Below are 111374 nucleotides of genomic sequence, written 5' to 3' on the forward strand. Positions count from 1 at the left end.
GTCGGCGGCGGCTACGCCGGGCTGTGGACCGCGCTGATGGCCAAGGAACGGGACCCCGGCCGGCGGGTCATCCTGCTCGAGGGCCGGCGCGTGGCCTGGGCGGCGTCCGGGCGCAACGGCGGGTTCTGCGAGGCGTCGCTGACCCACGGAGACGCCAACGGGCTGAAGCACCTGCCCGGCGAAGCCGACCTCCTGAACCGGATGGGCCTGGAAAACCTGGACGAAATCGCCAAGACGGTGGCCCGCTACGGCATCGACTGCGGCTTCGAGCGCACCGGCACCATCTCGGTGGCCACCGAACCGCACCAGGTGCAGTGGCTGCAGGACGAGGCCCGCGCGGCCGGCGGGGACCCCGACGTCGTCTTCCTGGACCGGGACGCGGTGCGCAGCGAACTCGATTCTCCGCTCTACCTGGCCGGGCTGTGGGACCGCAGGCACGCGGCCCTGCTGCATCCGGCGCGGCTGGCCTGGGGACTGCAGCGCGCCTGCCTGGCCGCCGGCGTCGAAATCCATGAGCACACTCCGGTCCGCGCCCTCGCGGAGGGCGGGGACCGGGTGCGCCTGGCCGTCGACGGCGGCACCGTCACCGCCGCCCGCGTGGCGCTGGCGACCAACGCCTTCCCCTCGCTGCTGAAGCGGACCCGGCTGTACACCGTTCCGGTCTATGACTACGCGCTGATGACCGAACCGCTCACCGACGGGCAGCTGGCCGACCTCGGCTGGCGGAACCGCCAGGGCATCAGCGATCTCAACAACCGGTTCCACTACTACCGGCCCACCACCGACCGGGACGGGCGGACCCGCATCCTGTTCGGCGGCTACGACGCGGTCTACCACTACGGCCGCTCCCTGAAGCCCGGACACGACCAGCGGCGCGAGACCTTCGAACGCCTGTCCGCGCACTTCTCGGCCACGTTCCCCCAGCTCGGCGACGTGCGTTTCAGCCACGCCTGGGGCGGAGCCATCGACACCTGCAGCCGCTTTTTCTCCTTCTTCAGCACCGCCTGCGGCGGGAAGGTCGCCTATTCAGCCGGGTACACCGGCCTGGGCGTGGGTGCCACCCGGTTCGGAGCCAACGTGATGCTGGACCTGCTCTCGGGAGAATCCACCGAGCGGACCCGGCTTGAGATGGTGCGCCGCAAGCCGATTCCCTTTCCGCCCGAGCCGCTGGCCTGGGCCGGGGTCAAGCTCACCACCGCCGCCATGATCCGTGCCGACCGCCGGCAGGGCCGGCGCGGTCCCCTGCTGAAGGTGCTCGACGCCGTCGGCATGGGCTTCGACTCCTGACGGCGGCGCCGCCGCCCGCCCTCGTCCGTCCGCTTCCCCTCTGCCCGTTCCTGCTGTTGTCCGCCACTACCCCACCCGGAGCACTCCATGCACCAGTTCAGTGAAGGCCACCTGTTCATCGACGGCCGCTACCGGACCGGCCGCGGCGCCGAAGCGCGGCGGATCGATCCGGCGACCGGGGAGCCGGCCGAAACCCTGCGCTACGGGGATGCCCGGGACGTCGACGACGCGGTGGCCGCCGCCGCCCGGGCGTTCGGCGGCTGGTCCCGGCGCACCCCCGGCGAGCGCGCCGAGGCACTGCACCGGCTGGCCACAGAGCTGGACGCCAGGGCGGCTCTGCTGGCCGGCGTGGAAACCGCCCAGACCGGCAAGTCCATCCGCATGTCCGCCGAGTTCGACGTGCCCGGCACCGTGGACAACGCCGCGTTCTTCGCCGGCGCGGCCCGCCAGCTGCACGGCCTCGCGGCGGGCGAGTACGGCGCCGGCGGCACCTCGATGATCCGGCGCGAGGCGATCGGCGTCATCGGCTCGATCGCGCCCTGGAACTACCCGCTGCAGATGGCCGGCTGGAAGATCCTGCCCGCCGTCGCCGCCGGCAACACCATCGTGCTCAAGCCCAGCGAACTGACCCCGGGTACGTCGCTGCTCTTCGCCGAGGCCGCGGCCGCCGCCGGGATTCCCGACGGCGTCATCAACATCGTCACCGGCACCGGGCCCGAGGCCGGCGAGGCCCTGGTGACCCACCCCGACGTCGTGATGACCTCCTTCACCGGGTCCACCGGCGTCGGCCGCCGGGTCATGGCCCTGGCCGCGCGGACCGCCAAGCGCGTCCACCTGGAGCTGGGCGGCAAGGCGCCGTTCCTGGTGTTCGACGACGCCGACGTCGAGGCCGCCGCGCACGGCGCGGTGGCCGGGGCCATCATCAACGGCGGGCAGGACTGCACCGCCGCGACCCGCGCCTACATCCAGGCCCCGCTGTTCGACGCGTTCACCGCCCGGGTCGCGGAGCTGATGGACGCGGTGCGGGTGGGCGACCCCGTGGATCCCGACACCGACCTGGGCTCGCTGATCAGCCACGCGCACCGCGACAAGGTGGCCGGTTTCGTGGACCGGGCCCGCGCGGCCGGCGCGAAGGTCCTCGCCGGCGGCGAGGCACCCGGCGGCAGCCTGGCCGGCGGGGCGTTCTACCGCCCCACCCTGGTCACGGGCGTGCCGCAGGACGCGGAGATCGTGCAGCAGGAAGTGTTCGGCCCGGTGCTCACCGCCCTGCCGTTCGGCAGCGACGACGAGGGCCTGGCCCTGGCCAACGACACCGCCTACGGGCTGGCGGCCTCCGCCTGGACCCGGAGCCTGGACCGCTCGCTGCGGGCGGCGGCGGAGATCGAGGCCGGCTGCGTGTGGATCAACGACCACATTCCGATCGTGTCGGAGATGCCGCACGGCGGGTACAAGGCCTCCGGCTTCGGCAAGGACATGTCCGCGTACTCCTTCGAGGAGTACACCAACGTCAAGCACGTGATGATGAGCCGGGACCCGGCCGCGCACAAGGACTGGCAGGACACCGTGTTCCGCCGCCGGTAGGAATATGGGCAGGGCGCCGGGCACGGCGCCGGGAGCCGGGAGCCGGGCCTGCCATAGGATAACGGTGGTCTTTTCGTCTTCCGGAATTGAAGTTCTGCCCATGCGCTCCCCCGCCGCCCCGTCCTCTGCCTCCGCCCTCCGCCGCCTCGGCGTGCTGCTCGCGGCCCCGCTCCTGGCCCTGTCCGCCGCCGGCTGCGAGGCGGATGCTCCGGCCACCGCCGCCGGGTCCCAGGCGGCATCCTCCGCCGCCGGCGTCCCCGCCCAGCCCACGGAACCGCAGGCGGCCACCGACGCCGGGGCGGCGCCCCCGGCGGACGGCACCGGCGCCGGGCCCGCCGCGATCGATGTGCTGGCCACCCTGCCGGTCAAGGGCCGCGCCCCGAAGACCGGCTATGACCGGGAGCAGTTCGGGCAGGCCTGGGAGGACGTGGACCGCAACGGCTGCGACACCCGCAACGACATCCTCAGGGCCCAGCTCACCGACGTCGTCTTCGCCAACGCCGGCGGCTGCAAGGTCGCCTCCGGCACGTTGGCCGACCCCTATACCGGAAGCACCATCTCCTTCGTGCGCGGCCAGGACACCAGCACCGCCGTGCAGATCGACCATGTGGTGGCGCTCAGCGATGCGTGGCAGAAAGGCGCCCAGCAGCTCAGCGCCGGGCAGCGCCGCGCGCTGGCCAACGACCCGCTGAACCTGCTGGCCGTGGACGGGCCCACCAACGCGGCCAAGGGCGACGGCGACGCCGCCACCTGGCTGCCGCCCAACCGCGGCTACCGCTGCGCGTATGTCGCCCGGCAGGTGGCCGTAAAGGCCGCGTACTCCCTGTGGGTGACCCAGGCCGAACACGACGCCATTGCCGGGATCCTCGCCGGCTGCCCGGGCCAGGAGGTCCCCGCCGGCGGGGCCGCGGCCGGCGCCGCCGACGCCGACACAGCGCCCGCGGCCCCGGCGCCCGAGGCCGTGGTGCCCGGACCCGCCGTCGGGCCCGGAACGGACACGTATTACGCGAACTGCGCTGCCGTCCGCGCCGCCGGCGCGGCGCCGATCCGCCAGGGAGATCCCGGCTACCGGGCCGGCCTGGACGGCGACGGAGACGGAACGGGCTGCGAATAGCAAATTAGCCGTGCCGGTGTGGCCTTGGCATACTGGTGGGCGTTTGTGGCCTGCGCCACCGCGGCAGGCCGCGGACGGAGGCCGCTGGAACCGACACCTACGTGACACGCGACCAACCGGAACGGCTACATGACTGACGAAACGTACAAGCTGATTGCCCTGATCCTCTACCTCGCCGCAATGCTCGGCATCGGCTGGTGGGCCTACCGGCGGACCTCAAACCTGGACGACTATATGCTCGCCGGACGTGGGCTGAAGCCAGGAGTTGCCGCCCTCAGCGCCGGGGCGTCGGACATGTCCGGATGGCTGCTTATGGGCCTGCCCGGGGCGATCTACCTGTCCGGGCTCACCGAGGCCTGGATCGCCGTCGGCCTGACCGTGGGCGCGTGGCTGAACTGGAAGTTCGTGGCGCCGCGGCTGCGCACGTACACGCTCGTGGCCAACAATTCGATCACCGTGCCGTCCTTCTTCGAGAACCGGCTGCAGGACCGCACCCGGCTGCTGCGCGTGGTCTCCGGGGTGATCATCCTGGTCTTCTTCACCTTCTACGTCTCCTCCGGCATGGTCGCCGGCGGCGTGTTCTTCGAGTCCTCCTTCGGCTCCAGCTACACCACCGGCATGCTCATCGTCGGCGGCGTGACCATTGCCTACACCCTGTTCGGCGGGTTCCTGGGCGCCAGCTACACCGACGTCGTGCAGGGCCTGATGATGCTGCTGGCGCTGATCGCCGTGCCCGTCACGGGCCTGTTCCTGGTCGGCGGCCCGTCGGGGATGACCGAATCGCTGCGGGAGATCGACCCGGCCATGCTGAACCCGGTCACCGGCACCACCGCCCTGGCCGTGATCTCCGCACTGGCCTGGGGGCTGGGATACTTCGGCCAGCCGCACATCATCGTCCGGTTCATGGCCCTGCGCTCCCCCGCCGACGCCGTCGCCGGCCGCCGCATCGGCGTCGGCTGGATGCTGCTCAGCGTCGTCGGCGCCGTGCTCACCGCACTGGTCGGCGCCGCGTACTTCCAGCAGAACAACCTCACCCTAAGCGACCCCGAGGCCGTGTTCCTGACCATGGCGCAGGTGCTGTTCCACCCGCTGGCCGCCGGGTTCGTGCTCGCCGCCGTGCTCGCGGCGATCATGAGCACGATCTCCTCGCAGCTGATCGTCACCTCCTCGGCCCTGGTGGAGGACCTGTACAAAATCGTGGTGAAGCGCGAGGCCTCACAGCGCGCCATGGTGATGCTCGGCCGCGGCGCCGTGCTGGTGGTCGCGGTGGTGTCGGTGCTGCTGGCCCTGGACCGCAGCAACTCGATCCTGGACCTGGTCGGCTTCGCCTGGGCCGGCTTCGGTGCCGCCTTCGGCCCGACCATCCTGCTCTGCCTGTTCTGGCGGCGGCTGACCGTCGCGGGGGCCCTGACCGGCATGGCGGCCGGAGCGGTCACCGCGTTCGCGTGGGGCAGCTCCGAACTCTCCGCCACCCTGTACGAGATCATCCCCGGCTTCGCCGTGAACCTGCTGCTCGCCGTCGTTGTGTCCCTGCTGACCAAGGCCCCGGCCGGCCTGGACGCGGACTTCGAGGAGGCCGGCCGCCTGGCCCGCCGCGACGGTGCGGCCCCGGAGCAGGCTCCCGCACGCTGACCCCTGCGGCGGCCCGGTGCCTTCCGCCGGTGCGACGGCGGTGCCTACCCTGAAAGGAAGCCGTCCGGCAGCCCGCCGTGCGGCCCTGACCGGGAGGCCGTCGTGGAAAACATGTACACCGTAGCCATGCGCATGCCGTTCAACGAAGCCGTGCGGCTGACCAAGGAATCCCTCGCCGCGCACGGTTTCGGGATCCTCAGCGACTCCGACCTGGCTGCCCAGCTCGGGACGGACGCTCCGGCGGAGCTGGGCGACTACCGCATCCTGGGGGCCTGCGACACGTCGTTGATGGGCGAGGCGCTGGCACTGGACCCGGCCGCCGGCACCATCCTGCCGTGCAACGTGGTGGTCCGGCAGGAACGCAACGATCCCGTCACCGTCGTGGAGGCCATGTCGCCGCAGACCCTGTTCGGCCGGGCCGCCGAGCAGCAGCTCCAGGACGTGGCCGCGCAGACCTCCCGCGGTCTGGAAGCGGCCATGTCCACTTTGCGCGCATCCGCCGGGCCGGCCTGATCCCGGCCCGGCGGAGCCCCGGCGCCCGGGCCTGCCCCGGGCGGTGCGGCGCCGCCGCGGCCGACCCGGCTGAGCGGGCCGTCCTGCTCAGCTGCTGATGCCCAGCTTGGCCAGTTCGCCCTGCAGCTGCTCCGCCGAGGCCATCAGCTGGCCGTGTTCCTTCTCGCTCATCGGCATCTCCAGCATCGTGTACACCCCGCCGGAGCCGACGACGGTCGGCAGCGACAGCGCGACGCCGCTGATCCCGTAGGTTCCGGACAGGTCCGCGGACACCGGGAGCACCGCGTTTTCCGCCTGCAGCACCGCCTCTACGATCCGCACCGCGGCCAGGCCGATCGCGTAATTGGTGGCGCCCTTCCCTTCGATCACCCGGTAGGCGGCGTTGACGACGTCGTCAGTGGCAGCGGCCAGGAACTCATCGGTGAAGACCTGCCGTCCGCTGACCCGCCAGTCCTGCAGGGGCACCGGGCCAATGGTGGCGTTGGACCAGACCGGGAACTCCGAGTCTCCGTGCTCGCCGATGATGGTGGCGTGCACGCTGGTCATCAGCACGTGGGCTTCCTTCGCCAGCAGCCAGCGCAGGCGCGAGGTGTCCAGCACCGTGCCGGAGCAGAAGATCCGGTTCCGCGGCAGGCCGCTGATCTTCTGCGCCGCAATCGTCAGCACGTCACACGGGTTGGTGACCAGGACGTAGACGGCGTCGGGCGCCTGTTCCATCAGCTGCGGCATCAGCTTTTCGAGGATGCGGATGTTGGCCCCGGCCAGGTCCAGACGGCTCTGGCCCGGCTGCTGCCGCGCACCGGCCGTGATGACGATGATGTCCGCTCCGGCGAGGGCCTCGATGTCCCCGCCGCCGGTGACCGTGCTGGCGCCGGTGAACTGCGTCCCGTGCGCCAGGTCCAGGCCCTCGGCCTCCGCCCGGGTGGCATCAATGTCGTACAGCGCGATCTCGCGGGCGGCTTCCCTGATGATCGCCGCGTAGGCCAGGGACGTCCCCACGCTGCCGGCGCCGACAATGCCGAGCTTGGTAACGGGAACGGTGGTGATGTTGGCCATGACAAGCCTCGCTCACGGTAGGAGGGTTCCCCCTTCCCTGGAACTATAGGCGGCACCTCCGTGAATGGGAACGACCGCCGACGGCTCCGGCCCGCCGCCTGCCGCCCCGCCCGGGCCGGGCCCGCGCCGGATCCGCGCTCAGTTTACGAAGCGGCTCAGGTACCCGCTGCCGGACCGGTGGACGTGCCCCCGCATCAGCTCCCCGGCCCGCTTCCCGTCGCCGGCGTCCACCGCCGCCATGATCCGGCGATGTTCGGCCCAGGAGTCCTTGCCGCGGTTGTCGACGTCGGCCGCGTACAGCCATTCGATCTTGCCGGCGAGCTGGCGCAGCAGCGCGGTCAGGGAGCGGCTGCCGGCCAGTGCGGCGACGCCCAGGTGGAAGCGCACGTTCAGTTCCGGCAGCAGCTCCAGCCGCCCGGCGGCGACGGCGGCGTCCCCGGCGTCCAGGATCTCGGCCACTTCCCGGCGTGCCTGCCACCAGGCCTGGTCGGGGGTCCCGGCGGCCAGCTGCGCGGCTGCAGCCAGGGCCGCCCGCCGCGCCGTCGCGGCTTCCACCACCTCCCGGACCGCGAAGAGGTCTTCGGCTTCGTCGGTGGGGATCCGGGCCACGGTGGAGCCGGCGTACTTCTTCGACTCTACGAAGCCTTCCGCCTCCAGGGCGCGCAGTGCTTCACGCACCGGGACCCGCGACCGCCCGTATCGCCGCGCCAGCGACGCCTCGGTGATGCGGGTGCCGGCGGGCAGGGCGCCGAAGATGATGTCCCGCCGGATCTCGTCCTCCACCGGCGGCCGGCTCCCGGCGGCGCCGGCCGCCGGGTCAGCGGCCGGCGGCATAGCCCTGGGCGCCCCGCGGGTTGGCCGCGGCGCGCAGCCGCCCGTCCGCCGGGTCCTTTTCCACCGTGGACAGGCGGCCCAGCGCCCAGTCTCCGGCCCGCGTGATGCGGTGGCCGCGGGCTTCGAGCCCGGCAATCACGTCCTCGCCCAGCCGGTCCTCGACGACGGCGCCGCCGGGGGTCCAGGTGCGCGGCCAGAAGGAGCCGGGAATGGAGGTGGTGTGCAGCGCCGGAGCATCCATCGCCTGCTGCGGCGTGTAGCCGCCGACGATCCGGCGCAGCAGGTAGAGCAGCTGCCACTGGTCCTGCTGGTCGCCGCCGGGTGAGCCGAGCGCGGCCACGGCCAGGCCGTCCTTCAGCACCAGCGTGGGGGTGAGCGTGGTGCGCGGCCGCCGGCCCGGGGCCAGGGTGGACGGGCCGCCCTCCTCCAGCCAGGTCATCTGCAGCCGCGAGCCGAGGCAGAAGCCCAGCTCGGGGATCGTCGGGGAGGACTGCAGCCAGCCGCCGGAGGGGGTGGCCGAGACCATGTTGCCCCAGCGGTCCACGACGTCGATGTGGCAGGTGTCGCCCCTGCTCTCCCCGGTGGGCGAGACGGTGGGTTCGCCGACGCCGGCCGGGCCGGTGCCGCCGGCGGAGGCGACGGCGGGCGGCATGTATTCGGTCCGCAGCGGCGGTGTGAACGGGGTGCGGCCGGGCAGCTGCCCGGGCCGGAACCCGTGCGAGGCCTCCTCGGTGATCAGCGCCCGGCGCGTGGCGGTGTACTCCTCGCCGAGCAGCACATCCAGCGGCACGTCGGCGTCCCCGTACCAGGCCTCGCGGTCCGCGATGGCCAGCTTCTGCGCCTCGAGGATCAGATGCGCGCCCTCCACAGTGGACGGATCAAGCAGCTCGTCGTCGTATCCGGCCAGGATGGCCAGGGTCTGCAGCAGCGCCGGACCCTGGCCCCAGGCGCCGGTCTTGGCGATGGTGTGCCCGCGGAACTCATAGGTCACGGCCGGTTCGTACCCGGCTTCGAAGCCGGCGAAGTCCTCGAGCGTCATCACCCCGGCGTGCAGCGTGCCGGAGGAGTGCATATGCGGGTCCTGGAGGAATTCGACGGCGGCGCGGGCCACGAAGCCCCCGCGCCATTCGGTGCGGGCGGCGTCGATGCGCTCCCCGCGGCCCGCCGCGCCGGCCCCGGCCTTGATGAGCCGCTCCAGCACGGAGGCGTAGGCGTGGTTGGTGACCAGCTCACCGGGCCGCGGCGGCCGCCCCTGCGGCATCCACTGGGCGGCGGAGCTGGGCCAGTGTTCGGTGAACAGGTCGGCAACGGCGGCAATGGTCCGGGCGGCCTGCGGCATCAGCGGGTGCCCGGCCCGGGCGTAATGGATGGCGAAGTCGAGCACGTCCGCCAGCTCCCAGGTGCCGTGGTCGCGCAGCAGCAGCAGCCAGGCGTCCACGGCCGCGGGCACCGCGGCCGCGAGCGCACCGGAACCGGGCACCAGTTCCAGGCCCTCGGCGAGGTAGTGCTCCCGGGTGGCGGCGGCCGGGGCCGGGCCCTGGCCCATCAGCACCACCGGCCGGCCCGGGTCCTCGGCGGTGGCGAACAGTCCGGTCATGTCCCCGCCGGGTCCGTTCAGGTGCGGTTCGACGACGTGCAGCACGAACGCGCCGGCGACGGCGGCGTCGAAGGCGTTGCCACCGCGCTCCAACACCGCCTGGGCGGAGGCGGTCGCCAGCCAATGCGTCGAGGCGCTCACGCCGAACGACCCTTCGAGGGTGGGCCGGGTGGTGAAGGGATCGGGTGCGGTGTACGGCACGGCGTGTCCTTTGCGACGGCGGAGCGGCGGGTGCGGCCGACGACGAAGCCGGGCCGGTTTGCATACAACCTAAACGTTTCCTGTGATTTCGTATACATTCAGGCTCAGGTTTTCTGTCCGTCCCACCTGCCCTGACCCGGAGGAGCCGCCGTGAAGCGCCTGGCCGCCGTGCCCACCGAACGAGTCCATTTGTGGCTCATGCTGGCCCTCACCTTTTCCACCGGCGTGGTCGACGCCGTCGGCTACCTCGGTCTGGACCGGGTGTTTACCGGCAACATGACCGGAAACGTGGTGCTGCTGGGCATGGGCCTCGCCGGTGCGGAGAACCTGCCGATCCTGCGCCCGGTGCTGGCGCTGATCTTCTTCATGCTGGGCGCGGCGGCTGCCGGGCGGATGCTCCGCCGCGGTCCGGAAGGCTGGTCCTGGCGGACCTCCCTCGCGCTGATGGTGGTCGCGGCGACCATATCCGCGCTGGCGGTCTTCGTCGCCGTCGCGGACGTACAGGGCGACGAGGTGCTCGGCAGCATCACTACGTCGGCCCTGGCCGCGGTCATGGGCGTGCAGGCCGCCACCGCGAAGCGGCTGAAGGTCGCCGAAATCACCACCGTGGTGGTCACCTCCACGATCACCGGGCTGGCCGCCGACTCCCGGCTGGCGGGCGGTGACGGCAGGTACCGGGCACGGCGCATCCTGGCGATCGCGCTCATCCTGCTCGGTGCCCTGGCCGGCGCGGCGGCCCTGAACGTGGCGCTGTGGCTCGGGCTGGCGGTCTCGGCCGTCATCTCCATCGCGGTCGCGGTGATCGGCTACCTGCGCCACCGCCATGACCGCTCCCTCGCCCCCGCCGACGGCGCGTCCACGACCTGAGCGCGCTGCCCCGCCGGCGCCCGGTGCCCTAGGGTGGGCAAATGCCGATGCAGGATGCCGACCACTGGACGCCGGTCCTCACCGGCCGGCTGCTGCTGCGCCGCCCGGAGCCCGGTGACGAGGCGGCCGCCGTCCGGCTGCACCTGGACCCGCGGACCAATGTGCACGACCCCTCCCCCGGTCCGGTGACCGCCGCCCAGGCCGCCCGCACCTTCCACGTCATCAGCCAGCACTGGCGCAGCTTTGGGTTCGGTGTCTGGGCTGCGGCCCTCCCCGAAGAGCCCGCCGGGCTGATCGGCTTTGCCGGTGTCTCGCACCGGGTGGTGCAGGGCCGGCCCGCCCTGAACCTCTACTACCGCTTCCACCCCGATCATTGGGGCAGCGGCCTGGCCACCGACGGGGCGTCGGCCGCTCTCCGGCTGTCCCGGGAGCATCTGCCCGGGCTGCCCGTGGTCGCGTACACCACTGAGGAAAACCGGGCCTCCCAGCGCACCGCGCTGGCCGCCGGCCTGGAGCGCCGCCCGGACCTCGACGTCGAGCACCACGGACGCAGGGACATTTACCTGGCCGCCGACTGGTAGCCCGCCGCTGATCCGGCCGCCGGCTGCGGCAAAGCCGCACCGATGCGTGCCAGCGCACGGGGACCCGTTCTAGGCTGGAATCCACGCGCCTTCCCGGTCCGGGGACCGCGCATCCGCCGACGGCACGGCGTCCGCGGCCCGCCGTCACGGCGGCCGGCGCTGCCGGCTCGGAGGTCATGATGGAAACCTTTACGTCCACCACCAACCCGGTCCTAGGCAGCCTGGTGCTCTCCGCACTGCTGGCCCTGGTGCCGCTGCTGGTGTTCTTCCTGCTGCTGGCCGTGGCCAAGACCAGGGCGTACGTGGCCGGCGGCTGGGCCCTGCTGGCCGCCCTCGTCATCGCCGTCGTCGGCTTCCGGATGCCCGTGGGCCTGGCCCTGCTCTCCGCCACCCAGGGCGCTGCGTTCGGCCTGTTTCCGGTGGTCTGGATCATTGTCATGGCGGTGTGGCTGTACCAGGTGACCGTGCTCAGCGGCCGCTTTGAAGACCTGCGCCGGGTCTTTGACCGGATCGGCCGCGGCGACCTGCGGGTGCAGGGGATCCTGGTGGCGTTCTGCTTCGGCGGCCTGCTGGAGGCGCTGGCCGGCTTTGGCGCCCCGGTGGCGATCACGGTCACCATGCTGCTGGCGCTGGGCATCGCCCCGGTGCGGGCGGCCACCGCGGTGCTGATCGCCAATACCGCACCGGTGGCCTTCGGCGCGCTGGCGATTCCGATCACCACCGCAGCCAACCTCACCAACTACACCGGCGACGAAATCGGCGCCGTGGTGGGCCGGCAGACGCCGCTGCTGGCCGTGTTCATTCCGCTGATCCTGCTGTTCATCCTTGACGGGCGCCGCGGGCTGCGCCAGTGCTGGCCGGTCGCCGCGGTGACCGGCGTCGTGTTCGCGCTGATGCAGTTCCTGTGCTCGAACTACTTCTCCTACGAGCTGACCGACATCGTCGCCTCGCTGGTGGCCCTCGCCGCGGCGGTCGCGTTCCTGCGCATCTGGCGGGCGGACGGCGCGCCCGAGGCGGCCGAGCGGATGAACGCCGAGCTGGCCCGGGCCCGCGCCGCCGGCTGGTCTCCAGTGGGTGAGGGCCCCGACCGTCCGGGGATACCCGGACGCGCCGCCGATGCCTCCGCCGGCACTGAAGGCGAAGCGGCCGCCGGCCTGCCGCCGAAGGCCGGGGGCGAGGGCCCGACGGCGGCCGGAGGCGGGGACCGCCTCACCCCGGCCCGGGCCTGGATGGCCCTGTTCCCCTACGTCCTGGTGATCGTCATCTTCGGCGTCGCGAACCTGTGGACCTGGGGCGTGAACGTGCCGGAGCTGCTGGCCCGCAGCACCATCCGCATCCCCTGGCCGTGGCTGCATGATGCCCTGCTCGGGGCCGACGGGCAGCGGCAGTCCTCGACCATCTACAACTTCGAGTGGCTGGCCACCCCGGGCACGCTGCTGCTGTTCACCGGGCTGATCACCGCGGTGGTGTACTCCCGGTTCACCGACCACGGCCGGTATCCGCTGCGGCTGGGCAACGCCCTGGCCGAGATCGGCCGCACCGCCCGCCGCATGGTCTCCGCCGGGCTGACCATCCTGGCCGTGCTGGCGCTGGCGTACGTCATGAACTTCTCCGGCCAGACCATCGCTATCGGCACCTGGCTGGCCGGCACCGGGGCCTTCTTCGCGTTCCTGTCCCCGGTGCTCGGCTGGATCGGCACCGCCGTCACCGGCTCGGACACGTCGGCCAACGCGTTGTTCGCAAAGCTCCAGCAGACGGCCGGCACCACCGCGGGCATCGATCCCACGCTGCTGGTGGCCGCCAACACCGGCGGCGGGGTGATGGGCAAGCTGATCAGCCCGCAGAACCTGGCCATCGCCGCGGCGGCCGTGAACATGAGCGGGCAGGAGAACGTGCTGTTCCGCCGGGTCCTGGGCTGGTCCGTGGTGCTGCTGCTGGCGCTGTGCGTGCTGGTCTACCTGCAGTCGACGCCGGTGCTGTCCTGGATGCTGCCCGGCTGAGCCGACCGCCTGCAGGCAGCCGCGGGCAGCATCCAGGGTTGCGGATCAGTAGCTTGCGGCCACCGGCCCCGGGCCCTCCTCCGGGAGGTACTTCGCCGCGAGGGCCTCGGAGCCGCGCGCCAGCAGCGCGACGTCGGCGCCCACCAGGATGAAGTCGACGCCGGCCGCCAGGTAGCGGCGGGCCGTGGCCTCGGCGAACGCGTTCACGCCCACCGGCACCCCCAGGTCCCGGGCGGTGCGGATGCAGTGCTCGACGGCGGCCACCACCTCCGGGTGTTCCTGCTGCCCGAGGTGGCCCATGGAGGCGGCCAGGTCCGAGGGGCCGAGGAAGATGCCGTGCACGCCCTCGGTGCCGGCGATCTCCGCCACGTTGTCGACGGCGAGCGCCGATTCGATCTGCACCAGCAGCGTGATCGTCTCGTCGGCACGCTGCAGATATTCGGGGATCCGGTTCCAGCGGGCCGCGCGGGCGAGGGCGCTGCCGACGCCGCGCACCCCGTGCGGCGGATAGCGGACGGCGGCGACGGCGGCGCGTGCCTGCTCCGCGGTGTCCACCATGGGCACCAGCAGGTTCTGCGCGCCCAGGTCCAGGAACTGCTTGATCAGCACGGTGTCATTGGCCGGCGGGCGGACCACCGGGGTGATCGGGTAGCCGTGCACGGCCTGCAGCTGGGCGGTGAGCGATTCCAGGCCGTTGGGGCTGTGCTCGGCGTCGATCAGCAGCCAGTCCAGCCCGGAACCGGCGCAGATCTCGGCGACCAGCGGGCTGCCCGAGCACGCCCACATGCCCACCCGGGCACGGTCCTCCGGGCCGATCAGGGCCTTGAACGGGGTTTCGGGAGTTACACGAAGCGGCATGTCACCGACCCCAGCTGGCCGTAGTCGGCGTGCACGGTGTCACCCTTGTGCACCCACATAGGCCGGGTGAAGGACCCGGCGAGGATGATTTCCCCGGCGCCCAGCACGGCGCCGTGGGCGGCCAGCTTGTTCGCCAGCCAGTACACGCCGGCGCCGGGGTGGTTCAGGACGCCGGCGGCCACGCCGGTCTCCTCGATGGTCTGGTTCTTGTACAGCAGCGCCGAGATCCATCGCAGGTCGACGTCGGCGGGCTTCACCGGGGTGCCGCCGATCACCATGGCGCCCATGGCCGCGTTGTCGGAAATGGTGTCCACGATGGTCCGGCCCTCCATCTCGATCCGCGAGTCCAGGATCTCCAGGGCCGGCACCACGTACTCGGTGGCGTCCAGGACGTCGAAGATGCTGCAGTCCGGGCCGCGCAGCTCCTTGCCGAGCACGAACGCCAGCTCCACCTCGATGCGCGGATGGGTGTACCTGTCCCACTCCACGGTGCAGCCGTTCTCCAGCACCATGTCGTCGAAAATCACCCCGTAGTCCGGTTCGGTGATTCCGGTGGCGGCCTGCATGGCCTTGGAGGTGAGGCCGATCTTGCGGCCCACCAGCTTCCGGCCGGATTCCTGCAGGCGCCGGCTCCAGAGGCTCTGCACGGCGTAGGAATCCTCCACCGTCATCTCCGGCCAGCGGGCCGTCAGGCGCGGCACCGGGGTCCGCGTGCGGCCGGCCTCGACCAGCTCGTCGGCGATGGCTTCAATCGTTTCCTGGTTCAGCACGCGGCGTCTCTCCCCTTCGTTGCGGTGCACGGCCCTGACCCCGGCCGCCCTGCTGATCGTATATGATCTTCGCCACATGCCGGCCAGTGTTGCGGCCGGGGCGCGTAATTTGCCTGCCCGCACGTGCGGCGGGGAAAATTGCAGCAGCAGCCCCGGCCAAAGGATCCCCATGCACCTCCGCGACATCATCGACAGCAGCGCCGGGCTCCGCCGGGACCTGGCCCTGAACCTGGACAAGTGGCGGCCGCGCGTGCAGGGACTCAGCCACGGCCTGCACGCGGACCCGGAGCTGTCCTTCGACGAAACCCGGGCCGCGGCCGCCGTCGCCGCCCTGCTCGCGGAGGCGGGGTTCGACGTCGAGCGCGGCACCGCGGGCCTGCCCACCGCGTTCACCGCGACGGCCGGCAGCGGCGACCTGGTGGTGGCGCTCTGCGTTGAATACGATGCCCTGCCCGAGATCGGCCACGCCTGCGGCCACAACCTGATCGCCGGCGCCTCGACCGCCGCCGCCCTGGCCCTGCTGCCGTACGCCGATCACCTCGGCATCACGCTGAAGGCGATCGGCACCCCCGCGGAGGAACACGGCGGCGGGAAGATCCTCATGCTGGAGCGCGGCGCGTTCGACGGCGTCGGCCTGGCCCTGATGGTCCATCCCGTCCAGGACGGGTTCAGCTGCAACCCCGCCGGCACCACCGCGCAGGCCGTGGGCCGGTACCGGGCCGTCTACTCCGGCTCCCCCGCCCATGCCGCCGCCGCACCGCACCGGGGCGTGAACGCGGCCGACGCCGCCGTCGTCGCCCAGGTGGCCGTGGGCCTGCTCCGCCAGCAGCTGCCCGCCGACCACCGGGTCTCCGCCTACGTCAGCGAGGCCGGGCGGGCCACCAACATCATCCCCGACCGCGCCGTGGTGGAGTTCGAATGCCGCGCCTTCACCCTGCCCGAGTACGAGGCCCTGCTGGAGCGGGTGCGCAACTGCTTCCGCGCCGGGGCACTGGCCACCGGAACCGCGCTGGAGTTCGAATCCGTCGAGCCGCTGTATCAGCCGCTGCGGCAGGACGAGGTGCTCGCCGGGCATTGGACCGAGGCGATGGACGCCTTCGGCCGCGACGTCCGGCCCGCTGCGGGCCCGGCCGGCGGCTCCACCGACATGGGCAACATCTCGCAGGTCATTCCCAGCCTGCATCCCTGGCTGAGCATTCCCGGCGTGCAGGCGCCCATCCATTCCCGTGAGTTCGCCGAGCTGGCCGACAGCCCCGGCGCCTACGAGCTGATGTTCGAGGCCGCGGCCGCCCTGGCCTGGACCGTGGCCGGTGTGGCCTCGGATCCGGAGCAGTACACCGCGTTCGTCGCCGGCGCCCGGCAGCGGGGTGCGCTGGGCAGCGCGCCGGCGGACGACGCCGCCGGTCCTTCCGCCGCGGACGGCCGCGGGTGACGCAGTTTATGGCGGGGCCGGCTGCGGCCTCGGACGAAACGGTGCCGGCCCTCGTGCGGGCCGGGGGCGACGGCGGGGCGGCCCTGGGCCGTGCCGTTCCGGCTTTCCTCGGCCCCGAGGACGTGGAGCTGACCGTGACGCTCTGCGGGCTCTGCGGCTCCGACATTGTGGTGTACGTGGGTGATCCGGAGTTCGCCTGGGTGCGGCCCGGCACCGTGTTGGGCCATGAAGCGGTGGGCGTGGTCGCCGAGGCCGGCCTGCTGGTGCCCGAGGACTTCACGCCCGGAACCCGCGTGGTACCGGTCAGCGGCATCGGCTGCGGCCGGTGCGAAGCCTGCCGCACCGACTACGGGCAGGGCTGCCCGCAGCAGGTGATCCTCGGCCTGAACCGCCATGGCGCCGCCGCCGCGCGGTGCACGGTGCCCGCGCGGAACCTGGTGGCCGTTCCGGACCACGTGCCGGACGAGACCGCCGTCCTCACCGAGCCCGCCTCGGTGGCCTGGCGGGCCGTTGCCGTGACCGGCCGGGTCCGGGCCGGGGAGCGGGTGGCCGTGTCCGCCACCCGTGCCATCGGGCTGCTGGCCGCACTGCAGGCACAGAGCTTCGGTGCGGAGGTGACGCTGGTGGTGCGCCCCGACCCCAAGTACGACGCCCGGCGCGCGCTGGCCGCCGACCTGGGGCTCGCCGTCGACGCCGCCCCGGCCCCGGGCAGCGTTGACGTCTGGATCGAGGCGACCGGCACCGGCCGGCACCTGGAGCTGGGCATGCGGGCGCTGCGCCCCGGCGGACGGATGGTCCCGGTGGCCATGTACTCGGACAGCAGCCGCCGCCCGGCCACCATCACGGTCCGCCCTGATGTCACCGTGCGCCCCAGCTACGCCTCTTCCAAGGCCGACTACGTCAAGGCGCTGGCGTTCCTGGCCGGGATTCCCGATATCGGTGCGCGCCTGGTGACCCCCTATCCGCTGACCGACGCCTTGGCCGCGCTGCACGATTCGACCTACGGCCGCACCGACGGCACCCAGCTGATCAAGGCGGCGCTGCGCCCCTGATTCCCGGCGGGCCGCCTGCCGGGACCGAGGATCGCCGTCCTGGCCGCTGAACCTATTGTGCAGATAACGCTGCTCTGCCCGTGCCGGCCCCGACCATTGTGCAGATAACGCCGTTATGACGTCCCCTAAGCGACATCAGCTGTACAAAGGATGCGGGCGGCGACGAGGCATCCAACTCCCGGCGGGTTGAAGCCCCTCAGACCCTCCCGAAACAACTCCAACCCGCCGACAGACGGGCCACCCGCCGTCCCGCCTTCCAACTCCCGGCGGGTTGAAGTCCCTTTGCCCCTCACATAACAACCCCAACCCGCCGATGGACGGGCCGACACGTCGGCCCGCTGCGCTGTATCGGTGCCTCTCCTACGCCCAGCGGACGTGGCACCGCCCCTGGCACGCCCGCCCTCCGGTTCATCGCGCGCTGACCCCGGAACACCTGCGACATCTGCCCGCAACATGCCTCTGACAAGGACGAAACCACCCCCGCGGTAAGGAAATGCGGCGGTTACACAACCGGCCTGTCCGCGAAACACGGCCCGAATAGGTTGGCTGCAGCCGGAGAAAAGCAGCCGGCAGCGGCCGCCCGGTGCGGCCGCCAGCGCACCTACAGGGGGATGAACCCGTGATCCGAAACAGCTTCCGCCGCGGCGTCCTGCCGCTGGCCGCCGCCGCCCTGGTGGCCACCATGACGGCCTGCGGCTCGCAGATCAGCGAAACCTCGGCCAACGCACCTAGCACCGGCGGCTCCTGCGTCGACACCTCCGGGGACAGCGTGAAGATCGGTTTCCTGAACTCGCTCTCCGGCACCATGGCGATCAGCGAGACCACGGTCCACGATTCGCTGACCCTCGCCGCCGAGGAGATCAACGCCGACGGCGGCGTCCTCGGCAAGCAGCTCGAGGTGGTGACCGAGGACGGCGCCAGCGAACCGACCGTCTTCGCGGAGCGCGCCGGCAAGCTGATCCAGCAGGACTGCGTGGCGGCCGTCTTCGGCGGCTGGACCTCCTCCTCGCGCAAGGCGATGCTGCCGGTCTTCGAGTCCAACGACGCCCTGCTGTTCTACCCGGTGCAGTACGAGGGTCTGGAGTCCTCCGACAACATCTTCTACACCGGCGCCACCACCAACCAGCAGATCATCCCCGCCCTGGACTACCTGGCCGAACAGGGCACCAAGACGATCTTCCTGGTCGGCAGCGACTACGTCTTCCCGCGCACCGCGAACAAGATCATCCACGCCTACGCCGAGGCGCACGGCATGGAGGTCGTCGGCGAGGAGTACACGCCCCTGGGCTCCACCGAGTTCTCCACCATCGTGAACAAGGTCCGTGACTCCGGAGCCGACGCCGTGTTCAACACCCTCAACGGCGACTCCAACGTGGCCTTCTTCCGCCAGTACAACAGCGTGGGCCTGACCGCCGGGACCATGCCGGTGGTCTCCGTGTCCATCGCCGAGGAGGAGGTGCCCGGCATCGGCATCGAAAACGTCGAAGGCCAGCTCACCGCCTGGGACTACTACCAGACCGTCGACACCCCGGCCAACCAGGAGTTCGTGGCCGCGTTCAAGGAGCGCTTCGGCGCCGACCGGGTCACCAGCGACCCGATGGAGGCGGCCTACACCTCGCTGCACCTGTGGAAGGCCATGGTCGAGAAGGCCGGCTCGTTCGACGTCGCCGCCGTCCAGGAAGCCGCCGACGGCGTCAGCTTCGACGCCCCCGAAGGCACCGTCACGGTCAACGGGGAGAACAACCACATCACCAAGACCCCGCGCATCGGCCGGATCACCTCCGACGGGCTGATCGAGACCGTCTGGGAGGCCCCGGAGGCGGTGGAGCCGGATCCGTTCCTGGAGACCTACGACTGGGCCGAGGGCCTGGGCGGCTGACCCGCCGCAACGGACCAACGGACATCCACGGGTGAAAGGCACAGCGGAATGGAACTGCTGATCGGACAAATCTTTGCCGGGCTCAGCCTGGGCTCAATCCTGCTGCTGGCGGCGCTGGGCCTGGCCCTGACGTTCGGGCAGATGGGCATCATCAACATGGCGCACGGCGAGTTCATCATGGCCGGGGCATACACGGCCTTCGTGGTCCAGAAGATCGTGGCCGACGTCGGCGCCTCGCTGCTGGTCTCCATTCCGCTGGCCTTCCTCCTCGGCGGCCTGCTGGGCCTGGTGCTCGAGTGGGCGCTGCTGCGGCGCATGTATCACCGGCCGCTGGACACCCTGCTGGTCACCTTCGGCGTCTCGCTGGTGCTCCAGCAGCTGGCCCGGGACATCTTCGGCGCTCCCAGCGTGGACGTGCGGATCCCGGGCTGGCTGCAGGGCAACGTGGAGCTGCTGGGCGCACCGATTCCGCTGCCCCGGCTGTTCATCCTGCTGCTCTCCCTCACCGCGCTGGCCGCCCTGGCCGCGCTGCTGAAGGCCACCCCGCTCGGCCGGCGGATCCGGGCGACCGTGGTGAACCGGGACCTGGCCGAGACTACCGGCATCTCCACCCGCCGCACCGACCGGCTCACCTTCTTCATCGGCTCCGGCCTGGCCGGGGTGGCCGGCGTCGCGGTCACCCTGATCGGCTCCACCAGCCCGTACCTGGGCACCAACTACATCGTCGATGCCTTCCTGGTGGTGGTTGCCGGCGGCATCGGGCAGATCAAGGGCGCGGCGATCGCTGCCTTCGTGCTGGGCGTGCTGCAGTCCGTCTTTGAATACTCGACGACGGCCAGCCTGGCCAAGGTGCTGGTGCTGGTGGCCGTCGTCGTCTTCCTCCAGGTCCGCCCGCAGGGCCTGTTCACCGTCAAGACGAGGAGCCTGGCATGAGCAACCCCTTCACCGGCGCGCTGCGCCCGGGCCGGCCCCGCACCCTAGGCGGATTCGCGCTGGCCGCCGTCCTGCTGTTCGGGCTCGCCCCGGCCGTCCTCTCCCCCTACAACCTGGGCCTGTTCGGCAAATTCATCTGCCTGGCCATCGTGGCCGTCGGCATCGGCCTGGCCTGGGGCCGCGGCGGCATGCTGACGCTCGGCCAGGGCGTGTTCTTCGGCCTGGGCGCCTACGTGATGGCCATGCACATGCTGCTCGCCGACGCCTCGCTGTTCGGCGGTACCGGCGTGCCGGACTTCATGATGCTCTACGGCAACGGCACCGTGCCCGCCTGGTGGGAGCCGTTCCGCAGCCCGGTGGTGACCCTGGCCGCCGTCGTCCTGCTGCCCGGCACGGTGGCGCTGCTGCTGGGCCTGGCCGTGTTCCGCCGCCGGGTCAAGGGCGCCTACTTCGCGATTCTCAGCCAGGCGCTGGCCGCCGCGTTCGCTGTGTTCCTGGTCGGCCAGCAGGCCACCACCGGCGGCTCCAACGGGCTCAGCGGCTTCCGGTCCTTCTTCGGCTTCGACCTGCAGGACCCGGCCAACAAGACGATGCTGTACCTGATCGCCGCCGGGGCGCTGCTCGGCGCCGTCGCCCTGGCCCGGCAGCTGATCCACAGCCGGTTCGGGGAACTGCTCACCGCGGTCCGGGACCAGGAAGAGCGCGTCCGGTTCCTGGGCTACGATCCGGCCGCCCTCAAGACCGCCGTGTATGTCCTTGCCGCGGTGCTCGCCGGCATCGCCGGGGCGCTGTTCGTACCGATCGTGGGCATCATCTCCCCCGCGGACGTCGGCGTGGCCCCCTCGATCGCGTTCCTCATCGGCGTGGCGATCGGCGGCCGGGCCACCGTGCTCGGCCCGGTGCTCGGTGCCCTCGGCGTGGCGTTCGCCCAGTCCGGGCTGGCCTCCACCTTCCCCTCCTTCTGGGTCTACTTCCAGGGCCTGCTGTTCATCCTCGTGATCGGCTTCCTGCCCGGCGGCCTGGCCTCGCTGAAGCTCGGCGGGCTGGCCGGACGCCTGAAACGGCGCACCGGCTCGGCTCCCGACCCCGCCCCGCAGCCCGCGCGCACCGCCGCGGCCCCGACCACCAAGGAGCAGCCGGCATGAACCCGCGCATCCCTCCCGTTCCCGCCGCCCCGCCAGCCCCGCTGCTGCCCGACGCCGAGCCCGCCCCGGGCGGGCTGCGCGCCGGCCGTCCGCAGTACCTGGAGATCCGGGACCTGCGGGTGACCTTCGACGGGTTCACCGCCGTGGACGGCGTAAACCTGGACGTCACCCAGGGCGACCTGCGGTTCCTCATCGGACCCAACGGCGCCGGCAAGACCACCGTCATCGACGCCATCACCGGCCTGGTGAAGGCCACCGGTTCGGTGAACCACACCGGCACCGAGCTGCTGGGCCGCAAGGTGCACAAGGTGGCGCGGCTGGGCGTCGGGCGGACCTTCCAGACCGCCAGCGTGTTCGAGAACCTCTCCGTGCTGCAGAACCTGGACATCGCCGCCGGCGCCGGGCGCAGCCCGCTGCAGCTGCTGCGTCGGCGCCGCGGGGTCGAACCCGCCGTCGAGGAGGCGCTGGAGATCATCGGGCTCGAACACGTGGCCGGCCGGCAGGCCGGAGAGCTGGCCCACGGGCAGAAGCAGTGGCTGGAGATCGGCATGCTGCTGGTGCAGAACGCCGACCTGCTGCTGCTGGACGAGCCGATCGCCGGGATGAGCCAGGACGAGCGCGAACAGACCGGCGCGCTGCTGCGCCGCATCGGCGGCAGCCGGATCACCCTGGTGGTGGAGCACGACATGGATTTCGTCCGCGAGTACGCGACCTCGGTGACCGTGCTCGCCGCGGGCCGGGTGCTCAGCGAAGGCAGCGTGGCCGAGGTCCAGGCGGATCCGCGCGTGCAGGAGGTCTATCTTGGGACAGCCGCTGACGGAGGAGGGCACTGATGCTGGAAGTGAAGGACCTGCGGGTCGGCTACGGACGCACCGAGGTGCTGCACGGGGTGGACCTGACCGTGCCCGAGGATGCGGTGGCGGCGGTGCTGGGGCACAACGGCGCCGGCAAGAGCACGCTGCTGCGCGCCGTCGTCGGCCTCCTCAAGCCCACGTCCGGCAGCATCCGGCTCGACGGCGAGGACATCACCCGGCTGCGCCCGCACCAGCGTACGGCGCGCGGCATCGCCTACGTGCCGCAGGGCCAGCAGGCGTTCGGGCCGCTGACCACGCTGGAGAACCTGCGGGTCGCGGCCGACGGACGGCGCAACGGCGCCGCCCTGGTGGAGGAGGCGCTGGACATGTTCCCGGCGCTGCGGCCGCTGCTGGGCCGCCGGGCCGGGCTGCTCTCCGGCGGGCAGCGGCAGCAACTGGCCATTGCCCGGGCCCTGATCACGCAGCCGCGGCTGCTGATCCTGGACGAACCCACCGAGGGCATCCAGCCCAACGTGGTGGCCGAGATCGAACGCACCATCATGGCCCTGGCCGCCCGGCCGGGCATGCAGGTGCTGCTGGTGGAGCAGCACATCGGTTTCGCCCTGCAGGCCGCCCACGAGTATTCCGTCCTGGCCTCCGGCCGGGTCGCCTCCCGCGGGGCCGGCGGAACGGCGTCAGCGGCCGAGACCGTCCGCGCCGCGATGGCGATCTGAGCCGGCCGGGGTCAGCGGACGATCAGCACGTCCAGGGTCCGCGGGCCGTGCACGCCCTCCACGCGTTCGAGCTCGATGTCGCTGGTGGCGCTCGGCCCGCTGATCATGGTCAGCGGCCGGGTGCCGTCCAGCCGCCGCAGCGCCTCGGGCACGATCCCGGCGATGTCGGCCACCCGGACCACGCAGATGTGGTGGTCCGGCACCAGGGTGATGGCACGGCGGCCCTGGTTCGGGCTGCCGTCCAGGATGATGGTTCCGGTCTCCGCGACGGAGACGGCGCTGCCGGTGACCACGGCGTCGACGGCGTCCAGTTCGGCCACGCTGAGCGGGCTGCCCGCAGCGTCGGTCCGGCGCCGGGAGCGGGTTCCTGCCTGGGCGTCGATCGCCTCGGCCTCCTCCAGCCAGGCCGGGTCCAGGCCGTCGGGAACCACGTAGCTCTCCGCCTCGGCCAGCAGGGCGGCGATCCGCCCCGGCAGCTCGTCTTCGATCACGACCTCGACGCCGGCCTTGTAGTCGACCAGCCGGTCCACCAGCAGATCAATCAGCTGCTCAGTGGACAGGCCGGACTCGTGCCGGTAGTTCCGCGGCACCTCGGGCACCGGCGGCTGGTCGGCCAGGGCGCTGCGCAGCCGGCCCAGGATCTCTTCGCGTGCGCTCACCGCTGCTCCCCTTCCGTGCCGCCGCCTTCGGTGCCCTGCCCCTCGGCCGGCGCGCCGCCGTCGTCGTGATGCTTTTTCCACCAGTCGCGGAAGCTCTGAGCCGGCGGCGCGGGCAGGTCGCGGCTGGAGGTCCAGCCGGCGGCGATGCCGGGCAGGTGCTTGATCACCTTGTCCGGGCCCGCGGCAAGCCGGCCCAGCGGCAGCGCCTTCTCGGCCAGGCCCAGCCGGGAGCCCTTGGACATGGCCCAGGAGGCGCCCTTCATGATCACGTCCATCTGCGTGGGCAGCTTCTTCTTCCCGCGCTTGCTGTCCACGTCCTCCTTGCGCAGGTGCACGAGGATCTCGGGGATGTTGATCTTCACCGGGCAGGCGTCGTAGCAGGCGCCGCAGAGCGAGGAGGCGTACGGCAGGGAGTTGTTCTCCTCGGCCTGAATGCCGGTCATCAGCGGCGAGAGGATCGCGCCGATCGGGCCCGGATAGGTGGAGCCGTAGGCGTGGCCGCCGGTCCGCTCGTACACCGGGCAGACGTTCATGCAGGCGCTGCAGCGGATGCAGTGCAGCGCCGAGCGGCCCATGGTGTCCGCCAGGGCGGCTGAGCGGCCGTTGTCCAGCAGCACCAGGTGCACGTTCTTCGGTCCGTCCCCCTCGGTGACGCCTGTCCACATGGAGGTGTAGGGGTTCATCCGCTCGCCGGTGGATGAACGCGGCAGCAGCTGCAGGAAGACCTCGAGATCGGCCCAGGTGGGCACCAGCTTCTCCACGCCCATGACGGTGATCAGGGTTTCCGGCAGGGTCAGGCACATCCGCCCGTTGCCCTCGGACTCCACCACGCCCAGGGTGCCGGCGTCGGCCACGGCGAAGTTGGCGCCGGAGACGGCCACCTTGGCGGAGAGGAACTTGCGGCGCAGGTGCAGCCTGGCGGCCTCGGCCAGCCGGGCCGGATTGTCGGTCAGGGCCGGGTCCACCTCGGGCATTTCGCGCAGGAAGATGTCCCGCACCTGGGTGCGGTTCTTGTGGATAGCCGGCACCAGGATGTGGCTGGGCTTGTCGTGGTCCAGCTGGACGATCAGCTCGGCGAGGTCGGTTTCGAAGGCGGCGATGCCTTCGGCCTCGAGGTGTTCGTTGAGCCCGATCTCCTGGGTGGCCATCGACTTGATCTTGACGACCTCGTCAGCGCCCTGTTCCCGGATCAGGTCAGTGACGATGGCGTTCGCCTCAGCGGCGTCGCGCGCCCAGTGGATGATGCCGCCGCGCGCGGTGAAGTTCTTCTCGAACTCCTCCAGCAGCTCGGGCAGGCGGGCCATCACGGCCTCCTTGACCGCGCTGCCGGCGCTGCGCAGCTCCTCCCAGTCCGGCAGCTCGGCCACCACGCGGGCGCGCTTGTTGCGGATGGTGGAGGTGGCGTGGCCGAGGTTGGCGCGCAGCTGCGCGTTGCCCAGCTCGTGCTCGGCGGCGTCGGGGAAGGGCTTTGCGGCGTGCAGGTTGCCGTGCCCGTACGCCCGCACTTCGGGCATGCCCAGGTAGGTGCTCATCGTCCGCTCCGTCCGGCCAGGCGGGCCTCGCCCGTGATTTCGACAGGGTTTTCCCGGGTGCTGGCCAGGATCTCGGCCAGGTGCAGGGTAGTGACGCCGGTGCCTTCGCGGGAGAGGCCGCCGCCGATATGCATCAGGCAGGAGGCGTCGCCGCCGGTGCACAGCTCCGCACCTGTGGAGACGATGTTGGCGGCCTTGTCCTCCAGCATCGCGGTGGAAACCTGGGAGTTCTTGATCGAGAAGGTGCCGCCGAAGCCGCAGCACTGGTCGGCCGACGGCAGCGGGGCGACCTCAATGCCGCCCACCGTCTGCAGCAGGTCCAGCTGCCGGTCGCCCAGCCGCAGCAGGCGCATGCCGTGGCAGCTGGGGTGGTAGGTGACCTTGTGCGGGAACCAGGAGCCGAGCTGTTCGGCGGCGTCGGTCACGCCGAGCACGTCGGTGAGCAGCTGGGCGAACTCGTAGGTGCGGGCGCCGACCTCCTCGGCGCGCTTCTCCAGGCCGGCGTCGCCGCAGGCCCGCGCCAGCATCGGGTGCTGGTGCTTCACGGAGGCGACGCAGGATCCGGACGGGGCGACGGCGACGTCGTAGTCTCCCGTGTCGAACGCCTCGACGTGATTGCGGACCACCGGCAGGGCCTCCGGGAAGTACCCGGAGTTCATATGCATCTGCCCGCAGCAGGCCTGCCCGGCGGGGAACACCACCTCGTGGCCCAGCCGCTCCAGCACGGCGGCGGTGGCACGGGCGGTGCTCGGATACATCGCATCGACGATGCAGGTGGCGAACAGCGCGATTCTCATAACAAGCCTCCCAGCCGGACACCCGGCACGTATGGTCTGACCATAGTAGAACACGTGGCAGCAGTGTAGCCAAGGGCACCACGGCCGGTGACGGCGGTCACCCGTGTTCCGAAAAGTGGGCTAGCATTCTGTGGCCTGACCAATATGGCCTGACCATGCGCCAGGCCGCCGCCCGCCTCTCCGAGCCCCCCAAGGAACTCCGTGGATACGTTCGTCCCCGCCACCGACCCGGTGCTGAACAGCGTGGCCTGGTCCGCGCTGGTCGCCCTGCTGCCGCTGTTGGTCTTCTTTGTGCTGCTGGCCTTCCTCAAGGTCAAGGCCCACGTCGCCGGGGCGGCCGCCCTGCTCGCGGCCATTGTGGTGGCCGTGCTGGCCTACCGGATGCCCGCCGGGCTGGCCCTGCTCTCGGCCAGCCAGGGGGCAGTGTTCGGTGCGTTCCCCGTGCTCTGGATCGTGATCATGGCCGTCTGGCTGTACCAGATCACCGTGCTCAGCGGCCGGTTCGAGGACCTGCGCCGGGTCTTCGACCGGATCGGCGGCGGCGACGTCCGCGTGCAGGCCATCCTGGTCGCGTTCTGCTTCGGCGGGCTGCTGGAGGCCCTGGCCGGCTTCGGCGCCCCGGTGGCGATCACCGCCACCATGCTGGTCGCCCTAGGCATCCAGCCGTTGAAGGCCGCCGCAGCCGTGCTCGTGGCGAACACCGCCCCGGTCGCCTTCGGCGCCATGGCCATCCCGATCACCACCGCCGCCAACCTGACCGGGCTCGACGCCGTCCACCTGGGCACCGTCGTCGGCCGCCAGGCCCCGCTGCTGGCCGTCTTCGTGCCGCTGCTGCTGGTCTTCATCCTCGACGGCCGCCGCGGCATGCGCGACACCTGGCCCGCCGCCGTCGTCACCGGCGTCGCGTTCGCCGTCGCCCAGGTGCTGTGCTCCACCTACTTCTCCTACGAGCTGACCGACATCGTCGCCGCCCTGGCCGGCCTCGGCGCCGCCGTCGTGTTCCTGCGCTTCTGGCAGCCGCGCGGCCTGGAGGCCGCCCGTGAGCGGATGGGCCTGCCCGCCCTGGCCGAGACCGTCACCGCCGGCACCGGATCCCGCGCCGGCGCTGCCGCCGGCGGCACCGCCGGAACCGGCGACGAGCTGACCGCCTCCCGCACCTGGCTGGCCCTGTTCCCGTACTTCCTGGTCATCGTGGTGTTCGGCATCGGCAAGCTGTGGCGGTGGGGTGTGGACGTGCCCGCGTTCCTGGCCTCCACCGACGTCAAGATCGCCTGGCCGTGGCTGCACGAGCGGCTGCTGGACGAATCCGGCAGCCCGGTCTCCTCCACCATCTACACCTTCACCTGGCTCTCCTCCCCCGGCACGCTGCTGCTCATTACCGGCCTGATCGTGGCCGTGGTGTACGCGAAGTTCAACGACAGCGGCCGGTACGCGCTGCGCGTCGCCGACGCCGTGAAGGAAATCGGCCGCACCACTTGGAACATGCGCTGGGCCGGGCTGACCATCCTGTCCGTGCTGTCCCTGGCCTACGTCATGAACTTCTCCGGCCAGACCGTGGCCATCGGCACCTGGCTGGCCGGCACCGGCGCGTTCTTCGCCTTCCTCTCCCCCGTGCTCGGCTGGGTGGGCACCGCGGTGACCGGCTCCGACACCTCCGCCAACGCCCTGTTCGCCCGCCTGCAGCAGACCGCCGGCCTCGAAGCCGGCATCGACCCGAACCTGCTGGTCGCGGCCAACACCACCGGCGGCGTCGTCGGCAAGCTGATCAGCCCGCAGAACCTGGCCATCGCGGTCACCGCGGTGAAGCTGGACGGCCAGGAGTCGGTGCTGCTGAAGAAGGTGGTCGGCTGGAGCGTGGGCCTGCTGCTGGTGCTCTGCACGCTGGTCTACCTGCAGTCCACCCCCGTGCTGGGCTGGATGCTCCCATAGCCCACAGGTGTTCCGCTGATGCTCCAAGGGCCTAGATTGGTCCTTGGAGCATCGCCGCTTCCCCCCGACGGATCAGGATCGATATGAGCGTCACTGCAGAAAACCCCGTCCCCCCGTTCGCCGGTTCCTTCGCCGGGCTGGGCCCGAACATCAGCACCCGGGAAATCGACCGGCGCAAGATGGCCCACGACGCCTCGCACTACCTGCTGGTTCCGCAGGCGGTGGCCACCCCCGGCTCCGCTGAGGAGGTGGCCGCGCTGCTGCGCCGCAGCCGGGACCAGGGCATCCCCGCCACCTTCCGCTCCGGCGGCACCAGCCTCTCCGGGCAGGGCATCACCGACTCGCTGCTCATCGACACCCGCCGCCACTTCCGCGGCATCCAGGTGCTCGACGACGGCGCCCGGGTCCGCGTGGAGCCCGGCGTCACCGTGCGGGCTGTCAACGCCCGGCTCGCCCCGCACGGGCGCAAGCTCGGCCCCGACCCGGCCAGCGAGATCGCCTGCACGATCGGCGGGGTGGTCGCCAACAACTCCTCCGGCATGTCCTGCGGCACCGAGTTCAACACGTACCAGACCGTGGAATCCCTGGTGATGGTGCTGCCCTCGGGCACCGTCATCGACTCCGCCGCCCCCGACGCCGCCGAGCGGCTGCGCGCCCTGGAGCCGGAGCTGTTCGACGGGCTGCTGCGCCTGCGCGGCCGGATCGTCGCGAACCCGGAGTCGGTGCGCACCATCACCCGGCTGTTCTCCATGAAGAACACCATGGGGTACGGGCTGAACTCCTTCCTGGACTACGAGGATCCGGTCCAGATCCTCGCCCACCTGATGATCGGTTCCGAAGGCACCCTCGGCTTCGTGGCCGAAGCGGTGTTCCGCACCGTGCCGGCGCTGCCCCAGGCGGCCACCGGGCTGCTGCTGTTCGAGGACCTCGACGCCGCGGCCACCGCGCTGCCGGACCTGGTCGCCCAGGGCCTGGCCGCCGTCGAGCTGCTGGACGCCACCTCGCTGCGGGTGGCGCGCGCCGCCGTCGACGCCCCGGAGCAGCTGAAGGCGCTGGAGGTGGACCGGCATGCGGCGCTGCTGATCGAGCACCAGGCGGCCGACGTCGAGCAGCTGGCGGAGCTGCGCGCCGCCACCGATCCGCTGCTGGCCTCGCTGGACCTGGCAGCGCCGTTCGAAATGACCGGCGACGCGAAGGCCCGGGCCCGGCTCTGGCATATGCGCAAGGGCCTGTACACCACGGTGGCCGGCGCCCGGCCCACCGGCACCAACGCCTTGCTCGAAGACATCGTGGTGCCGGTGCCCGCACTGGCCCGGACCTGCGCCGAGCTGACCGAGCTGTTCGGCAAGCACCGCTACCGGGACTCGGTGATCTTCGGGCACGCCAAGGACGGCAACGTCCACTTCATGCTCAACGAACGCTTCGACGATCCGGTGGAGCTGGAGCGCTACCAGGCATTCACCGACGACATGGTGGACCTGGTCCTCGCCGAGGGCGGCTCGCTGAAGGCCGAGCACGGCACCGGGCGGATCATGGCCCCGTTCGTGCGCCGCCAGTACGGCGACGAGCTGTACGAGGTGATGTGCGAGCTGAAGGCGCTCATCGATCCCCCGAACCTGCTCAACCCCGGGGTGCTGCTGAACGACGACGCCGCGGCCTACATCCGCGACCTCAAGGTGGCGCCGACGGTCGAGGAGGAGGTGGACCGCTGCGTCGAGTGCGGGTACTGCGAGCCGGTCTGCCCCAGCAAGGACATCACCACCACCCCACGCCAGCGGATCGTGCTGCGCCGCGAGATCGCCGCAGCCGAGCAGCGCGGCGACGACGCCCTCGCCCGCCGGCTGCGCGAGGACTACGACTACGACGGCACCCAGACCTGCGCCGTCGACGGCATGTGCGTCACCGCCTGCCCGGTGCTGATCAACACCGGCGACCTGACCCGCCGGCTCCGCCGCGAGGACGCCAACCCGGCGGCACAGCTGGGCTGGAAGGCCGCGGCCAAGGGCTGGGGCGGAGCCACCCGGCTCGGCGGCCTGGCCCTGTCCGCCGCGAAGGTGTTCCCGGCGCCGCTGCCCAAGGCGGCCACCGCCGTCGCCCGCGCCGTGCTCGGCGACGAGAACATTCCGGAATACACCGGCGTACTGCCCGGCGGCGGCAGCGCCCGCACCCCGCGCGAGGATCCGGACGCCGAGGTCGTGTTCTTCCCCGCCTGCATCGGCACCATGTTCGGCCCGGCGGCCGACGGCGAGGGCGCCGCAGCGGCGTTCCTGGAGGTGTGCGGGCGGGCCGGCGTGGGCGTCCGGGTGCCCGAGGGCATCGGCAGCCTGTGCTGCGGCACGCCCTGGAAGTCCAAGGGCTTCAGCCAGGGCTACGAATCGATGACCGACCGCGTGCTGGCCGGGCTGTGGGAGGCCTCCGGCGGTGGGGCGCTGCCAGTGGTGTGCGACGCGGCGTCGTGCACCGAGGGCCTGGACACCATGAAGCGGGCGGCCGCCCAGAGCGAGAAGTACGCGGCGCTGCGGTTCGTGGACTCCACCGAGTTCGTTCGGGACCGGGTGCTGCCGAGGCTGGCCGTCTCGCGGAAGCTGACCTCGCTGGCGCTGCACCCGACCTGCTCCTCCACCCAGCTGGGTGCCAACGACGCCCTGTCCGAGATCGCCGCGGCGGTCAGCGACGAGGTGTACGTGCCGCCGAGCTGGGGCTGCTGCGCCTTCGCCGGCGACCGCGGGCTGCTGCATCCGGAGCTCACCGCCTCGGCGACCGACCGGCAGGCGGCGGAGATCAACACGCGCGAGTTCGGCGGCTACGCGTCGGTGAACCGGACCTGCGAAATCGGCATGTCCAAGGCCACCGGCCACACCTACCGGCACATCCTGGAGTATCTGGCGGAGGCGACGCGGTAGGGGCGGTGCCGGTCTGGGCGGCAGGGACGCGCGCGGCCGGTCCGCCCCGCCCTCGTGGCGCACCGTCGTCGGCGTCGAGCCGCCCGAACGGTTCACCGGCTTCGAGGCACCGATCCTGGCGCCGGCGTCCGGCGTCGTCGCCGCGGTGCACGACGGCGAACCGGACCATGAGGCCCGCCGCTCCCCCGTTTCCCTGCTCGGCTATGCCCTGACCCAGGCCGGCCGGGTGCGGCGGGGTGTGGGGGCGGTCGCCGGAAACCACGTGGTGCTGGCTGTGCCGAGCCAGGCGGATGCCGGCGTCGACGTCCGCACCGTCTATGTGCTGCTCGCTCATCTGCGGCGGGGCTCCATCGGCGTCGCCGTCGGGGACACCGTGGTGCCGGGAGGACGGCTGGCGGAATGCGGCAACTCGGGCAACAGCACCGAGCCACACGTTCATGTGCAGGTCACCGATTCGATGGACTGGGCACGGGCACGTGGCCTGCCGCTGGCCTTCGAGCATCCCCTAACCGGCGAGCCCTGGCTGCCGCGGAACCGAGAGATCGTCGACGCCGGCTAGCCGAACTATCGGTGTGTTGAGGTCCCTTACCGCCGGCCCCAGGCCAACTATCGGCGGCTTGACGTGTGAAAGGCCCCCGCGAAGCAACACCAACCCGCCGATAGACGAACCGGCGCGGGCGCCAGGCCTGGCCACCCAAAGCATCCGTTGTACAGATAACGTCCCTTCACCCACTGCCAGGCAGCATCTGCTGTACAACGGATTCCCGGGCGCCAGGCCAGGCAGCATCACCTGTACAAACGATTCGCGGACAGCGCGGAGACACCTGCTTATCTCCGCAGCTGCTCAGCCCCGGTCGCCGGCCTCCCGCGCCGGCCGCAGCAGGGCGGTAACCGCCAGCGCGGCCACGGCCAGCGCCACGGCCCCGGCGAACACCGCGGTGAATGCCTGCTCCGGGGAGGCCGGCAGCAGCGCCGCGAAACCGATGCCGCCGAGCGCCAGCCACAGCGACTGCACCAGGTTGTCGTTGATCTGCAGCGAGGAGCTGTTGGCGCCCTCCTCACCCCGCCGGGACCAGTCCAACAGCAGCACCGACAGGGTGGAGAACCCCATGCCGATGCCCAGCCCGGCCACCGCCCAGCCGGCGATGACGACGGCGACGCTCACCTCCGGGTGCACGGCGGCCAGGGCCGGGACCATGCCAGCGGCCATCAGCAGCACACCGATGCGCACCCGCATGACCTTCGGGGCCAGGAATCGCAGGTTGGCCGCCAGCCAGGAACCGCCGAACCAGGTCAGCGCGGAGACGCTCAGCAGCGCGCCCGCCTCCACCGGCTCGAACCCCCGCTGCTCCACCAGGGCCAGCGGCAGATAGGCCTCGACGCCCACGAACGCAGCACCCACCAGGCCCCGGGACGCGATGACCGCCGGCAGGCCGCGGCGCAGGGTCCAGGTGCCCTTCGGCAGCAGGCGCGGCCCGCCCAGCAGCACCGCCGCCAGCGACACCGCCGCGAGCAGCACCGGCCAGCCCCATCCGTCCATGCCCTGCTCGCCCAGGCTGCCCAGCCCCAGCACGCCCGCCGCGGCGGTCACCGACCACAGCACCGGGCCGGGCCGCGGCCGCCACCGGCCGTCGGAGGCGGTGGCGCGCAGCACCGGCTCCAGCGCCAGATAGGCGACGACGGCGAGCACCGGGGCGATGCCGAACACCCACCGCCAGCCGAGGACATCGTTGATCGCGCCGGCAATAACCGGTCCGATGACCCCCGGCAGCACCCACCCGCTGGTCAGCACCGTGAACGCCTGCGGCCGCATGGCCTCCGGATAGGCGCGGGCCACCACCACGTACATCGCCACCGAGGCCAGCCCGGAGCCGAAACCCTGCAGCCCGCGGCCCACCAGCAGCAGCCCCATGCTCGGCGCCAGCGCGGCCGCCGCGAGCCCCAGGGAGAACAGCAGGACGCCCAGCCGCAGCGCCGGGCCCGGTCCGCGGGCGTCACTCCATCCTCCGCCCAGCCCGATCGAGACCACAGACAGTGCCATGGAGGCGCCGAACGCCAGCGCGTACAGGCTCAATCCGTCCAGGTCCCGGGCCACGACCGGCATCACCGTCGCCACCGCGAGCGCCTCGAAGGCGAAGAGGAACGCGAGCGCGAACAGGCCCGCCGTCGTCGTGCGGTAGGTACGGGACCAGACCCGGGCCGCCGACGGCGCGCCGCCAACCGGAACGGAAGAGGACGCGACGACGGCGTCCGCCCGGGCGGCGTTCCCCGGGGCTGACGTCGGCGGGGCGGGATGGGGGCTGCTGCCGGGCTCGGGCACTCGGGCTCCTTCGTCGATCACGGATACATTCTGCGCCACGGCTCGCGGCGGCAGTGTCCAGCGAACAACCTCAAGTACCGTTGAGGTCAAGCAGGAGGAACACCATGACGCCCAACCCCGAGCAGGACCGGGAACTGACTCCCGGGCAGCTGTCCGAACGCAGCGGGGCAGCCGTCTCCGCGCTGCACTACTACGAGCGTGAGGGGCTGATCAGCAGCCGCCGCACCGCCGGCAACCAGCGCCGCTATCCGAGGCACATGCTGCGCCGGGTGGCGTTCATCCGCATCTCCCAGCAGCTGGGCATCCCGCTGCGTGACATCCGCGCCGCACTGGCGACCCTGCCGCCCGACCGTGCCCCGAGCCGGGAGGAATGGGCCCGGCTTTCCGCCGGCTGGCGGCAGGTGCTCGACGAGCGGATCGAGCAGATGGAGCGGCTTCGTGATGACCTGGACGGCTGCATCGGCTGCGGCTGCCTGTCCCTGACCCGCTGCAGCCTGTACAACTCCCGGGACTCCCTGGCCGCGGAAGGGGCCGGCCCGAGGCTGCTGCTGACCCGGCAGCGCCGGGACGCCGGCCGGCGGCAACAGGTCACTGACCTGTCCGCCGTCCCGGCCGACGTCTCCCCGGATCCGGACCGCGCCGTCCCGCCCGTCGACGCTTAGGGCCGCTCAGTTCGGGATGAACTCCGGCGGCAGCTGCTGCAGCGACCACTCATTGCCGTCCGGGTCGCTGAAGTACACGAACCTGCCCCAGTCCAGCGGCGTCACCTCGCTGGCTTCGACGCCGTTGTCCACCAGGTGCCGGCGCGCGGCCTCGGCGTCGGGCACCACGATCTGGATCCGTTGGCTGCCCGGCACCATATCCGTGGTTCCGGTGCCGATCACCACCGAGCAGGCGGACCCCGGCGGGGTCAGCTGAACGAACCGCAGGTCGGGGTTGACCTGCTGGTCGTGGTCGGCGTTGAAGCCGACCCGGTTCACGTAAAAGTCCTTCGAGGCATCCACGTCCGTCACCGGCACGGGCACGAGTTCGATTCTCCAGTCCACGGTGCGTCCCTTCGCGTCGTCGGCCGGGCTTCCCGGCCGATGCAGCGACACTGGGCGTTCCCATCGGCAGCCGAAAGCGATTCGCGGACGGTATCGGTCCGCATCCGGGCAGAGTGGGGACGGGCCGGGCGGGGCCGGCGTTCCCGGGGCACCCCGGCCGCCCATCACTTATCCGTTCCCGGGGCACCCCGGCCGCCCATCACTTATCAGGGTGCTGAGGAATAAACCCCGCGTCGCCCTGTGTTGCCGACTACATGAGCGAGCAGACCGTAGAACCGAATCTGTCCCCCGTCATCGACCTGAAGGACCTGGGCCCCGTCCACCGGCTGGGCTACGGCGCCATGCGAATCGTGGGCGACGGCGTGTGGGGCGAGCCCGAGAGCCGCGGCAGCGCCGTCGAGGTGGTGCGCCGCGCCGTCGAGCTGGGCGTCGACTTCATTGACACCGCCGACTCCTATGGGCCGAACATCAGCGAGGAAATCATCGCCGAAGCCCTCTACCCCTACCCGGAGGGGCTCCGGATCGCCACCAAGGTCGGCTTCGTGCGCACCGGTCCGGACGTCTGGGTGCCGGTCGGCCGGCCGGAGTACCTGCGCCAGCAGACCGAGCTGAGCCTGCGGAAGCTCAAGGTCGACTCCCTGGACCTGCTGCAGCTGCACCGCATCGATCCCAAGGTCGACGCCGAAGAGCAGTTCGCCGTCCTGCGGGACCTGCAGCAGGAGGGCAAGGTCAAGGCCCTGGGCCTGTCCCAGGTCACCGTGGAGCAGCTGCAGTCCGCAGAAAAGTACTTCACCGTTTCCACCGTGCAGAACCGCTACAACCTCACCGACCGTTCCTCCGAGGACGTGCTCGAGTACGCCGAGGCCAACGGCATCGGCTTCATTCCCTGGGCGCCGATCTCCGCGGGCGAACTGGCGCAGCCGGGCGGACCCGTGGACGACGCCGCCCGCCGCCTGGGCGCCACCACCTCCCAGGTCGCCCTGGCCTGGCTGCTGCGCCGCTCCCCCGTGATGATGCCGATTCCGGGCACCGGCTCCGTGCAGCACCTGGAGGAGAACATGGCCGCCGCGTCCCTGCAGCTCGACGACGCCACCTTCGAGGAGCTCGACGCCGCCGGCCGCGCCGCCGCGAAGTAGCACCCGACGCAGCACCGCGGCACGGCGCCGCCGTGCCCCTGCGCCATCCTGACCCCCCACCCCCCACAAGGAGGACCCCCATGTCGAACATCCTGATGGTCGTATCCGCCGCCGATTCCCTCACCATGAAGGACGGCTCCGAACACCCCACCGGCTTCTGGGCCGAGGAGCTCGTCGAGGGCCACCGCACCCTGATGGAGGCCGGGCACACCGTCACCTTCGCCACCCCGGGCGGCAAGCGCCCGACCGTGGACCAGGTCAGCCTTGATCCGTCCCAGGCCGGCGGCGAGGACCGCGCCACCGAGCTGCGCCGCTACCTGGACACCCTGGCACCGGAGCTGGAGCACCCGCTGGCCCTGGCCGACGTCGACCCGGCCGACTACGTCGCCGTCGTCATCCCGGGCGGGCACGGCCCCATGACCGACCTGGCCGTGGATCCGCAGATGGGCCGCATCCTGGTCGCCGCGAACGACGCCGGGCTGATCATCGCCCCGTACTGCCACGGCCCGGCCGCCCTGCTCAGCGCCGTGACCGAGGACGGCGCCTTCGCCTTCGCCGGCCGCCGCGTCACCGTGTTCACCAACGAGGAGGAGCTGAACGGCGGCACCGGGGAGAACACCCCCTGGATGGTCGCCGACGTCCTGGCCGAGAAGGGCGCCGTGGTGGACGCCGGCCCGGCCTGGAGCAGCTTCGTGGTCCGCGACGGGAACCTGATCACCGGCCAGAACCCGCAGTCCTCCGTGGCCACGGCCGCCGCCGTGCTGGCCGCCGTTGACGGCGACGACGAGATCTGATGAGCCGCGTCCTGATTGCCGGCTGCGGCGATCTGGGCACCGAGGCCGGCCTGCGGTTCGCTGCGGCCGGCCTCGCCGTGTCCGGATGGCGGCGCAGCGCGGAAAAGCTGCCCGCCCCGATCGAGGGCACCGCCGCCGACCTCACCGACGCCGGCCTGCCGCCGGTGCCGACGGACACCGACGTCGTCGTCATCACCCCCGCTGCCCGGGAACGGAGCGAGGCCGCCTACCGGGCCACCTACCTGGACGGCACCGTACATGTGCTGGACGCGCTGGAGCGCGACGGCGTGCACCCGCGACGAATCCTGCTGGTGTCCTCCACCGCGGTGTACGGCGACGCCGACGGCGGCCGGGTGGACGAGCTCACTCCCGCGGCTCCGGCCTCGGCCACCGGGGCGGTGCTGCGCGAAGCCGAGGAGCTGCTGCTGGCGCGCCGGCCTGACGCGGTGGCGCTCCGCCTGGCCGGAATCTACGGCCCGGGCCGCACCCGGCTGATCGACCAGGTGCGCTCCGGAGCCGCCGTCGTGCGTCCCGGGCAGCTGACGAACCGCATCCACCGCGACGACGGCGCCGCGGCGCTGGTGCACCTGGCGGGACTGGCCGATCCGGCGTCGCTGTATCTGGGCGTCGACGACGAGCCGGTGGAGCAGGCCGAGGTGCTGGCCTTCCTGGCCGCCGAGCTGGGACTGCCCGCGCCGGCGGTGGATCCCGACGCCGGGCCCTCCCCGCGGGGCGGCAACCGGCGGCTGAGCAACGCCCGGCTGCGCGGCTCCGGCTTCAGCTTCACCTATCCCACGTATCGGGAGGGCTACCGGGCCGTGCTCGCCGGCACCGGCGTCCGGCACCCGTAATCAAGCTGCACAGTGCAAACGAGGCCGCTTCCCCGGGGGAAGCGGCCTCCTTTGCGTGCGTCGTGGGGCTCAGCCCTTCGGAATGGGCGGACCGAGGTAGAGCAGCACCGAGAACACCACCGCGACGCCGACCAGCGCCACCAGCGCGGCGGCCACGGGGCGGCGAAGCACCAGCGCGGCGACCCTGTCCGGGAAGTTGGCCGGCTCCTCGCCGCCGGGCGCCATCCGCCAGCCGCCCTCGAGCATGCCGCGCCGGTCCACCGACTTTTCGAACGGGATGGTGGCCCAGGGCACGACGGCGAGCAGCACGCCCAGCACGCCGGTGCGGGCCGGCCACTTCTGGTTGGCCCAGACGAAGACGGTGACCGCGGCGTAGGAGAGGAAGACGAAGCCGTGCAGGCCGCCGGCGATCGGCGTGAACGACTCGTTGTCGAAGCCGTACTTGGCCACCAGGGCCGCGATCAGCAGGGTCCACGTCACGGCCTCGGCGAATGCGAGGGTGGTGAACAGTTTCCGGGGAGTCATGGCGATGCGCTTACCTTCCACATGGACGTTGCCAACATTATGTCAGCATGGCTCCGGCACCCCTAATCGCCCGGATCAGTTCGCCCGGGGCAGGAGCAGCACTTCGGCATCGTCGCCGCTGCCCTGAAGGAACAGCAGGCTGTCTCCGTCCACGAGCGGCCCCAAGGGCGCGCTGTCGCCCTCGAAATCGGTCCTGGCCCGCACCTGACCGGTGGCGGCGTCGACGGCCAGCAGCCGGTGGCGGCCCCAGGGGGTGCCGTCATCGCTGCCGTGGACGGCGGGGTCATGGGACGAGGCGAAGACGTAGGCCGTGCCGCCGGCCAGGGCGGCGCGCAGCTCGGGGGGCGGGAACGGCGGTGCGCTCTCATCCGCTGCGGTGCCACCGGAAAGGCCCGCCGTCCACCGGGCTCCTGCGCCGCCGGCGTCCAAGGCATGCACGGCTCCGCCGGAACGGACCAGGACGGTCGGCCCCTCGGCCATGATCTCCACCGCATCCGGGAGGCCGGCGTATGCCGTCTGCGGGGCGGGCACGGTGCCGAGCACCTCTTTCTCTCCCCGGGCGCCCACCCGCAGCACGTCAAGGACGTCTTCCCTGCCCTCCGCGCCGCCGGGCCGGCGTTCGGTGACGAGGAAGCCAGCCGCGTCGGCGGTCAGTGCCCCGTACTCGGTGCCGCTTCGGCGGACTACCAGGCGGGTGCCGTCGGCACGGTCGAAGAGCTCGATGACGCCACCGTCGGACACCGCCAGCACGCCGCCGGACACGGCAATGGAGGTCCGGTCTCCGACGGCGGCTCCGCTGTCCGCCCGCCACTGCTGCACCGCCGCCCCGGTCTCCACGGCGCTTTCGTCAGCCGCCGCGGCGCCGGGGGCGTTGTCGTCCCCGGCGCCGGTGTCCAGGGCGGTCAGGGCGCCGTCGGCCAAGTAATACAGGAAGCCGCCGTCGACGGCGAGAACGGGGAACTCCCCCGCAGCGGCCAGCGCCTCTGCCCGTCCGGTGGCCAGGTCGTAGCGCCCGATTTCGCGGACGTCGTCGCCGACGGTGCCGGCGATCCGTTCGTCGGCGAAGTAGAGGTAGCCGTCGGCGATCACCGGCGCGGTCTCCCGGCTCAGCCGGGTGCTGCCCTTGCTCAGCGACCGGCCTTCGTAGTCAGGCTCCGGAAGGGAGGCGGGGACGGCGCCGGTGCGGTAATCGGTCACGGTCACGCCGCTGTCGGTGTAGGAAAACAGCCAGCCGTCCACCGCCTCGGTTGGGCCGCTGTATCGGTATGCCGCCTTTTCCAGCGGAACCCGCTGCAGCTGCTCCGCCGGCCAGCCCTCGCCGTCGAACACGTTAATCCACGGGTGTCCGCCGGTGTGGAAGGACGGCGGTCCGGAGGCGGACGCCGCCCGGCTTTCCTCCGCGGCGCCGGTGCAGCCGGCGAGCAGCAGGGCCGCCGCCATCGCAGGCGCGAGCAGCATGGTTGAGGTGCGGTTCGGCATCGTTCCCCCGATCGGTGCCCGGACAGATGCCTGCGAGCCTACCCTGTTGGCTCCCCGATGCCGCCGACCGGAACCGGCACGTCCTCGCGCAGTCCCTGGGCAAAGAACGCCAGTTCCCATTCCATCGACGTGGCGAAGGCTGCCGCTGCCGCGTCCCGCGCCGGGGCGCCGTCGGCCGCGGCCAGCGCCTGCTCCAGCAGCGCAACGGCGCGGGCCGTGGCCTCGCTGAACCCCGTCGCGCTGTAGGTCTGCACCCAGTCCCGGTAGGGGCCGGCGGGATCGGTGCGCGGCAGCAGCCGCGCGCCGACGTCGGCGTACAGCCAGAAGCAGGGCAGCACCGCGGCGACCGCGCGCAGATGGCGGTGGGCGCGCGGGGCCGCCGCGTCGTCGCTCTGCAGGTGGGCGAGGTAGCCGCGGGTGACCGGCGACGGCGATACGGGGGCCGCGGCCAGCCGGCTGCGGTGCAGGTGCTGTTCCTCTTCGATGCAGGCCTGTGCCTGGACGTCCCAGAAGGCCCGGGCCTGCTCGTCGTCGGCCAGGTCGGCGCACCGAGCCAGGGCGTCGGCGTACCCGCCGAGATACAGCGCATCCTGGGCGAGATAGGTGTCGAACGCCGGGCCGGGCAGGCTGCCGTTGGCCAGCCCGCCGAGGAACTCCAGCGCGTAGACGCGCTGCCGCGTCGCAGCCGTGCGGCGCCACAGCTCCTCCGTGAGCGGCCCGGCTGCCGCGGGCCGGGGTACGTCCAAGGACTCGTCGGAATTGGAGGACGGGGCCGCGGAGCCGGGCTGCGTGGGTGCGGTCAGGTCCTGATCTGCCGTGTGCGGGCTCATCGTGAGGTCCCTTCGGATGCGGCGGCGCGCAGGGGCCCGGTCAGGCCGCGCTCCCAGACGCCGTGGAAGTGGTGGATGGGTCCGTGCCCGGAGCCGACCTGCAGCTCGTCGGCGTGCTGCAGCGCCTCCTGCAGCCAGTCCTTGGCGGCCCGCAGGGCCGCCTCCCAGCTGCCGAGCCGCGGGTACAGGGTGGCCAGGGCGGAGGACAGCGAGCAGCCGGTGCCGTGCGTGTTCGCCGTCTGAACGCGCGGTGACCGGACTTCCGCCACCGACCCCTCTGCGGACACCAGCGCATCCGGACTGCCGGCGTCCGCGTGCAGGTGCCCGCCCTTGGCCAGGACGAGGACCCGGTGCCGGGTGGCGAGGGCTTGGGCCTGTTCCAGTGCTTCGGTCCAGCTGCCGGCTTCTTCGGTGCCGAGCAGGGCGGCCAGCTCCGGCAGGTTCGGCGTCACCAGGTCCACCCGGTGCAAAAGGTCCCGCACCGCGTCCTCCGCGGCGGCGTCGAGCAGCCGGTCGCCGCTGGTGGCCACCATCACCGGATCCAGCACGACGGCGGGCGGACGCACCCGGTCCAGCCAGGCCGTGACCGTGGCGGCGACGTCGGCGCCGCCCAGCATGCCGATCTTCACCGCATCGAGGTGCACGTCGTCGGAGACGGCGTCGAGCTGCTCGGCCAGGAAGGACACGGGCGGGGTGTGGATGGATCGCACGCCGTGGGTGTTCTGCGCCACCAGGGCGGTCACCACGGCCATGCCGTAGCCGCCGTTCGCGGCAATCGACTTCAGGTCCGCCTGGATGCCGGCTCCTCCGGTCGGGTCGGTGCCGGCGATGCTGAGCACCCGCGGCACGGCGGTGGTTCCGGCCGCGCCGCCCGCCGTCGCCTCCGCGGCAGCCCGGCCGGTGGACCCGCTCATCGGTTCCACTCCCGGACCAGGTCGGCTGCGGCCTGCCGCGGATCGGCGGCCGCGCAGACCGCGGAGACAATCGCGACGCCGCTCGCCCCGGCGGCGCGCAGCGGCGCGACGTCGGCGGCCGTGACCCCGCCGATCGCTACGCAGGGCACCGGAGCCGCGGCCGCGAACCGGGCGAAGCCGTCGATGCCCAGCGGTTCGGGGTGGTCCTTCTTGGTGGCGGTGGGCCGGATGACCCCGGTGCCCAGATGGTCCACGGTTCCGGCCGGCAGGGCGGCGAGCGCGGCCAGGTGCTCGGGCCGGTTGGCGGTCAGTCCAACGACGGCGTCCGGACCGACCAGCTGCCGTACCGAGGTGACGGGCAGGTCCGACTGGCCCACGTGCACGCCGTGCACGGCCGCACCGGCGGCCCGGGCCGCCAGGTAGATGTCCACCCGGTCATCGACCAGCACCAGCGCCCGGTCTCCCACCGCTTCGGCGACAGCCATCACCCGGGCGAAGAACTCCGCTCCGGAGGCCTCCTTCTCGCGCACCTGGACGGTGCGGATGCCGCCGTCGACGGCCGCGCGCACCGTGTCCACCAGGCCGCGGGACCCGCACTGGGCGGTGTCGGTAACCAGGTAGATGCCGGTGCTGCGGGCCCGGGCGCGGGGACTGGCAGCGCTCATCAAGGCGTTGTTCTCCATCAGGTTCTCCGTGCTCATGCAATGTCCAGACGGGTCTCGAGCTCGGCGGCGTCTACGGCGGCGAGCGCGTCAAGGAACGCGACGGCGAAGCTGCCCGGGCCAGCGGCCTGCTCGGCGGCAATTTCGGCCGCCACGGTGTAGACGGCGGTGCCGGCGGCTGCGGCGGCCAGCCGGTCGGCGTCGGGCGCGGAGCCCAGGAATGCAGCGGTGACGGCGCCCAGGGCGCAGCCGCCGCCGGTGATCCGGGTCAGCAGCGGATGCCCGTTGGCGATCCGGAGCACGTCCCGCCCGTCGGTGATCAGGTCCACCGGACCGGACACCGCGACCACGGAGCCGTACTTGCCGGCCAGCAGCTGCGCGGCCGGCAGCGCGTCCTCGGGGTTGTCGGTGGCGTCGACGCCGCGGCCGCCGGCGCCCTGGCCGGCCAGGGCAATAATCTCGGAGGCGTTGCCGCGGATCACGGCCGGGCGGCGTTCGAGCAGTTCGGCGGCCAGCCGGGTCCGGACGGGCAGCGAGCCGACGGCCACCGGGTCCAGCACCCAGGGGGTGCCGGCGTCGGCGGCGGCGTCCGCTGCCTCTGCCATCGCCTCGCGCTGCTCCGCGGTGGGCGTGCCCAGGTTGATCAGCACCCCGGAGGCGATCCGGGCAAACGGTCCGGCCTCCCCGGGAATGTCGGTCATCGCCGGAGCGGCGCCGAGCGCGAGCAGGGCGTTGGCGGTGAAGTTGGTGACCACCGCGTTGGTCAGCGACTGCACCAGCGGCGTGCCGGCGCGCAGCTGCGCGAGGAGGTCAATGGTCAGGTCCGGAGTCAGGCGAATGCTCATCCGCGACATCCCTTCGCTAGTTCTAACTAGATCAGGTTCGACGGGTCTCATCTCAGCCTTGCGGCACCCCGTGTCACTGCCCTCGACTGTAGCCCCGCTCACAGGCAGGGGCAAACCCCCGGCGGGCCCTGCCCGCAGCGCGTCAGCGGCGGTAGGTCAGGGCCTCCGTGGCCCAGTCCAGGTCCGGCCAGGGATCCTGGCGCTGCAGGATGGCGAAGGCGCTGGAGCAGAAGTCCACCACGGTCTGCTGCGGGTCCGCCGTGGCCAGGGCGTCCTCAAGGGGAAGCACGTACTCGCATTCCTTGGCCAGGAACCGGGCGGCGTCGGGTTTCAGCATGGCCTCGTAGCTGCCGATGTCGCTGACGAACGGATAGGGCAGCACGAAGAAGGACGGCCGTGGAGACTTCGGATCGCCGGGCCAGAATCCGAACTCGCAGGCTTTCTCGTCGAAGGATCCGGCGGCGATCTCGCCGCGGCCGGGATAGGGCGCCGCCTGGCCGCTGAACAGCGTGCCGGTGAGGTCCATGGTGCCGAACCAGTAGGCGGGCATCTCCACCTTGCCCCGCCACGGCGCCATGAACGCGGCGATGCTGCGGTACGCGAAATGCAGGTTTTCCAGGAACAGGGTCACCGCTTCCCGGTCGTAGGAGGCGTGCCGGTCATCCTGGTCGAAGTCGACCGGGTCGTGGAACTCCTGCGGCCGGACGTTGATCGGGGTGGGTGCGTTGATGTCGTCCAGCGCCACCATCAGCTGCTCGTAGAAGTCCTTGACGCTCAGGCCCGGCCCCAGCGGGATCTTCTCCCGCAGGCCGCGGCTGTTCTGCACGACGACGTGGTGCCGGCGCAGGTTGAAATAGATCTCGAAGTTCGACTCGTGCGCCGGAATGATCCCGGTGCCGATCCCGTCGATGGTCAGGAACAGGCGGACGTGCGCCCACTCGGGCCGCTTGGGGCTGCGCTCGAGCTTCACCTTGCCCGCCATCTGCAGGAACATGTGCAGCGTATCGGCGGTGGCCTGCCAGTCGGGATAGTTCAGGAACCTGGTCTTCATCTCCTACGCCTCTCTCGCGGAAACCGGCGCCTCCCCCACAGCCCTTCCCTCAGTCTGGAGGCCGGCTCCGACGCCGACAAGGGTGCGCACGGCGTCCGCCCCCGGCGGCCGAGTGTGCCGCCGACCGGCGTCATGCAGCCGTAAAATGGACGTCCATTCCCCCGCCTGCCCATGCCCACTAGGCTGTAGTCCTTATGCGCCCTAGGAAGACCACTGCGGCCGCGTCGGCCGATTCCCGCTCCCGTTCCGTTTCCGACACAGTTGCCGCCCGTCGCCGCGGCCTGAAATACGTGCTGATGCTCGGTGCCCTGGCCGCACTGCCGGCAGTCACCACGGACATGTATCTTCCGGCCCTGCCGGCCGTGGCGGAGGACCTGCACACCAGCGCCGCCGCCGCGCAGTTCACCCTCTCCGGCACCCTGCTCGGCGCCGCCGTCGGGCAGCTGGTGATCGGCCCGTTCTCCGACCGCGTGGGCCGGCGGCTGCCGCTGCTGCTGGGCATCAGCCTGCACGTGCTGGTCTCGCTGCTGTGCTCGGTGGTGCCGAATATCGAGACGCTGATCGGGCTGCGGGTACTCCAGGGATTCTTCAACGCCGCGGCCGGCGTGGTGGCGATCGCCGTCATCCGGGACCGGTTCCAGGGCTCCGACGCGGCCCGGATGCTTTCCCGCCTGATGCTCATCATCGGCCTCGCGCCGCTGCTGGCGCCCACCCTGGGACAGGCGGTGATCGCCGTGTGGCAGTGGCGTGCCGTGTTCCTCGCCCTGGCCCTGATCGGCGTCGTGCTGGTGGTCATCGTCTGGCGCTGGATGCCCGAGACCCTGCCGCCGCACCGCCGTGCCCGGGCGGCCGCCGCGGCGGAGACGGCCGAAGCCGCACGCGCCGCCGAGGCGGGCGAGGACGCGGCCGCCGCCCGCCCGCGGGGGTACCGGGTGCTGCTGCGGGACCGCCGCTTCCTGTCCCTGGCCGTGCTGCCCGGCCTGGGCATGGGCGTGATCATGAGCTACGTGGTCGGCTCACCGTTCGTGTTCCAGGAGCAGTACGGGTTCAGCCCGGCCCAGTTCGCCGGGATCTTCGCCTTCAACGGCGTGGCCATGGTGGTCACCGCCCAGGTCAACGCCGCCCTGGTGCAGCGGGCGGCGCCGCTGCGCATCCTGCGCACGGCCGCTCCCGTGCTGCTGCTGCTGGCGCTGCTGCTGCCGCTGGTCATCGCGCTGGACCTCGGCGGCGTCGTCGGCCTGATCGCGGTGCTTTGGCTGGTGCTGGGCATGCAGGGCTTCATCATGGCCAACGCCAGCGCCTTGGCCCTGAACGACTACGGCCACATGGCCGGCACCGCGGCCGCCCTGATCGGCTGCCTGCAGGTGGGCCTGGCCGGGCTGATCAGCCCGCTGGTCGGGCTGCTGGGCTCCTCCGCCCTGGACCTGTCCCTGGTGGTCATCGGCTGCGCCGCCATGATGGTGCTCATCCTGGCATTCGGCGCCTCCGCCTACTCCCGCCGGCGGCCGGGTACCGGGCGCAGCCTGCGCCGCCCGCCGGCCGCCTCGGGGAACTGACCGGCCGCTCAGCCGGCAGGCGGCGGCGCGGTGCTGTCCCGCACCACCAGGGACGTGGCCAGGTCCAGGCGCAGGTTGTTCGGGTGCTCCCCGTCGCGCAGCTGCATCACCATCCGGGCGGCCTCCTGGGCCATTTCGATCAGCGGCTGGTGCACGGTGGTCAACGCCGGTGAGGACCACCGCGCCATGGGCAGGTCGTCGTAGCCCACGATCGACAGCTCCTCCGGCACGCTGATGCCCAGCTGCCGGGCGGCGTCGAGCACGCCCAGCGCCTGCAGGTCACTGCCGGCGAAGATCGCCGTCGGCCTCTCGGCCAGGGCCAGCAGCTCCAGCGCGAGCCGGCGCCCGCCGTCGACGTGGAAGTCCCCGTAGCGGATCAGGTCCGGGTCGATCGGCAGCCCCGCGGTGTTCATTGCCGACCGGTAGCCGTCGATCCGGGCCAGCGAGCACATCATGTCCTCCGGCCCGGTGAGCGCGGCGATCCGGCGGTGGCCGAGCTCGATGAGGTGCCGGGTGGCCATCATCCCGCCGGACCAGTTGGCCGAGCCCACCGACGGCACGTCCGGGGCCGGGTCGCCGGCCGGATCGATGATCGCGAACGGAATGGACCGTGCCTCCAGCTGCCGCCGGCTTTCCTGCGCGAGGTCCGAAAAGACCAGCACGACGCCGGCGGGGCGGCGGGCAATCACCCCGTCCACCCACTCCGGGCCCGGGGCGTGCCGGGTGCCGCTCTCGGTGAGCACCACCGACAGCCCGTTCTCCCTCGCCACGTTCTCCACGCCGCGCACGATCTCCAGCGCCCAGGCGCTCTCCAGTTCATGGAAGACCAGTTCCAGCAGGGTGGAGCGGGAGCGGGCGGCGGAGCGCGGCCGGTAGCCGTGGTCATCGAGCAGCGCCTCCACCCGGGCCCGGGTGCTGCTGGAGACGTCGGAGCGGCCGTTGAGCACTTTCGAAACCGTTGACAGCGACACGCGCGCCTCGGCGGCGAGGTCGGCAAGGGTTACCCGCCCTGCCGTGGACTGGCTGGTCATGAGGCCTCCGGTTTTCGAAAGTTGGCGCCTGCAACAAAAGTATTGCGCGTCACATTACCCGCCCTTATGCTGGAGCGCACCAAGGAACTTTCGCCAAGAATATCGAAACTTTCGAGAGGTGTTCAATGAAGAACAACACCAACCGGCGCCGGCCGTTGATCGCAGGGGCCAGTGCGCTGGCCCTTGGCCTCACCCTTGCCGCATGCGGCAGCGGTGGCGGGGCGGAATCCAGCAGCCGCCCGGAAAACGAGATCCATGTCCTGGTCTACGGGGACGCGAGCAACGACGTCGAAAACGCCATGGTCGAGCAGTTCAACGAGACCTCCGACGTGAAGGTGGTGCTGGATACCATCCCCGGCGCCGAATACCAGCAGAAGCTGCAGACCGTCATCGACACCGATGCCGCACCGGACATCTTCTTCAACTGGGGCGGCGGCAGCATCAAGCCGTTCGTCGACGCGGACCTGCTGATGCCGCTGGACGACTTCATCGAGGAGGATCCGGGGCTGCGGGAGAACTTCCTGCCCTCGGTGTTCGACGTCGCCGTCGTCGACGACACCCCGTACGGCATCCCGATGCGCGGCACCCAGCCGGTGATGCTGTTCAACAACAAGGCAGTCCTCGCCGAGCTCGGCATCGAGGAACCGCAGACCTGGGACGAGCTGCTCGATGCCGTCGAGAAGCTCAAGGCCGCCGGCAAGACCCCGATCTCCCTGGGCGGCGGCGACGAATGGCCCACGCAGATGTGGTTCCAGTACGTCTACGACCGCGTCGCCGGCCCGGAGCTGTTCCAGGCCGCAATGGAGGGCGACACCGAGGTGTGGGACTCCGAGGAATCCCGCGAGGCCCTGGGCATGCTGCGCGAACTGGTGGATGCCGGCGCCTTCGGCACCAACTTCCAGTCCGTGAAGTTCACCGACGGCGGCTCCCACAACCTGCTCGCCGCCGGAGACTCCGGCTTCGAGCTGATGGGCTCCTGGATGTACGCCACCATCCAGGACTATGCCCCCGAATTCGCCGCAACCGACCTGGGCTACAGCAACTTCCCCGAAATCGAGGGCGGCAAGGGCGATCCGGCGAACATCGCCGGCAACACCAACAACTACTACTCGGTGCTCAAGAACACCCGGTACCCCGACACCGTCCGGGACTTCCTGAAGCTGATGTACTCCGATGAGTTCGTCCAGGAGCAGATGGGCATCGGCAACCTGCCCACCACCACCAACACCGAGCAGTTCCTGGACCAGGCGGCCAACCCGGACTACGCCCGCTACCAGTTCGAGCTGGTGCAGGAAGCCCCGAACTTCCAGCTCTCCTGGGACCAGGCCTACCCGCCGGCAGCTACTCCGACCATCCACGCCGCGGTGTCCGACTTCTTCGCCGGACGCATCGACGAGGACGGGTTCATCGAAGCCATGCAGTCCCTGAAGAACTGACCCGGGAAGCACCTGTTCCATGACCACCCTGCTCCCACCCCGGCCGCCGGCCGCACCGGACGACCCCTCGCGGGGCCGCCCGGTGCGGCCGGGCGGCTCGGCCCGTACCCGGCCCGGCCTGTTCTGGACCCTGCCGGCCACCGTCTTCTTCCTGTTTTTCGCCGTGGTGCCGCTGATCGCCGTCGCGGTGCTGTCCTTCACCACCTGGGGCGGCCTCGGCCAGCCCAGCTTTGTGGGCACGGAGAACTGGCAGACCCTCGCCGACGACTCCACCATGCAGAAGAGCCTCTGGCTGAGCCTGCTGTTCATCATCCTCGGCGTGGTGACCCAGACCCCCATGAGCATCCTCCTCGGCGTCTGGGCCGCCGGCCCGCAGCGCAACCGCGCCGTGCTCAGCGCCATCTTCTTCGTTCCGCTGCTGCTCTCCTCCGCCGCGATCTCGGTGCTGTGGCGGGCGCTGCTGGACCCGAACTCCGGCATTCCCGGCCAGATGCGCTGGCTCTTCGGGGACGGGAACCTGTTCGGCAACCAGGCCACAGCGATCGGCGTGATCATCTTCGTGGGCATCTGGCAGTTCACCCCGTTCCACACCCTGCTCTACCAGGGCGCCGCGAAGTCGGTGCCGCCGGTGCTCTACCAGGCCGCGGCGATCGACGGCGCCGGCCGGATCCGGCAGTTCTTCAGCATCACGCTGCCGCAGCTGCGCAACACCATCATCACCTCGGTGATCCTGATGGTCGTCGGCGGGCTCACCACGTTCGAGACCGTCCTGATCCTGACCAACGGCGGCCCCGGCACCGACACCACCATCACGGCCTTCTACATGTTCGAGCAGGCCTTCCGCCGCTTCGACTTCGGCTACGCCTCCGCCGTCGCGCTGGTGCTGGTTGTGGTTGCCACCGCCATCTCCCTGGTGATGGTCAAGGTCTCCGGCTACGACAAGATGCGCAGCACCATGGAGGGAGTCTGATGCGTACCCGCCCCAACTACGGCGCCGGCATCGCCGTCGCCCTCTGGCTGGCCATCGTCGCCGTGCCGCTGTACGTGATGATCACGGCCAGCCTGCAGACCCGACCCTCCTTCAGCGCCAACGGACCCATCTCGGTGCCCACGGAACTGACCTTCGAAAACTACGTCGGCGTGTTCAACGAGGGTTTCGGCCGGTACTTCCTGAACACCTTCATCGTCACCGCGGGCGTGGTCGGCATCGTGCTGCTGGTGGTGCCGCCGCTGGCCTACGCGATCGTGCGCTCCCAGTCCCGGACCACCACGCTGATCTTCCGGTTCTTCCTGCTCGGCCTGGCGATTCCGGTGCAGGCGGTGATCGTGCCGATGTTCTACCTGATCAATTCCGTGGGCCTGTACGACACGCTGCTGGGCGTCATCCTGCCCACCGCCGCGTTCGCCCTGCCGATCTGCACGCTGATCCTCACCGGCACCATGCGGGACATCACCCCCGAGCTCTACGAGGCGATGGCGATCGACGGGGCCAGCGTGTGGCGGACCTTCCTGCGCCTGGTGCTGCCGCTGTCCAAGGGCGGGCTGTCCACCATCGCCGTATTCTCCGCCCTGCAGGGCTGGAACGGGTTCCTGCTGCCGCTGATCCTGACCCAGTCCGAATCCAACCGCGTGGTCACCCAGGGCCTGTTCAACTTCCAAACCCAGTACGGCGTCAACGTTCCGGGTATCCTCGCCGCCGTGACCGTCTCCATGGTCCCGGTGCTGCTGGTGTACCTCTTCGCCCGCCGCGCACTCGTCCAGGGCCTCATGGGCGCTGGCGGAAAGTAGCCGCATGTCAGACACCACCCTCGAGCGCGCCGCCTGGCGCGACGAATCCCTGTCCCCCGAAGCCCGAGCGGACGCGCTGATCAGCGCCATGACGCTGCGGGAGAAGACCTCCCAGCTGTTCGGCATCTGGGTGGGCGCCTCCGCCGAAGGCGGCGACGTCGCCCCGCACCAGCACGACAACATGGCCGGCGCCCCGCACCTGGACGACGTCCTGCCGCACGGGCTGGGCCAGCTCACCCGCCCCTTCGGCACCTCCCCCGTGGACCCCGCCGTCGGGGCGCTGTCCCTGGCCCGCACCCAGGCCCGGATCGCCGCCGCCAACCGCTTCGGCATCCCCGCCCTGGCCCACGAGGAATGCCTGGCCGGCTTCGCCGCCTGGCAGGCCACCGCCTATCCGGTGCCGCTGGCCTGGGGCGCCACCTTCAACCCGGAGCTGGTCAAGGAAATGTCCGCCCGCATCGGCGCCGACATGCGCGCCGTGGGCGTCCACCAGGGCCTCGCTCCGGTGCTGGACGTCGTCCGCGACGCCCGCTGGGGCCGGGTTGAGGAAACCATCGGCGAGGACCCCTACCTGGTGGGCCGGATCGCCTCCGCCTACGTGTCCGGCCTTGAATCGGCCGGCATCGTGGCCACGCTGAAGCACTTCGCCGGCTACTCCGCCTCCCGCGCCGGCCGCAACCTGGCCCCGGTCTCGATCGGTCCGCGGGAACTGGCCGACGTCGTCCTGCCGCCGTTTGAGATGGCGGTGCGGGAAACCGGCGTCCGCTCGGTGATGCACGCCTACACCGATATCGACGGCGTGCCCTCCGCGGCGGACGAGGCCCTGCTCACCGGACTGCTGCGCGAGACCTGGGGCTTCACGGGCACCGTGGTGGCCGACTACTTCGGGGTGAACTTCCTGCAGAACCTGCACGGGGTGGCATCCAGCCTCGGCGAGGCCGCCGGTGCCGCGCTGACGGCCGGCGTCGATGTCGAGCTGCCCACCGTCGACGCCTACGGGGACCAGCTGATCAGCGAGATCGAGGCAGGCCGCGTTGAGGAGGCCCTGGTGGACCGGGCGTTGCGCCGGGTGCTGGTGCAGAAGATCGGCCTGGGCCTGCTCGACGACGGATGGTCGCCGGTACCGGATGCACTGGCCGGAGCGGTCACCGCCGAGGAGCTGGCCGCCGACGCCGGGGCGGACAGCGACGCTGCATCGGCCGTCGGCGCGCTGCGCGGCCGGGTGGACCTGGATCCGCCGGCCAACCGGGAACTGGCCGGGCGCATCGCCGAGCAGTCGGTCGTGCTGCTGAGCAATGACGGAATCCTGCCGCTGGCCGCACCGCGCCGGATCGCCGTGATCGGGCCCAACGCGGACAACCCGATGGCCTTCCTCGGCTGCTATTCCTTCCCCGCCCACGTCGGCTCCCAGCATCCCGACGTCGCCGCCGGCATCGAGCTGCCCACGGTCTCGCAGGCGCTGCGGGACGGATTCCCGGACAGCGAGGTGGTGTCCGTGCCCGGCTGCGGCATCGACTCCCCCGACACCGACGGCTTCGCCGCCGCCGTGGCCGCGGCGAAGGAGGCCGACGTCGTCATCGCCGCGCTGGGCGACCGGGCCGGACTGTTCGGGCGCGGGACCAGCGGCGAGGGATGCGACGTCGAGTCCCTTGCCCTGCCGGGCGTGCAGCAGCAGCTGCTCGACGCCCTCCTGGACGCGGGCACCCCGGTGGTGGCCGCCCTGCTCACCGGACGCCCCTACGCCCTGGGCCGCGCCGTCGGCGAGGCTGCCGCCATCGTGCAGGCGTTCTTCCCCGGCGAGGAAGGCGGCCCGGCGCTGGCCCGCGTGCTTAGCGGCGCCGTCAACCCGTCGGGGCGGCTGCCGATCAGCGTGCCGGCAGGCACCGGCGCGCAGCCGGCCAGCTACCTTGCCGCTCCGCTGGCCGGGCGCAGCGACGTTTCCAGCATCGACCCGACGCCGGCCTTCGGCTTCGGTCACGGGCTCGGCTACACGTCGTTCGACTGGACCGGCGCGGCACTCGACGGCCCGGCCGAGGTGCCCACCGACGGTGAGGCGACGGTGGGCCTGACGGTCACCAATACCGGCGGGCGGGCCGGCGTCGAAGTGGTCCAGCTGTACCTGCACGATCCGGTCGCCTCGGTGGTGCGCCCGGTCCAGCGGCTCATCGGCTTCGCCCGGGTGCCGCTGGACGCCGGCGCCGCCGCCCGGGTCCGGTTCACCGTCCCGGCGGACCTGGCGGCGTTCACCGGCCGCGACGGCAGGCGGATCGTGGAGCCCGGCGCCCTGGAGCTGCGGTTCGGCGCCTCCAGCGCCGAGACCCGCGGCGCCGTCGGGATCACCCTGACCGGCCCGGTCCGTCCCCTGGACCACACGCGCCGGCTGCACTGCGGCGTCGAGGTCACTGCTGTCGAGGTCACTGACGCCGGCTGACCGCCGCTCCGTAAACGTGGGCGCTGCCTCCCCGTCCGGGGGCAGCGCCCACCGCGCTTCCGGGCCTGCCCTGCACGGCCCGGCCGAACCGGCAGTAGACTCCACAACCAACGGAAACCAGCGGATCAGACCGCGCCGACGCGCGGATCCGCCGTACCGACCGACCGCATGTCCCCGGCCATCGAAGGAGAACCGAGTGTATTCAGACCTGCCCGCCGACCAGCTGGTGCACTACCGCGGTTCGCAGACCATGCCGGACGACTTTGATGCCTTCTGGGAGCAGACCCTGGCCGAGACGCGCCGTCATCCGCTGGCGGTGCGGCTGGAGCCGGTGGAAACGGAGTTGGCGACCCTGCAGGTCTGGGATGTGACCTTCAACGGGTTCGGCGGGGAGCCCATCCGCGCCTGGCTGCGCGCCCCGGCCGGGGCGGCCGGACCGCTGCCCGGCGTCGTGCAGTTCGTCGGCTACGGCGGCGGGCGCGGGGACGCGCACGAGAACCTGCTCTGGGCCTCCGCCGGATTCGCGCACCTGCAGATGGACACCCGCGGGCAGGGTGCGGGGTGGAGCCGCGGCGCCACCCCGGACGCGGCCGGCAGCGGCGGCCCGCAGGTCCCCGGAGTGATGACGCGTGGCATTTCCGCCCCGCACACCTACTACTACCGGCGGCTGTTCACGGACGCGGTCCGGGCCGTGGAGGCGCTGCAGTCCCTGGACCTGGTGGACGGCGCCCGGACCGCCGCCGTGGGCGGCAGCCAGGGCGGGGCCCTGACCCTGGCCGCGGCCGCGCTGGCACCGGACCTGGCCGCCGTCGTCGCGTACGTGCCGTTCCTTTCCGATATTCCGCGGGCTGTGCAGGTGACCGATGCCTACCCGTACCGGGAGCTGCGTGACTACCTGGCGGTGCACCGCGGAGAGGTGGAGCGGGTGATGGATACCCTGCGGTACTTCGACATGGTGAACTTGGTGCCCCGGGCCCAGGTTCCGGCGCTGTTCTCCGTGGGGCTGATGGATGAGACGACGCCGCCGTCCACCGTGTACGCCGCCTACAACAACTACGCCGGGCCCAAGGAGCTGATGGTGTGGCCCTTCAACGGACACGAGGGCGGCGGCATTGAAGACGAGACCGCTGCCGTGGCGTTCGTGCGCGAGCGGCTCGCCGGCCCCGGCGCGGCCTGATCGGCAGGGCCGTTCTCAGCGTCCGGATGCCGGATCGGCCGGCTCCGTGCTGAACAGTTCGCAGACCGTGTTGTAGTAGCGGTCGGTCAGCCCGCGCGGGTGCCGGCCGATTTTCCCGCACACCCGCCGGGATGCGGAGTTTGCCGGATTGATCACGGCCACCACCTGCGGCAGGCCCTGCCGCAGGGCATGCGCCAGCACGGCGGCGGCGGCCTCCGGAGCGTAGCCGCGCCCCCAGCTGTCCGGATGGAAGTGCCAGCCGATTTCGATGTCGCCCGAGGGCGGCAGGTCCGGGCCCGACGCCGGAATGGCTTTCAACAGCAGGCTCCCCACCGGCCGTCCGGAGCTCTTGTCCTGCACGGCCCAGATGCCGCAGGTTCCGTCGTCGAGCGCGGCCCACGCCCGGATGCGCGCCGTTGCTTCAGCCCGGTCCTGCATCAGCTTCGGCTGCACGCCCAGGTAGCGCTGGACGTCCTCGCGGGAGTAGAGGTCGTAGACGAAATCGGCGTCGTCGGGAGCATACGGCCGCAGGAGAAGCCGCTCGGTCTCCAGGTTCCGCATCGGTTCAGCCCAGACGGCGGGCGGCGGCCTCGGCGGCCTCATGGGCGGCGACCAGCTCCGCGTGCTGGCGTGCCACGTCCTCGGCCGGAGCGCCCAGCCGCTCGCTCAGGGTGCGGGTGGCCACGATGGTCTCCAGCCGCATGCCGAGGGCGTCGGCGAGGATCAGTTTCAGCGCCGGCACGGCGTGGTCGTCGAACTCGGTGGCGCTGCCGGCGTCGTACGCTCCCCCGCGGGTGGAGACCAGCACCGCAGGCCTTCCGGCGAGCGGCTGCTGGGCGGCCGGATCGTCAAAGGGAGCAGTGACCGCCGGAATGTGGATGTAGTCGATCCACGCCTTGAGCGTGGACGGCATCGAATAGTTGTAGAGCGGCACCCCGATCAGCAGCACGTCGGCTGCCAGCAGCTCGGCCACCAGCTTCTCCTGCAGGGCTTCCTGCTCCCCCGACGGCGCCGCGCCGGCCGGGCGCAGCCGCGGCGGGAAGTGCAGGGCGGCGTCGCTGAGATGCGGCAGCGGCTCCCGGTGCAGGTCGCGGTGGACCACCTCATGGTCCGGGCCCAGCCGGCGCCAGGCGTCCGCGAAGGTTGCGGTGACGGCACGGGACCGGGAGGTGAGCAGGTCGGCGGAGGAGTCAAGGTGCAGCAGAACAGGCATGCGCCCAACCTACCCGAGCCAGCCGGCACCATCACGGAGCGGCGCCGAGCCCCCGGCCCCGGCCTCCTGCGGCAGGCTCTTGTGGCGGAGGGGATTCTCGGGCACTATCGAGCGACAGTGCGTTCCTATCGATAGTCGATACTCGATACGCAGTCCGCCCATGGAACGAGGTCCGGTCATGAAACCCAGCACCAGCGCCGAAGTGCAGCCCCTCCTGGCCGGACTGCTCGCGGGAACTCTTCTCCTCCAGGCACTGCTGCCCGGCATGGGCCGGGACGCGGCGGCGAACTATCCCGAGGTGGCGGACCTGAGGACGCCGATCACGGTCCTCATGCTGCTCGCCGTCGCGGGCGGTCAGGTGGCGCTGCTGTGCCTGTGGCGCCTGGTCCACCTGGCGGCCCGGGACGGCCTCCGGTCCCGTCGGGCGCTTGTCTGGACGGATGCCCTGGCAGCGGCGCTGCTCGCGGCGGCCTCGCTGCTGGGCGCCGTCGCCCTGGTCCTCGGATCCGATCCGCGGACCGGAGGCGGCGGCCCGGCCATGCTGTTCCTGACCGCCGGCGTTGCCGGCGCGCTGGCTGCCCTGTGGGTGGTCCTGGCCTGGCGAGCCCGCCTGCCGCGGCCGGCCCGGAACACGACGTGAGTCAGACCGGCAGGAACGCCGCGAACGACACGGCGAGCGCCGCTGCCAGCAGGACAACCCGGATCCCCACGGACAGCGGACCCGGTTTGCCCGCCTCATTCCGGGGCGGCAGCTGCGGCCAGCGCAGCACCGCGCCGGCGACCGCCGCCGCAAACGCGGCGACGGCAGCCACCCACAGCATCACCGTTCCGGGCGTCCACTGCACCACCAGCCGGAAGAACACCGCCACAGCGGCGGCTTCCAGCAGCGTGGCCAGCACCGCGGCGCGGCTGCCGTTGGCCAGCGCGCCGCGCGGCCGCCAGAGGGAGACGGCGGCGGAAAGGCAGGTAAAGGCCAGCAGCCCGGCAAGCCCCCAGGCGATCAGCGGTGTCATTGCACGCCCTGCCGGAGCAGCTTCAGGGCGGCTTCTTCCTGCCCATGGGAGACATCGGACAGGATCACGACGGCTCGGCCGGCGCTGCGGTCCAAGGCGATCATGGCGGCAAAGCCGCCGGTCTGCCCGTTGTGCCAGGTCACCTCGACGCCGGCATCCGTCTCGGCAGGACTGGTCACCCAGGCCAGCCCGTACCGGTCTCCTGATTCGCCGTCCGGCCACTGCGGTTCGAGGGCGGCCGCGCCCGGCGCGGTGCCATCCAGCTGCGCCTGGGCGTAGGCGGCCATGTCCCGGGCGGTGGAGCGGATGCCGCCGGCAGGAGCGCTGCCGTTCAGCGTCCAGGGCCCTTCCCGATGCCCGCCGGCCGAGCGGCCGGCGGGGACGTCCTCCGGCAGATTGGCGGCGGTGACCGGCAGGTAGGTGTCCCTCAATCCCAACGGCTGCAGCAGACGGCTGCGGAGCAGCTCGTCATAGTCCTGCCCGGCGGCCTTGGCCAGCAGCTGGCCCAGGAACGCGTACCCCAGGTTTGAGTAGTTCACGGTGCCGCGATCATTCAGGGCGGCGTCCTGGGCCTGGGCGATCACCTGCTCGGCCGATGCGGGGTAGGGATCCCGGTGCAGGAACTGGCCGGCCAGCAGTCCGCGCCAGGACGCCCAACCCGGTGCCAGCCGGGGCAGCCCGGATCGGTGGCTGGCCAGTTCGGCCAGCGTGACGGTTCCGATTTCCGCCTGCGGGTCGGCCAGGTCGCCGCCGAGGATCTCGGCGACCGTGGTCTCCAGCGTCACCTCGCCGCGGCTGACGGCGTCGGCGAGCAGCGAGGCTGTGAAGGTCTTGGTCACCGAGCCGATCTCGAAGCCGGTGTGCTCATCGGCGCCGAACCCGGCGAAGCGGACGTTGCCTCCCTCCAGATAGGCCACGCTGATCCGGTCCGCCGGATCAGCCAGCAGGGGGCGGACCTGCTCTGCGAGCCCGACGTCGCCGTGGACGTCCTGCGACAGCCGCGGCGGCCACGGCGCGGCCAGCAGTCCGCAGAGAAGGACGACGCCGGCGGCCACTCCGGCGGCGGCCTTCCGGCTGCGGCGTGCGGGCCGGGCGGCAGGCGAGGCGGCGGGAGCGGCCATCTCAGGCACCTCCTGCCGCGGCGGCAGCCAGGATGGCCAGCAGCGGAATCATTCGCGCCGGCGGAATCCGGTAGCGGGAGCGGGCGTGGGCGCCCAGCCAGCCGCGGGCCGCCAGCTGGTTCACGTGATGGTAGATCTGCCCGGCCGTGCCGGCGTCGAGCTCCTCGACCAGCCCGGCCACGGTTTCGGTGCCGCCGGCGACCGCGCGCAGGATCGCCAGCCGCACCGGGTTGCCCAGCGCCGCCAGCGGCTCGGCGAAAGCGCTCCAGTCGAGGTCGAGCAGGCGCGCGGCTTCCAGCCCGTACTGGTACTCGTACCGCTCCTCGCCGGGGCCGGTCACGGCACCGGCGAACAGCACGGCACCGGGGTCGGGCACCCGGGCCTTGAGCCCGTTCAGCGCCCAGAACACATCCTCGGCGTCGGCCGGCGACTGGGGCGGCGGCGTCTCCCCGGACGGCGGCGCGGCGCGCTCCAGCGCTGTCACCCGCTCCTCCAAGGCGTGCAGGCGTGCTTCAAGATCGGAATCCATGCCCTCAAGGATTACGTAATTCCTGAACTAATTCAAGGTTTACGAACCCCGCCTGTTCACATTCGCTGCGCCCGGCGGCAGCGCAGCCTCAGCGCCGGCGCCTGCGCACGATCCGCCGCGTCACCGCAAAGACGGCTCCCCCGGCCAGGATCCACGGCCCGCCGACCAGGATCGGATCAATCCACTGGTGGTTCACGTCGACCCGCCCGCGCCCGAGGCGGGAGGAAAGCCCGCCGCGCTTGAATTCGCTGAGCACGCCGGTCTCGGTGATGGGATTGTCCGGATGCAGGGTGGCAAAGGAGGCCAGGTGGCTCTCCACCGCGTCCACCCGGTCCGCGGCGATCAGCAGCAGCCAGTGGGCCGCCTTGGCCTCGCTGTGGCGGGCGTAGGCGTACCGGCGGATGGCGCCGGAGAGGCCCTTGGGCGGGCAGGAGGTGCCGAAGACCGGGGTCAGGAACTTGTGCTCGATCGAGCGTTCCCGCGGGTACTTCTCCTCCTGGCGCTCCGGAAACTCCCAGTGCGCGCCGCTCAGGGTCGGATCGAACTGCAGCCGGGGCACCTGCGGGCGGTCCTTCGGGTCCAGGTCGGCTCCCCAGCCCGGGATGCGGGCGCGGAGTTCCTCGGCGGTGCGCGTCAACGCCGGTTTCTGCGGGGTGTAGGCCATGGTCTTCGCTCCTCGTGGATTCAGGCGCTCAGGAAGCGGCGGGGTCGATGATCGGCTTGATGCAGTTGTCCAGTTTGGCGGAGAACATGTGATAGCCCTCGGCAATGTGCTCCAACGGGATCCGGTGCGTGATGATCTCGCTCGGCTTCAGGTAGCCGGCCCGGATGTGCTCGAACAGGCGCGGCCACTGCCGTTTCATCGGGGCCTGGTTCATGTTCAGGGTCAGGCCCTTGTTCATGGCGTCGCCGAACTTGACCGCGCTGAAGATCGGTCCGTAGGCGCCCATGACGGAGATGGTGGCGCCCTTGCGCACCGAGTCGATCGCCCAGTTCAGGGCCACCGGGGAGCCGCCCTGCAGCTTGAACTTCGCGCTGGTCACGTGCTGGATGAGGTTGCCGTCCGCCTCGGCGCCCACCGCGTCGATCGCGACGTCGGCGCCCAGGTGATCCGTGATCTTCTTCATGTGGACCACGATGTCGTCGTACTCGGTGAAGTTGTACGTCTCGGCGTGGGCGAAGTCGCGCGCTTTTTCCAGCCGGAAGTCCAGGTGGTCGATCACGATCACCCGGCCGGCGCCCATCAGCCAGGCCGACTTGGCCGCATACAGGCCCACCGGCCCGGCACCGAAGACCACCACGGTGTCGCCCTCGGTGATGTCGCCGAGCTGGGCGCCGAAGTAGCCGGTGGCCAGCGCGTCGGTCATCATCAGCGCATCCTCCTCGTCCAGCCAGTCCGGAATGATGGAGGGCCCGACGTCGGCGAACGGCACGCGCACATACTCGGCCTGGCCGCCGTCGTACCCGCCGGTGGTGTGCGAGTAGCCGTACAGGGCGCCGACGGCGGTGGCGTTGGGGTTGACGTTGTGGCAGTTCGAGTACAGGCCCCGGGCGCAGTAGAAGCAGGAGCCGCAGTAGATGTTGGCCGGAACCATCACCCGGTCGCCGGGCTTGAGGTTCTGCACCGAGGGGCCGACCTGCTCCACGACCCCGATGAACTCGTGCCCGAAGGTGTGCCCGACCCGGGTGTCCGGCATCAGCCCGTGGTAGAGATGCAGGTCCGAGCCACAGATTGCCGCCTTCGTCACCCGCACGATGGCGTCGTTGGGGTGCTCGATTGTCGGCATGTCCTTGTTTTCGACGCGCACCTTGTAGGGGCCGCGGTAAACCATCGCTCGCACTGGCTCTCCTCATCGCTGTGGTGATCAGGTATCGGCAGATCATCAGCATGCTGATGATGTATCAGATACTCTCACACGGTCACGCGACGCCGGTCAAACACCTCCCCGGATCCGGCGGCCGACGGGTCAGGCGGCGGCGATCCGGCAGTGGAAGCGGTGCTCCTCCCCCGGCGCCAGGACGGCCAGGTCGGTGCCGGAGTTGAAGGCGTCCGCGGGGCAGCTCATGGGCTCCACGGCGAGCCCGGCCCGGCCCAGCCGCTCCCCGGTGTACACCTGCACCCAGCGGGCGCCGTCGGCGCCGTCGGCCTCCAGCAGCACCCCGAAATCCTCCTGAGGATCCTGCAGCCGCACCTGCCAGGGGGCGGCGGGCAGCCCGGTGAAGGCGTGGTCCAGCCGGGTACCCTCCAGCGGGCGGGCGGCCGGCCCTGCTTCGCGGTAGTCGAACCGCGGGCCGTCCACCGGCCGGAGCCCGCCGCCGTCGAGGACCTGGCCGGCCGGCAGCGTGAGCCGGCAGCGGTCCAGGTCGGCGCCTCCGGCGGTGAGGTAGGGGTGGATGGAGACGCCGTAGGGCGCCGGCCCGGTGCCGGCGTTGACGGCCCGCATCTGAACGCCGAGCCCGGTCTCCGGGTGCAGGCGGTAGCCGACCTCCAGGTCCAGGGGAAAGGGGTAGCCCGGTTCCCCGGCAAAGCGGAGCCGGAAGACGACGGCGGTCCCGGAGGCGCTGGTGGCGCCGGTGCCGCCGCTGCTGGTGCGGTCGGGAGTGGCGGGCGCCGGGCCCTGTTCCCATTCCTGCCAGAGCACCAGCCCGTGCAGGGCGCTGCCGGTTTCCGGCTCGTTGACCGGCAGCTGATACTCCTGCCCGCCGAAGCGGTACCGCGCCCCGGCGATCCGGTTGGGCCAGGGCATCAGGACCTTGCCGGAGTAGCCGTCCGGGATCACGGCCGGATCCGCGGGCAGGGTCAGCGGCCGGTCATCGAACCACAGGCCCAGCAGGGCCGTCCCCACCGGCGAGAGCAGCGCCCGGTAGCGGCCGGCGGCCAGCTCCACCGGGGTGCCGTTCGGGGAGCGGCCGCCGGCCGGGACAGCCGGCGAGCCGGCCGCTCCCCCGGCGGGCTCAACTGCGGGCGCGGTGAACACCGGACCGGTCGAGGCTGTACCGCCGGGCGCCGGTGCGGTGCCGTGGCCGGGCATCAGCCGAGGCCGTGTTCGCGGCGGACGGCGGTGCGGTAGCGTTCCAGCACCTCGGGAGCGGGCTCGGCGGCCGTGGCATCCGCGGCACGCGCCTTCCACTCCGGCCAGCTGCCGGCGAGCACCGCAGCGGCCTGGCGCGCGGCGCCGTCGGCCACGTACTCCCCCGGTTCCGGAACGGACACGGGCAGCCCGAGCACCGCGGACAGCGCCTGGGTCATGGCGGCGGAGCGGGCCGCCCCGCCCACCAGCACGACCCTGCGGGCTTCGATGCCCAGGTCGGTCAGCGCCCGGAACCCGTCGGCGAGCGAGCAGGCCACGGCTTCGAACGCGGCGCGGGCAAGGTTGGCCGGAGTGTAGTTGGCCAGCGTCATCCCGTGCAGCGAGCCGGTCGCGTCGGGCAGGTTGGGCGTCCGCTCACCCTCGAAGTAGGGAATCAGGCTCAGCCCGCCGGCGCCGGGCGCGGCGGAAAGCGCCAGGCTGGTCAGCTGCGGCAGGTCCACGCCGAGCAGCGCCGCGGTGGCGTCCAGCACGCGGGAGGCATTCAGGGTGGCCGTCAGCGGCAGGTAGTGGCCGGTGGCATCGGCGAACCCGGCCACCAGGCCGGTGGCGTCCGCGGTGGGATCGGCCGTCACGGCAAAGACGGTGCCCGAGGTGCCGATGGAGACGACGACGTCGCCCACCCGAGCGTCCACTCCCAGCGCCGCGCCGGCGTTGTCCCCTGCCCCGGGGCCGATCAGCGCCCCGCCCGGGGTCCGGAGGCCGGACTCCAGCGGCCCGAGCACGCGGGGCAACTGCGGCACCTGGCCCAGCGACTGCTCGAGCAGCTCCGGCAGGTACCCGCCGGCCGCCGGGGACCAGTAGCCGGTGCCGGAGGCGTCGGACCGGTCGGTGCACAGTGCGGCGAGCCCCTCGGCGCCGCTGCCCGGCCCGTAGCCGGCCAGCCGCCAGCTGAGCCAGTCGTGCGGCAGGCACACCGCGGCCGTGCGGGCGGCGTTCTCGGGTTCGTTGTCGCGCAGCCAGCGCAGCTTCGTCACGGTGAAGGAGGCCACCGGCACGCTGCCGGTCTCCTGCGCCCAGTGCCGGGCGCCGTCGGGCCCGGCCTCCTCCACCAGCCGCCGGCCGGCGTCGGCGGACCGGACATCGTTCCAGAGCAGCGCCGGGCGCACCACGGCGCCGTCGGCGTCCAGGCAGACCATGCCGTGCTGCTGGCCGCCGACGGCGATCGCGGCGACGTCATCCAGCCCGCCGGCGGCCTCGGCTGCGGCCAGCAGGGCCTGCCACCAGGCTTCGGGATCCACCTCGGTGCCGGGCGGATGCGGTGCGGCTCCGGAGCGGACCAGGGCCCCGGTGCCGGCGTCGCGGATGACGATCTTGCAGGACTGGGTGGAGCTGTCCACCCCGGCGACGAGGGACATCAGTGGCCTTTCGAAGGAATGCTGCGCGGCGATGCGGAACAGGCTACCGGCCAGCCTGCGGGCGGGTCGCCGCGGCCGTCATACTGCGACGGCCGCGGCGGGGAAGGGCGGTGCCGATCAGCGGGCGCCCATCAGGTGCTCGAGGGCCAGCTGGTTCAGGCGCACGAAGCCGAAGTCCCGCTGCGCGGCGGCGTCGGCGTCGAAATCCTCGAAGGCGGAGGCGTCGGCCAGCAGATCCGCGGTCGTCTCGCCCTCGGCCAGGGTGGGCCGGCCGAGCTCGCCGACGCCGGAGTGCGCCAGCGCCTCCTGCACCTCGGGGTCGGCGCGGAAGGCCTGGGCGCGCTCCTTGAGCAGCAGGTACATGCGCATGTTCGCCTCAGCCGAGGCCCAGACACCGTCGTAGCCGTCGGTGCGGGAGGGCTTGTAGTCGAAGTGCCGCGGACCTTCGTAGCGCGGGCCGCCGTTCGGGAAGCCGTTCTCCAGCAGGTCCACGGTGAAGAAGGCGCTGGACAGGTCGCCGTGGCCGAACACGAGGTCCTGGTCATACTTGATGGACTTCTGGCCGTTGAGGTCGATGTGGAAGAGCTTGCCGGCCCACAGCGCCTGGGCGATGCCGTGGGTGAAGTTCAGCCCGGCCATCTGCTCATGCCCGGTCTCCGGGTTCAGGCCGACAATGTCGCCGTGCTCGAGCTGGGAGATGAACGCCAGGCCGTGGCCGACGGTGGGCAGGAAGATGTCGCCGCGCGGTTCGTTGGGCTTGGGCTCCAGTGCGATCCGCAGCCCGTAGCCCTTGTCCTTGATGTAGGCGGCGACCGTGTCCACGGCTTCCTTCATGCGGTCGAACGCGGCGGCCAAGTCCTTGGAGCCGTCGTATTCGGCGCCTTCGCGCCCGCCCCACATCACAAAGGTCTCGGCGTCCATCTCAGCGGCGAGATCGACGTTGGCGAGGACCTTGCGCAGCGCGAAGCGGCGGATGGAGCGGTCGTTGGAGGTGAAGCCGCCATCCTTGAACACCGGGTGGCTGAACAGGTTGGTGGTCACCATCGGCACCGCCAGGCCGGCCTCGCTCAGCGCGGTGCGGAACCGCTTGAGGATCAGGTCCCGCTCCTGGGCGGTGGCGTCGAAGGGAATGAGGTCGTTGTCATGGAAGGTGATGCCGTAGGCGCCCAGCTCGGCGAGCTTGTGGACGGCTTCGACCGGGTCCAGGTCGGCGCGGGAGGCGACGCCGAAGGGGTCGTTTCCGGTCCAGCCCACGGTCCAGAGTCCGAAGGTAAAGCGATCTGCGGGTGATGGCGTCGTCGTCACGGTATGCTCCAGGTCACAGGATTAGTTGTACCCGACAACATATGGTGGCAGGGTGGTGCTGTCAACCGCTTCACGCCGCCGCGGCGCCAGCCGGGAGCGTGCCGGGAGCGTGCCCGGCCCGGCAGCGTCAGACGCCGCCGGCACCCCCTGGGCGTTGATATCTTGGCGAAGAGGCACGACGGCGGCACCACAGTCATGGAGGACGGAATGGGCGAGGCGACAACCGGCACCGAGGTGCGCCGGGCGAACCTGGCGCGGGTGCTGTCCCTGCTGCACCGGCAGGGGCCGCTGTCCCGGGCCCAGCTCACCCGCCTCACCGGTTTCAACCGCTCCACCGTCGGCGCCCTCGCCGCCGATCTGGTGCAGCGGGGGCTGGCCCGCGAAACCGCCCCCGACGGCGGGCGGGTGGGCCGGCCGAGCCCGATCGTGCACCCCAATGACAAGGTGGCCGCGCTGGCGGTGCACCCGGACGTGGATGCGGTGACGGTCGGCGTCGTCGGCCTGGGCGGCGGCGTGCGGCACCGGGTGCGTCGGGAAACCGACGGCGCGCCGTCCCCTGAGGCCGCCGCCGCGCTGGCGGCCGACGTCGTCGCCGGGCTGCGGCAGGGGCTGGCCGGGCTCGACGCCGTCGTGGGCGTGGGCGCCGCGGTGCCCGGGCTGGTGCGCGCGGAGGACGGCCACGTGCTGCTGGCGCCGCATCTGGGCTGGGAGGACGAACCGTTTGCCGCCCGGCTCGCCGAGGCGCTGCAGCTGCCCGTGCGCGCCGCCAATGACGCGAACCTGGGCTCCCTGGCCGAATCCCGCTACGGGGCCGCCGTGGGCGCGGCCGACGTCGTCTACCTCAACGGCAGCGCCAGCGGCATCGGCGGCGGGGCCATGGTGGGCGGGGTTCCGCTGCACGGCGGCGCCGGGTACGCCGGGGAGTTCGGGCACACCCGGGTGAGCGTGCCGGGGCTGCCCTGCCACTGCGGGCGCAGCGGCTGCCTCGAGACGGAGGTAAGCCTGGCCGGGCTGCTCGCCGCGCTGGGCCTGCAGCGGGCGGACCTGGACGAGCTGCAGCGGGCAATCGCCGCCGGCCCCTCCCCCGCTCTGCAGGCGGAGGCGGCCCGGCAGCTCGATCTGCTCGGCTCCGCACTGACCGACCTGGTCAACATCTTCAACCCCCAGCTGGTGGTGCTCGGCGGGTTCCTCTCCGCCCTGTACGGACTGGAACCGCAGCGCCTGCAGGACGCCGTCGCCGGCGGCCCGATCGGCGGGCTGGGCCGGCAGGTGGACATCCGGCCGGCCCAGCTGGGCGCGGAGCTGCTGCTGGTGGGCGCGGCGGAGCTGGCCTTCGAGCCGGTCCTTGCCGACGCCGCACTGCCCGCGGCCGCACTGCAGCTCAGCGCGGGCGCCGAGCTGCGGGGAGCAGCCACCGAAGCCGTGCCGGCGCGGGGCGCCTAGGACTCCTCGCCGTGCCCGAACCGCTCGGCCCGGAACGGATCCAGCAGCGGATGCCGGCGCCCGGTGAGGATTTCATCGGCCAGCAGCTCGCCGGAGATCAGCCCCAGCGTGGCTCCGGAGTGGGTGAAGGCGGCCCAGCAGCCGGGCAGCGCGGCGAGCTCGCCGAGCACCGGCTCCCCGTCTCCGGGCACCGGCTTCAGCCCGGGCTGCCAGCTCTGCGGCACCACCTCGGGATGGCCCGCCAGTACCCGGGAGGCCTCCGCGGCCAGCTCCGCCAGCACCTCCAGGTCCACGCTCCAGGACCCGTCCTCCCTGCGCTCCACCCGGTCCAGGTACCAGGTGTGGTCCATCGCCAGCCGCCCGCCGGGATGCGGGCGCAGCGAGATCCGCGGGGTGTTCAGCACCGCGCGCAGCCCGTGCTCCACCGGCTCGCTGATCACCAGCATGGCCAGGTCGGAGGAGTTCGGCAGCTCCACGCCCGCGCCGGCGAGCACCGCCGGAGTGCCGGCCCCGCAGGCGACGACGACGGCGTCGGCCCCGTATTCCTCGCCGCCGGCGGTGCGCACCCCGCGCACCGGACCGCCGCCGTCGGCCGCAACGAGCGTGCAGAGCCCGGCATGTTCGATCAGGGTGCCGCCGCGCAGCGTGAACTCCTCGGCCAGGTGGCGGACCAGGTGGGGCAGGGACACCCAGCCTTCGCCCGGGTTGACCAGCACCCGGTGCGGCAGCACGCCCGGGTCCACGCCGGGCACGTGGGCGGGCACGTCGTCGCGGTCCAGCAGCCGGGCGTCGTAGCCGGCCCGGGTCTGCGCGTTGTGCCGCTCGACGACGGTGAAGGGGTCGTCATCCCAGTACAGGCCGCCGTCGAAGGCGAGCCAGTCAACTCCGGGGTTGCGGGTGAGCAGGGTGCGGTAGCGGTCGATGCCGGCCATCCGCAGCCGGTAGTAGTCCTCGCCGTAGCCGCCGCCGGCGTTCAGCCAGGACAGCGAGCGCCCGGACGCGCCGCTGCCGATCTCCGCCTCCGTCACAAGCAGCACCTCGGCGCCACCGTGCAGCAGCTGCACCGCGGTCGAGAGTCCGATGACGCCGCCGCCGAGCACTGCGACCTGCCTGCCGTTCTCCATTGCCTCCGCCTTCCGTTTTGAGCCTGCTTCGAGCCTAGCGGCCGGGAGGCGGTGACGGGTTGCCGGACGGGAGGGGTGGTGGGGGTTGTGCACTTCGGGCGCCGTTTCGCTGGAGCGGGCCCGCCTTCGCGATGAGGCGAAGGCAGGCCCGCTCCAGACAAGGGAGGGATCAGCCGCGGTCAACGATGAGCGTCGGGTCTGATTCGACCTTGGCCGCCGCCGCCGTCGCCGCCTGTTGCTCAAGGGTCTGCACATCGCCGGGACGCGGGCGCAGCACCGTACCCGCGAGCAGGAGCAGGATCGCAATGAGTCCGGCGGATCCGTACAGCCAGACGTGGAATGCCGTTTCGCCGTAGACGATGCCGCCCGCCGCGGTCCGCCCGATGTAGGGCGCCATCAGCGTGAACATAACGACCGGGGCGATGGCGCCGAGGCCGGTCTGTACCAGCTGCACGGTGCCGGCAACGGAGGCCTGGTCACCCGCCGGCGAAGCCTGGATGACCGGATCGTGCTGCCGAAACTGGCCGAGCAGCTCCTGGCCCTGCGCCGGCAACGCGAGGAGATCGCCACCCAGGTCGAAGCCCTCGTGGAGGCCCACCCTCTTCACTCGGTCCTGACCTCGATGCCCGGCATCGGCGTCAGGACCTGCGCACGTATCCTCACCGAAGTCACTGGCAAACACTTCGCTTCCGCCGCCCATCTGGCTTCCTACGCCGGGATCGCGCCGGGGACCCGCCGTTCCGGAACCTCCATCCGCGGTGAGCATTCGAGCCGGCGGGGCAACAAGAACTCAAACGAGCCCTGTTCCTCTCCACCTTCGCCGCCCTGCATCATCCACCGTCCAGGGCGTACTACGACCGCAAGCGTGCCGAGGGCAAAGGGCACAACCAAGCACTCATCGCCCTGGCCCGGCGGCGTTCCGACGTCCTCTTCGCCATGCTCCGCGACGGAACCCTTTACGAAGACCCCGCACCCAAGAACCTGCCCTCAGGCAAAACGAGCTGCGGCGGGTGCGGAGGGTGCCAGAAGGCCGACGGCGCGCCGGTGGGGGCCTCACAGGGAAGACCCCCACCGGCGCGTTCGTCGCGATACCGGGTTTGCCGGGTGCGGTTGGCTCTCTAGCGCACCCGATCCTGAGCCCGGTCAGGCCGCGCTGCCGGAGCTGCCGGGCATATCGCGGGGCCGAAACCCCGGACTCCCCTCAGTCGCGTTCGCGGACGAGGGCCGGAGCATTTTCGGCCGGGACCGGTGCGCTCTCGGCCAGGGCTGCTGCTGTCAGGACCTGCTCGTCGACCGTCTGCACCTCACCTGGCCGCGGACGCAGGAGGGTGACCGAAAGCAGGAAGATGATCGCGACGGCTGCGGCGGCCCCGTACAACCAGAGGTGGAACCCTTCGACGCCGTAGACCACACCTCCGGTGGAACTCTCCCTGATGTAGGGCGCCATCAGCGTGAACATCACGATGGGAGCAGCTGCGCCGAGACCCGATTGGACAAGCTGGACGGTACCGGCGACAGATGCCTGCTCCCCGGCAGGCGAGGCCTGGATGACGACATTGGGCAAGGACGAAGTGACCATGCTGGCTGCCACGCCAACGAGGAGGGCGCCCATCGTGAGCGTGCCCTGCGTGTCATGCAGGGTGGCAAGCAGCACCGCGGCGACTCCGTACAGCACAATGCCCAGCAGGAGGAACTTCCGCGGCGACCGGCCGCGCGAGATGAGCCAGCCGAGGAGAAATCCGACCAAGACGGCGATGATTGCCTTGGGAGTTTCGATTTGTGCATACTCGACGGTCGTCAGGCCCAGGCCGTAACTCTCGCCGTCAACCCGCTTGGTGAGCGCGAGCAACGGAATAATCTGCGAGACCGTGGCCGCCAACCCGTATCCAACCCCGCCGAGAACGGCGGCAAAGAGGATCGACCGGCGCTTGAACAGGCTGATGTTGATGATCGGTTCCTCCACGCGGCGTGACCGCATGAGGGCGGCGGCGAACAGGATGGCGCCTCCGATGAGGAAGGACAGCGCAAACACCGAGGCCCAGCCGTAGCTGCGGCCCAGGCTCACGTAGATGAGCATGCCGGCGACACCGGACGCGAGGAGGACGCCGCCGATGATGTCGGGCCGCGCCTTCTTGCGCAGCTTCGACTCAGGGACAAAGATCGCCAGCAGCACCAGCATGCTGAAGGTCCACACGACGTCGAACATGAACATGCCCCGCCACCCGAAGCGCGCCAGAAGCAGGCCGACGAGGATCGGGGTGACGATCCCGAAGAAACCCATTCCGGTGATGGTGATGCTCGCGGCGAAGGCCGCGGGCTTGGGGGGAAAGATGTCACGGAGAAGCGAGTAGGACAGGGACATCGTTGCGAGGATCATGCCCTGGAATACACGGCCCAGAATCAGCACCCCCAGCGTGGGTGCCAGCACACAGATGACGGTTCCGATGCCGGAGATGCCCACGACGACCAACAGCATGCGCTTCTTGCCGTAGAGGTCGGCGCACTTCCCGACCAGCGGGGCGGCCACGGCGCCGGACAGGTAATAGGCCGACGCCAGCCACCCGCCCTGATCCGACGGGAAGTCCTCAAGGATGCTGGGCAGGGCCATGGAGATCATCATTGCGCCCAGCGAGACCGCCTCCAGCGTTAGGGCAAGCAGCAGGGCCGTGAGGACCATGCCCTTCGTCCATTGACCGGCGCGGGCGGGGGGCAGCCCGGAGGAAGGGCTTCCCAGGGTGGAGTTGCTGCTCATGCGGATTCCTTCGCCTTTGAGGGAGTCGGGAGAGATTGCCCGGTCATGGGCGCCCGGCAGCTTACAGGACCAAAACTTTGCTCCACGGCGGAGATTAGCAGCCGACGGGGCGGCCCACAAGAGCTGAATTGGCCGTCGGGCACTGGGGGCGGACTCCATGGCCGGCCAAAGTCATCGACATCAGTCAATCGGACCTAACTTTTGTTCCAGACCAGGTGTATAAAGACCGTGTGGCACAAACCCAGACGGAACCCTTGCAGACCGGATCGCGGCGTGCCCGGCGGCGCAGCAGGAGAACACCTTCGCGCGCCACCGGGCTCCTGCCGAGGAAGGCCCCCACCGGCGTGGTCGTCGCGGTACTGGGCTTGGCGGGCATGGTCGGCTCCTTCATGCACTCGATCCTGATCCCGATCCAGGCCGAGCTGCCGGACCTGCTGGGGGCACCCCGGGCCGAAACGGCTTGGGTCATCACCATCACCATCCTCGTCTCCTGCGTCTGTACGCCGATTTCGGGCCGACTGGGCGACATGTTCGGCAAACGCCGGGTCATTCTTGTCCTGCTCAGTCTGCTCGTCTCCGGGTCGCTGCTGTGTGCGCTGTCGGACAGCATCGTGCCGATGCTGTCCGGGCGTGCGCTTCAGGGCATGGGAATGGGAGTAATCCCTGTCGGCATAGCCCTGCTGCGTGACACCGTCCAGCCGGGGCGGCTTGGGTCGGCGATCGCCTTGGTCAGCGCCACCATGGGGGTCGGTTCAGCTGTCGGGCTCCCTGTAGCCGCCTTCATCACTTCGGCAGGCGACTGGCACCTGTTGTTCGTCGTAGCCACCGCCCTGGGCGTGCTGACGCTGATTCTCTGCGCCCTGTTCCTGCCCTCGAGCCGTCCGGGCAAGGGCGGCCGGGTTGACGTCACCGGCGCGGTCGGGCTGGCCGCCTGGCTGACCGCCCTGTTGGTGCTTCTCTCCAAGGGCAACGAATGGGGGTGGGCGTCCCTGCCGGCCCTCGCATGCGCAGGCGCCGCCGTGGTTTTCCTGATCGCCTGGACGTGGCACCAGTGGCGCAGGTCCGATCCGCTCGTAGATGTCCGGGTGAGCATGCAGCGCCCCGTACTCATGACGAACATCGCGTCTGCGGCGATGGGTTTCGCAATGTTCGTCCCGAGCGTCGCTTTTCCGCAGATCCTCACCCTTCCCGCGGCCTCGGGCGGCCTCGGGCTCCCGCTGATCATCGCCGGGCTCATTCTCATGCCCTCCGGACTTGCCATGCTTGCCATGTCACCGATAGCCGGGCGCAGCATCGACAGGCTCGGGCCCAAGCCCCTCCTGGTCGTCGGGAGCCTGGTGCTTTTTGTGTCATACGCCTTTGCCCTGCTCATTCCGCCGACGGGGTGGGCCATCGGACTCGTCATGGCGGTGGTCGGCGTCGGCATCGGTTTGGGCTACGCCGCTATGCCTGCCTTGATCATGCAGGCGGTCCCGGTGACGGGAACTGCCGCTGCGAACGGCCTGAACACGCTCGTCCGCGCCCTCGGCACGGCCCTTGCCTCCGCGATCGTTGCTGCCATCCTCGCCCAGTCCGCCGCCACCTCGCCCACCGGCAACCCGACCTCCCATGGGTTTGACGCCGCGCTGCTGCTCGGCGCCGGCGGCGCGATCGTGAGCGTCTGCCTTGCCGTCGCCACTCCCGGGGGACGCAGGGTCCGGGGCGCCCGTCGCCGCCGGTCACGGGCAAAGCCGACCAAGGCGCTTCACCAGCAGTAAGTCCCGGTGATCACGGCTGGTCCGTGCCCACCGGGACTTACTGCCGCGCTTCCGCCGGGTCAGGCGGCTACATCCACGGCGGCGCTCTGCATGGCGTGGCATCCGGCGGCGTAACCGAAGACCATTGAATTGGCAATGCTGGCTCCCGCGCCGAGGTAGTGGCGCCCCATCACTGTGGCCGTGACGTTTCCGGTCGCGTAGAGCCCGGGAACCGGGCCATCCTCGCCCATGACGCGCCCGAATTCGTCCGTGAGGAAGCCTCCGCACGTCCCCACATCTGACGGATAGATCGGGACGGCGTAGAACGGACCCTGGTCGAGCGGGCCGACCGCAGGGTTCGGGATGCGGGGGCCGGGATCACCGAGACAGTGGTTGTACTCGGATTCTCCGCGTCCGAACTCAGGATCCTTTCCTTCGGCTGCGTGCCTGTTGAAGCGGTCGACCTGCTCGTTCAGCCCCACCGGATCAATGCCACACCTGGCCGCCAGCCCGGAGAGCGTCGAGGCCTGCTGAAGCTCTCCGGAGGCAAGCCATTCCTTCGGCAGCCGTCCGAACAGGAGACTGCGCGTATGAGCGTACCTGCGGCGGTAGCCGTCGTCGAAGATCAGCCAGGCCGGCACCGCCGTGGTCTGCCGGTCACGGGCGAACATCGCCTTGCCGACTTCCACATAGGAGTTCGACTCGTTGACGAAGCGCTTGCCGTCAGCCCCGACGATAATGGTCCGGGGCCGGTTGCGTGCTGCCGAGAGCGTTCCCCCTGACAATGCGCGTGCCGGGCCGGGCAGCCACCAGGCTTCATCCATGAAGTCCGTTTGAACGCCGAGTTCCAGCGTCGCTGCCACCGTGTCCCCGGTCTCCCCCGGATTGGCGATGGACCAGGCGGGATCCACCTGCTGGAGGCCGCCGAACTGTTTTCTCAGTTCCGGATTGTGCGCGAATCCGCCGGCAGCCACGACGACGCCCCGCCGCGCACGGACTGCCCGCACGGCGTCGCCGGTGCGCAGCAGCACGCCCGTCACGACGCCGTCTTCCACCACGTACTCCTCGAAAGCCGTGCCCGTCCGTACATCGACACCGCTGTCCACGCACATCTTCAGGAGAATCGCCACGAGGCCGGTCCCGTTGGTGAGCAGCGGCCGCTTCGTGAGTGAAGCACGCCATGTGCGCATCTGGACCTGAGCGGCAATAACGAATGAGCGGATGGACCGGTTGAAGTACTGCACGTCGCGCAGCTCGTTCGTCATGACGTTCATGCCCAGCCCCATGGCCATGCCGGGCTGTACCCGCGGAAGCCACTCCCCAAGCCGCCGACCGTCAAAGGGGAGGGGCTCGATTGACCGGCCCACGGCGTTTCCGCCGGGACGGTTGGAGTAGTAGTCGCTGTAATTCTCACACCGGGTGAACCGGGCGCCGCGTTCTTCGAGGAACCGTACCATCTCGTTTCCTCTGCTGATGAAGGCCCTGCGTCGCTCCGGGGAGGATGCCGGGCCCACCTCGCCCACGGTCTCGGCGAAATACCGCAGGCCCGCCTCATCGGAGTCATTGATGCCGTCGCGCTGCATGAGCGGATTGTTGGGGAGCCACACCACTCCCCCTGACATCGCCGTGGAGCCGCCGATCAGGTCCCGTTTTTCCACCACGAGGGCCCGGCCGCCGGCTTCCTGCGCAGCCAGCCCGGCGAGCAGGCCGCCACCGCCGCTGCCGATGGCGACGACGTCGAACTCCTCGTCCCAGTTCCGGGTGCTCACGAAGCCACCTCGATCCGGCCGATCTCACAACCGACGGGGTAGGTTCCGTCTTCCGCGGCCTGGCCGTGGCGCAGGACACCGTTGGCGGCCGCCTCGACGTCGGTCTCGACCTTCTCGGTCTCGACGCTGTAGATTGCGTCTCCCTCGGCCACGGGGTCGCCGTCACCAACCAGCCAGCCGACGAAGACCACCTCCTCGGACGCCATGGAGACCTTTGGAATCGTCACTGCTACTTCAGACATGCACCGCTCCCATCACTGTTCTTGCTGCTCTGAGGATCTCCTCGACGCCGAGCGTGACGGCAGCTTCCGAAGCCCGGGCGGGAATCGGGGTGAACCGGGCCCCGACGCGCTGCACGGGCTCGGCGAGCACGCCGAAAAGCTTGGCCGAGATCTGTGCCGCCACCTCGGCCCCGGGACCGGCGAACGTGGTGGCATTGTGGGCAATCACGGCGCGACGGGTGCGGCCGACCGACTCCAGGACGGTGTCCATGTCCAGCGGCAGCAGCGAGCGCAGGTCGAGCACCTCGGCATCGATCCCCTCGTCGGCAAGCAGCTTGGCCGCCTGCATGGTGGCGGCGGTGGCGAGTCCGTAGGTGATGAGGGTGAGATCGGTGCCTGGACGCAGCGTTGCCGCCTTGCCGATCGGGACGCGGTGGCCGTCACCGGCGGGCACCTCTCCCTTCAGCCCGTACATGCGCGAGGCCTCGATGACCAGCACCGGATCAGGATCGAAGATGGCTTCGAGAAGCAGTCCCTTCGCATCTGCCGGGTTGCTGGGAAAGACGACCTTCATGCCGGGAACATGCATGAACCAGGCCTCAAGCGACTGCGAGTGCGTTCCTCCTGAGCCGGTCCCGGCGAAGACCGCCGTGCGTACCGTCAGGGGGCAGGTGGTCCGCCCTCCCGACATGTACCGCACTTTGGCCGCGTGGTTGACGATCTGGTCCATCGCGATGCCGATGAAGTCCATGATCATGATTTCGGCGACAGGTTTGAACCCCTCGATGGCAGCCCCGACGGCGGCACCGATGATGGCTGCCTCGGAGATGGGCGTGTTCATCACCCGGTCCGGACCGAAGGTGGTCGACAACCCGCGGGTGACGGCGTTGACGCCTGCGGCGGGATCCGCGAGGTCTTCTCCGAGGAGGAACACCGTAGGGTCAGTGCGCAGGGCTTCTTCGAGGGCTTCGTTGAGGGCCTCTCGGATGGAGATGACGCGTGTCTCAGTCATGGGTGACTACCAATCCATTGGAGTAGATATCGGCACGGATTTCGGCGGTATCGGGAATGGGCGCCGCGAGCACTTCCTTGAGGGCAGCCTCCACCTCAGCTGCCGCTTCGGCCCGGATTGCGTCGATTTCCTCCTGGGTGACGCCATTGTCGAGGAGGTGGCGGGGGAAGGTGACCATTGGATCCAGTTCGCGCTGACGGGCAAGCTGCTCAGCGGGAATGTACTTGCCCAGGTCACCCGCGTAATGGCCTTCGAACCGGAACGTCACCGCCTCGACCAGCGTCGGGCCGCCGCCCGAGCGGGCCCTCTCCACTGCCTCGCTCAGTACCTTCGTCATCGCCACCGGGTCATTTCCGTCGGCGGTGACTCCCGGCATTCCCACGCCTTTGGCGCGGTCAGCCACGTGCGGGATTGCCATGGTGTCTTCCACCGGTGTCATCTCGGCATAGAGGTTGTTCTGGCAGAGGAAGATGACGGGCAGGTTCCAGACGGCGGCGAGGTTGACGCCCTCATGAAATGACCCGGTGTTGGTGGCACCGTCGCCGAAGGTAACGACGGTGACGCGGTCAGACCCCTGCTTGACGGCGGCCAGGGCCGCCCCGACGGCGATCGGCACACCGGATCCGACGATCCCCGTGGTCAGCAGCACACCATGTTCGGGGTCGGCGATGTGCATGGTGCCGCCCTTGCCGCGGGAAGCACCCACAGCGGTACCCATCACTTCGCCGATGATTTCGGTGAGCGGAACCCCCTTGGCGACATGGTCATGCAGTCCGCGGTAGGTGGTGATCAGCCGATCATCCTTCCGCAGGACGTGTCCCATCGCCGCCGACACGGCTTCCTGGCCGCGTGAGGGCCAGATCACCGTCGCGAGTTCGCCCCGCTTGATGCCGGTGACGATGCGGGTGTCCAGCGCTTCTTCGCGGGCCATGGAGCGCCAAAGGCTCCTCAGCGCTGCCGCATCGAGTGCGGGCTCCGCCTCGACAGCCCCGGTTGTTGTGCTCATGGTGCACTCCCTTCGTAATCCTGCATGTTGTTGTCCCCGCTCACGGCCTCTCGAACACCCCGTTTTTCGAGGACGAGCGAGTCGCCCCTGCACCGCAGCTGACATGCCAGACGCACGAGGCTGTCGCTGGCCAGGGGGCCGGGCATCTTCAGCCGCACCGCGTCAAGTTCGGGATCCTCGGCGGGCAGCGCATCCCGTTCTCCGTCGACGATCCTGGCGAAGCAGCTCATGCATTCGAGCTGTCCCCAGCACTGAGTGGGCCAGACGAGACCCTGACGCCACGCGGCTTCCGCGACGGACTCAAATGATTCGACTTCGAGGTCGATGTCGGCCGGCAGAATTCGCACCCTTGCCATCACGGCCTTCCCGCTGTTTCGTGCATCATTCGCCGATCCTTAGCTCATCAGGGGTGGGCGCGGCGACGTCGGCTTCAAACCGCTGCCGCCAGGACGCAGAAGATTCCTCGCCCTCCAGGGCAGCGACCCTTGCTTCGAGCATGCTCACGATTTCCATGAGCCCAAAGACAGCCTTGCGCAGTACCAGTTCATCCGAGCGGTTGATGCGGGTGCGGTCGATGTCGACGAGTTTCGCCGCCAGGGCGCCCGTAAAGTCAGCCCCCTCCTCCGGCGTCACATCCTGGACATTGCTTGCCGTGAACACTGCCTTCAGAGCTCCGCAGCGAGACGCCGGTCGAGTTCCTGATGCATGTTCGAGATGGTGATTTCCCATTCCGACGCCAGCGTCGTCCGGTCCATAGATACGTTCTTGATGCCGCGCTGCATGCGTTCCAGGTTCGCGAAGTCCTGCCGGGGAATGAGGCCCCAGTGATCGGCGTCATCCTTGTCATAACGGCCGCTGAGCGTAAGCCGCCCGCTCTCATGGCCCTGGGGGTAGGTCGTGAGCGACCAGACCTCGAACCGGCACCACTCGGGATCGTCGTTGTAGGGCCGTACCCGGTACACAAGGCAGTTGGTGTACATGGGCAGCATCAGATAATTGGGGAACAGGTGGATGTCGCCGCCCCACATCTTCATCACCTCGGGGGTCAGGGCGGGAGCCGCGATGCCGGCTCCTTCCCAGAAGTCGAACAGTGCCTTCAATGCCTTCTGGGTGTACTCAGGCGTACTGGTATCCATGTCCCCGGCAACGGACTCGAAAATCGTCACGTCCCGCTCGAGGGTCATCGCGTCCTGGCCTTTGTACAGGTTGCGCGCCGACTCGAGGAAGTCGGTCTTGCCGCCGTAGCCCGCCCGTGCGTCACCGCTCTGGAAACGCCCGTGGCCGTTGATGAACGGCGTATACGACACGTTCTGCTTGTTCTGCTCGCTGTCGGCATCGCCGCTGTAGGTGTAAAGCTGCGGATGCGTCTGTTTGACGTGCCAGCCTTCGAAGAACGCCTCCTGGGCGAGCTTCCAGTTGCAGTTGATGATCCCTTCCTTCCACCACTTGGCCTGCATGTTCTGGACGCCGTTGCGCTCCAGGATGTTCGCCGCGGGGAACAGCGCTTCCATCAGCGGCGGCGCGTTGAGGTCCATGTTGATCCAGACCATGCCCGCCCACGTCTCACAGAGCGCCTCACGCAGGTTGATGTTGCTCGGATCGATCGTGGTCGGATCGAAGCCCTCCCGGCCGAAGATGTGGCTGATCGATCCATCGGTCTTCCACCGCCAGCCGTGGAAGGGGCAGACGATCTGGTTTCCGGGGAAACGGCCGCACCCCTTGCCCAGCTCGGTCGCACGGTGTCGGCAGGCATTGTGCAGCGCCTTGATGGAACCGTCGGGCTGGCGCACGATCAGGAGGGACTGGCCGACGACCTCATACTCGACGAAATCGCCGGGATAGGGAATCTCCTCTTCCCGTGCGGCCATCTGCCACACTTTGGGCCACAGATGTTTCTTCTCCAGTTCGAAAAACTCCCGGGAGTAGTAGCGCTCCGCGGGCACATGCAGCGAGTCCACCATGTGATGGGGAACTTTCGCATTGACCTCGTCGCCGTTCGGGCCGGGCGCGATGGCGGATTCGATGTCTTTCGTGGACAGGTGCTCGGTGTCGGTGCTCATCATTGAACCTTTCACTCGTCGGTTCCCCTCCGGCTTCCCTCGGGGATTCGAACTTTGCTCACCAGGGGCGAACGTGGTGTTTCACAGGAGCTCAGGCATTTCCCGGGCGGCTCTCCCGGGGCCACATGGCATCGGGGCGGCCGGAGCGCGAGATCCCGGCCTCCCCGCCGAGCAGGTCCGGATGGGAGTCGTCCAGGTCGACGATCGCGTGGGCGGGGCAGTCAAGGATCGCCCGACGCACCGCGGCCTCGTTTTCGGGCAGGACGGCGTTGCCGCTGCGCAGCGAGGGATAACCCCAGTCGTCCAGGGAGAACATTTCCGGCGCGTGCAGCGCACAGGTGCCGAATCCATCGCATACGGTTCTGTCGAGCTTGATGCGCATTGGGTTCACTCCTACTGTCCGACCGAGAACGGCGGGGGAACAGCCTCGCCAGCTGCCGTGCATGAGGGACACCCGCCGGCAAGATGGGATGCAACCACCTCCGGAAACTCACGCAGCAGTGTCGCCGCTGCATTCGTCGCGCCGTCGAGCGTGCCGCACGCGCCCCGGCCCCTCAGGTCATGTGCCCAGTGCCGCAGGCGGTCGAGGTCCTCTTCCCGGGTCTGCCTCGATCGCAGGCCGTCGACGACCGCGGCCATCGCGGAGGTTCCGTTGAAGCATGAGCCGCACTGACCGGCGTTGTGGACGGCGAAGTAGCGCAGGACGCCCGCAGCAACGGTCACGGGACAGGTGGTCTCGTCGAATACTCCGATCGCTCCGCAGCCGAGACCGCTTCCGGCCGCGGCGACCGAGCCGTAGTCCAAGGCGATATCGAGCACCTGCGGCGACGCAAGTCCGGCGAAGTAACCGCCCATCAGCACCCCGCGCACCTCGCCGTCGTAGCCGCGCCAGGCCAGGATGTCCCGCAGGGTTACGCCGAACGGCATCTCCGCCAGCACGGTTTCGCGCGGTGTCGACAGTGTCATCAGGAACGTTCCTGTGGAGTCGTCGGTGCCGCTCATCCGATACCAGGCGCCTCCCCGGGCATGGATCAGCGGCAGGTTGCTGAGGGTCTCCACGTTGCTGATCTGCGTGGGCCGGTTGTCCACCCCCCGTTCGAACGGGCGCGGCGGTTTGTCCGACGGCAGTGCCGGGCCTCCGTTGATGGAACGCACGGCGGCCGTTTCCTCTCCCGCGACGTATGCGGGTTCGACGCGGTGCACCGCCACCTGCAGCTCATTCCAGCCTTCCGATTCAAACTCCCCGAGAGCCCGCTCGACGCTCTCCGCTGCCGAGGCATCGGAGACATACACATACGCCTGCTGCGCACCGATCATCGCTGCTGCCAGCCGAACCCCATCCAGGACAAGGTGCGGACGGTGGCGCATGAGCCACTTGTCTTTGACGGAGGACGGTTCTCCCTCTTCGCCGTTGGCAACGAGGACCGGCGTGGCGGCGCCTCCACGCACCGTAAGGATCTTGCGGGCGAGTGGAAACGCCGCCCCGCCCCGGCCGCGCAGGCCCGCCGCCGCGACCTGGTCGAGCAGTGCGCCCGGGTCCCGCAGCGAGGCGTAGCCTCCCCCGGCCAGGTAGTCCTCTATCCGTTCAACCCCATCTGCGGTCAGGAGACGGGGAGTGAGGCCCGGATATCGGTCGACAGGTATCGCCGCCGTGGTTTCAGCCTGCGCGCTCACGCTGTGACCACAACCTGGTTGCCGTCGATCCTCACCGGGTAGGTGCGGATGCTCCACTCGGGTTTGACCGCCGTTGTTCCCGTCGCCAGCTCGAAACCCCACTGATGCCACGGGCAGTAGATGAACTCGCCGTCGCGCGTCTCCCGGGCCCCGCCCGGGCGGGAGGCATCGGCGACGTTCGTCCCGCGCGTCCTTCCGACACAGAGGGGACCGCCCTCGTGGGGGCAGTAGTTGGCAATGGCATAGAACGCCCCCCGGACGTTGTAGACCCCGACCCCGTAGCGGCCGATCGGGACGACCTTGTGCTCGCCGGGAGGAATTTCGTCGACCGTGGCCACTACGTACTCACGGCCGCGGGCCAGTTCTGCTGTGCTCATCAGAAAGCCTTCACCTGTCCGGGGAGCGTCGGCACCTGCGAGGGCAGGCCAAACAGGTCCAGGGCGTTCCGGTACATCACGGCATCCCGCATGTGGTCGGGGATGTGCTTGGCGAGCCAGCGCGGCTCGTCAAACGTCCAGTGCGGGTAGTCCGACGAGAACAGCATCATCTTGTCTGCCGGCATCCACTCGAGCAGGCGGGTCAGCTCGAGTTTGTCTTCGGGGTAGTCCAGCGGCTGTGTCGTGAACCAGATGTTGTCCTTCACGTACTGCGAGGGTTCCTTGCTCAGGCCGGTCTCATTGCCTCGAGCCGCGTGGATGGAATCCATCCGCCACATCAGGGGAAGTATCCAGCTGAAGGCGTGCTCAATGAACACGATCTGCAGGGTCGGGAACCGCTCGAACACCCCGTCGAAGATCAGGCTCATCACTTGGTTTGCGGCGAGCATGGAGTACGTGACCATGAAGTCGTGGTTGTAGGTCATGAACCCCACGGGGCTCATGGGCAGCAAATTGTGCTTGCCGCGGCCCAGATGGCAGGCCACCGGGATGTTGTGCTTGACCGCCGCCGCCCAGATCGGGTCATACTTTGGATGGCCCCACGAGGGGCGGGGCTCGGCATGGATGAGGATCTGCTTGAACTTCTCGTGGCCCGCCCAGTGCTCGATCTCCAGCACCGCACGTTCGGGCTCGGTGATGTTGGCGCAGATGGAACCGTAGAAGCGTCCATGCCAGTTGTCGTCCTTGTTGAGCCAGGCCGACTCCTGCCAGAGGTTGGTGGCCGCGGCCATGGCGGTGACCTCTTCGTCGGTGTCACCCTGGCCGCCGCTGGTGGGGCCGAGCATCACCAGGTCCGAGCCCGAGTCCATCACCAGCTGCTGGAAGGCAAGCGCCGGGTCCGAGCAGGCGAACTCGCCGTCGTCGGGAAAAGCATCCACCCGCATCGCCTTCGAATGGTGATAGTCCGGCGGGTCGTAGTAGAGCCCGTTGTCTGCGCCCTGGGCCTTCAGCTTTACCTCGCGGGCGATCTTCGGGTCGAGGAACTCCATGAGGGCGCCCCGGCGCGGTGTCGGGTGCACATCGCAGTCCACAACGCGCACCTGGGTGGTCGTCGTCGGCGACGCCCCCGGAATATCCGTCTGTGTCATGTCCCGTCTCCTTTGTCTGTCAGGCGTTCGCCTGGACGCGGATGCCGTACAGCTCCGCGGCATTGCGCCAGAGCACTTTCTCGAGTTGCTCGGCGCTCCACGCCGACGGCAGCGACTGAATGGTTGCGGTCTGCCAGTCGGGATAGCTGGAACCGAACATGAGCATGTCTTCCTTGCCTGTCATCCGCAGCCACTCCGACGCGAAGTCGACTTCCCCGGGACCGTCCAGCGCACCCTGCACAAACCAGACATGTCCCGGCAGGTAGTCGCTGGGCATTTTCGGTGCCCAGGGCGTCTGTTCGAGGTGAGGACGGCCGAACGTGTCCATGCGCCAGATCATCGGCGTGAGCATGTCGATCGCCCCATCCGCGAAGACCATCTTCAACTCGGGGAACTCCTCGAAGACGCCCTCGGCAATCATGTTCATGAGGTGGTAAACGAAGTTCAGGGGCTGGAACCCGACGAGCTGCTGGTACGTCCGTGCGATTCCGTTCGGAGTCGGCGGATGTGTGATCCCCTGGCCCATCTCGTTGTGGATGGCTACCGGCAGGCCCGCCTCGACCGCGGCCCGCCACAGAGGTTTGTAATGCGGCCGGCCGTACGGCGACTGGGTCTGCATGGGCAGACCGATCTGCACGACCTTGGGGTGGTTCGACCATCTGCGGATCTCCCGCACGGCGCTCTCAATGTCGTTCGGATTGACGCGAATGGTGCCGAGGAACTGATCCGCGTAGGTACCTGAATCGAGCCACCGCTCCACGAGCATGCGGTTCGTTGCCTCGTGGATCGCCGACTCGAGGTGCCAATCCGGCAGGACACCGACGGTCATCGGGTGCAGGATCGCAAGGTCGAACCTCTTCTCCTCGAAAAGGACCCGGCCGACGAAGTCGGGAGCGGAACCGGCGTGCGCATCAGGGCGCGGCTGCGAGCCGGCGACGTAGCGGTTGCCCAGCTGGAGACTGTGGGTGACATCCGGAGTGGGAAACCCGCGGCTCGCCCACGGCTCGCCGAGGTACTCACGCAGCTCGGCGTCGGAGGCGAAGAACACGTGCGCGCTTGCATCGATGCGAAAGCCTGCGCCTGCCCGGGACTGGGTCGATTCGGTCATGCGGACCAAATTATTGCTTCGCGGCCCATTACACAACCCCCCCAACGCGGTTCCGATTACCGGGTTTCACCGAGTTCCTGCGTCCAGGAAGTCGAGGAACGTCGGTACGGCGTCCATCCACGGATCGAAGATGCTGCCGCGGCCGGCATCGCGGGCGGCCTGCGCACGCTCCCAGGCATCCTCCGGCCAGGGCGGATCGATCAGCTTTGAACCGCTGATGAGCGAGTGCACTTCGAACGAGGTGCGCTTGGGATGGTCAATGTCGTTCTCCCCGCCGCGGACTATCAGCGTCGGGACTGCAATGGTGCGCATCTGATGATCGGGAACACCGGGAATCGATTCGTTTGCCTTGGGGACATACGCCTCAAGCCACCGCCACATGACCCGTTCAAATTGCTCCGCCCCAACGTCGCGCAGGCGCTGCGCGTTGTCCGGATTCACGGCGACCAGGTCTGCCCAGCTGCCCGCAGGACCCCGTTGCTCAAGCACCCCCTCGATCCCGTGCCGGCGCACCGTGCGGATCTCATTCATGACATAGACGGACGCCAGGCTCATCGATGAGAACGCGCCTCCGACGATTGACCACACCACGAGCTTTTTCACCAGCTCGGGATACTCGATCGTGAACACGATGGAGTCGCGCGCCCCGCCCGAACCGCCGAGGGCGAACACCGGTCCCAGGCCCAGCTCCCGGACGATGGTCGAGAGCGTCTCGGCGCGCATGTGTGATTCGGTGGCTCCGTACAGCTGCACATCCGAAAGCCCGGTATTGGGGCGATCCCAGATCAAGACCCGCTTGCCGGCTGCAGCGAGGGCCTCCGCGAAGGGACGGACGCCCGGATAATCCTTGCTGAATCGCCCCCCCGGTGTCACGGTAATGACGTCTGCCCCCTCGTCTCCGAGAATTTCGTATTCAACTATTCCGCCGTTTACCTTAATCTGCGCCACAGGAATACCCCTTCGCTTGACCTGGAACCTTCGTGGGGGTGAATCTAATAGTTGCTCCGCAAGTGGGCAAGGTGGTTCCGCCCGCCCCAGTGCCGGAGATAATGAACGGATGGATATGTCCCGGGAGCTTATGGGTCCGCCCGCAAAATCGAGCGACCGTGCAGACGAGATCCGGCAGGTGGCCGCAAGGCTGTTCGAAACCACCGGTTATTCATCGACCAAAGTGACCGACATCGCGAAGGCTGCCGGCGTCCTTCCCGGCAGCCTTTATCATCATTTTGCCTCCAAGGAGGACGTCGCTCTCGAAATCGTCTCCCATTTCGCGCGCGAGGCCTCCGAGCTGGCCGCGTCGCTGTCCGCACGCCTCGATGCCCCCGGAGCGGGCAGCGCGCGCTCACACCTGACCCAGACGGCCGAGTCCATCGCCGACTTCTCCGAGCGGAATCGCGCAGCGCTGCGCCTGACCGCCTACGCGGCGCCCACCACGGCCATCGAGCGCTTCCGCCGGGCCCGTGCCTCGGCGGTTGCCAGCTTCGCACCCTTGTGGAAGCGCCTGGTGGAGGACATCTCCCCCGCGGACGGCAAAGCCGACGACGACGTCGCCCTGCTGCGGTTCGCCCTGGGACACCTGAGCCTCCATGCCGCCCTCAACACGGCACAGGCCGCCCGGCCCCGATCCGTTATCAACCTCAACGTGGAGATGCTGCTCGACGGGATCGCCCGCGACACCCCCGCCGACGACCTGCTGGAAAGCTCCGACGCCATGGCGGCGGCGCGGGAGGCTATCGCCCGCTGGGGTGCAGATGAACAGCAGAACGAGCCGAACAGCCTTGAGCATATTGTGGCCGCGGCACGGACCGAGTTTGCGCGGCGGGGGTTTGACGCAACCACGGTGCGTGACATCGCCGAAGCCGCCCAGGTGCGGATGGGCACCCTCTACCGCCGGGTCTCGTCGAAGGATGAAGTCCTGGCCGAGATACTCGGCACCTACGACGCACATATGGAGGCGGCTGTCCGTTCGGTACTGACCGCAGGCAACTCTCCTGTGGAATCCCTTGACGCCCTGGCCTATGTGATGCTCATGGCCAAGCGGAGGTTCCGCCATGAGACGGAAATCGTCAAGCTCGCCAATCCCTGGACGGCTCCGACCTCCGGCCCACTGAAGTCCTACCTGGAGAGCACAGCTGCACGCCTGAAGCTGCTGGAAGCGGCCCTGACCAAGGCCATGGCGGACGGGGCGGTCCGCACGCTGGTGGCGCCGGCGCAGATCGCACCGCAGATCCGGTACATCACCTGGGTGCCATTCGGCGATTCCTCTCAGTCCAACCCCGCGCAGGCGCACCGGTTCCTGCGCAACTCATTGCTTCGGGGCTTCCTCAACTCACATTGACCGCAGGAACCAGCTCAATGCGCACTTCAGCGTTCAGCGCTGCCTCCAGCGCGGTGGAAAGGCGGCTCTCGGGGACGTGGCGCATGTCGGCTCCGGCGACGGTTACTACGACGACATCACCGTCGGGCCCCGGCTCCCTGCGCACCTTTCCCTTCAGTCCAAAGCGCGCGAGCACGGACTCGGCGTCGGCATCGGTGCCGCGGCTCACGTAGGTCGTGGGGCCCCTGCGCGCCGGCACCCGGAAGGCTTCGGCGCACAGCGCCACGGCCTCATCGGGCGTCCACTCCTGGGCCTCCTCTCGCAGCAGGGCGATCCCGTCGAGCACCGCCTCACCGGAGTTCGCCGTGTACTCCACAAGGGGGATACCGCGACCCCGTAGGATGGCCACCCCCTCCTCGAAGACGGCAGGTTCGACGGGAGACGTGAAGTGGATGCGGACGACGGCGGTAGGCATTGCGCCATGGTAACCGAAGCAACTCTGGAGCAAAACGTTGCTTTGCAGTAGGGTGGCCGGCATCCGCCCTCCCGATGACGCGAAGGAACCCACCGTGGACCAGACGAGTACCTATTCCGGCGTAATGCTGGTGACGACCACGCCGCTTCCCGGCGTCGACGAAGCTGAATTCAACGCCTGGTACGACGACGTACACGTCGCGGAGATCCGGGAGCGGGTGCCGGGTGTCGAAGGCGTTGAACGGTACCGCACCGAGACTGACAACCAGCCGCCGCGCTACCTGGCCGTCTATCGGATCTCCCGCCCGGCGTCGGCCATACTGGCCGACATGCGCAGCGCTGGCCTCAGTGATGCGGCGCCCATGCTCGACATGGTCGACAATCCCCCCAGCATCGTGTCGTACGACGCCGTCGGCTGAGGTGGTCATGTGACAGCCCGAGTAGAACTCGACGCGCCCAGATGCGTGGCATCGGGCCTGTGCGTGATGGTCGCCCCAGACGTCTTTGACCAGCGGGATGACGACGGAATTGCGGTTGTGCTGACCGAGGAGCCGGCGGAGGAGTCCCTGGCCGGCGTGCGTGAAGCCGTGATGCTCTGCCCCGCGGCGGCGCTGCGCCTGGTCACCTGATGACCCGCATCCTGATCGTCGGCGCCTCCGCCGCAGGCTTGGCCGCGGCCGAGGAGCTGCGCCGGGCCGGCTTCGACGGGGCCGTGACGCTGCTCGGCGAGGAGCCCCACGTCCCTTATGACCGCCCGCCGCTGTCGAAACAGGCGCTCGGCGGTTTGTGGGATGCAGGCCGCCTTTGCCTGCGGGACGATGCGCACCTGGCGTCGTTGAATGCAGACCTCCGGCTGGGGCGGCGGGCGGTGGCCGCCGACGCCGGGCGCCGCACGGTGATGCTCGACGACGGCGCCGAGCTGGCCTTCGACGGACTCGTCGTCGCCACCGGAGTCACCCCCGTGCGACCCGCCGATGACAGTGTCCTGACGCTGCGCACCCTCGACGACGCGGAACGCCTGCGGGCCCGCCTGCGGCCCGGCGCACGCCTGGTCATCGCCGGCGCGGGGTTCCTGGGAACGGAGCTGGCGGCAGCGGCAGCAGTGCTCGGCTGCGAGGTGACCCTGCTGGATTCGTGTCCCGGACTGCTGGCCCGCCTCGGCCCGCCGGTTTCCCGCCACGTCGCCTCGCTGCTTTCGGCCCACGGCGTCGAGGTGCGCTCGGGCATACGCGCCATCCATCTTGACGCCGCCGGAGCCGACCTGGCGGACGGCACCCGCCTGGCAGCCGACGTCGTTGTCGCCTGCACCGGCTCGGTTGCCACGACGAGCTGGCTCGAAGGCAGCGGCATACCGCTGGACGACGGTGTCCTGTGCTCTTCGGATTGTTCCGCGGCGGAGGGAATCGTCGCCGCGGGCGACGTTGCCCGCTGGTTCAATCCGGCGTACGGGCGCCTGATGCGTGTCGAACACCGCACCAACGCCACCCAGCAGGGGGCACACTCCGCGCGCACGCTTCTGGCTGCGCTGGAGGGCCGTCCGGGTGATGCCTATTTCTCGGTGCCCTACGCCTGGTCGTACCAGTTCGATACCCGCATCCAGATCCACGGGGTGGTCCTCGACGGCGAGGACGCCGAAATCGTCTCGGGGTCGGAGTCGGAGGGCAGCTTCATCGTCGCCCATCGTGCAGAGGACCGGCTCGTAGGCATCGTCGGGGTGAACGCGCCGATGCGCGACCTGCGCCCCTGGCAACAGCAGGTGCATGCCGAGGCTGCCCTGTTGGCTTCCAACGTCGGGTGACGGCCATCCGGAGGCTTCCCGTGCCGTCCCGGTAGTGCCGAAGCTGCTTCGCCGCCGCTCAGGCGGAGCCGGCCTCCCGCGGGAACGCGGCCTTCCGCAGCAGGCGGAACAGCTGGTCCTGCTCCTCAGCGGTGAGGACCGCCAGGGATCTGTCCGAGGCCTCGGCGACGCGCCGCCTGGCTTCGGCGTACAGCTTCTGCCCCGCCTCGGTGGCAAGGATGATCTTGGAGCGGCGGTCGCGGGCGTCCGGGCGCCGTTCCACGGCCCCGCGCCGTTCCAGCTGGTCGATGATGGCCACGATCTGGCTGGGATCGAGGACAAGGAACTGGCTCAACTCGCGCTGCGTGGGCTCCTCGCCGCTGCAGGCGAGCGCCAGCACGGAGTAGGAGCGCACCTTCAGATCCAGGTCCGCGAGCACCCGGTTGGCGCCTGCGGAGCCCCGGGAGGAGGCCCGTGCCATCAGGAAGAAGGGTTCCGCGGCTAAGGCGGTCTGTTCGAGGCGGGCATCCGCTTCGATGGGCGCGACGCCGGGGGCGGCCTCCGAGGATGGCGGCACGGGCATTGGTTTTTCCTCCGGTGGTCGACTGAGCTTCCAGTGTAGGAGATCCAATGATCCTACATAAATGGAAATCCTTAATCATTGACTTTTTCAACTAATACGGGTCGAATGGCTGAAGGCGGCGGCAGGGACCTTCCGCCGGCCACGTAACCAAAGGAGTTTCCATGGCAGAGCAGAACACGGCTCCCCTCGCCGGCAAGGTCGCCGTCGTCACCGGGTCCGGCCAGGGCCTGGGCTTGGCGTACGCACAGGAGCTCGCACGGCAGGGCGCCGCCGTGGTGATCAACGACGTCAGCGAGGACGCCGCCCGCGCCGCCGTGGAGTCCATCACCGCCGCCGGCGGGCGGGCCACCGCCGTCGTCGCCGCCGTGGGCGGCACCGAGGCCGCCCGCGCCCTGGTGGACGGCGCCGTCGCCGCCTTCGGCGGCCTGGACATCCTGGTGACCAACGCCGGCGTGCTGCGGGACAAGTCGCTGCTGAAGATGACCGACGAGGACTTCGACCTGGTCATCCAGGTGCACCTGCGCGGCACGTTCACCTGCGTGCGGGAAGCCTACCGCCATTTCAAGGAGAACGGCGTGGCCGGGCGGATCATCGCCATCGGCTCCCCCACCGGCCAGTACGGCAACTTCGGGCAGACGAACTACGCGGCGGCCAAGGCCGGCATCGTGGGCATGGTGCGCACCTGGGCGCTGGAAATGAAGAAGTCGGGCGTCACCGCCAACGCCGTCATCCCGGTCGCCGCGACCGCCATGACCCGCACCGTGCCCTACTTCGCCGCCGCCATCGACGCGCAGGACCGGGGCGAGGCGATGCCCTCCTTCTTCCGCCATGACCTCGGCTTCGGCACCGCCGACGACGTCGCCGGCCTGATTGCCTACCTCGCCTCCGACGCCGCCGCCGGCATCACCGGCCAGGCCATCGGAGCCGGCGGTGACCGCCTGCAGCTGTTCAGCCACCCGGCGCCGACGGTCACCGAGTACGCCGACGGCGGCTGGAGCTTCGAAGCGCTGGCCGAGCGGTTCCCGCAACTGGCGGAAGGCCACCTGGCCCCGGTCGGCGAGACCTTCCCGCCGCTGCCCGCCGAGCTGCAGCCGGCCGCGCAGTAGGAGCACCGGCATGTACGAATACGGGCTGGACCTCGCGTCGCTGGACGCGATCGATATGCACGTGCACATTGAGTGCTCCGACCACGGGCACGCCTCGCTGCCGCCCGCGTTGATGGAGGCCAGCGCCAAGTACTTCAAGGCGGAGGACCGCTCCCCCTCGCTGGACACCATCGCCGAGCGCTACCGGGAGTGGCGGATGGCCGCCGTCGTGTTCACCGTGGACGCGACCACCGCCCTGGGCCACGCCCCGAACTCCATCGAGGAAATCGCCGAGGGCGCCGCCCGGAACAACGACGTGCTGATTCCGTTCGGATCGGTGGACCCGCTGCAGGGAGCGGCCGCCGTCGAACGCGCGAAGCTGCTGGTCCGCGAGTACGGGGTCAAGGGGTTCAAGTTCCATCCCTCGCTGCAGGGCTTTGACCCCTCGGACCAGCGCTTCTATCCGCTGTACGAGGCGATCCAGGAGCTGGAGGTGCCCGCCCTGTTCCACACCGGGCAGAACGGCATGGGGGCCGGGCTGCCCGGCGGATACGGCATCAAGCTGGCGTACTCGAACCCGCTGCTGCTCGACGCCGTGGCCGCCGACTTCCCGCATCTGCAGGTCATCATGGCGCACCCCTCGGTGCCCTGGCAGGAGGAGGCCAACTCGATCGCCACGCACAAGGCGAACGTCTGGATCGACCTCTCCGGCTGGTCGCCGAAGTACTTCCCGGAGTCCCTGGTGAAGGCCTCGAACGCCATGCTGCAGGACAAGGTGCTCTTCGGCACCGACTATCCGCTGATTCCCCCGCAGAAATGGCTGGGCGCGTTTGAGCAGCAGAGCTTCAAGGACGAGGTGCGCCCGAAGATCCTCAAGGCCAACGCGGTGCGGCTGCTGGGCCTGGACTCCGGCGTGCCGGCCGGGCAGGCCAGCCGGGCCGCTTCCGGGGCACGCGCGTGAGCGCCGTCGACACCGTTGCGGACACCGCTGCCGATACCGGCCGGCTGTACCCGGACTGCGACCCCTACGGCTTCGAATATGGGCTCACCGACGGCGAGCGGGCGTCGCTGCGCCGGCTCCGGACCGTGCTCGATTCCGAGGTGTATCCGCTGCTGGCCGAGCACTGGGAAAAGGGCGAGTTTCCGCACCGGATCATGCCGGCGCTGCGGGGCCTGGATCTCATGCAGCCGCAGGAGGTGACCCGGGCCGGTACGGAGCCGTCCCTGCTGTATCACGGGTTCCGGAACTTCGAGCTGGCCCGCACCGACGCCAGCGTGGCCACGTTCTACAACGCGCAGGCCGGACTGTTCCGCACTGCCTGCCGGGTCGGCGGAACCGCGGAGCAGTTCGCCGCCTGGGACCCGCTGATCACCCGGTTCGAGATGACCGGGGTGTTCTGCCTGACCGAGCCGGAGCACGGCTCCGACATTGCCGGCGGGCTGGCCACCCGGGCGCGCCGCGACGGCGACGGGTGGGTGCTCGACGGCGCGAAGCGCTGGATCGGCGGCGCGGACAGCGCCGATGTGCTGGCCGTCTTTGCCCGGGACGAGGCGGACGGGCGGGTCAAGGGTTTCCTGGTGGACCGCCGGGCTCCCGGCGTGACGCTCCGGAAAATCGAGGGCAAGACCTCGCTGCGGATGATCCACAACGCCGACATCGGGCTCGACGGCGTCCGGGTGCCCGAGGCACGGCGGCTTGGCGGCGTGGACTCCTTCCGGGACGTGGCCGCCATGCTGCGGGCGATGCGCTCCGACGTGGCCTGGATCGCCGCCGGGCTGCAGGCCGGAGCCTACGAGGCGGCGCTGCGCTACGTGCGGGGCCGGGAACAGTTCGGCAAACCGCTGGGCGGGTTCCAGCTGGTGCAGGAAAAACTGGCCCGCATGCTCGACAACGTCACCGCATCCCTGGCCGTGGCCGCCGCCCTGACCGCCCGCCAGGAACAGGGCATCTACCGGGACCAGGACTCGGCGCTGGCGAAGATGGGCAACAGCCGGCGAATGCGCGAAACCGTCGCCTTGGCCCGCGAGCTGGCCGGCGGCAACGGCATCACCCTGGCCGCCGATGTCGCGCGCTTCCACGCCGACGCCGAGGCCGTCTACTCCTACGAAGGCACCCACGAGATCAACGCGCTCGTGGTCGGCCGCTCCCTCACCGGCGTCAGCGCCTTCGCCTGAACCGCTTTCCCGACCAACCTCCGAAAGGACCCCCATGACCGAGATCCAAACCCAGCCCGCCGTCGTCGTGCCCTTTGAGGAGGTGCTCAGCCTTGCCGGCCGGAACCTCGGCTACTCGCAGTACCGCGAGATCACGCAGGAGCAGATCAACACCTTCGCCGACGCCACCGAAGATCACCAGTGGATCCACACCGACCCGGAGAAGGCAAAGGACGGCCCGTTCGGCGCCCCGATCGCGCACGGCTTCCTCACCCTGTCGCTGCTGATTCCGATGTGGACAGAGCTGCTGGACGTCACCGGCGTGAAGACCAAGGTCAACTACGGCCTGGACAAGGTCCGGTTCACGAACCCGGTGAAGGTGGGCTCGCGGGTGCGGATGAGCGTGACCATCACCGATGTGCAGGAGGTCAAGGGCAACGGTGTGCACCTGGTGGCCGACGCCGTCATCGAGATCGAGGGCGAGGAGCGGCCCGCCGTGGTGGCGACGTTCCTGAACCGGTTCTACGCCTAGGGCTGCCGGCTCCGACGCCCGGTTCCGGCTGCCGCCGGGGCCGGGCGCCCTGTCTTGAGGGCGTAAATCAGGCCGTGGAAGGCAAGCAGCATTGCCGCCCCGAGCAGCCCGAGGAGAAGCATGAAAGGGCCCACCTGGTACAGGTGCATGGCGATGATCGCTGATGGGCTCTCCACTGAACGGCCGGTGCCGGGTTCAACCATCGTGATGAACTGGGGCTGCCGTATGATTCCGGTGGCCCAGAGCAGGCCCGGCACAAGGACCAGCCCCATCACCACCCAGGCCGCGGCCAGATAGGGGTTGAAACGAAACCTCCGGCGCCGTTCCGGCTCCGCCGCCCCGTCACCGGCCTCTCCGCCGTCGGACCCGTCGGGTCCTGCCGGATGTCCCGCCAGGGCGCCGGCTGCCTCGCCGGCGCCCCCGCCGTCATGCCCATCGGCTCCCGGCGCCCGGCCGGGTCGGTGGCCGGGGCCGCCGCCGTCGTCCACCACCTCCACCCAGTCCCGGTTCTGCCCTGGCCGCGGCCGGGCATAGAGATGGTGGTCGGCGTCGTCAGTCAGCGGATTCCCCATGCGCGGGAGCCTACTGCATGCCGGTCTCCAAGGGTGGGACTGAGCACCACACGGTGGAAGACCGTCGGTTAGGCTGGCCCGGATTTGCCCTCCCGATGATGCAAAGGAGCCTTCATGGACCACCCCACCTATTCCGGCGTCATGCTGGTGACCACGACGCCGCAGGCCGGCGTCGACGAGGCGGAGTTCAACGCCTGGTACGACAACACCCACCTGGCCGAAATCCGGGAACGCGTCCCCGGCATCGAAGCCGTGGAACGGTTCCGCACCCAGGCGGACGGCCAGCCGCCGCGCTACCTGGCGGTCTACCGGATCTCCCGCCCCGCGGCGGACATCCTGGCAGATATGCAGGGCGCGGACCTCAGCGACGCGACCCCGTGGTTCGACGCGGGCGAGCACGCTCCGGTCATCACCTCGTACGACGCCCTCGGCTGACGCGGCCGGCAGGGAGCCAGGCGGCCCAGCCAGGACGCCCATCGAGGTGCGCCGGCGCGGTGCTGAAGCTAGCGCCAGTAGTTGTTCGCCGCCGCGATGGTCGCAAACTCGATGGCGACAACGTGCGCCGAGGCGATCAGGGCATCCGGCTCGTTGGAATAGGCGGAGCGGATCATTTCCTGCACGTTGTGGTCCGGCTGGACGGCGAAGGATGTCTTCAGGGCCAGCTGCACGGCCAGCTGGCGCCCCTCCTCGGGAGTGGCGCAGATCAGGGAATTGCCGGGAACGAGTTCCATGGTGACCGTCCTGGGGAAGCGGATGTCGGCGTCGTGCTTCCAGTGTCACCAGCGACCCTGACGCGGCACAAGGTTCCGGCCCGGCAACGGCACTACCGCCGCTCGAGCAGCACCATCGCCTCGTAGTGGGTGGACTGCGGGAACATGTCCATCACTCTCGCCCGCGCCGGGGCCAGGGACGGCATGCGGGCCAGGTCCTTGGCCAGCGACACCGCGTTGCAGCTGGAGTAGACCACGTGCCGCACGTCGGAGCCTTCCAGCCAGCCGGCCAGCTCGGCGCCGATGCCGCGCCGCGGCGGGTTCACGATCACCAGCTCCGGCGCCTGCCCGGAGTTCAGCGCGAACGCCGTCGCGTCCCCGGCGGCGAACCGCAGCCGGGAGAGCCCGGCCCGGTCCCGGCTGGTTTCGGCGGCGGTGATCGCCTCGGCGCTGATCTCGATGCCGGTCACATCGCGGCTGCCGTCGGCGACGCTGAGCGCGAACCCGCCCACCCCGCAGTACAGGTCCCACACGCTGGCCGGGGCGGCCTCGTCCACCCAGTCCCGGCCCTGCCGGTACAGCGCGGCGGCGACCTCGGTGTTGGTCTGGAAGAAGCCCTGCGGGCGCAGGAACAGGTCCAGCCCGTTGATGCCCATCCGCAGGGTGGCCTGCTCGGTGAGCAGGATCTCGGTCTCGCCCTCGGTGACGGCCTTGTGCTCCGGGTGCAGGTTGACGCTGGCGACGGCGAGCTGCGGCAGCCGCTTCCGCAGCCCGGGCAGGTGCTCGCGGACGTTGGGCAGCAGCGTGTCGCTGCGCAGCACGAACCGGACCATCAGCTCCCCGTCCGGGGATTCGGTGAGCAGCAGGTACTTCAGCTCGCCGGTGCGGGCGGCGACGTCGTAGGGCACCAGCCCGGCGATCCGGATGAAATGCGACAGGACCGGGAACGCGGCGGTCAGCCCCGGTGAGCAGATGCCGCAGCGGCGCAGGTCGATGCCGTGCCCGTCGGCGTCCAGGATGCCGATGTTGGGCCGGCGGAGGGTGCCGGAGACCACCATCTTCGCCTTGTTCCGGAACCCGGATTCGGGGCTCGCCAGCGGCGGCAGCCATTCCAGATCCGGGTAATCGGCGAGCAGTTTCGTGCAGTGCGCCTGCTTGCCCCCGAGCTGCGCCGGGTAGGGGGTACCCATCAGGGTGCAGGAGCGGCACCGGCCGGCGTCGTAATAGGAGCATTCCATGGGCAGTTAATTCTAGCCCCGCCCGTCGCCCGGATACCCCGCCCGGCCCGGCGAAGGTGCGGCAGCGCCGTATGCTCAAAGGCGTCGTCCCGTCCCCAGGAGCTGCCGTGTCCATCCCTTCCGCCACTGCCCCGGTGCGCCCGACGCCGGTGGTCGCCGACGTCGACACCGGCACCGATGATGCGCTCGTCCTGCTGTTCCTGGCCCGGCACCCGGGCCTCGACCTGCGCGCGGTGACCTGCACGGCCGGGAACACCGACGTCGACCAGGTGCTGCGCAACACCCTGGACGTGCTGGCCCTGGCTGGCGCCGGCGACGTTCCGGTGGCCCGGGGTGCGGAGCGGCCGCTGCTGAACGAGCCGCGGCACGCGCACGGCTTCCACGGCGTGGGCGGCCTGGGCGGGCTGCAGCTGCCCCGCAGCGGCGCCGCCGCGTCGCCGCTGGCCGCCGTGGAGCTGATCCGCCGGACGGTCGAGGACTCCCCCGAACCGGTGACCCTGCTGGGACTGGGCCCGCTGACCAACCTGGCCCTGTTCCTGCGCGCCTATCCCGCCACGGCGCGGAAGCTGGCGCGGATCGTGTTCATGGGCGGCTCCGCCGGGCTGGGCAACGCCAGCGCGGTGGCCGAGTTTAACGCCTGGCAGGATCCGGAGGCGCTGGCTGTCGTCCTGGGCGCCGAGGTGCCGGTGACCATGTACGGGCTGGACGTGTTCCTGCAGGCCACCGTCGAGCCGGCGGACTTCCGCGCCCTCGCGGCGGCGGACGGCGCCGGCGCCGCGCTGGCCGGCGCGCTGCTCACCCGGGCGGCGCGGGCCCGGGCGGTCGACGCCGGGCTGCCCGAGGACACGGACCGGCTGCAGGCGGTGACCATCGGCGACGCCGGCGCGGCCTGCCTGCTCGCCGATTCGGGCACGGTGACGGTCCGCCCGTTTCCGGTGCAGGTCCAGCTCTTCGGCCCCGGCCGCGGGCAGACCATCGTGGACCGCCGCGCGTTCGCCGGCGAGGAGGAGGAGCACGGGCTGGCCGGCACGGTGCCGGTGATCGACGTCGCGTTCTCCTTGGACCGGGACCTGATGGCCCGGACGTTCCTGGCCGCCGTCGGCGGCTGAGCTCAGATCTGTCCCGCTCCCATCTGCTCCACCAGGTATTCGGCCTGCCGGATCGCCAGGGCCACGATGGTCAGCGTCGGGTTCGCCGCCGCGCCGGTGGTGAACTGCGAGCCATCGGAAATGAACAGGTTGGGCACGTCGTGAGCCTGCCCGAAGGCATTGACCACCCCGTCCTCAGGCCGCTCGCTCATCCGGGCGGTGCCCATGTTGTGGGTGGAGGGATACGGCGGCGTGCGCACCGCCGACACGGCGCCGACCGCCTCATAGATCAGCTCGCCCTGCCCGTAGCCGTGGTTGCGCATGGCGACGTCGTTCGGGTGGTCGTCGAAGTGCACGTTCGGCACCGGCAGGCCCAGGGGGTCGGTGACCGTGGTGTTCAGGGTGACCCGGTTGCTCTCCTGCGGCATGTCCTCGCCCACGATCCACATGCCGGCGGTCCGCTCGTACCCGTCCAGGATCGAGGCGAAGCCCGGGCCCCAGGCGCCGGGATCCACGAAGCTGGCCAGGAACGCCGGGCCCAGCGAAATGGTCTCCATGTAGTAGCCGCCGGCGAAGCCGCGGTCCGGATCGTGCCGGGACTCGTCGGCGATCAGCCCGGCCATCGTCTCGCCGCGGTACATCCGCACCGGCTGCTCGAACTGGGCGTACACGCTGCCGGTGGTGTGGCGCATGTAGTTCCGGCCCACCTGCCCGGAGGAGTTCGCCAGCCCGTCCGGGAACAGCGGGGACGCGGAGAGCAGCAGCAGCCGCGGGGTTTCAATCGCGTTGGCGGCGACGGCGACGGCGCGCGCGGCCTGCCGGTGCAGGTTCCCCTCGGCGTCGGCGTAGACCACCCCGTCCACCAGCCCGTCGGGGGCGTGCGTGATCTGCACGGCGTGGCAGTCCGGGCGCAGATCCAGGTTTCCGGTGGCCAGGGACTTGGGCAGCTCGGAGACCAGGATGGACCACTTGGACTTGTTCTTGTCGCCCTGGAAGTTGAAGCCGTCCTGGATGGAGGCCGGCCGCCCGTCGAAGGGTGCGGCGTTGGTGCCGTAGGGGCCGGTGGCGTAGTGCCGGTAGCCGACCTTCTCCGCGCCGTTGGCGAAGACCTTGTAGTTGTTGTTCGCCGGCAGCGGCGGCCGGCCATGCCGGTGCGTGACGCCCATCTTCCGCTCGGCCCGGTCGTAGTACGGCTCCAGGTCCGCCAGGGACAGCGGCCAGTCGAGCAGGTTCGCGCCGTCGATCCGGCCGTAGGTGCTGCGGGTGCGGAACTCGTGCTCCTTGAACCGCGGCGTCGCCCCGGACCAGTGGGTGGTGGTGCCGCCGACGGCCTTGACGATCCAGGCCGGCAGGTTCGGGAAGTCGCGGGCGATCCGCCAGGACCCGGAGGTGGTGCGCGGGTCCAGCCAGGCCATCTGGTTGAACGCCTCCCACTCGTTGTTCACGTAGTCCTCGTTGGTCAGGTACGGCCCGGCCTCGAGCAGCACCACCTTCACTCCCTTGCCGGTCAGCTCGTGGGCCAGGGTGCCGCCGCCGGCGCCGGACCCGATGACCACGACCACTGAGTCGTCATCGCGGCTGAAGTCGGCGGAACCCGCCGGGCGGGCGCTGCCCTGTCCTCCGCTGCCGCCGCTGCCGTTGCCGTTGGCCTCGCTGCTCATTTGCTGCCTCCTTCAGTGGATCCGAGATTCTCGCCGACGGCGTCCCCGCCGCCGCGCAGGGCCCCGGCCTCCGCCGTCGTGCCGGATTCCGGTGCCGGGCCGGCCGCCGCGGCGGCCTTGGATCCGGCGGCTTCGTCGCGCTGCGGGGCGTTCTCCCGCACCCGCAGCGGACGGCTGCCCGGGGTGTCGACGGCGTACGGCAGCGGCCCGACGTCGGGCACCGGCTCGCCGTCGTATTCCTCGACCCGCGGGCTGGGCAGCCAGGCGAGGTCGTTGAAGCCGCGGTGCAGGTAGCCGCCCTTGGAGAAGGACTCGCCCTCGTAGCCGAGCACCTGCCAGACCTCGGGGTCGTCGTAGAGGTTCAGGACGGCGGTGCGGCGGATGAAGCCGAAGAACTCCAGGTCCGCGACGCGGCGCAGCACCGCCAGGGCGCGCTCCTCGGGCAGGTCCAGGAACGGTTCCTCCGATTCGGCGCCGAGCGCAATCAGGCCCTGGGTGAGCACCACCCGGAACCAGGTGGAGCCTTCGGCCTCGGTGACGATCCGGTCCGCGAGCCTCTCATAGGCGCTGTCCGGGAAGTTCGGGTGCGGAAACGCGACGCGGACGATGCGTTCGAGGATCCTGCGAGCCTCCGGGGTGAGGGTGGTCTGGTTCAGGGTGGGGTATTTGGCTGGATAGGTCATGCGGTTTACCTCCTGTGGTGCGGTGCGCCGCGCGGCGTCGGGCGGCGCAGGTGGTGCCGTGCCGGGTTTGGTGGCCTTAGTCGCGGGCCGGGGGGCCGGGGTCGTCCGGCGGTCCCACGGCGCCGGCGGGCGGGTCAGAGGCGGGGCCAGGCCACGCTGTTCGGGGTCAGGACGGCGCGGCCGGTAACGGTGCCGGCGGTCAGGTCATGCATGGCCTGCACCGCGTCGTCGAGCGGGTAGGAGACGGTGGTGAGGCTGATCTGCCCCTCAGCGGTGAGGGTCATCAGTTCGGCCAGGTCCTGGTAGGTGCCGACCAGGTTGCCGACGATGCTGATCTCCCGGGAGATCAGCTCGATGGTGGGAATACTCAGGGTGCCGCCGTAGCCGATGGCGTAGTAGCTGCCGCCGTTGCGCAGCATCGCCGGGCCGGTCTGTTCAGTGCCGTGCTCGCCGACGAAGTCGAACACCACGTGCGCGCCGCCGTCGGTGGCGCCCAGCACGGCGTTGATCACCGCGCTGTCCTGGCCGTCAAACTCGCGCGGGTTCAGCACGGTGTCGGCGCCGAGCGCCGCGGCCAGGGCGAGCGCCTCGTCGGAGAAGTCCAGGACGGTGATGTCGGCGTTGGTCAGGGCCCCCAGCGCCTGGACGCCGATGTGCCCCAGCCCGCCGGCGCCGATGACGACGGCGTGCGTGCCCGGTCCCAGCAGCGGTGCCGCCTTGCGGACCGCGTGGTAGGCCGTGACGCCGGCGTCGGCGAGCGCGGCGATCTCCACCGGGTCGGTGCCGTCCTCCAGCTTCACGACGGCGCGGGCGTTGGTGCGCAGGTACTCCGCCATCCCGCCGTCGGCGTTCAGCCCGGGGAAGGCGGAGTCCTGGCAGTGCGAATCGTTGCCGGTGCGGCACGGGTCGCAGACCCCGCAGCTGACCACCGGGTGCATGATCACCGTGTCCCCGGGGGCGACGTTGGTGACGGCCGGGCCGACGTCGACCACCCAGCCGGCGTTCTCGTGACCCAGGATGTAGGGCAACCGCGGGTGCTGGATCTGCTCCCACTGGCCCTCGACCACGTGCAGGTCCGTGCGGCAGAGCCCGGCGGCGCCCACCTGGATCAGGACGTCCCAAGGCCCGGCGACCACCGGCTCCGGAACCTCGTCGATCTGCGGATCCTCACCGTAGCGGTGCACCCGGACAGCCTTCACGCCCACTCCTTCGTCAGCTCAGCACTGGGGCCAGTCTTCTCCCGGCGTCCGGGAGGGGTCAACGGGTGGAGGGAAGTTCGCGGATAACCGGTGAGGAAGCCCGCAGGAGACTTGGCCGGAGGAACTTCACGTGGTTGTGTACCGACTGCCGGCCACGCTGCCCGACGCCAAGGAAAAATATTGACAGCGTGGTTGCAGCGGTGCAGGAGCGCGGGCAGGCAGCCGCCGGGGTGGTCGGCGACGTCTCCAGCCCCGGCGACGTCGCCCGGATGGTGGCCGAGGGCACAGCCGCCGTCGGCGACCTCGGTGTCTTCGTGGCCAACGCGGGAATCGCCCAAGTTGACCCGATCCTGGACGTGGAGCCGGAGGCTCTCGACAGGATGCTGGACGTCAGCATGAAAGGCGTCTATTACAGCTATCAGGCAGCGGCCCGGCAGTTCATCGCCCAGAAAACACCGGGGAAGATCATCGGCGCGGCGTCCATTGTGGCTTTCCGGCCCTTCCCCCTGCTTGCGTCCTATTCGGCCAGCAAATAGGCGGTCCGAGGCCTGACCCAGGCAGCAGCCATGGAATTCGCCAAGCACAAAATCACCGTCAACGCCTATGCGCCCGGTGTCGTGGGCACGGCCATGTGGGACCTCATTGACGAGCGCCTCACGACCTTGGAGGGAACACCGCGGGGCAGTGCTTTGGAACGCCAGGTCGACAACATCCTGGCCGGGCGGGTTTCGGTACCGGAGGATGTTGCGAAACTGGTCTCTTTCCTTTCCGGGCCGGACTCGGACCACATGACGGGCCAGACGGTCCTGATCGACGGCGGCATCAACTTTTCCTGATTGGCCCTCCGTCGACCGTGGCGATCATTTCCCGGTAGTCGCGCAGGGTGACTCCGTGGGCCTGCTGGATCGCCCGCCGCAGCTGGTAGGCGGAGCCGAATCCGGCGCGGGCGGCGAGCTGGTCCGCCGGCAGCCGTCCGCCGGCGGCCAGCAGCCGTTCCACCCGCAGCAGGCGGTGGTGGTCGATGCGGGCGGCGACGGTTGTGCCGGCTTCGGCGCAGGCCCGCTGCAGGGTGCGCAGCGAGACATGCAACCGGTCCGCGACGTCCTGCGGGCGCATCTCCGGATCTCCGCTTCCTTCCCGGATGACGGCCTCGGCGCGCAGCCGCAGCGCACCGGTGACTGTGGCGGAGTCCATCCGGTACCCCCGGGCGGCGATGACCGTGCCGGCCAGCAGCTCCACGGCGGCGTTCGCCAGGCACAGGTCCACACCCAGCCCTGGATTGTCGTCACCGCCGAGCAGCAGCGTCAGGTAGTTCAGGGTGTGCCTGCCGAGCTGGTCCATCGGCAGCAGCACCGCCTCGTCGTCCAGCCCCCGGTCGCTGAGCCGGTCGCGAGGAACTTCGAGCGAGAGGATGTCCGCCGGGTCCGGGACGGCGAGGCTGCTCACCCCGATGCCGCGGCGGAGAGTGGATAGCTCGGGGGTGAGCACCACGCGCTGGCCGCGGCCTACTGCGGTCAGGTTTCCGGAGGTGAGGGTGGTCCAGTACACGGACTCCGGGTTCAGTTCCGGGCCCTGTGGCTTGCGGAATCCGCCGGTGGTCACGCGCCGCACCACGACGTCGTTCAGGCGCCGCTGGCTCAGCCCGGGCCGGGCGGCTCCAAGCGGCTGCAGGGCCTGCACCCCCAGCCGATCCAGCAGCGTCAGCGGATCCTCTGCTGTGCCGTTCATTGACGGCGCCCCCTTGTGCACCTGGCCGGATGTTCCTGACGCTTTGAGGCTATCGGACTGACCGGCTGTTTCGTCCGGTGTTTCAGCCGGCCGAAGGCGTCATGCGGTCTTCGGCGGAGGGCCGGACGGGTTTTCGTGCAGCTTCGCGACAGGTTATGGCAGGAAGGCGACATTCCGGCCCGGAGCCTGCCTGCGCGCTGCTTGCCTTGACCAGCAGGCAAGTAAGCGGCGCGCGGGCGCCCCGAAAGGAACAGCCAAATCATGGGACATATATCCCGGCGGCCGGTACGGCCGCCTTCGCTGAAGATCATGCTCGCCTCCGGCCTGGCCGGCTTCCTGGCGCTGTCAGCGTTCGCTGGTGCGTCCGGAGCGACCGCGGCGGACACCACCTTCAACCCGTTCGAGGTGAACGGCGGCTTCACCCTGCTGGTCCAGGGCAACGCGGTGCTGGACAACGGTGAATTGGAGGGGTCCATTGCCGTGGACGGGACCGTTTCCAGCGGCAACCCCAACGGGTACCCCGTGGTGCATCACGTCGCCGGCAGCCCGGACTACACCGTGCCGGCCGTCGACGGTGAGCCCGTGCGCATCCTCGCCGGCGGCTTCGCCGGGCCGGGGAGCTTTGAGATCAGCAACCGCAGTGCCGTGCCCGGCTCGCCGGAGGCCCTGGCCACCGCACGGTTCACCGACGTCGCCGGGCTCACCGGATCGGCGCGCGGCAGCAACTGGCTGCGGGTGACCAACCCGGACGGCGGCAACTTGGACCTGCCCACCGTTGCGTACGACCCGGTCCATGCCGCGGACCTGGCTCTGCTGCGGACCGCGTTGCCCTCCGTGGCCGACTACTTCCCGCAGCGCACCGCGCTGCTGGACCGCAATGCCCGCTGCCTCGCCGCTATGTACAACGACAGGACCGGCCTGGTCCACGATGTTCCGCTGCGTGCGGACGGTTCCATGGTGTTCCCCGGCCCCTACGCGTCGGACCGGCCGAACGTGCTGAACTACTCCGACCTGGCCGGCACCATCATCAAGCCCGACGCCGCTGCCGGCTACCGGCCGACCGCCGAGGCGCCACTGATCATCAAGGTCGAGGCCGGTACCACCGAGCTGAACCGGCTTGGCTTCGAGGGCTGGTCGGCGCAGGGCGAGGGGCAGAAGCTGTCCCGCCACATTTTCATCGACGCTTCCGCCGTTGCCGGCCCCCTGACGGTCGACGGACTGGAAATGGGCGCTGTCTACGCGCCGCACGCGGACGTCACCTTCGCTACCGGAGTGACCCACAACGGGCAGTGGCTCACGGGAAGCTTCGCCTCCAGCGGCGGCGGAGAACTGCACCATCACTCCTTCCTGGGCCAGCTGCCGTGCGCCGCAGCCTCGGGCGGCGAACCAACCGGTGAGCCGACAGGCGAGCCGACGACGGAACCCAGCGACCAGCCGAGCGATGACCCCACCGCCGATCCCACGGATGAACCAACATCCGCACCGACACGCGAGCCCTCCGAAGCGCCGACCGGCGAACCGACGACGGAACCCACCGATCAGCCGACCGACGAACCGACGGACCAGCCCACCGACGAACCCACCGGGCAGCCCACCGACGAACCGACGGACCAGCCCACCGACGAACCCACCGGGCAGCCCACCGACGAACCGACGGACCAGCCCACCGACGAACCCACTTCAGAACCGACCACGGACCCCTCCGAGGAACCGACCACGGGACCGACGGGTGAGCCTACGGGCACGCCGACGTCGGCCGCCCCTACATCACCGGAGTCGACTACGGTCCAAGGAGGTGCGTTGGCTGGCGACGCTGAGGCGACCGCGGCGGCCGAGACCGGACCGGCCCGTCTGGCCTCGACCGGGGCCACGGGCATCGCATGGTTTGCGGCAGCTGGCCTGTCGCTGTTGATCCTGGGTGGAGCGGCGTTGGTACTGCGCCGCCGCAGCAACGCCTGACCCTTCCTCTTCCCCCAGAGAGGGAGGCTCCCAGGGCAGCCGGGTTCCGCTTTGCGCGGGACCCGGCTGTTTTTCCGGCTGCTGTGGGATCCGGGCTCAGCTTCCGGAGGACCCGTCGGACTCGATGCTGATCATCCAGTTGGTGCCGAACCGGTCAGTGACCATGCCGAACACATCACCCCAGGGCGCCTGTTCCAGCGGCAGGGTCATCTGGCCGCCGTCGAGCAGTTTGTCCCAGTAGGAGCGCAGGGCGTCGCCGTTGTTGCCGCTGAGCGAAATGGTGACGTTGTTGCCGGTATCCAGGTCCATTCCGTTCGGCGTATCCGAGGCCATCAGCACGAACCCCTCCTCGGTGGTCAGCGCCGAGTGCATGATCTTGTCCCCCTCGGACGGGTCCTCGCTGGCGTTCATCTCCGCGAACGTGCTGCTCTCCAGGGTTCCGCCGAAGACGTTCTGGTAGAACGCCATCGCCTCGGCGGCGTTGTCCCGGAAGCTGAGGTAGGGGTTCATGGCGGTGGGCATAGCTGTCTCCTTAGGCGCTGAACGGACCGTTGCTGATGCGCCAAAAGTATGCGCCCCGATCCGGCCGGTTGGAAGGCGGTATCTGAAAGCCGGCCGGCCGGCGCCTGCCCTTACTCCCGGTTGAAGTCGAGCTTCAGCCGGGGCCCCGTTCGGACAGGTTGCTTTCCCCCCTCAAGCGTGGCGGCCGGTGCGGGCGAGCACCCGCGTTAGGCGGCCGGCGTCGTCGGGCACCGGAACCGGGCCGGCGTACACCCCCGGCGAGTAGGCCTGCTCGCCGAAGCCGTCCACCGCGGCGTCAATCGCGGCCAGGTCCTCCTCACCCAGCTGCGCGTCCAGGCTCTGCGAGACGGCCAGGTCCCAGCGGTGGATGAGCAGGTCGACGCCGTAGAACCCGGTGAGCGTCTCGCCGATGGTGCTGGGGCCGAAGTAGCCGGGGAACTCCCGCTTAGCCACGGCGGGATCGGCCAGCAGCCCGGATATCAGCCGGTCGTGCTCCTGCCAGAGCTTCATCGGGTCGGCGAAAGACCCGCCCGGGTCTCCAGTGCCGGGTTCGTTCACGCCGTCGGGCAGCAGCCCGTGTTCGGCCAGGAAGTCACGCTCGGTGGTCACAACATGAGCCACCAGGTCCCGGGCTGCCCAGTCCGTGCAGGGCGTGGCGGCGTTCCAGTCGGTTGCCGCGTCGACCACGGCGGTGAACGGATCAGCGCGCCGCCGCCAGATACGAAGAGCTTCGGTCATGATCTTCCCTTGCCTTTCCCGTGTGGTTTCCGGTTCCCTGAGGCTAGGCCGCGGCCGGAGCGAATGTCTTGAACAAACCCGACAGCCTGCCGCGGCGGAAGGGGGCCGACGGTGTTCGACGCCGTGAACGAAACCGAAATCTCCCGCGGCCACCTGCGCGATGCCCGTGATGGGTCCGTCCGCATGCATCGGTATGAGCCGGCGGAGGCGGTGCGGCCCTGGATCCGGGTGTTCTGGATTCCGGTGTGGAACGTGCCCGCCGGAGAGATCCGCGAGCAGCGGATCCTGACCTATCCGGTCTGCCTGATCAGCATCACCGCCGGCTACGCGCGTCTGCTCGGACCGCGGACGACGGCGGCGCGTACCCCGTTGGCCGGCGCCGGGTGGGCGTTCGGGGTGATGCTGGCCCCCAGTGCGGGCCGGGCCCTGCTCGGGCGGGACGTCGCGTCCCTGACCGACCGGCACCTGGACCTGGACGGTGTGCCTCTGCTGGCTGATCTGGTGCCCGCCGTCCGGGCCCTGATGGCGGCCTGCCCCGGCAGCGCGGACGCGCACCGGGCGGCGTGCCGGCTGGCGGCGGACCGGCTCGCGGTGCTGCCGTCGCCGTCCGGCGACGGCGCGCTGGTGGACCGGGTGGTCCAGCGAGTGGAGCAGGACGCGGGCATCTCCGGGGTGGCGCAGCTGTGCGCGGTGTTCGGACTGCCGGAGCGAACCCTGCAGCGCCTGTGCGCCCGGTTCGTCGGGGTCAGCCCGCGCTGGCTCATTCGGCAGCGACGGCTTCAGGAGGCCGGCACGCTGCTGCGCGGCGGCGGGACCTTGGCAGGCGGCGGCACCTTGGGTGGGCTGGCCGCCCAGCTGGGCTACGCGGACCAGGCGCACTTTTCCCGGGACTTCCGCGCCGCCACCGGGTGGAGCCCCGGGGAGTTCGCCGCCATCGCCCGCCCGAACAGCTGATCAGGTGCCGGCTGCTCAGGGGAACAGCGGCACGTCGTCGTACACCAGCCGCCAGTTCGACGCCGGGTAATCGGCCGGGTCCAGCCGGCCCTGCTCCCTGACGTGGTCGATCAGCAGCTGCCGGATCTCCTGCGGAGTCTGTGCCAGCAGCCGGGCCCGGGCGACGTGCGGATAGTTCCCGGAGCCGGACTGCCGGTAGTTGTTGACGGCGAGCGCGAACCGCTGCCCGTCCTGCACCGGGCGTCCCTGGTGGGTGAGGTTCCGGATCCGTTCCCCCACCGGGCGGGCGATGTCGATGTCGTACTCCAGTCCGGAGATCGCGTCGAAGTTGTAGTCCGCGATGCCGTCGGCGTTGGTCAGCGCCGCCGGGTCCAGCGCCGCCGGGTCCAGGGCAGCCGGGCCCAGGGCAGCGGGGCCGCCCGTTGCGGCGTCGGAGGCAGCGCCGCCGGCAGCAGGATCCGGCCGCCGGAAGAAGCGGGCGGCATGCTCCAGGTACTCCCGCAGCTGCGCCCCGGTCAGTTCCACCCCGGAGAGCGTGTTGGGGAACAGGTACAACCCGGCAATGTCGCGGATGGTCACCGGCCCGGCCGGCAGCACGGCCCGCCTGCTGAACGGCGAAGCGGCCGAGAGCACCGGCAGCCCGGCATCGGCCGTCCCGGCCAGCGCACGGGACAGCGCCCCCGCCTGCACCCGGTGCACCAGTTCCATGACCGCGGTGGGCTTCAGCCGCGCCTCGGCAGCGGACAGGGGTGCGACGGCGGTGCCCACCGGGGTGTTCACGTAATCCAGCACCCGCCGGTGCTGGTCGCGGACCACCGCGCTGACCTCGGGATCCGGGTCCGCCGTGTTGGCGTTCAGCAGCCGGGCCGACGCCGACCGCACCCGCCAGCGGCCCGCCGCCCGTCCGGCGCCGGGTTCCGGGGGGCCCGGCTGGGCCCCGCCCGTGCCCCTGTCGTCGGTGTCCGTCTCGTAGGCCAGGTCGAAGGTCAGCACGGACAGCCGCATGCCGAAGCACAGCGGCTCGGTGAGCACCACCGGGCGGCCCGTGTGCCGGTTGAGGACGATGTGTTCCTCGATCTCCCGGTGCGCGTGGCCCACCAGCACCGCGTCGATGTCCGGCACTTCGGCGGCCAGCTCCGCCGCCGCGTTCTCCGGCGGCGGGCCGTCACCGTAGGAGGAGGCGCCGTCGAGCCCGGAGTGGGCGCTGACCAGCACCAGGTCGGCGCCGGCGGCGCGCAGCTCGGGCACGTACCGGCGGGCCTGCTCGACCAGGCCCGGGAAGCGCAGCCGTCCGGCCACGTGCGCCCGGTCCCAGACCGCGACGCCCGGGTTGGTCAGGCCCAGGATGCCCACCCGCACCGGCGGCGCTCCGGCCGGGTGCAGGGTGGTGAGCAGGTACGGCGGAAAGGCCGGTTCGCCGGTGGCTTCGTCCACGGCGTTGGCGCCGAGCAGCGGGAAGTCCAGCTGCGCTTCGAAGGCCCGCAGCAGGTCTAGGCCGTAATTGAATTCGTGGTTGCCCAGCGCCGCGGCGTCGAATCCGGCGGCGTTCATGGCGGCGGCCAGCGGATGCAGCCCGCCGGTTGCGGTGATCGGCTCGACCGAGGCGAAGTAGTCGGTCAGCGGGGTGCCTTGGATGGTGTCGCCGGCGTCGATGAGCAGCGTGGCCTCGGGCCCGCGCTCGGCCCGGATGCGGTGGATCAGCGTCGCCAGCCGGGCCAGGCCGACGGCGTTGCCCGCCTCGTCGCGGTACTCGCCGTCCTGGTAGTAATTCCAGTTCTCCACGTACCCGTGCAGGTCGGTGGTGCCCAGGACCGTGATGACGGCGGTCGGCGCGGCGGCGGAGTCCGTCCAGGCGGCGCCGGGCTCCGGAACGACGTCGGCCCGCGCGTCGGCGTCAGCGGCGTCGGCGGCGTCGGCGGCTGAGCCGGAAGGTGGAGGAACGGACACACGCACAGGATACCGGCCGGTTCCCGCCGGCCGATCCGGCCTGCCGCCGCCCGCCCACGGCCGCCCGGCGGCGGGGAAGTCACTAGGATGGGCGGCATGGCTACCGCATCCAGCGCTCCGTCGCGCACCGCCGGCTCCCAGACCCTGGCCCGCGGGCTGCGGGTGCTGCGCGCCGTCGCCGCGGCCCGGGACGGGTTGAGCGTGCAGGAGGTGGCCGAGCAGCTGGGCGTGCACCGGACCATCGCCTACCGCATCCTGAACACGCTCGACGACGAGGCGCTGGTCCGGCGCGGCGCCGACGGACGCTACCGCGGTGCTGCCGGCCTGCTGGAGCTGTCGACGTCGGCCCATTCGGCCATGCGGGCGGCGGCCCTGCCGGTCATGGAGGCGGTGGCCAACGAACTGGGAGCGACCGTGTCCCTGCTGGTCCAGGAAGGCGCCGACGCCGTGGCCCTGCTGGTATGCGCCCCGCGCGGGGCCAGCTATCACATTTCCTTCACCCAGGGCAGCCGGCATCCGCTGGAACGCGGAGCGGCGGGGCGGGCGCTGCAGGCCTGCGCCCTCCCCTCGGAGCGGGACGCGGCGGAGCTGCGGCGCACCCGGGAGCAGGGCTACGCGCTCACGTTCGGGGAGGTGGAACCCGGCGCCTACGGGGTGGCGGCGCCCATCGCCGGGGCCGGCGCTCCCGCCTGCCTGAACCTGATCACCCACCGGCAGGACCTGGCCGAGGGCGCACCGGCGGCCATCATCGACGCCGCGCAGCGGATTTCGGCCGCGCTGAGGTAAACGTTCCGCCTGGCGGTGTGGCGGTTGACACACTTCCGCGGCGGATGGTGGGATGACGCTCATTGCACTTAACGCCTAGTCAAGTGCGTTATTTACACGTCAAGGGAGCCTGGGGCTCCCCGGCCCCGAAGGAAGCGGTCCATGAACACCGAACTGCCTGCCGCCACCGTTCCGCAGCCCGTCGATCTGGACACCGAGGTCCTGATCGTGGGCGCCGGGCCGGTGGGGCTGATGCTCGCCAACCTGCTGGGCCTCTACGGCCGGCAGGCCGTGGTGGCGGAGCAGCTGCCCGACCTGATCGACTATCCCCGCGGCGTCGGGCTGGACGATGAGTCCCTGCGCGCGGTCCAGGCCGTCGGCCTGACCGGCACCGTCCTGCCGCACACCACGCCGCAGCACATCATGCGCCTGGTCAACGGCCGCGGAAGGGTCATCATGACCAACGAGCCGAAGGCGGACGACTTCGGCTGGCCGCGCAAGAACGGCTTCGTCCAGCCGCTGGTGGACCGCGCCCTGCTGGACGGGCTGGAGCGCTTCGAGCGGGTGCGGGTGGAGTTCAACCACCGGGTGGTCGACGTCGAGGAGACCGCCGATCACGTCATCGCCACGGTGGAGGCGCCCGACGGCGACGGCGGCACCGCCGTCCGGCGCATCCGGGCGCGCTACCTGATCGGCTGCGAGGGCGGCAAGTCGCCCACCCGCAAGCGCCTCGGGGTCAGCTTCGACGGCCGCTCCCCCGCCACCCGGTGGCTGGTGGTGGACGTCAACAACGATCCGCTGGGCACCCCGAACGTGTTCCTCGGCGCGGACCCCAAGCGGCCCTACGTCTCCATCGGGCTGGCCCACGCCGTCCGCCGCTGGGAGTTCATGCTCTTCGAGCACGAAACCGAGGAGCAGGTCACCGACAAGGCCTTCATCCACAAACTGCTGGCCGAGCACGTCCCGGATCCGTCCGCCCTCAACGTGATCCGCGAGCGCGTCTTCACCCATCACGGGCGGATCGCCGGCTCCTTCCGCCGCGGCCGGCAGCTCATCGCCGGCGACGCCGCGCACCTGATGCCGGTGTGGATGGGCCAGGGCTGGAACTCCGGCGTCCGGGACGCCATGAACCTGGGCTGGAAGCTCGCCACGGTGCTGCGCGGGCAGGCCTCCGACGCGCTGCTGGACACCTACGACGCCGAGCGCCGGGACCATGCCAAGGCCATGATCGATCTGTCGCTGACCCTCGGCGCGATCATCAAGCCCACCAACCCCGTGGTGGTCGGCGCCCGGGACGGGATCGCCGCCGCCCTGAACCTGCTGCCGAAGGTGAAGTCCTACTTCTCGGACATGCGGTTCAAGCCGATGCCCCGCTACCGGGCCGGCGTCGTCGTCGATCCCTCCACGCTGGCGCCCGGAACGGCCGCCCCGGCCCTGACCTCCCGGCTGGTGCCGGTGCGCACCGCCAACAACCGCACCTCCCCGGTGGGCGTGCAGTTCATCCAGCCGCGGGTGAACACCTGCGACGGGGCCAACGTGCTGCTCGACGACGCCGCGGGCACCTGGTGGACGGTGCTGGCCTGGGGCAACAACCCCAAGGGCCTGTTCACCCCGGCGGAGCTGGCCCGGCTGGAGGAGCTCGGCGCAACCTTCGTGGCCGCCGTGCCGGAGACCCAGCGCGGCTGGGCGGAGGCAGAGTACCCGGAGGACGTGACCGTCGTCGGCGATGTCACCGGGCGGCTGAAGCGCTGGTTCGATGACCGGCCCACCCCGGTGCTGTTCCTGCGCCCGGACCGCTTCGTGGCCGGGGCCTGCCTGGCCCAGGACGCCGGGCGCACCCTGGACGGGGTGCTCGCGGCCATGTCGTTCGAGCCCGCGTGCCGGAAGGCGGAACAGCCCGGCCCGTCCGTGCCGGTGGCCGCCTAACGTGGGTGGCAGGATCCCTTTCGCAGACCCGGTCCGGCCGGGCGCCCAGCATTACAGGAGCAGGTACACATGACCATCCAGATTCCGGACTACAAGACCGATGCGTTCTTCGGCCTTGAGGACAAGTGGCTCGAGACCGCCGAAGGCGAGCTCACCCACTACCACGAGCTCGGCGAGGGCACCCCGATCCTGTTCCTGCACGGTTCCGGCACCGGAGTCACCGCCGCCGCGAACTGGTGGCTGAACCTTCCGCAGATCGCCGAGCAGGGCCGCTGCATCGCCATCGACTCGATCGGCTACGGCCAGAGCGTGGTCGCGCCGGGCACCGAATACGGCATTCGCGAGTGGGTGCGCCACGCGGTGCGCGTGCTGGACGCCCTGGGCATCGAGAAGACCTGGATCGTGGGCAACTCGCTCGGCGGCTGGCTGGCCTTCCAGTTCGCCATCGACTACCCGGAGCGGCTGCTGGGCATCGTCTCCATGGGCACCGGCGGCGCCAAGCTCACCGGGGCGCTGAAGGGCCACTCCAACCCGGTGCTCACCGAGGAGGGCGTGCGGAAGACCCTGGAGATGTTCGTCGTGGACAAGTCCCTGGTCACCGACGAGCTGGTGGGCCTGCGCTACCAGTCCGCGCTGAACGACACCGCCTCGGACCGGCTGCAGGACGTCGTCGCGGCCCGGGACCGGGACCGCGAGGCCCTGCCGCTGGACTTCGACGTCCTCGGCAAGCTCGACATCCCGGTGCTGCTGATCCACGGCACCCAGGACGTCGTCATTCCCGTCTCCCGCACCTGGGAGCTGCTCAACGTCATTCCGCACGCCGACGCGCACATCTTCAGCCAGTGCGGCCACTGGTCCCAGGTGGAGCGCGCCGAGGAATTCAACACCGTCATCAAGCAGTACCTGGCCACCCACGGCGTGACCAACTAGGACAGCCGTCCGTCCGCGCCCACGGGCGGGAGGCGCGACGACGAAAAGGCCCCCAGCCCCTCACAGCTCGGGGCCTTTTCGTCATTTCAGGCCGTGCGCCGTCCCGGCTCCTTCACCGATCAGGTCCAGCGTCTGCAGGATGTGCTGTTCCATTTCCGCCTTGGCGGCGGCCGCGTCGCCGCCAGCCAGGGCGATGCGGATCCGGTCGTGGTCGTCCTGCCGCTCATCCACCGAGTCCGCCATGGGTTCGGAGATGCCCGAGGTGTTGATAAGGAAGTCGCTGAGATCCCACATCCGCCGGCTGGTCTCGGCGATAATCCGCGACCCCGCCATCCGGTGGATGCCTTCGTGGAAGCCCCGGTTCAGCTCGAGGTAACCGCGGGACCGGGCCAGGGGGTCCTCCTGCCGGCCCAGCTCACGGGTGAGGCGGGAGAGCTCCTCAAGGTGGTCGAGCGCCTCCGGCGTGCAGCGGCGCGCTGCCACCGAGGCGACCGCCCCCTCCAATCCTGCGAACATGTGGAAGAAGTCGCTGACTTCTCCGGGCGAGTAGGACGCCACCACGCAACCGATCTGCGGGCGGATCTCCACCAGCCCGTCCGCGGCAAGCAGCCGCAGGGCGTCCATAATCGGCTGCTTGCTCACGCCCAGCTCCGAGCGCAGGGCCTCCACGGACAGCCGTCCCCCCGCGGGCACGGTTCCGAGCAGGAGCCGGGCCTTCACGACCTCGTAGATGTGGCCCGAGAGCCGTCCTCCGGTTCTGGTCGTGCCCACGGTGGCGGCGGCTGGCTCACTAATCATTCACCCAGTATGCCTCCCGCTGGGCGGCGGCTTCGCGCCGGCCCCAGCCGCCGGGCAGCAGCGCGACGCACACCACCGAGACGGCCGAGACGAGCACCATGTACAGCACGATCGAGTTGCTGCTGCCGGTTGAGGCGAGCAGCGCGGTGGCGATCATCGGCGCGAAGGCCGGGCCGCAGATCTGGGAGATGGTGTAGCCGACCGAGGAGCCGGTGTACCGGACCTCCCGGGAGAACACCATGGAGAACAGCGCCCCCGTGGCACCGCCGGCCGGAGCCATCGCCAGGCCGAAGACCAGCACCAGCGCCACCATGAACAGCCAGGGGTTGCCGGTGTTGATCAGCGCGAACGCCGGCCAGATGACCACGCCCATGGCGACGGCCCCGATCAGGTAGACCGTTTTGCGCCCGATCGCATCGGACAGGGCCCCGAAGAGCGGATACAGGACCACCGCGATGACGGCGGCCACGGCGACGCCGGACAGCGCCTGGGTGCGGCTGATGTCGGTGACCGAGGTGCCGTAGTTGACCAGGTAGGACATGCAGATGTACGCGAAGACGCCCTGGCTGAGGTAGGTGCCGGCCACCAGGAAGATCTCCTTGGAGTGGCGCCGGAAGGACTCGACCAGCGGCATCTTGACCAGTTCCTGCTGCTCACGGGCGGCGGCAAAGGCCGGACTTTCGGCAATGGTGAGCCGGATGACCAGGCCCACCACCACCAGCACGGCGCTGACCAGGAACGGAATCCGCCAGCCCCAGGACAGGAACGCCTCATCCGGCAGCTGGGCCACGGCCAGGAACGACACGGTCGCCAGCGCGACGCCGGCGGGGGCGCCGGTCTGCGGGAACGCACCGTAGAAGCCGCGCCGGCCTTGGGGCGCATGCTCCACTGCCATCAGGACCGCGCCGCCCCATTCTCCGCCGACCATAAAGCCTTGGATCAGACGCAGGACCGTCAGCAGGATCGGTGCGGCCAGGCCGATCTGCGCGTAGGTGGGCATCAGGCCCATGAGGCAGGTGGCGCCGCCCATGCCGACGAGCGAGATGACCAGCATTTTCTTGCGGCCCACGCGGTCGCCGAAGTGGCCGAACACGATGCCGCCGAGCGGCCGGGCCAGGAAGCCGACGCCGAAGGTCGCGAAGGCCAGCAGCGAGCCGATCAGGGGGTCGGCGTCGGGGAAGAACAGTTTCGGAAAGACCAGGGCGGCGGCCGTGCCGTAGATGAAGAAGTCGTAGTACTCGACGGTGGTCCCGATGAGGCTGGCCGTGGCCACCTTTCGGGCACTCGTGGGCGGGGCAGTGGTCGTCGTCATGGGGTGGTGTCTCCTCGCGGGGCGGCTGGGCCGGGGCATGGATGCGGAATGAAAGCAGAGTGCTGGCCCGGCGGCGGTGGTGGCGCTCGTCACCTCGGGGCAGCAACTAGCATGCTAGTATCTCAGTCGTTGTGTTGCCAATCACACCCTTAAGGAGGGAAACCGTGTCCCAGAACTTCACCGACGTGTCCGGTGCCGCCGATCGGCTGGACGAGGCCAGCCCGGCGAACGCCTACGACACCGACGTCCTGGTTGTGGGCACCGGCCCGACAGGCGCCACCGCCGCGCTGGCCCTGGCCACCTACGGAATCCGGACCATGATGGTGTCCCAGTGGTCCTGGCTGGCGAACACTCCCCGGGCCCACATCACCAACCAGCGCGCCGTTGAAGTGCTGCGCGACCTGGGGCTGGAGGAAGAGGCGCGGCTCTACGCCGTGCCGTGGGAGCAGATGGGCGACACCCTCTTCACCACCTCGCTGGCCGGCCCGGAAATCGCCCGGCTGCGCACCTGGGGCACCGGCGACGAGCGCTCCGGCGATTACCTGCAGGCCAGTCCGTGCACCATGCTGGACATCCCCCAGACCTATATGGAGCCGCTGCTGGTCAAAAACGCCGCGGAGCGGGGCGCGAAGGTCGCCTTTTCCACCCGCTACCTGGGCCACGCGCAGGACACCGACGGCGTCACCGTGCGCCTGCTGGACCGCACCTCCGGCCATGAATACTCCGTCCGGGCGCGGTACCTCATCGGCGCCGACGGCGCCAAGAGCCGGATCGCGGAGGAAATCGGCCTGGAGATCGTCGGGCACACGGCCCGGGCCGGCACGGCCTACGTCCGCTTCCGCGCCGACCTTTCGAAGTACGTGGCCCACCGGCCCAGCATCCTGCACTGGATCATGAACCCCGCCGCCAACTTCGGTGAAATCGGCATGGGCCTGCTGCGCTGCGTCCGCCCGTGGAATGAATGGATCGCCGGCTGGGGCTTCGACAAGGACGCCGGCGAGCCGGACCTCTCCCTGGAACGCGTCACCGCCCAGATCCGGCAACTGGTGGGTGACCCGGACCTGCAGCTCGAAGTGGACGGGGTCTCGACCTGGTACGTCAATCAGCAGCACGCACTGACGATGTCCAAGGGGCGGGTCTTCTGCGGCGGCGACGCTACCCACCGGCATCCGCCCAGCAGCGGCCTCGGCTCCAACACCTGCCTGCAGGACGCCTTCAACCTCGCCTGGAAGCTGGCCTACGTCATCAAGGGCCACGCCGGGCCGGCACTGCTGGAAAGCTACAGCGAGGAGCGGGTACCGGTCGGGGCGCAGATCGTCGCCCGGGCCAACCAGTCCCGGCTGGACTATGCTCCCCTGAGGGAGTGCTTCGACACCCTGGGCGACGACGGCGTCCACTCGGTGGAAACGGGTCTGGCCCGGTTGCAGGCGCCCACTCCGGAAGGTGCCCGGCTGCGGGCGAAGGTCGTGGAGGCGCTGGAGCTGAAGAACTATGAGTTCAACGCCCATGGCGTCGAGCTCAACCAGCGCTACGCCAGCTCCGCTGTGCTGTCCGATCCGGATGCGGGCGAGGAGCACTTTGCCCGCGATCCCCAGCTCTTCCTCCAGGCCACCACCCGCCCGGGAGCCAAGCTTCCCCACGCCTGGCTGGTCGGGCGGGATGGGCGGCGCATCTCCACCCTCGACGTGACCGGCAAGGGCAGGTTCACCCTTCTGACCGGACTGTCCGGCCAGGCGTGGAAGCAGGCCGCGGCCGCCGTGGAGGCGCCGTTCCTGGACGTGGTGGTGGTGGGCGAGCCCGGATATGAGGATCCGTACGGCTACTGGGCGCGGAGCCGGGAGATCGACGAGGCCGGGGCGCTGCTGGTGCGCCCCGACGGGTTCATCGCCTGGCGCTGCACCGCGGCGGTCTGGGATGCCGATGAGGCCGGAGCCCGGCTGCGCGACGCCCTGCAGGCCGTGCTGGCCGCGCCCGTGCCGGCCTCGCGCTGACCTGGCCGGGCGCTAGCCGACGGCCACCACGATCTTGCCCAGCGCCTCGCCGTCGATCATCGCCTGGAAGCCTTCATGAATCCGGGCCAGCGGCAACACCCGGTCGATCTGCGGGCGCAGC

At 70.5% G+C, this 111374-nt stretch carries 105 protein-coding genes, 2 pseudogenes and 1 riboswitch (2 of these 108 cut by a window edge); of the genes and pseudogenes, 49 read left to right on the plus strand and 58 right to left on the minus strand.

What is annotated here, in order from left to right:
- The 5 genes from AC5RUW_RS10130 to AC5RUW_RS10150 all read left to right on the plus strand — a co-directional run.
- Positions 1-1287, plus strand: the 3' portion of a protein-coding gene (locus AC5RUW_RS10130) for an NAD(P)/FAD-dependent oxidoreductase (protein WP_494160571.1). Its footprint begins 159 nt before the window's first position; the window shows 1287 of its 1446 coding nt (coding positions 160-1446); its start codon lies off the left edge, out of view; its stop codon occupies positions 1285-1287.
- 87 nt (positions 1288-1374) lie between these two features.
- Positions 1375-2868 (plus strand): aminobutyraldehyde dehydrogenase, encoded by a 1494-nt coding sequence (locus AC5RUW_RS10135; RefSeq protein ID WP_494160572.1) that lies wholly within the window; start codon positions 1375-1377, stop codon positions 2866-2868.
- A 100-nt stretch (positions 2869-2968) separates the two neighbouring features.
- Positions 2969-3982, plus strand: a complete 1014-nt coding sequence (locus AC5RUW_RS10140; protein ID WP_494160573.1) for an HNH endonuclease family protein — start codon at positions 2969-2971, stop codon at positions 3980-3982.
- A gap of 129 nt (positions 3983-4111) precedes the next feature.
- Positions 4112-5614: a sodium/proline symporter PutP gene (putP, locus tag AC5RUW_RS10145; protein WP_494160574.1), complete on the plus strand. Its 1503-nt coding sequence runs from the start codon at positions 4112-4114 to the stop codon at positions 5612-5614.
- A 111-nt stretch (positions 5615-5725) separates the two neighbouring features.
- Positions 5726-6127: a DUF302 domain-containing protein gene (locus AC5RUW_RS10150; RefSeq protein WP_494160808.1), complete on the plus strand. Its 402-nt coding sequence runs from the start codon at positions 5726-5728 to the stop codon at positions 6125-6127.
- A gap of 87 nt (positions 6128-6214) precedes the next feature.
- Here the strand turns inward: AC5RUW_RS10150 and AC5RUW_RS10155 are convergent, their stop codons facing one another.
- The 3 genes from AC5RUW_RS10155 to AC5RUW_RS10165 all read right to left on the minus strand — a co-directional run bounded on the left by AC5RUW_RS10155 (position 6215) and on the right by AC5RUW_RS10165 (position 9815).
- Positions 6215-7183, minus strand: a complete 969-nt coding sequence (locus AC5RUW_RS10155; protein ID WP_494160575.1) for an L-lactate dehydrogenase — start codon at positions 7181-7183, stop codon at positions 6215-6217.
- Between the two features lie 138 nt (positions 7184-7321).
- Entirely contained in the window at positions 7322-8017 is a 696-nt protein-coding gene (locus AC5RUW_RS10160; protein WP_494160576.1) for a GntR family transcriptional regulator, read from the minus strand.
- Complete coding sequence (locus tag AC5RUW_RS10165; protein WP_494160577.1) at positions 8001-9815, minus strand: gamma-glutamyltransferase family protein; 1815 nt, start codon at positions 9813-9815, stop codon at positions 8001-8003. Before AC5RUW_RS10165 ends, AC5RUW_RS10160 begins: the two co-directional genes overlap by 17 nt.
- A gap of 150 nt (positions 9816-9965) precedes the next feature.
- Here AC5RUW_RS10165 and AC5RUW_RS10170 point away from each other — a divergent pair, with 150 nt between their 5' ends.
- The 3 genes from AC5RUW_RS10170 to AC5RUW_RS10180 all read left to right on the plus strand — a co-directional run bounded on the left by AC5RUW_RS10170 (position 9966) and on the right by AC5RUW_RS10180 (position 13263).
- The gene (locus AC5RUW_RS10170) at positions 9966-10682 is read left to right on the plus strand and encodes a YoaK family protein (protein ID WP_494160578.1); all 717 of its coding nucleotides are present in this window, start codon (positions 9966-9968) and stop codon (positions 10680-10682) included.
- Positions 10683-10723: 41 nt separating this feature from the next.
- The gene (locus tag AC5RUW_RS10175) at positions 10724-11263 is read left to right on the plus strand and encodes a GNAT family N-acetyltransferase (RefSeq protein ID WP_494160579.1); all 540 of its coding nucleotides are present in this window, start codon (positions 10724-10726) and stop codon (positions 11261-11263) included.
- A gap of 179 nt (positions 11264-11442) precedes the next feature.
- Positions 11443-13263, plus strand: a complete 1821-nt coding sequence (locus AC5RUW_RS10180; protein WP_494160580.1) for an L-lactate permease — start codon at positions 11443-11445, stop codon at positions 13261-13263.
- Positions 13264-13308: 45 nt separating this feature from the next.
- On the opposite strand, the gene AC5RUW_RS10185 is transcribed toward AC5RUW_RS10180, so the two are convergent.
- Entirely contained in the window at positions 13309-14121 is an 813-nt protein-coding gene (locus tag AC5RUW_RS10185) for an HpcH/HpaI aldolase family protein (RefSeq protein WP_494160581.1), read from the minus strand.
- A complete protein-coding gene (gene hpaH / locus AC5RUW_RS10190) occupies positions 14106-14891 on the minus strand; it encodes a 2-oxo-hept-4-ene-1,7-dioate hydratase (protein ID WP_494160582.1) in 786 nt (261 codons plus the stop codon). The genes AC5RUW_RS10185 and hpaH overlap by 16 nt, the downstream gene beginning before the upstream one ends.
- A 169-nt stretch (positions 14892-15060) precedes the next feature.
- On the opposite strand from hpaH, the gene AC5RUW_RS10195 reads away from it, so the two are divergent.
- The 7 genes from AC5RUW_RS10195 to urtE all read left to right on the plus strand — a co-directional run bounded on the left by AC5RUW_RS10195 (position 15061) and on the right by urtE (position 22860).
- Positions 15061-16323 (plus strand): amidohydrolase, encoded by a 1263-nt coding sequence (locus tag AC5RUW_RS10195; protein WP_494160583.1) that lies wholly within the window; start codon positions 15061-15063, stop codon positions 16321-16323.
- Positions 16320-17375 carry a zinc-dependent alcohol dehydrogenase gene (locus AC5RUW_RS10200; RefSeq protein ID WP_494160584.1) on the plus strand — a complete coding sequence of 352 codons (1056 nt, stop codon included), beginning with the start codon at positions 16320-16322 and terminating at the stop codon, positions 17373-17375. Before AC5RUW_RS10195 ends, AC5RUW_RS10200 begins: the two co-directional genes overlap by 4 nt.
- Positions 17376-17994: 619 nt before the next feature.
- Complete coding sequence (gene urtA / locus AC5RUW_RS10205) at positions 17995-19254, plus strand: urea ABC transporter substrate-binding protein (RefSeq protein WP_494160585.1); 1260 nt, start codon at positions 17995-17997, stop codon at positions 19252-19254.
- Positions 19255-19302: 48 nt separating this feature from the next.
- Positions 19303-20187, plus strand: a complete 885-nt coding sequence (urtB, locus tag AC5RUW_RS10210; protein WP_494160586.1) for an urea ABC transporter permease subunit UrtB — start codon at positions 19303-19305, stop codon at positions 20185-20187.
- Complete coding sequence (gene urtC, locus AC5RUW_RS10215; protein ID WP_494160587.1) at positions 20184-21332, plus strand: urea ABC transporter permease subunit UrtC; 1149 nt, start codon at positions 20184-20186, stop codon at positions 21330-21332. The genes urtB and urtC overlap by 4 nt, the downstream gene beginning before the upstream one ends.
- Positions 21329-22165 carry an urea ABC transporter ATP-binding protein UrtD gene (gene urtD, locus AC5RUW_RS10220; protein ID WP_494160588.1) on the plus strand — a complete coding sequence of 279 codons (837 nt, stop codon included), beginning with the start codon at positions 21329-21331 and terminating at the stop codon, positions 22163-22165. The genes urtC and urtD overlap by 4 nt, the downstream gene beginning before the upstream one ends.
- Positions 22165-22860, plus strand: a complete 696-nt coding sequence (gene urtE / locus AC5RUW_RS10225) for an urea ABC transporter ATP-binding subunit UrtE (RefSeq protein ID WP_494160589.1) — start codon at positions 22165-22167, stop codon at positions 22858-22860. Before urtD ends, urtE begins: the two co-directional genes overlap by 1 nt.
- Before the next feature lie 11 nt (positions 22861-22871).
- Here the strand turns inward: urtE and AC5RUW_RS10230 are convergent, their stop codons facing one another.
- From AC5RUW_RS10230 to AC5RUW_RS10240, 3 genes are read right to left on the minus strand one after another with little or no spacing between them, the layout of a single operon-like run.
- On the minus strand, positions 22872-23519 hold the full coding sequence (locus AC5RUW_RS10230; RefSeq protein WP_494160590.1) for a LutC/YkgG family protein: 648 nt from the start codon (positions 23517-23519) through the stop codon (positions 22872-22874).
- Complete coding sequence (locus AC5RUW_RS10235) at positions 23516-25051, minus strand: LutB/LldF family L-lactate oxidation iron-sulfur protein (RefSeq protein ID WP_494160591.1); 1536 nt, start codon at positions 25049-25051, stop codon at positions 23516-23518. Before AC5RUW_RS10235 ends, AC5RUW_RS10230 begins: the two co-directional genes overlap by 4 nt.
- Positions 25048-25848: a (Fe-S)-binding protein gene (locus AC5RUW_RS10240; RefSeq protein ID WP_494160592.1), complete on the minus strand. Its 801-nt coding sequence runs from the start codon at positions 25846-25848 to the stop codon at positions 25048-25050. Before AC5RUW_RS10240 ends, AC5RUW_RS10235 begins: the two co-directional genes overlap by 4 nt.
- A gap of 201 nt (positions 25849-26049) precedes the next feature.
- Between AC5RUW_RS10240 and AC5RUW_RS10245 the strand changes: the two genes are divergently transcribed.
- From AC5RUW_RS10245 to AC5RUW_RS10255, 3 genes are all read left to right on the plus strand, one after another.
- Complete coding sequence (locus AC5RUW_RS10245) at positions 26050-27777, plus strand: L-lactate permease (protein ID WP_494160593.1); 1728 nt, start codon at positions 26050-26052, stop codon at positions 27775-27777.
- 83 nt (positions 27778-27860) lie between these two features.
- The gene (locus tag AC5RUW_RS10250) at positions 27861-30680 is read left to right on the plus strand and encodes an FAD-binding and (Fe-S)-binding domain-containing protein (protein WP_494160594.1); all 2820 of its coding nucleotides are present in this window, start codon (positions 27861-27863) and stop codon (positions 30678-30680) included.
- 145 nt (positions 30681-30825) lie between these two features.
- Complete coding sequence (locus AC5RUW_RS10255; RefSeq protein ID WP_494160595.1) at positions 30826-31239, plus strand: M23 family metallopeptidase; 414 nt, start codon at positions 30826-30828, stop codon at positions 31237-31239.
- A gap of 285 nt (positions 31240-31524) precedes the next feature.
- On the opposite strand, the gene AC5RUW_RS10260 is transcribed toward AC5RUW_RS10255, so the two are convergent.
- Positions 31525-33021, minus strand: coding sequence for an MFS transporter (locus tag AC5RUW_RS10260; RefSeq protein ID WP_494160596.1), 1497 nt, complete (start codon positions 33019-33021; stop codon positions 31525-31527).
- Between the two features lie 83 nt (positions 33022-33104).
- On the opposite strand from AC5RUW_RS10260, the gene soxR reads away from it, so the two are divergent.
- Positions 33105-33662 (plus strand): redox-sensitive transcriptional activator SoxR, encoded by a 558-nt coding sequence (soxR, locus tag AC5RUW_RS10265; RefSeq protein WP_494160597.1) that lies wholly within the window; start codon positions 33105-33107, stop codon positions 33660-33662.
- 6 nt (positions 33663-33668) lie between these two features.
- Here soxR and AC5RUW_RS10270 read toward each other — a convergent pair whose 3' ends face one another.
- Positions 33669-34046: a VOC family protein gene (locus AC5RUW_RS10270; protein WP_494160809.1), complete on the minus strand. Its 378-nt coding sequence runs from the start codon at positions 34044-34046 to the stop codon at positions 33669-33671.
- A gap of 254 nt (positions 34047-34300) precedes the next feature.
- Here AC5RUW_RS10270 and AC5RUW_RS10275 point away from each other — a divergent pair, with 254 nt between their 5' ends.
- The 3 genes from AC5RUW_RS10275 (at position 34301) to AC5RUW_RS10285 (ending at position 36827) form a co-directional block, all read left to right on the plus strand.
- Entirely contained in the window at positions 34301-35182 is an 882-nt protein-coding gene (locus AC5RUW_RS10275) for an aldo/keto reductase (protein WP_494160598.1), read from the plus strand.
- Between the two features lie 80 nt (positions 35183-35262).
- The gene (locus AC5RUW_RS10280) at positions 35263-35976 is read left to right on the plus strand and encodes a type 1 glutamine amidotransferase domain-containing protein (RefSeq protein WP_494160599.1); all 714 of its coding nucleotides are present in this window, start codon (positions 35263-35265) and stop codon (positions 35974-35976) included.
- The gene (locus AC5RUW_RS10285) at positions 35976-36827 is read left to right on the plus strand and encodes an SDR family oxidoreductase (RefSeq protein WP_494160600.1); all 852 of its coding nucleotides are present in this window, start codon (positions 35976-35978) and stop codon (positions 36825-36827) included. Before AC5RUW_RS10280 ends, AC5RUW_RS10285 begins: the two co-directional genes overlap by 1 nt.
- Before the next feature lie 69 nt (positions 36828-36896).
- Here the strand turns inward: AC5RUW_RS10285 and AC5RUW_RS10290 are convergent, their stop codons facing one another.
- From AC5RUW_RS10290 to AC5RUW_RS10320, 7 genes are all read right to left on the minus strand, one after another.
- Positions 36897-37352, minus strand: coding sequence for a DUF3817 domain-containing protein (locus tag AC5RUW_RS10290; protein WP_494007842.1), 456 nt, complete (start codon positions 37350-37352; stop codon positions 36897-36899).
- 75 nt (positions 37353-37427) lie between these two features.
- Positions 37428-38831 (minus strand): PQQ-binding-like beta-propeller repeat protein, encoded by a 1404-nt coding sequence (locus AC5RUW_RS10295; RefSeq protein ID WP_494160601.1) that lies wholly within the window; start codon positions 38829-38831, stop codon positions 37428-37430.
- A gap of 38 nt (positions 38832-38869) precedes the next feature.
- Positions 38870-39661 carry a TenA family protein gene (locus AC5RUW_RS10300; RefSeq protein WP_494160602.1) on the minus strand — a complete coding sequence of 264 codons (792 nt, stop codon included), beginning with the start codon at positions 39659-39661 and terminating at the stop codon, positions 38870-38872.
- Entirely contained in the window at positions 39658-40575 is a 918-nt protein-coding gene (gene thiD, locus AC5RUW_RS10305) for a bifunctional hydroxymethylpyrimidine kinase/phosphomethylpyrimidine kinase (protein WP_494160603.1), read from the minus strand. The genes AC5RUW_RS10300 and thiD overlap by 4 nt, the downstream gene beginning before the upstream one ends.
- Complete coding sequence (gene thiE, locus AC5RUW_RS10310; RefSeq protein ID WP_494160604.1) at positions 40572-41276, minus strand: thiamine phosphate synthase; 705 nt, start codon at positions 41274-41276, stop codon at positions 40572-40574. Before thiE ends, thiD begins: the two co-directional genes overlap by 4 nt.
- Positions 41273-42082: a hydroxyethylthiazole kinase gene (thiM, locus tag AC5RUW_RS10315; protein ID WP_494007847.1), complete on the minus strand. Its 810-nt coding sequence runs from the start codon at positions 42080-42082 to the stop codon at positions 41273-41275. Before thiM ends, thiE begins: the two co-directional genes overlap by 4 nt.
- Positions 42074-42163: riboswitch (TPP riboswitch) on the minus strand. (Overlaps the previous gene by 9 nt.)
- Before the next feature lie 61 nt (positions 42164-42224).
- Positions 42225-43133 (minus strand): DUF5996 family protein, encoded by a 909-nt coding sequence (locus tag AC5RUW_RS10320; RefSeq protein ID WP_494160605.1) that lies wholly within the window; start codon positions 43131-43133, stop codon positions 42225-42227.
- A 194-nt stretch (positions 43134-43327) separates the two neighbouring features.
- Between AC5RUW_RS10320 and AC5RUW_RS10325 the strand changes: the two genes are divergently transcribed.
- On the plus strand, positions 43328-44689 hold the full coding sequence (locus tag AC5RUW_RS10325) for a multidrug effflux MFS transporter (protein WP_494160606.1): 1362 nt from the start codon (positions 43328-43330) through the stop codon (positions 44687-44689).
- 8 nt (positions 44690-44697) lie between these two features.
- Here the strand turns inward: AC5RUW_RS10325 and AC5RUW_RS10330 are convergent, their stop codons facing one another.
- On the minus strand, positions 44698-45720 hold the full coding sequence (locus AC5RUW_RS10330) for a LacI family DNA-binding transcriptional regulator (RefSeq protein ID WP_494160607.1): 1023 nt from the start codon (positions 45718-45720) through the stop codon (positions 44698-44700).
- Between the two features lie 125 nt (positions 45721-45845).
- On the opposite strand from AC5RUW_RS10330, the gene AC5RUW_RS10335 reads away from it, so the two are divergent.
- The 5 genes from AC5RUW_RS10335 (at position 45846) to AC5RUW_RS10355 (ending at position 52552) form a co-directional block, all read left to right on the plus strand.
- Positions 45846-47156 (plus strand): ABC transporter substrate-binding protein, encoded by a 1311-nt coding sequence (locus AC5RUW_RS10335; RefSeq protein WP_494160608.1) that lies wholly within the window; start codon positions 45846-45848, stop codon positions 47154-47156.
- A 19-nt stretch (positions 47157-47175) separates the two neighbouring features.
- Positions 47176-48126 carry a carbohydrate ABC transporter permease gene (locus AC5RUW_RS10340; protein WP_494160609.1) on the plus strand — a complete coding sequence of 317 codons (951 nt, stop codon included), beginning with the start codon at positions 47176-47178 and terminating at the stop codon, positions 48124-48126.
- A complete protein-coding gene (locus AC5RUW_RS10345; protein WP_494160610.1) occupies positions 48126-48944 on the plus strand; it encodes a carbohydrate ABC transporter permease in 819 nt (272 codons plus the stop codon). The genes AC5RUW_RS10340 and AC5RUW_RS10345 overlap by 1 nt, the downstream gene beginning before the upstream one ends.
- 4 nt (positions 48945-48948) lie before the next feature.
- Positions 48949-51375 carry a beta-xylosidase/alpha-l-arabinosidase gene (locus AC5RUW_RS10350; protein WP_494160611.1) on the plus strand — a complete coding sequence of 809 codons (2427 nt, stop codon included), beginning with the start codon at positions 48949-48951 and terminating at the stop codon, positions 51373-51375.
- A 196-nt stretch (positions 51376-51571) separates the two neighbouring features.
- The gene (locus AC5RUW_RS10355) at positions 51572-52552 is read left to right on the plus strand and encodes an acetylxylan esterase (protein WP_494160612.1); all 981 of its coding nucleotides are present in this window, start codon (positions 51572-51574) and stop codon (positions 52550-52552) included.
- Positions 52553-52567: 15 nt separating this feature from the next.
- Here the strand turns inward: AC5RUW_RS10355 and AC5RUW_RS10360 are convergent, their stop codons facing one another.
- Both AC5RUW_RS10360 and AC5RUW_RS10365 read right to left on the minus strand, forming a co-directional pair.
- Positions 52568-53113, minus strand: coding sequence for a GNAT family N-acetyltransferase (locus AC5RUW_RS10360; protein WP_494160613.1), 546 nt, complete (start codon positions 53111-53113; stop codon positions 52568-52570).
- A gap of 4 nt (positions 53114-53117) precedes the next feature.
- The gene (locus AC5RUW_RS10365; RefSeq protein WP_494160614.1) at positions 53118-53765 is read right to left on the minus strand and encodes an FMN-dependent NADH-azoreductase; all 648 of its coding nucleotides are present in this window, start codon (positions 53763-53765) and stop codon (positions 53118-53120) included.
- 178 nt (positions 53766-53943) lie between these two features.
- Between AC5RUW_RS10365 and AC5RUW_RS10370 the strand changes: the two genes are divergently transcribed.
- Positions 53944-54405, plus strand: coding sequence for a DUF2975 domain-containing protein (locus AC5RUW_RS10370; RefSeq protein WP_494160615.1), 462 nt, complete (start codon positions 53944-53946; stop codon positions 54403-54405).
- 1 nt (position 54406) lies between these two features.
- Here the strand turns inward: AC5RUW_RS10370 and AC5RUW_RS10375 are convergent, their stop codons facing one another.
- From AC5RUW_RS10375 to xylA, 8 genes are all read right to left on the minus strand, one after another.
- Positions 54407-54778 (minus strand): hypothetical protein, encoded by a 372-nt coding sequence (locus AC5RUW_RS10375; protein ID WP_494160616.1) that lies wholly within the window; start codon positions 54776-54778, stop codon positions 54407-54409.
- Positions 54775-55899, minus strand: coding sequence for a serine hydrolase domain-containing protein (locus tag AC5RUW_RS10380; protein ID WP_494160617.1), 1125 nt, complete (start codon positions 55897-55899; stop codon positions 54775-54777). The genes AC5RUW_RS10375 and AC5RUW_RS10380 overlap by 4 nt, the downstream gene beginning before the upstream one ends.
- A 1-nt stretch (position 55900) precedes the next feature.
- Positions 55901-56428, minus strand: a complete 528-nt coding sequence (locus AC5RUW_RS10385) for an ArsR/SmtB family transcription factor (protein WP_494160618.1) — start codon at positions 56426-56428, stop codon at positions 55901-55903.
- 88 nt (positions 56429-56516) lie between these two features.
- Complete coding sequence (locus tag AC5RUW_RS10390; RefSeq protein ID WP_494160619.1) at positions 56517-57092, minus strand: hypothetical protein; 576 nt, start codon at positions 57090-57092, stop codon at positions 56517-56519.
- Positions 57093-57120: 28 nt separating this feature from the next.
- Positions 57121-58269 (minus strand): zinc-dependent alcohol dehydrogenase, encoded by a 1149-nt coding sequence (locus tag AC5RUW_RS10395; RefSeq protein WP_494160620.1) that lies wholly within the window; start codon positions 58267-58269, stop codon positions 57121-57123.
- Positions 58270-58395: 126 nt separating this feature from the next.
- Positions 58396-59460, minus strand: coding sequence for an aldose epimerase family protein (locus tag AC5RUW_RS10400; protein WP_494160621.1), 1065 nt, complete (start codon positions 59458-59460; stop codon positions 58396-58398).
- Complete coding sequence (locus AC5RUW_RS10405) at positions 59460-60875, minus strand: xylulokinase (RefSeq protein WP_494160622.1); 1416 nt, start codon at positions 60873-60875, stop codon at positions 59460-59462. Before AC5RUW_RS10405 ends, AC5RUW_RS10400 begins: the two co-directional genes overlap by 1 nt.
- Positions 60876-60992: 117 nt before the next feature.
- The gene (gene xylA, locus AC5RUW_RS10410) at positions 60993-62180 is read right to left on the minus strand and encodes a xylose isomerase (RefSeq protein ID WP_494160623.1); all 1188 of its coding nucleotides are present in this window, start codon (positions 62178-62180) and stop codon (positions 60993-60995) included.
- Positions 62181-62387: 207 nt separating this feature from the next.
- On the opposite strand from xylA, the gene AC5RUW_RS10415 reads away from it, so the two are divergent.
- Complete coding sequence (locus AC5RUW_RS10415) at positions 62388-63623, plus strand: ROK family transcriptional regulator (protein ID WP_494160624.1); 1236 nt, start codon at positions 62388-62390, stop codon at positions 63621-63623.
- Here AC5RUW_RS10415 and AC5RUW_RS10420 read toward each other — a convergent pair.
- Positions 63620-64747, minus strand: coding sequence for an NAD(P)/FAD-dependent oxidoreductase (locus AC5RUW_RS10420; RefSeq protein WP_494160625.1), 1128 nt, complete (start codon positions 64745-64747; stop codon positions 63620-63622). The two genes, AC5RUW_RS10415 and AC5RUW_RS10420, sit on opposite strands and share 4 nt — an antisense overlap.
- 505 nt (positions 64748-65252) lie before the next feature.
- On the opposite strand from AC5RUW_RS10420, the pseudogene AC5RUW_RS10425 reads away from it, so the two are divergent.
- Positions 65253-65722: pseudogene (locus AC5RUW_RS10425) on the plus strand (transposase); the annotation flags it as partial.
- A 226-nt stretch (positions 65723-65948) separates the two neighbouring features.
- On the opposite strand, the gene AC5RUW_RS10430 reads toward AC5RUW_RS10425, so the two are convergent.
- Complete coding sequence (locus tag AC5RUW_RS10430) at positions 65949-67499, minus strand: MFS transporter (protein ID WP_494160626.1); 1551 nt, start codon at positions 67497-67499, stop codon at positions 65949-65951.
- A gap of 344 nt (positions 67500-67843) precedes the next feature.
- Between AC5RUW_RS10430 and AC5RUW_RS10435 the strand changes: the two genes are divergently transcribed.
- Positions 67844-69256, plus strand: coding sequence for an MFS transporter (locus AC5RUW_RS10435; protein WP_494160627.1), 1413 nt, complete (start codon positions 67844-67846; stop codon positions 69254-69256).
- A gap of 59 nt (positions 69257-69315) precedes the next feature.
- On the opposite strand, the gene AC5RUW_RS10440 is transcribed toward AC5RUW_RS10435, so the two are convergent.
- From AC5RUW_RS10440 to AC5RUW_RS10500, 13 genes are all read right to left on the minus strand, one after another.
- The gene (locus tag AC5RUW_RS10440; protein ID WP_494160628.1) at positions 69316-71004 is read right to left on the minus strand and encodes an FAD-binding protein; all 1689 of its coding nucleotides are present in this window, start codon (positions 71002-71004) and stop codon (positions 69316-69318) included.
- On the minus strand, positions 71001-71246 hold the full coding sequence (locus AC5RUW_RS10445) for a biotin/lipoyl-containing protein (protein WP_494160629.1): 246 nt from the start codon (positions 71244-71246) through the stop codon (positions 71001-71003). Before AC5RUW_RS10445 ends, AC5RUW_RS10440 begins: the two co-directional genes overlap by 4 nt.
- Positions 71239-72237 carry an alpha-ketoacid dehydrogenase subunit beta gene (locus tag AC5RUW_RS10450; RefSeq protein WP_494160630.1) on the minus strand — a complete coding sequence of 333 codons (999 nt, stop codon included), beginning with the start codon at positions 72235-72237 and terminating at the stop codon, positions 71239-71241. The genes AC5RUW_RS10445 and AC5RUW_RS10450 overlap by 8 nt, the downstream gene beginning before the upstream one ends.
- Positions 72230-73243 (minus strand): thiamine pyrophosphate-dependent dehydrogenase E1 component subunit alpha, encoded by a 1014-nt coding sequence (locus tag AC5RUW_RS10455; RefSeq protein WP_494160631.1) that lies wholly within the window; start codon positions 73241-73243, stop codon positions 72230-72232. Before AC5RUW_RS10455 ends, AC5RUW_RS10450 begins: the two co-directional genes overlap by 8 nt.
- Complete coding sequence (locus AC5RUW_RS10460) at positions 73240-73599, minus strand: 2Fe-2S iron-sulfur cluster-binding protein (RefSeq protein ID WP_494160632.1); 360 nt, start codon at positions 73597-73599, stop codon at positions 73240-73242. Before AC5RUW_RS10460 ends, AC5RUW_RS10455 begins: the two co-directional genes overlap by 4 nt.
- Before the next feature lie 25 nt (positions 73600-73624).
- The gene (locus AC5RUW_RS10465) at positions 73625-73903 is read right to left on the minus strand and encodes a hypothetical protein (protein ID WP_494160633.1); all 279 of its coding nucleotides are present in this window, start codon (positions 73901-73903) and stop codon (positions 73625-73627) included.
- Positions 73904-73908: 5 nt separating this feature from the next.
- Positions 73909-75303 carry an aromatic ring-hydroxylating oxygenase subunit alpha gene (locus AC5RUW_RS10470; RefSeq protein WP_494160634.1) on the minus strand — a complete coding sequence of 465 codons (1395 nt, stop codon included), beginning with the start codon at positions 75301-75303 and terminating at the stop codon, positions 73909-73911.
- Between the two features lie 91 nt (positions 75304-75394).
- Complete coding sequence (locus tag AC5RUW_RS10475) at positions 75395-75685, minus strand: ferredoxin (RefSeq protein ID WP_494160635.1); 291 nt, start codon at positions 75683-75685, stop codon at positions 75395-75397.
- 11 nt (positions 75686-75696) lie between these two features.
- Positions 75697-76977 carry an NADH-ubiquinone oxidoreductase-F iron-sulfur binding region domain-containing protein gene (locus AC5RUW_RS10480; RefSeq protein ID WP_494160636.1) on the minus strand — a complete coding sequence of 427 codons (1281 nt, stop codon included), beginning with the start codon at positions 76975-76977 and terminating at the stop codon, positions 75697-75699.
- Positions 76974-77354, minus strand: coding sequence for a Rieske (2Fe-2S) protein (locus AC5RUW_RS10485; RefSeq protein ID WP_494160637.1), 381 nt, complete (start codon positions 77352-77354; stop codon positions 76974-76976). The genes AC5RUW_RS10480 and AC5RUW_RS10485 overlap by 4 nt, the downstream gene beginning before the upstream one ends.
- Complete coding sequence (locus AC5RUW_RS10490; protein ID WP_494160638.1) at positions 77354-78502, minus strand: amidohydrolase family protein; 1149 nt, start codon at positions 78500-78502, stop codon at positions 77354-77356. The genes AC5RUW_RS10485 and AC5RUW_RS10490 overlap by 1 nt, the downstream gene beginning before the upstream one ends.
- Before the next feature lie 19 nt (positions 78503-78521).
- The gene (locus tag AC5RUW_RS10495) at positions 78522-79610 is read right to left on the minus strand and encodes an amidohydrolase family protein (RefSeq protein ID WP_494160639.1); all 1089 of its coding nucleotides are present in this window, start codon (positions 79608-79610) and stop codon (positions 78522-78524) included.
- Positions 79611-79676: 66 nt separating this feature from the next.
- Positions 79677-80558: an alpha/beta fold hydrolase gene (locus tag AC5RUW_RS10500; RefSeq protein ID WP_494160640.1), complete on the minus strand. Its 882-nt coding sequence runs from the start codon at positions 80556-80558 to the stop codon at positions 79677-79679.
- 109 nt (positions 80559-80667) lie between these two features.
- Here AC5RUW_RS10500 and AC5RUW_RS10505 point away from each other — a divergent pair, with 109 nt between their 5' ends.
- Positions 80668-81948, plus strand: coding sequence for a TetR/AcrR family transcriptional regulator (locus tag AC5RUW_RS10505; protein WP_494160641.1), 1281 nt, complete (start codon positions 80668-80670; stop codon positions 81946-81948).
- Here the strand turns inward: AC5RUW_RS10505 and AC5RUW_RS10510 are convergent.
- Complete coding sequence (locus AC5RUW_RS10510; protein WP_494160642.1) at positions 81935-82402, minus strand: hypothetical protein; 468 nt, start codon at positions 82400-82402, stop codon at positions 81935-81937. The two genes, AC5RUW_RS10505 and AC5RUW_RS10510, sit on opposite strands and share 14 nt — an antisense overlap.
- A 94-nt stretch (positions 82403-82496) precedes the next feature.
- Between AC5RUW_RS10510 and AC5RUW_RS10515 the strand changes: the two genes are divergently transcribed.
- Genes AC5RUW_RS10515 through AC5RUW_RS10525 form a run of 3 tightly spaced genes read left to right on the plus strand, consistent with a single transcriptional unit; the run spans position 82497 to position 84199 of the window.
- Positions 82497-82820: a hypothetical protein gene (locus tag AC5RUW_RS10515; protein WP_494160643.1), complete on the plus strand. Its 324-nt coding sequence runs from the start codon at positions 82497-82499 to the stop codon at positions 82818-82820.
- 9 nt (positions 82821-82829) lie between these two features.
- Positions 82830-83030, plus strand: a complete 201-nt coding sequence (locus tag AC5RUW_RS10520) for a ferredoxin (RefSeq protein ID WP_494160644.1) — start codon at positions 82830-82832, stop codon at positions 83028-83030.
- Positions 83030-84199: an NAD(P)/FAD-dependent oxidoreductase gene (locus tag AC5RUW_RS10525; protein ID WP_494160645.1), complete on the plus strand. Its 1170-nt coding sequence runs from the start codon at positions 83030-83032 to the stop codon at positions 84197-84199. The genes AC5RUW_RS10520 and AC5RUW_RS10525 overlap by 1 nt, the downstream gene beginning before the upstream one ends.
- A 58-nt stretch (positions 84200-84257) precedes the next feature.
- Here AC5RUW_RS10525 and AC5RUW_RS10530 read toward each other — a convergent pair whose 3' ends face one another.
- Positions 84258-84761 carry a MarR family winged helix-turn-helix transcriptional regulator gene (locus tag AC5RUW_RS10530; protein WP_494160646.1) on the minus strand — a complete coding sequence of 168 codons (504 nt, stop codon included), beginning with the start codon at positions 84759-84761 and terminating at the stop codon, positions 84258-84260.
- Positions 84762-84922: 161 nt separating this feature from the next.
- On the opposite strand from AC5RUW_RS10530, the gene AC5RUW_RS10535 reads away from it, so the two are divergent.
- The 4 genes from AC5RUW_RS10535 to AC5RUW_RS10550 are packed head-to-tail and all read left to right on the plus strand — an operon-like array spanning position 84923 to position 88532.
- The gene (locus tag AC5RUW_RS10535) at positions 84923-85867 is read left to right on the plus strand and encodes an SDR family NAD(P)-dependent oxidoreductase (RefSeq protein WP_494160647.1); all 945 of its coding nucleotides are present in this window, start codon (positions 84923-84925) and stop codon (positions 85865-85867) included.
- A gap of 10 nt (positions 85868-85877) precedes the next feature.
- Entirely contained in the window at positions 85878-86807 is a 930-nt protein-coding gene (locus AC5RUW_RS10540; protein WP_494160648.1) for an amidohydrolase family protein, read from the plus strand.
- Positions 86804-88021 (plus strand): acyl-CoA dehydrogenase family protein, encoded by a 1218-nt coding sequence (locus tag AC5RUW_RS10545; protein WP_494160649.1) that lies wholly within the window; start codon positions 86804-86806, stop codon positions 88019-88021. Before AC5RUW_RS10540 ends, AC5RUW_RS10545 begins: the two co-directional genes overlap by 4 nt.
- Before the next feature lie 34 nt (positions 88022-88055).
- On the plus strand, positions 88056-88532 hold the full coding sequence (locus AC5RUW_RS10550) for a MaoC family dehydratase (RefSeq protein WP_494160650.1): 477 nt from the start codon (positions 88056-88058) through the stop codon (positions 88530-88532).
- Here AC5RUW_RS10550 and AC5RUW_RS10555 read toward each other — a convergent pair.
- Entirely contained in the window at positions 88529-89104 is a 576-nt protein-coding gene (locus AC5RUW_RS10555) for a hypothetical protein (protein ID WP_494160651.1), read from the minus strand. The two genes, AC5RUW_RS10550 and AC5RUW_RS10555, sit on opposite strands and share 4 nt — an antisense overlap.
- Before the next feature lie 114 nt (positions 89105-89218).
- Here AC5RUW_RS10555 and AC5RUW_RS10560 point away from each other — a divergent pair, with 114 nt between their 5' ends.
- The gene (locus AC5RUW_RS10560; RefSeq protein WP_494160652.1) at positions 89219-89539 is read left to right on the plus strand and encodes a hypothetical protein; all 321 of its coding nucleotides are present in this window, start codon (positions 89219-89221) and stop codon (positions 89537-89539) included.
- Positions 89540-89607: 68 nt separating this feature from the next.
- Here the strand turns inward: AC5RUW_RS10560 and AC5RUW_RS10565 are convergent, their stop codons facing one another.
- Together AC5RUW_RS10565 and rlmC are read right to left on the minus strand one after the other, a co-directional pair.
- Entirely contained in the window at positions 89608-89835 is a 228-nt protein-coding gene (locus AC5RUW_RS10565) for a hexameric tyrosine-coordinated heme protein (RefSeq protein WP_494160653.1), read from the minus strand.
- A 92-nt stretch (positions 89836-89927) separates the two neighbouring features.
- On the minus strand, positions 89928-91052 hold the full coding sequence (gene rlmC / locus AC5RUW_RS10570) for a 23S rRNA (uracil(747)-C(5))-methyltransferase RlmC (protein ID WP_494160654.1): 1125 nt from the start codon (positions 91050-91052) through the stop codon (positions 89928-89930).
- A 107-nt stretch (positions 91053-91159) separates the two neighbouring features.
- Here rlmC and AC5RUW_RS10575 point away from each other — a divergent pair, with 107 nt between their 5' ends.
- On the plus strand, positions 91160-92161 hold the full coding sequence (locus AC5RUW_RS10575; protein WP_494160655.1) for a nucleoside hydrolase: 1002 nt from the start codon (positions 91160-91162) through the stop codon (positions 92159-92161).
- A gap of 2 nt (positions 92162-92163) precedes the next feature.
- On the opposite strand, the gene AC5RUW_RS10580 is transcribed toward AC5RUW_RS10575, so the two are convergent.
- The 3 genes from AC5RUW_RS10580 to AC5RUW_RS10590 form a co-directional block, all read right to left on the minus strand.
- Positions 92164-93801 carry a GMC family oxidoreductase gene (locus AC5RUW_RS10580; protein ID WP_494160656.1) on the minus strand — a complete coding sequence of 546 codons (1638 nt, stop codon included), beginning with the start codon at positions 93799-93801 and terminating at the stop codon, positions 92164-92166.
- Positions 93798-94484, minus strand: coding sequence for a hypothetical protein (locus AC5RUW_RS10585; protein WP_494160657.1), 687 nt, complete (start codon positions 94482-94484; stop codon positions 93798-93800). The genes AC5RUW_RS10580 and AC5RUW_RS10585 overlap by 4 nt, the downstream gene beginning before the upstream one ends.
- Before the next feature lie 134 nt (positions 94485-94618).
- Positions 94619-95683, minus strand: a complete 1065-nt coding sequence (locus tag AC5RUW_RS10590; protein ID WP_494160658.1) for an NAD(P)-dependent alcohol dehydrogenase — start codon at positions 95681-95683, stop codon at positions 94619-94621.
- 65 nt (positions 95684-95748) lie between these two features.
- Between AC5RUW_RS10590 and AC5RUW_RS10595 the strand changes: the two are divergent.
- Positions 95749-96519: pseudogene (locus tag AC5RUW_RS10595) on the plus strand (SDR family oxidoreductase).
- Here the strand turns inward: AC5RUW_RS10595 and AC5RUW_RS10600 are convergent.
- Positions 96506-97411 (minus strand): AraC family transcriptional regulator, encoded by a 906-nt coding sequence (locus AC5RUW_RS10600; RefSeq protein ID WP_494160659.1) that lies wholly within the window; start codon positions 97409-97411, stop codon positions 96506-96508. The pseudogene AC5RUW_RS10595 and the gene AC5RUW_RS10600 sit on opposite strands and share 14 nt — an antisense overlap.
- A gap of 261 nt (positions 97412-97672) precedes the next feature.
- Here AC5RUW_RS10600 and AC5RUW_RS10605 point away from each other — a divergent pair, with 261 nt between their 5' ends.
- Positions 97673-99370 carry a collagen-binding domain-containing protein gene (locus AC5RUW_RS10605; protein ID WP_494160660.1) on the plus strand — a complete coding sequence of 566 codons (1698 nt, stop codon included), beginning with the start codon at positions 97673-97675 and terminating at the stop codon, positions 99368-99370.
- 96 nt (positions 99371-99466) lie between these two features.
- Here the strand turns inward: AC5RUW_RS10605 and AC5RUW_RS10610 are convergent, their stop codons facing one another.
- Positions 99467-99892, minus strand: coding sequence for a VOC family protein (locus AC5RUW_RS10610; protein WP_494160661.1), 426 nt, complete (start codon positions 99890-99892; stop codon positions 99467-99469).
- Positions 99893-100063: 171 nt separating this feature from the next.
- Positions 100064-100630, minus strand: a complete 567-nt coding sequence (locus AC5RUW_RS10615; protein WP_494160662.1) for a maleylpyruvate isomerase N-terminal domain-containing protein — start codon at positions 100628-100630, stop codon at positions 100064-100066.
- Between the two features lie 111 nt (positions 100631-100741).
- On the opposite strand from AC5RUW_RS10615, the gene AC5RUW_RS10620 reads away from it, so the two are divergent.
- Positions 100742-101584 (plus strand): helix-turn-helix domain-containing protein, encoded by an 843-nt coding sequence (locus AC5RUW_RS10620; RefSeq protein ID WP_494160663.1) that lies wholly within the window; start codon positions 100742-100744, stop codon positions 101582-101584.
- Positions 101585-101599: 15 nt separating this feature from the next.
- Here AC5RUW_RS10620 and AC5RUW_RS10625 read toward each other — a convergent pair whose 3' ends face one another.
- Complete coding sequence (locus AC5RUW_RS10625) at positions 101600-103531, minus strand: bifunctional metallophosphatase/5'-nucleotidase (RefSeq protein WP_494160664.1); 1932 nt, start codon at positions 103529-103531, stop codon at positions 101600-101602.
- 96 nt (positions 103532-103627) lie between these two features.
- Here AC5RUW_RS10625 and AC5RUW_RS10630 point away from each other — a divergent pair, with 96 nt between their 5' ends.
- The 3 genes from AC5RUW_RS10630 to AC5RUW_RS10640 all read left to right on the plus strand — a co-directional run bounded on the left by AC5RUW_RS10630 (position 103628) and on the right by AC5RUW_RS10640 (position 107152).
- On the plus strand, positions 103628-104317 hold the full coding sequence (locus AC5RUW_RS10630; RefSeq protein WP_494160665.1) for an IclR family transcriptional regulator: 690 nt from the start codon (positions 103628-103630) through the stop codon (positions 104315-104317).
- A gap of 141 nt (positions 104318-104458) precedes the next feature.
- Entirely contained in the window at positions 104459-106222 is a 1764-nt protein-coding gene (locus AC5RUW_RS10635; RefSeq protein ID WP_494160666.1) for a bifunctional 3-(3-hydroxy-phenyl)propionate/3-hydroxycinnamic acid hydroxylase, read from the plus strand.
- A gap of 69 nt (positions 106223-106291) precedes the next feature.
- A complete protein-coding gene (locus AC5RUW_RS10640) occupies positions 106292-107152 on the plus strand; it encodes an alpha/beta fold hydrolase (RefSeq protein WP_494160667.1) in 861 nt (286 codons plus the stop codon).
- An 81-nt stretch (positions 107153-107233) separates the two neighbouring features.
- Here the strand turns inward: AC5RUW_RS10640 and AC5RUW_RS10645 are convergent, their stop codons facing one another.
- Entirely contained in the window at positions 107234-107950 is a 717-nt protein-coding gene (locus AC5RUW_RS10645; protein ID WP_494160668.1) for a GntR family transcriptional regulator, read from the minus strand.
- Positions 107943-109262, minus strand: coding sequence for an MFS transporter (locus AC5RUW_RS10650; RefSeq protein WP_494160669.1), 1320 nt, complete (start codon positions 109260-109262; stop codon positions 107943-107945). Before AC5RUW_RS10650 ends, AC5RUW_RS10645 begins: the two co-directional genes overlap by 8 nt.
- A gap of 164 nt (positions 109263-109426) precedes the next feature.
- Here AC5RUW_RS10650 and AC5RUW_RS10655 point away from each other — a divergent pair, with 164 nt between their 5' ends.
- Positions 109427-111253, plus strand: coding sequence for an FAD-dependent monooxygenase (locus AC5RUW_RS10655; RefSeq protein WP_494160670.1), 1827 nt, complete (start codon positions 109427-109429; stop codon positions 111251-111253).
- Between the two features lie 12 nt (positions 111254-111265).
- On the opposite strand, the gene AC5RUW_RS10660 is transcribed toward AC5RUW_RS10655, so the two are convergent.
- A protein-coding gene (locus AC5RUW_RS10660) for a zinc-binding dehydrogenase (RefSeq protein WP_494160671.1) crosses the window boundary here: on the minus strand, positions 111266-111374 show its end. The gene runs 863 nt beyond the window's last position; only the last 109 of its 972 coding nucleotides appear in the window; its start codon lies beyond the right edge, outside the window; its stop codon occupies positions 111266-111268.

The sequence above is a fragment of the Arthrobacter sp. Y3222053 genome (assembly GCF_059092805.1).

Excerpts from the sequence above, each read along its gene's own strand:
- AC5RUW_RS10365 (WP_494160614.1), bottom strand. The coding sequence starts at position 53,765 with ATGCCTGTTCTGCTGCACCTTGACTCCTCCGCCGACCTGCTCACCTCC.
- AC5RUW_RS10430 (WP_494160626.1), bottom strand. The coding sequence starts at position 67,499 with ATGAGCAGCAACTCCACCCTGGGAAGCCCTTCCTCCGGGCTGCCCCCC.
- AC5RUW_RS10400 (WP_494160621.1), bottom strand. The coding sequence starts at position 59,460 with ATGCCCGGCCACGGCACCGCACCGGCGCCCGGCGGTACAGCCTCGACC.
- AC5RUW_RS10420 (WP_494160625.1), bottom strand. The coding sequence starts at position 64,747 with ATGGAGAACGGCAGGCAGGTCGCAGTGCTCGGCGGCGGCGTCATCGGA.
- AC5RUW_RS10135 (WP_494160572.1), top strand. The coding sequence starts at position 1,375 with ATGCACCAGTTCAGTGAAGGCCACCTGTTCATCGACGGCCGCTACCGG.
- urtB (WP_494160586.1), top strand. The coding sequence starts at position 19,303 with ATGGAACTGCTGATCGGACAAATCTTTGCCGGGCTCAGCCTGGGCTCA.
- AC5RUW_RS10325 (WP_494160606.1), top strand. The coding sequence starts at position 43,328 with ATGCGCCCTAGGAAGACCACTGCGGCCGCGTCGGCCGATTCCCGCTCC.
- AC5RUW_RS10350 (WP_494160611.1), top strand. The coding sequence starts at position 48,949 with ATGTCAGACACCACCCTCGAGCGCGCCGCCTGGCGCGACGAATCCCTG.
- AC5RUW_RS10565 (WP_494160653.1), bottom strand. The coding sequence starts at position 89,835 with ATGGAACTCGTTCCCGGCAATTCCCTGATCTGCGCCACTCCCGAGGAG.
- AC5RUW_RS10180 (WP_494160580.1), top strand. The coding sequence starts at position 11,443 with ATGGAAACCTTTACGTCCACCACCAACCCGGTCCTAGGCAGCCTGGTG.
- AC5RUW_RS10490 (WP_494160638.1), bottom strand. The coding sequence starts at position 78,502 with ATGACACAGACGGATATTCCGGGGGCGTCGCCGACGACGACCACCCAG.
- AC5RUW_RS10275 (WP_494160598.1), top strand. The coding sequence starts at position 34,301 with ATGAGCGAGCAGACCGTAGAACCGAATCTGTCCCCCGTCATCGACCTG.
- AC5RUW_RS10285 (WP_494160600.1), top strand. The coding sequence starts at position 35,976 with ATGAGCCGCGTCCTGATTGCCGGCTGCGGCGATCTGGGCACCGAGGCC.
- AC5RUW_RS10335 (WP_494160608.1), top strand. The coding sequence starts at position 45,846 with ATGAAGAACAACACCAACCGGCGCCGGCCGTTGATCGCAGGGGCCAGT.
- AC5RUW_RS10635 (WP_494160666.1), top strand. The coding sequence starts at position 104,459 with ATGAACACCGAACTGCCTGCCGCCACCGTTCCGCAGCCCGTCGATCTG.
- putP (WP_494160574.1), top strand. The coding sequence starts at position 4,112 with ATGACTGACGAAACGTACAAGCTGATTGCCCTGATCCTCTACCTCGCC.
- AC5RUW_RS10360 (WP_494160613.1), bottom strand. The coding sequence starts at position 53,113 with ATGCGGAACCTGGAGACCGAGCGGCTTCTCCTGCGGCCGTATGCTCCC.
- AC5RUW_RS10615 (WP_494160662.1), bottom strand. The coding sequence starts at position 100,630 with ATGACCGAAGCTCTTCGTATCTGGCGGCGGCGCGCTGATCCGTTCACC.
- AC5RUW_RS10475 (WP_494160635.1), bottom strand. The coding sequence starts at position 75,685 with ATGCGCATCAAGCTCGACAGAACCGTATGCGATGGATTCGGCACCTGT.
- AC5RUW_RS10195 (WP_494160583.1), top strand. The coding sequence starts at position 15,061 with ATGCACCTCCGCGACATCATCGACAGCAGCGCCGGGCTCCGCCGGGAC.
- AC5RUW_RS10530 (WP_494160646.1), bottom strand. The coding sequence starts at position 84,761 with ATGCCCGTGCCGCCATCCTCGGAGGCCGCCCCCGGCGTCGCGCCCATC.
- urtC (WP_494160587.1), top strand. The coding sequence starts at position 20,184 with ATGAGCAACCCCTTCACCGGCGCGCTGCGCCCGGGCCGGCCCCGCACC.
- AC5RUW_RS10290 (WP_494007842.1), bottom strand. The coding sequence starts at position 37,352 with ATGACTCCCCGGAAACTGTTCACCACCCTCGCATTCGCCGAGGCCGTG.
- AC5RUW_RS10510 (WP_494160642.1), bottom strand. The coding sequence starts at position 82,402 with ATGCCTACCGCCGTCGTCCGCATCCACTTCACGTCTCCCGTCGAACCT.
- AC5RUW_RS10155 (WP_494160575.1), bottom strand. The coding sequence starts at position 7,183 with ATGGCCAACATCACCACCGTTCCCGTTACCAAGCTCGGCATTGTCGGC.
- AC5RUW_RS10340 (WP_494160609.1), top strand. The coding sequence starts at position 47,176 with ATGACCACCCTGCTCCCACCCCGGCCGCCGGCCGCACCGGACGACCCC.
- thiM (WP_494007847.1), bottom strand. The coding sequence starts at position 42,082 with ATGAGCATTCGCCTGACTCCGGACCTGACCATTGACCTCCTCGCGCAG.
- AC5RUW_RS10585 (WP_494160657.1), bottom strand. The coding sequence starts at position 94,484 with ATGACCTATCCAGCCAAATACCCCACCCTGAACCAGACCACCCTCACC.
- AC5RUW_RS10550 (WP_494160650.1), top strand. The coding sequence starts at position 88,056 with ATGACCGAGATCCAAACCCAGCCCGCCGTCGTCGTGCCCTTTGAGGAG.
- AC5RUW_RS10450 (WP_494160630.1), bottom strand. The coding sequence starts at position 72,237 with ATGACTGAGACACGCGTCATCTCCATCCGAGAGGCCCTCAACGAAGCC.
- AC5RUW_RS10600 (WP_494160659.1), bottom strand. The coding sequence starts at position 97,411 with ATGAACGGCACAGCAGAGGATCCGCTGACGCTGCTGGATCGGCTGGGG.
- thiD (WP_494160603.1), bottom strand. The coding sequence starts at position 40,575 with ATGAGCGGGTCCACCGGCCGGGCTGCCGCGGAGGCGACGGCGGGCGGC.
- AC5RUW_RS10280 (WP_494160599.1), top strand. The coding sequence starts at position 35,263 with ATGTCGAACATCCTGATGGTCGTATCCGCCGCCGATTCCCTCACCATG.
- soxR (WP_494160597.1), top strand. The coding sequence starts at position 33,105 with ATGACGCCCAACCCCGAGCAGGACCGGGAACTGACTCCCGGGCAGCTG.
- AC5RUW_RS10640 (WP_494160667.1), top strand. The coding sequence starts at position 106,292 with ATGACCATCCAGATTCCGGACTACAAGACCGATGCGTTCTTCGGCCTT.
- AC5RUW_RS10495 (WP_494160639.1), bottom strand. The coding sequence starts at position 79,610 with ATGACCGAATCGACCCAGTCCCGGGCAGGCGCAGGCTTTCGCATCGAT.
- AC5RUW_RS10470 (WP_494160634.1), bottom strand. The coding sequence starts at position 75,303 with ATGAGCACCGACACCGAGCACCTGTCCACGAAAGACATCGAATCCGCC.
- AC5RUW_RS10505 (WP_494160641.1), top strand. The coding sequence starts at position 80,668 with ATGGATATGTCCCGGGAGCTTATGGGTCCGCCCGCAAAATCGAGCGAC.
- AC5RUW_RS10330 (WP_494160607.1), bottom strand. The coding sequence starts at position 45,720 with ATGACCAGCCAGTCCACGGCAGGGCGGGTAACCCTTGCCGACCTCGCC.
- AC5RUW_RS10370 (WP_494160615.1), top strand. The coding sequence starts at position 53,944 with ATGAAACCCAGCACCAGCGCCGAAGTGCAGCCCCTCCTGGCCGGACTG.
- AC5RUW_RS10405 (WP_494160622.1), bottom strand. The coding sequence starts at position 60,875 with ATGTCCCTCGTCGCCGGGGTGGACAGCTCCACCCAGTCCTGCAAGATC.
- AC5RUW_RS10300 (WP_494160602.1), bottom strand. The coding sequence starts at position 39,661 with ATGAGCCCGCACACGGCAGATCAGGACCTGACCGCACCCACGCAGCCC.
- AC5RUW_RS10385 (WP_494160618.1), bottom strand. The coding sequence starts at position 56,428 with ATGGATTCCGATCTTGAAGCACGCCTGCACGCCTTGGAGGAGCGGGTG.
- AC5RUW_RS10375 (WP_494160616.1), bottom strand. The coding sequence starts at position 54,778 with ATGACACCGCTGATCGCCTGGGGGCTTGCCGGGCTGCTGGCCTTTACC.
- urtD (WP_494160588.1), top strand. The coding sequence starts at position 21,329 with ATGAACCCGCGCATCCCTCCCGTTCCCGCCGCCCCGCCAGCCCCGCTG.
- AC5RUW_RS10320 (WP_494160605.1), bottom strand. The coding sequence starts at position 43,133 with ATGAAGACCAGGTTCCTGAACTATCCCGACTGGCAGGCCACCGCCGAT.
- AC5RUW_RS10235 (WP_494160591.1), bottom strand. The coding sequence starts at position 25,051 with ATGAGCACCTACCTGGGCATGCCCGAAGTGCGGGCGTACGGGCACGGC.
- AC5RUW_RS10250 (WP_494160594.1), top strand. The coding sequence starts at position 27,861 with ATGAGCGTCACTGCAGAAAACCCCGTCCCCCCGTTCGCCGGTTCCTTC.
- AC5RUW_RS10560 (WP_494160652.1), top strand. The coding sequence starts at position 89,219 with ATGGACCACCCCACCTATTCCGGCGTCATGCTGGTGACCACGACGCCG.
- AC5RUW_RS10555 (WP_494160651.1), bottom strand. The coding sequence starts at position 89,104 with ATGGGGAATCCGCTGACTGACGACGCCGACCACCATCTCTATGCCCGG.
- AC5RUW_RS10540 (WP_494160648.1), top strand. The coding sequence starts at position 85,878 with ATGTACGAATACGGGCTGGACCTCGCGTCGCTGGACGCGATCGATATG.
- AC5RUW_RS10535 (WP_494160647.1), top strand. The coding sequence starts at position 84,923 with ATGGCAGAGCAGAACACGGCTCCCCTCGCCGGCAAGGTCGCCGTCGTC.
- AC5RUW_RS10455 (WP_494160631.1), bottom strand. The coding sequence starts at position 73,243 with ATGAGCACAACAACCGGGGCTGTCGAGGCGGAGCCCGCACTCGATGCG.
- AC5RUW_RS10650 (WP_494160669.1), bottom strand. The coding sequence starts at position 109,262 with ATGACGACGACCACTGCCCCGCCCACGAGTGCCCGAAAGGTGGCCACG.
- AC5RUW_RS10445 (WP_494160629.1), bottom strand. The coding sequence starts at position 71,246 with ATGTCTGAAGTAGCAGTGACGATTCCAAAGGTCTCCATGGCGTCCGAG.
- AC5RUW_RS10485 (WP_494160637.1), bottom strand. The coding sequence starts at position 77,354 with ATGAGCACAGCAGAACTGGCCCGCGGCCGTGAGTACGTAGTGGCCACG.
- AC5RUW_RS10645 (WP_494160668.1), bottom strand. The coding sequence starts at position 107,950 with ATGATTAGTGAGCCAGCCGCCGCCACCGTGGGCACGACCAGAACCGGA.
- AC5RUW_RS10580 (WP_494160656.1), bottom strand. The coding sequence starts at position 93,801 with ATGAGCAGCGAGGCCAACGGCAACGGCAGCGGCGGCAGCGGAGGACAG.
- AC5RUW_RS10150 (WP_494160808.1), top strand. The coding sequence starts at position 5,726 with ATGTACACCGTAGCCATGCGCATGCCGTTCAACGAAGCCGTGCGGCTG.
- rlmC (WP_494160654.1), bottom strand. The coding sequence starts at position 91,052 with ATGGAATGCTCCTATTACGACGCCGGCCGGTGCCGCTCCTGCACCCTG.
- AC5RUW_RS10140 (WP_494160573.1), top strand. The coding sequence starts at position 2,969 with ATGCGCTCCCCCGCCGCCCCGTCCTCTGCCTCCGCCCTCCGCCGCCTC.
- AC5RUW_RS10295 (WP_494160601.1), bottom strand. The coding sequence starts at position 38,831 with ATGCCGAACCGCACCTCAACCATGCTGCTCGCGCCTGCGATGGCGGCG.
- AC5RUW_RS10460 (WP_494160632.1), bottom strand. The coding sequence starts at position 73,599 with ATGGCAAGGGTGCGAATTCTGCCGGCCGACATCGACCTCGAAGTCGAA.
- AC5RUW_RS10175 (WP_494160579.1), top strand. The coding sequence starts at position 10,724 with ATGCCGATGCAGGATGCCGACCACTGGACGCCGGTCCTCACCGGCCGG.
- AC5RUW_RS10415 (WP_494160624.1), top strand. The coding sequence starts at position 62,388 with ATGGGCGAGGCGACAACCGGCACCGAGGTGCGCCGGGCGAACCTGGCG.
- urtE (WP_494160589.1), top strand. The coding sequence starts at position 22,165 with ATGCTGGAAGTGAAGGACCTGCGGGTCGGCTACGGACGCACCGAGGTG.
- AC5RUW_RS10160 (WP_494160576.1), bottom strand. The coding sequence starts at position 8,017 with ATGCCGCCGGCCGCTGACCCGGCGGCCGGCGCCGCCGGGAGCCGGCCG.
- AC5RUW_RS10390 (WP_494160619.1), bottom strand. The coding sequence starts at position 57,092 with ATGGCCTACACCCCGCAGAAACCGGCGTTGACGCGCACCGCCGAGGAA.
- AC5RUW_RS10630 (WP_494160665.1), top strand. The coding sequence starts at position 103,628 with ATGGCTACCGCATCCAGCGCTCCGTCGCGCACCGCCGGCTCCCAGACC.
- AC5RUW_RS10380 (WP_494160617.1), bottom strand. The coding sequence starts at position 55,899 with ATGGCCGCTCCCGCCGCCTCGCCTGCCGCCCGGCCCGCACGCCGCAGC.
- AC5RUW_RS10525 (WP_494160645.1), top strand. The coding sequence starts at position 83,030 with ATGACCCGCATCCTGATCGTCGGCGCCTCCGCCGCAGGCTTGGCCGCG.
- AC5RUW_RS10345 (WP_494160610.1), top strand. The coding sequence starts at position 48,126 with ATGCGTACCCGCCCCAACTACGGCGCCGGCATCGCCGTCGCCCTCTGG.
- AC5RUW_RS10605 (WP_494160660.1), top strand. The coding sequence starts at position 97,673 with ATGGGACATATATCCCGGCGGCCGGTACGGCCGCCTTCGCTGAAGATC.
- AC5RUW_RS10185 (WP_494160581.1), bottom strand. The coding sequence starts at position 14,121 with ATGCCGCTTCGTGTAACTCCCGAAACCCCGTTCAAGGCCCTGATCGGC.
- thiE (WP_494160604.1), bottom strand. The coding sequence starts at position 41,276 with ATGAGCACGGAGAACCTGATGGAGAACAACGCCTTGATGAGCGCTGCC.
- AC5RUW_RS10240 (WP_494160592.1), bottom strand. The coding sequence starts at position 25,848 with ATGAGAATCGCGCTGTTCGCCACCTGCATCGTCGATGCGATGTATCCG.
- AC5RUW_RS10610 (WP_494160661.1), bottom strand. The coding sequence starts at position 99,892 with ATGCCCACCGCCATGAACCCCTACCTCAGCTTCCGGGACAACGCCGCC.